Origin of the sequence: Streptomyces sp. NPDC051172 (genome assembly GCF_040682555.1) — a bacterium.
Classification (GTDB): Bacteria; Actinomycetota; Actinomycetes; order Streptomycetales; family Streptomycetaceae; genus Streptomyces.
Window position 1 is genome coordinate 2,685 of the sequence record NZ_JBFBBE010000034.1, and the last position, 86,294, is coordinate 88,978.

The window sequence follows — 86,294 nt, forward strand, 5'->3', positions numbered from 1 at the left end:
GGGTGCCGCGCCCCCGCCGGCCGCGTGGTTCCGCGCCCGGGCGCCCCCCCCCCCCCACGGCCGTTTCCATATCGGTTCGAGGTGGGTGGCGGGCCGCGTGTCGGCGCGCTGAGCAGAGCGGAGCTCGTGCAGGACGAGGGTTCTCACGCCAAATCGTCTGAACCGGAGCTCCGTTGCTGGTTGAGTCTGCCATCCCCGAGGCCGGGTTGTCCGCGATCGAAGACCGGGTACCGGCGCCGGCCGCCGGGGCGGTGGTGGCCGGGACACGGTCGTCGGGCGTCCCGGCGAGCGCCGCGCCGAGGTGGGACAGGATCGGGTCGGCGGTGCAGTTGTTTGGTGGGCGGTTGCGCAGCCCGTGGAGGTCCACCGGGGCGTCGAAGAGCGGCAGTGGCTTCGTCGTCCGCCCGTCAGCCCGCGAGCCGGGCGATGGCGTCGGCGGTCTCCAAGTCCTGCTTCACCGCGGTGAGGAAGCCGACCGCGTCGCGGCCGTTGAGATAGCGGTGGTCGTAGGTGGCCGCGACCGTGGTGACCGGCCTGGCGAACGGCTTGCCGTCCTCGGTCAGCGCGACTTCGCTCCGCTCGGCACACAAGGTCACGACGCAGGTGCGGCCCGGATGGACGATCGGCGCGGCCAGGATGATGTCCGGATCGTTGTGCAGCGAGAGGGTGATGGCCTCGTCGGCGAACGCGTCCTCGCGGAAGTTCTGCCGCAGGGCGCTGACTCGGAAGTCCATGAGGTCGTCGGTCAGGTCACCGATCGGACGGCGGGCGGCGTCCTTGAGCACCGGGATGAACAGCCCGGTCCCGACGTCGACGGTGACCCCTACGTTGGCGGCCGACGCGAGGGTGAGGGTGTGGTCCGCACCGGACGTGGCGAAGAACAGCGGGAAGTCGGCGTGGCGAGCGGCAATGGCCTTGACCAGGAGCTCGACCAGGCCGTATGGGGCGCGGCCGCGGGTGGCGCGGAACGCTGTCAGGTCGACCGTGATCGCGGCGAAGGCGGCCGGGATTGTGCGGTGCGCCTCGCTGACGACGGCGGCCACCGCGCGCTGGCGCGGGCTGAGGCTGACGACGACGGCGTCCGCGGACGCCGCGGACTCCCCAGCCGCCACGGACGCCGTCCCCCGGTCCATGAGCCCCTGGTCGATGAGCCGCTGGACGTCGGAGGCTTTCACCACCCGCTTGCCGAGCGTGCGCAGTTGCTCGGTCCGGACGCCGTGATCCTGGGCGAGGGTGCGCGCGGCGTCGCTGAGGATCGGGTCCGGGCCGCCATCGTGGTCCTCGCCCTCACCCTCGGGTGCGGTGGTCACGACGGCGGCCGCCAGGTAGTCGTCCCTTTCCCGGCGGCTGTCGAACAGGAGCCCCACGGGCCGCCCGAACGCGCAGTGCGCTCCGGCATCGACGAGCCGGTGAAGGATGCCGTCCGCGTCCGCGACGAGTTCCTCCAGGGCCTTGGCAGTCTCTACCTCGGCGACGACCGCGTCCGCGGACACCGCGGAGCCGTCGTCGACCGTCCAGCCGACCAGGACGCAGCCCTCGTCGTTGTTGTTGAACTTCGGCAGCAGCAGTTCACGCATGCAACGCCTCCCGGATGGCACGGTGGATGTCAGAAGCTTGGGGGAGCACGGTCTGTTCCAGGTGTGCGGCGGTCGGGATCACCTCGGCCTCGGCACTGCACAGCACGACCGGGCGCCGCAGCCGGCCCCACAGCCGCTCATAGACGCGCGCGGCGACCTCCGAGCCCCAGGTGCCGCCGGCGGCGCAGTCCTCGACCAGGCACACGACCTCGGCGCCGGCCAGGGCGGGCAGCAGTGGCTCCACGTCGAACGGGTACAATCGGGTCGGAACGATCACCTCGCAGGTGATCTCGTGCTCGGCGAACAGCGTCCCGGCCGCCGCCAGCGCCCGCCGGGACACGCCGCCGGGCACAATGATCACGCAGTCGGCCGCGTCGTCGCCGTCCGACGTCCGCAGCCGTGCCGGGCCGCCGGCTCCGAACGGGAAGTCGGCGACGAACGGCCCGTCGGTCCCCGGCTCGTGCATCGGCTGCGTGTAGAGCACCTTGTCCTCGAACAGGACGGCCGGCTCGCCACCGGCGAGCAGTCCGGCCAGCAGCGCCGTACTGTCGTGGAACGGCGAGATCTCGTGCACCGACAGGTGCGGCACGCCGATGAAGTGCTTCTGCAGGCTCTGGCTGTGGGTCGGGCCGTACCCGCGCCGCCCGCCGGTGGGACAGCGCACGATCACCGGGACCTCGACGCGGCGGCCGTACATCGCGACCGATTTGGCCGCGAAGTTGACGATCTGATCGAAGGCCAAGGTGGCGAAGTCGCCGAACATGATCTCGACGATGGCGCGCCCGCCGGACAGCGCCAGCCCGTTGGCCACGCCCACCAGCGACTGCTCACTGATGGGCGTGCTCATGACCCGGTCGGGGTAGCCCGACGACAGCCCTTTGGTGATCTTGAAGGCGCCGCCGTACGGATCGGCGACGTCCTCCCCCAGCAGGAACAGCTCGGGGTCGGCGGCGAAGGCCGCGTGCAGAGCACGGTTCAGGTTCTCAGCGACACGCTCCACGGCTCAGCCCCTCTCCCACACCGAGGCCGGACGGGCCAGGACCCGGTCCACGGCCTCGGCGATCCGCGTCCGCTGCTCGTCCTCGACCTTGGCGAACAGGTCGGGGTCCAGCCGCCGATAGGCGTCGTGCCAGTCGTGCTCCCGCTCGGCGGCGACCTCGGCGGCGGAGCGCGTGTCGTCGCCCTTGCTGTGCGGGCCGAGGCGGTGGGTCGCGAACTCCACGACGGCCGGCCCGCCGCCGGTGCGCATCCGCTCCACCACCGGTGCCAGGCGCTCGCGGATCGCGGCGACATCGCTTCCGGTCACGGACACATGGGCGATTCCGAACGCCGCGGCCCGCCCGGCGATGTCGCCGGCCATGGCGCTCGCGGTCGGCGTGGTCTGCGCGATGCCGTTGTTCTCCACGACCACCAGCAGCGGCAGCCGCCACAGCGCGGCCAGGTTCAACGCCTCGTAAACGGCGCCCTCGCCCCAGGTGCCGTCGCCGATGTAGGCCACGGCGATCCCGGCCCGGCCGGTGCGCTGGAACCACAAGGCCGTGCCCACGGCCACCGGCAGGCTCTCGCCCTGCACCCCGGTGGACAGGTAGGTGCCCCGGAAGATGTGCTGGCTGCCGCCGACGCCCGAACAGACGGCCCCCTCGCGGCCGGTCATCTCGGCCAGCAGGCCCTCGGGGTCGTCGAAGCGGGCCAGGTAGTGCCCGTGGCCGCGGTGGTTGCTGAACACGAAGTCGTCCGGGGCCAGCAGCGGCCCCAAGGCCACCGGCACGTACTCCTGGCCGAGGCAGGTGTGCGTGGTGCCATTCAGCAGCCCGCGCGCGAACAGGTCCAGGACGGTCTGCTCGAAGTACCTGATCATCAGCAGGCTGGAGAGGTCGTCGACGTCGATCATCGTCGTACGCTGATCATCGTGGTTCACAAGGACGACGGATCGCCCGTTCTCGTCATCGAGCACGTTCATGTTGCCGCCCGTCGGAGTTCGAAAAGATCAAGATGAGCTCGCATGAGTCAGATGGGTTCGCATAGCGGCCGAGGATCACGTGGCAGTCGGTTCCGGAGTGCCGGCAGTGCAGCAGTCCGGGTCCGCAAAGGTGAACTCCCCGGTGACAGATGTGGCGGGATCACCCGGCCTGATGTACAACCGGCCGCTCCCCGGCAATGCGACGGCAGCAGCGACGGTGCGCTCGTACCGGATGTCACCCGTTCCGACAACTCGGATGGGAGGGAGCGAGAGCAAGGCGAAATGCTCCTCCACCCCCGCGGCCGGTGCCATCGCGGCGAGACCGGCGCGGCACGCCTCCAACCTTCGGCGTGAGGAGTTCCGCGCGAAGACGTTGATCTCGTCGAAGGGTTCGAACTCGGGGTGGAGGAAGTGGTTGGTGTGCTCGGCCTGTTGGGCTTCGAGGCACCGGAACCTGCCGTCCAGAGCCTCCACCCAGACCGCTTTGCCCGCGTCGCAGAGCATGAACGACCGTGAGCTGGCGAGCGGGAGACCGCGGAGGCACTCGACCGCCTCGTCGACGGTGGCAGCGGAGTCCAGCACGTGGCGTATGGCCAGGTACGGCGGGACTCCCGGTTTCCAGTCGCCGCCGAGGACCAGGTTGAGGCCCACGGCCAGGCCGTCGCTGTTGACCCCGAGATAGCCGAGCAGGCCCGCGAAACTGAGCACCAGGGCCCGGCGCGGGGACCCTGTGAGCCGGACGTCGAGGACGCTGATCTGATCGTCCAGGTCGCCGTTGAGGTCCACGGTCTGGGCCAGGACCGGATGGGAACCGGCCTTCGCGTAGGTGGTGCAGTCGCCTCGCGCCGGGATCTTCCGGTAGCCCAGGATCTCCCGGCGCAGTTGCAGCAGCAGCGCCTGGTCGCGGTGGATTCCGACCCCGTCGGCGAGTCCGGTGATCTCCTCGGCCAGCCGTGGCAGCTCTGCCGTGATCACCTTGTCGAACGCGGACAGCACCGGTTCGAGACCGGCCGTCGTGACCGGTTCGTCCAGAAGCAGGTTGAGGCGGCAGAGCGAGTCGCCGACGAAGCCGCGCAGCGGACCGGCGAGAGCTGTCCCGTGCTGCCGGCCGACCTCATATGGGTCGCCACAGAGATGCAGGTGGGCGACGCCCGCTCCGCCGGTCACACCGCCATGCCCTGACGGGTCACCTTCGCGTTGGTGGCCAGCTCGTCCTTGAGCCACGACCACTCACCGCGCAACACGCTGTAGTAGACAGCGTCCCGGCGCCTGCCGCCCGGCATCGGGTTGAAGCTGCGAAGGACGCCCTCCTCCAGGGCGCCGATGTTGCGCAGGCCCGCTCGGGCCTGCGCGTTGAGCTGGTCCGTCTTGAACTCCACGCGCTCGGCGCCCAGGTTCTCGAAGGCGTGCTCGAGCAGGAGGTACTTGGCCCAGCGGTTGATGCCGCGGCCCTGGAAGTCGACGCCCAACCAGGACCAGCCGATCTCCAGGCGCGAGTCCGCCTCGGAGAGGTTGCCGAAGCTCATGCTCCCCGCGCAGCGCCCCGTCGTCTTGTCGGTGATGTGGAAGACCACACGCCTGCCTGCCGCGTGGTCAGCGACCATGCCCTGGAAAAAGGCGTCGAAGTCCTCCTCCGTCTCGACCAGGCTCACGAAGTAGCGCCAGATCATGGGGTCCATCGCGATGTCGTGGATCGACTCACGGTCCTCGGGACTGATCGGACGCAGCCTCACGTGGTCGTTCTCCAGCGTGGCCGGGGCCAGCTCTGCCCAACTCACTCTAAGCAGCCTTTCCCGTGTAGCGCGTCAGGGTGTCGACGACGTCGTGGAGGGTGCGCATCTCGGCGACGTCGCGTTCGGTCAGATGCGCGAGGTCGACCGCGAGGTCCTCGCAGAGCCGGGTCAGGAACAGGACCTTCTGCAGCGAGGTCAGTCCGTAGTCGGTCAACGCGACGTCCGGGTCGATCCCGTGCGGATCCGCGGCCGGTTGGAGCGCGGCCGACAGGTTCTCCCGCGCGGTGGTCTCGATGTCACTGGGCATGGATACCGTCCTGGTTGTTCGTGATCTCCGACTGGAAGGCAGCGAAAATGGCCTGTCGTTTCGGCTTGAACTGCGAAGTGAGCATTCCGTTGGCGATACTGGGCCGCGGGCTCGCGACCACGACCTTGCGAATCTGTTCGTCATGGCCGAACGAGGCGTTGGTGCGGGCCAGTTGATCGGCGATCGCCTTGAGGTCGGCCGTGTCGGAGGAAGGCGAGACCACCGCCACCAGTGACGTCTGCGCGGGGCAGAACACCACACACTCCTCGATCGCCGGACTCGTCCGCATGTGCTCCTCGATCGGCCGGACGATCACCTTCTTGCCGTTTCCGAGCACGATGACGTCGTCGGCGCGCCCTTGGACGAACAGGAAGCCGTCCTCGTCCACGTAACCGAGGTCGCCGGTGCGTACCACCCCGTCCGCGACGAACATCCGCTCGGAGTCGCCGGGCTCGGCGAACTCGTAGCGCTGGTTCACCGGATGCTCGCTTCGTACCAGGATCACGCCGTCCTCGTCGAACAGCACCTCCTTCCCCCGCAGCACCCTCCCCACGCTGCCCTCCCTGTGGGCACCGGGATGGTTCTTGCTGACGATGCACGTCTCGTTCAGTCCGTAGCCCTCATAGATGGGAAGGCCCGCGTCGGCGAGGTAGCGCAGCACCTCACCGTCCGCCGGCGCTGATCCCGTCCACAGGTAGCGGATCCGGTCGCCGAACAGCCGCCGCGCGGCCGCGCGGCGAGCCGCCTCCGGCGCGACGCCGTCCGCGCGAGCGGCATCCTGACTGATCTGCTGCCTGGCGGCCTCGAAGAACGCCGGTACGCCCATCACCACGGTCGGCCGGGCCGTTCCCAGTGCGGCGAAGGCCGCCTCGTACGTGGTGACGGTCGCGTCGTGGCCGAAGCAGAGGGCGGAGTAGAGCCAGTACCGCTGCTGCAGCAGCGACAGCGGAAGGAAGACGAAGAGATTGTCGTCGCCCCGGTGCTCGAAGATCTCCTGCACGGCCTGCATCGACGCGTCGATACTGCCGGCCGTGGCCCCGAGTCCCTTCGGCGCACCGGTGCTGCCGGAGGTGAACTTGATCGTCGTCACCTCCTCGGGCTCGTACACGACGGGTCCGGGCTGCTCCGGCCATGACTGCCTCGCGGCCTCGGTGACTTCAGTGAAGGTTCGGACGGTCGCGGACGCGTCCGCCGGTACGTCCCGGTCGGTGAACAGAACCGTGAGCCCGTAGCGTGCCACCAGCTCTCCGGCATCGGTGAACTTGCCCGGCTCGAAACCTGCGACCACAACCTTGAGCCGCAGCGCGGCAAGGTCCAACAGAACCCATTCCAGGCTGTTGGCCGCCAGGATTCCGATGCGGTCCCCGGACTCGACGCCGAGGCTCCGGAGGTAGGCGGCGACATGGCCCGACTGTTCGTACAGTTCGGTCAGGTCCAGCGTCCTGAGACTGCCGAGCCGGATGAAGGAGATCCGGTGGCCGGGAGCCGGCGGCCCCGCCACCAAGCGGTTGATCACGGAGTCCGTCATTCCGCAACTCCCTCGGCGGGCGACCAGTCCGACGGCAGGGCCTCGAAGTAGGACTGTTGTTCAAGGCCGATGCGGGTGCCGGGCGCGACCAGCTCGACCTGGGAAGGCCAGGACGAGAGGTCGGTCTTCCCCAGCGCCTGGGCGAGCCGGGCGGCGAATCGAGGCATGATCGGCGTGGCCGCGCGGGCCAACAGTTGTGCCGCGGCCAGTTCCAGCGCGATGGCCGTTCGGGCCTCGTCCTGCCAACCGGCGATCAGCGCGGTCCGTGCCTCTGCTTCAGCGAACCGCCGAGTGTCGACGACGATCCCGTCCAGTTCAGCGGCTGCACGGTTCAGCGAGAATCCGTCCTGCCCGAAGCTGTCGGCGACAGCGGCGAGCCGTACTCCCAGGCGGTTGAGGAACGCCGTGTGCTCAGGAGTCCAGACACCGGCGTCGGGGGCGATCCCGCCGTACTGCCCGGCGACCCGTGCGCCCAGGTCGTTCAGCCAAGCCTGCCAGCCGTCCACCAGGACCCGCTGCACGGTCTCCGTGTATGCCTCGAGTTCGAAGTTCGTCCGTCGCCGCTCCGGACGCGTGAGAGACAGGTAGTAGCGCACCGCGTCCACGGTCTGCGGTCGCAGGATCTGCTTGCCCCAGATGGCATGGCGCCTGCTGGTGGAGAACTTGCCGTCCTCCAACAGGTAGAACTCATTGACGTGGTAGTCGATATCGGGATTCCACTGCGGGTACGCCAACCGGTAGAGAGCCGGGTAGAGCACGGCGTGGTAGAAGCTGTTGTCGTAGCCGAAGAAGTGTACGAACTTCCAGTCCTGCTCGGGAGTCACGGCTTGCCAGTCGCGGCCGAGACGGCCGCCGAGGGCCTCGATGCCGTGGAGAAAGCCGTAGGACATCTCGGGCCAGACCCAGATCACCTGCCCGTCCACTGTCGTATCCGCGGGCGCGACGCCCCAGTGCGAAGGGTGGGTCACGGGTATGTCGAGCCTGGTACGCGCGAACACCCGGTCCGCCAGTTCGCGGAGTCGGGCGGGGACCCGACCGAGACGGTGGTGATCTGCGACCTCGCTGCCGAACTCGTGGAGGGGCAGGACGAAGCGTGAGACAGGTTGCTGCTTCGGCGGCGCCTGCGACCGGCTGCTGCGCGGGTTGACCAGGTCGACGCAGACGTTCGGTTCGCCGCACTCCTCGCAGATGTTGCCGCTGGTGCCGCCCCCGCATCCGGGACAACCGCCCGAGACGTCCACCTCGTAGAGGTAGGCGTCCGTCTCGGCGTCCACCAGGGCATCCGTCTGCTGGACGGTGACCGCCCCCGAGTCGACCAGCTTCGAGAAGTATCTCCGTAGACCGTCCCGGTAGCCGGGGTCCTCGTTGGTCACCGTGTACTGGTCGACCTCGATGTCCATCAGACGGAGCGTCGCGGCGATCTCGGCACTGTAGTGCTCGGCGGTACGCGCCGGTTCGCGCCCCTCACGGCGGGCGCACTCGACCACGTAGCTCTGGAAGTCGTCGCTCCCGGTGAGGTGCCACACCTCAGTGCCCTGCATGCGTTGGAACCGGACGTAGGCGTCTGCTCCCAGGTAGGGACCGGACAGGTGACCGAGGTGGAGGTCGCCGTTGGGAGTGGGCGGGGTCGAGAAGACGAAGACCGGCCTCTCGTGGAACCGGCGGCGCGTACCGCCTGCCGCGGCGGCCTGGGCGGCGCGCACTGGGTCGCGCCAGTACAGGTCGAAGAAGACCAGGTCGACGTCTCCGTCGTTCTCGACGACGTGTGTCTCGAAGGGCTCGAACTGGCACACCGTTCCCGGCTCCACCCGGATACGCCGACCGTCGAAAGCCACCCATCCGGTTCCGGCGACGACGACGAACATCTCGATCTCGTCGTGCTGGTGTGGATCGGAGATGACACCCGGAGCGACCCGACCCCAGCCGGCTCCGGCACTCATCTTCTCCACGGAGCTCATCTCGATGCCGAATGCCTGGTGCAGTTCCTCAGCGGAGAAGACGCTCACGTTCATTGCTGGCCCCCTTGGTCGGAAACGTTCTCAACGGCTCTACGGAGCAGGTGCGCCGCCTCCGCGGCGATGGCGGGTGCGAGCCTGTAGCCGGAGCCGTTGGCGGCACCCGCGAACACCAGTCGGCTCTCCTCGTCCAGAGCGCGTACCAGCGGCTCACGGTCTGGGCTGTACGCGTCGCAGAACACCCTTCCGCTGCGGGCGGAGTCGGCCAGACGGGGGGCGCGGCTGATCAGCACCTCGCGGGCCTCAGCCAGGTCCGACGGGGAGACGCTTCCGGCGAGCCGGTCGGGGTCGACGTCCCAGACCTGACTGGTGTAGCTGAAGAGCCAGCGCCTCTGCTCGTGCAGCGGGAGCAGGAATGCGTCCTCGTCGTGGAAGACGACGACTCCGTCCTCGGGCGCGGGCGGCTGTTCGATGTGCAGCGCGACGACCTTCTTCACCCTGACACCCAGGGGGGTGAGCCGTTCCCGCCAGGCTGGTGCGGCCAGCCACGGACCGGGCGCGAGCACGACCGAGTCGGCCGTGACGCGTTCTCCTGTGCCGAGCACGAGTTCGTAGCCGCTCCCGGCCCGGTCCAGGGAATCGACGCAGACCCCTTCCCTGAAACTCGTCCGCGGCCGCAGAGACCGGGCCAACGCTCGGGTCAACGCCCCGACATCGGCGTACTGGCAGCCCTCGCCCGTCCAAGCCGCCGTGTCGTCCGAAAGTGGTGGCAGCCAGTCCGGCAACGCGTCCACGCGGGACAGCCCGGCCTCGTCAAGATAGGCCGTCTCCACCTGGTCCACAGTGGCACGGCCGGACACCACCAGCATGGGAACCGGATGAATGGGCAACGCCGGATCAGCGTCGAGCAGGGCCCTGTAGTAGGCCTGGCTGTAGCCGGCCATGCGGCGGACACGCTCCGTCGCGCCACGAGGGAAGTGCAGACCTGCCGACCGGCGACTGGCTCCGGCCCCGACGGCATCTTGTTCGAGCACCAACACGGAAGCGTGCGGAGCCCGAAGCACCAGTTCCCGCGCGATCGTGCACCCGATGATTCCGCCACCGACGACTGCGAAGTCAACATGCGTCATGGCTCATCCCACGCTCTCGTCCGGGCTGAGCTTCGCCGACCATTCGAGGAACGAAGGAACCGTGTCGTCGCTGCGCACACATCGAACGCGGTCGATGATCCGCTGGCTCCGCCAGGCAAGCAGGCTGAGGTTCTTGTCCGCCAGTCCGCGCTGTCGCAGAGCCGCGTTCTGGAGGAAGATGCTTCGGTTCGAAGGGCCGTCCCACATCACGGCGAAATCACTGTCGATGCGGTACTCGTCGCCCTCACGCTCGAGTCGGTTGGCGATCGGCGCGAGGAAGTCGGGCGCAGCGGTGCGGAACCCGGTCGCCCAGACGACTACGTCGGCGTCGACCTGCCCGAGGACCGCCGGATGGTTGCTGTTGGACAGCTTCAACGACCACGCGTTGTCGGAGGCGGAGACCGCGATCACGTTCCGGTTCGGGTACAGCGAGACCAGGTCGGTGTTGCCGTGGATGAACCGCTCGGCGTAGATGCGCTGATAGATCTCGCGGAGTGTGCCCTCGGAGATGCCGTCACTGGTGAGGACGTGCTCCTGGTTGAACGATTCCCGCGTCCCCTGGTCCAGCCTGGCGAAGTAGTCCGAGTAGCCGGGCATGTAGAAGTCGTTGGTGAAGGGCGAGTCGTCGATGGGGTAGAAGTTGCGGCGGCGTGACACCCACGAGACCCGGCGCGGTCGCTCAGTGGACGGACGCGAGATGAGGTCGAGGAACGCCTCGGCGCCCGACTGGCCTCCGCCGACCACGCAGACCCTCTTCCCCGCCAAGCCGCGGCTGAGAGGCACGAATTCACTGACGTGGAACTGAGTGCGGCCGAGGTGGTCACGGGCTTCCGCCGGCACCCAGGCATTGCTGCCGATGCCGATCGACACGTTGTTCGCCGTGACGGTGCGCCGGTTGGTGCGCAGGACGAATACGCCGTCGAAGTCGACGGAGACGACCTCCTCTCCGAATACCACGTTCTGGTTGCGCCGGCTGGCCCATTCCAGGTAGTTGCGGAACTCCTGCCGCGGCACCGCGCTGAACTGAGCATTGATGAAGTGGTAGATCCGCCCTTTGTCCTTCAGGTAGGACAGGAACGAAAAGGGACTGGTGGGGTCCGAAAGACTCACCAGATCCTTGAAGATGGACACCTGGAGGGTGGCATCGGGGATCTGCTGTCCATCATGCCAACTGAACGCCTCACGCCTCTCGAGGAAGAGGTTCGGCAGCCCCGAACTACCGTGCAAAAGAGATGCAAGACTCAGATTCGCAGGGCCGACGCCTACGCCGACACACTCGTAGTGCTGTTCGTCATTCATGGTTCTCCCCGTGTATGCGTCGGCTTGTCTTTCCGCACCCGGCAGCCAGGGTGAGCCAAGAGCACGGGGACGGATCTGCCCGCGTCACTGATGCGACCGGGGAGGACAAGTCAGCGTTCCACTCGACTTGCACTGCTTCCGGATGCTGCTCGGGATCGGCCCACGAGCGGCCGTCGTCCCAGCGCGTCCGCGATGATCAGCTTCTGGACCTCGGACGCTCCCTCGTAGATCCTCAGGGACCTGACCTGCCGGTACAAGCGCTCGGGGACGCTGTCGGCAACCAGGCCGGCAGCCCCGTGGACCTGGACAGCACTGTCGACGATCTCCTGTGCGGCCTCAGTGGCGGCCACCTTGGCGATACTCGAGTGCTTCGCATAGCCGGGATTTCCTTGGTCGAGCTCCCACGCAGCCCGCGCGACCAACAGCGCGGAAGCGTTGAGCTTCACCTCCATGTCGGCGAGCGCACCCTTCACAAGCTGAAGGTCCATCAGCCTGCCGCCGTGGATCCGCCGTTCACGGGCCTGCTGGACTGCCGAGTCGAGAGCGCGCCGCGCAAACCCCACCGCGGCCGCCCCCACCGTCATCCGGAATCGCTCCAGCAGGTCCGTCGCGACCACGAACCCCTGTCCGGGGCGTCCGAGCACGCTCGATTCGGGGACCAGGCAGTCTTCGAAGGCCAGGTGTCCGAACGAGCGCGGAGCAACCAGCCGCACCTCCTCCAGCACCCGGACTCCAGGCGTGCGCGCCGGCACCAGAAATGCCGTGAGCCCCAGCGCACCGGGTCCCCCGCCCGTCCGGGCGATCACGCAGTGCAGATCCGCGATGCCGGCATTGGCGATCCAGGCCTTGCGGCCGTTCAACAGATAGCCGTCGGACACTCGGTCGGCAGTCAGACCGATTGCGGATATGTCGGAGCCGGCCTCCTTCTCCGAGATCGCGAACGATCCCGCCGTCTCACCCGACGCCATTCGCGGCAGATACTCCAGCTGCTGCTGACTGTTTCCGTATTGGACGATCGGGGTCGCCGACAGCGCTTGGATGGAGAAGGCGAAGTCCGCCAGATCGTCGGCGTACGCAAGGATCTCCCTGGCCAGGCAGATCGAGCGGTGGTCACCGGCGGCGGACCCGTTCGCGGGATCGAGGAATCCCAGCCATCCGGCGGAGCCGAGCCCGCTCAGGATCTCTTTGCCGGCCTTCTCCGGGGTCTGCTCCAAAGGACGTGACCACAGGCCGGCGTGGCCGGCGCACCAGTCGGCGAGTTCCACGGCCAACGTGCGGTGCTGCTGCTCGTAGAACGGCAACGCCAGGATGTCCTCATCGAGACCACTGAGCAGCCCGTAAGTCATGTCGCCCTTTCAGATCCGCAGGTCAGCATCGGTCGAGACGGCCGCGAGCCCGGCGGCACCTTGATCAGGCGATGCTCGATGAAAGTTACGCGTCCGAGGCGCAGCCCCGCCAGATTCGCCGCCCTCTCGCGGCATCACGCCGCTGTCGGCGCTTCGTTTGTCGTCTTCGCCATGAGCCCGCTGCGATATGTCGGCCGACGCCTGTCTCGCCAGCGAGACAACGCCGCCCGCCGACCATTCCGATGATGCCGGTTCGAGTGCTTTCGAGTGTTAACGCGTCTGCTTGCGGAGCAGAACCCCGTACCGTACTCCTGGAACCGAGGCGGCCAGCAGGTAGTGCCCGTTGTCGCGAATGCCACCGGCTGCCGCGAGGTCCGTCAGGTTGATGATCGGGTCAGCGGCAAAGCAGTGGCCTACTCTCGCGATGTTGTCCGTGTACAACTGCGCTGCGGTAAATCCCGCCTGAAGCTCTTTCATGACGATGATGGCTTCGAAGATATTGGTGTGCATGAGGATGTCGACCTGGTCGATTCCCATGGCTGCACGTTTCATCAGCTGCGCGTTCACGCGGCGGGAGAGGTCCGGACTGATCTCGTTCGACCATTCCAGATCCTTCATCTCGTGCGCTGCCGCACTTGCGACGATCTCGTACTCCCCGTCGGTGTCCGACACCAGCACACCGGCCGCGCCATCGCTGAACAGGGCGAACTTGGCCAGTCTTTCCGCCTCGGCAGTGACTCTGTCGGTGGTGATGACCAGGACCCGCCGATGGATTCCGGCAGCTACGAAGGCCTGCGCGACTCGCAGGCCCGCCAGCAGGTTCGTGCATCGGTCGAGCGTGATGCCGAGGAAGTCGGTCTCACACGTTCCCAACCCCTCCGAGATGGTCCGCACGAAACTGCCGTGGCTGTCCGGGCCCCCTGGAAAACTGGTGCAGCACAGCACCAGTGCGTCGACGGAGGAGGGGTCGACGCCGGCGGCGCGGAGCGTCGCCCTGCCCGCCTCGACCGCCAGGTCCTCCAGCGACTTGTGGCTCCGGTGCGCATGGCCCCAGCCCCAGACCTCCGGGGCATACGGCACCCCTAGTTCACCGGCACGCGCCTGCAGATCCGGGATCTCGGTATGGTGCGACGCGATCTCCCCCAGCACGTACTGCGGTCCGCTCAGGAAGACAGAGGAGGAACTCATCGAGGCTCCACAACGGGATGTGTATTCGGTCGGTCAAGTTACGGCGGTGGCCGGCTCGGTCTCGGCACCGGCACCGGCACCGGCACCGGCCGCCGGTTCGTCCGGCCGGGCGCGACCTTGAAGGCGACCCTCTGAGCAAGAAGAAGGTGCCGCCCACGAACAGCTGCACGCCCCAGCCCGACGAGCCCGCCACCGGTCGACGGCCCGGCGCATTCTGCGAACGACTCCGTGGTGCCCAGCTTCGCCAGGAGGAAGACCTACGAACCTTCACCGGTAGAGCCTCGATCACCGCACGGGTCGTGCGCCGGCACGAACGATGGACGGTCCCTGTCGGGGAGGCCGGGCTCAGTCCGCGGGCGTTGCCTCGGATCGGGGTCCGAGTCCGGCCGCCAGGCGCTCCATCCCCGCGTCGTCCAGGCCGTCGAGGCTCGCCAGCAGCTGCGCGGCCGCCTCCGGAGAGGCATCGTCGAGGTCTGCCCCGGCGGGTCCGCCGGCCACCGGTCCGGCAGCGAACGCGGCGACAGACCCACCTTCCGCCCGCACCCGCGCCGTCAGACCATCCAGGGTGAGGTCCAGCAGCTCGCCGGCCGGGATGTCCACACCGAGGTCGGTCCGCATCCGGCTCCACAGCTCGATGGCCGCGAGCGAGTCGAACCCGAGTGAGACCAACGGGACGTCGCAGCTGAACGGACTGGTCAGTCGCGCCCGGATCAGCCCGTCGAGATAACCGCGGACGGCCAGGAGGCTGTCGCCGTTGCCGATCGTCACCTGCCCGCCGCCTCTCCGCCGCGACTCATCGGCCAACTCCCTGATCCTCGAACTGGGTTCGCCATGACTCTCCTGTGCAAACAATCCGACACTCGACATCCGAACGGCGGCCGACACCACTTCGCCGCGGCACACGAATACCCTCGCAGGCCTCCCCATCCTGTGCCCGTCTCGCCGGCGAGACAACACCGCGCAGACCATTCCCGACCCGCTCCGCTCCAAGGCCGGCGGGTGGCCGCGAGCCCGAGGGCTGTCGCACCGTCCGGCGCTGCGTCCCACGCCGTACTGGCGTGCCTGCATGGTGATCACGAGGGCCCGGACGAGCTGCGGGTCGTCCTCGACCACCAACACCCTGGTCATCGGTGTACGCCTTTCGTGTCGCACTGGCGTACGTGCGGATGCGGCGGGAGCCGGCCGAGCCGGGATTCCTTCCCGGTCGCCGACTCCCGTCCGTCTCCATGGGTAACGCCATCAGCTCGTCTTCGCCACAAGGCCCTTGAGGGCGATGTTGAGTTCGAGGACGTTCACCCGGGGTTCGCCTATGAAGCCGAGGGTGCGGCCCTCGGTGTGGTCCTTGACCAGCTTGTCGACCTGGGCGATCGACAGGTTGTTCTTCTCGGCGATCCGGTGGACCTGAAGCTGGGCGTAGGCCGGGGAGATGTCCGGGTCCAGGCCGGAGCCGGAGGACGTGACCGCGTCGGCGGGGACCTCGGACGCCCTGACCGTGCAGCCGGGCACCGAGTTGTCCTTGATGACGGCCGCCTTGGCGTCCTTGACCTGCTGGATCAGGGTCTTGTTGTCGGCGGAGAGGTTCGTGGCACCGGACAGGATCAGCTTGTACCGGGTGTTGACGCTGTTGGCGCCGAGGCCGTTGGCCGGGCGACCCTGGAACCACTTCAGGTCCGGGGCCGGGGTCTGCTGGCCCTTCCTCAGCGGCAGGTTGTACGACTGCCCGGTCAGGGACGAGCCGACGACCTTGCCGTCCGACTTGATCTCCGAGCCGTTCGCCTTGTTGTGGAACAGCGCCTGGGCGACGCCGGTGACGACCAGCGGGTAGATGACGCCGGTCCGTTGACGGCTCCCTTACGGCGGTCCGCACACCTTTGACCCGACTCATACGGCACCTGCGCCGACCTGTGGCAAGGAGCCGTCGGCGGGTGTCGGACCACGGTGCATGGCTCTGAGGGCGTCAAGAAGCACAGGTGGCCGTCAGAGACGCGTCAAAGTGTGCCGATCACCTTCTCCGGATCTCTGTCGACCGGGGCTCCGGCCGGCTCGCCATGCGGCGCGCTGCCCTGTGGCCGGCCGCGGCGGGTCTGCTGTTGTCGCCTCGGACGCGGCCCGCTTCCGTCTGCGGGCCATGGCGGGCCGCACCGACGGCGACGTCGAATCGGCGACAGACGTCCTCGTCCCCTGGACGGGCGCGGCCCGGCAGGCCATCGCCTCGACCCGCTGGGCGGCCCCTCACACCCTTGGCCGGGCGGGACCCGTTCGAAGAGGGTTTCGCCCGGTCCGCGCAGGCGCAAGGAGAAGCGTCCGGTGAACGATTTCCCCCATCCGCTGTATGCCTTGACCTGCCCCGACCGCTCCTAACGCAGTCTTGACGCCGATGGATCATTCTCCCGTGGGCCCGCGCTTCACTCTCTGCCTACGCTGGTGCCGCCGTCCGCGTGATGGCCGGAATCCACACGCTGAGCAGCACATCAGGAGCACACCGATGGCCACGACCGGACACCTCTCTGCCAGTCGCCTGCGCGCCTGGATGCTGGAGGGGCTGTCCGACATGGGCAGGAGCGGCGGCCACACAGGTCCCCACGCCCAGCCCGAACCCCCGCACAAGGGGCAGCGCTGGTGGCGGGTGATGTGCCTGACCGGCGTCGACTACTTCTCGACCCTCGGCTACCAGCCGGGCATCGCCGCCCTGGCGGCCGGCCTGCTGTCGCCGATCGCGACCATCGTGCTGGTCATCGTCACCCTGGTCGGCGCCCTGCCGATCTACCGCCGAGTGGCCGAGGAGAGCCCGCACGGCGAAGGCTCCATCGCCATGCTGGAGCGGCTGCTGTCGTTCTGGAAGGGCAAGCTGTTCGTCCTGACCCTGCTCGGCTTCGCCGCCACCGACTTCCTGATCACCATCACCCTGTCGGCCGCGGACGCCTCGACCCACCTCGTCGAGAACCCGCACCTGAACAGCGCGCTGCACGACAAGCAGATGCTGATCACCCTCATCCTGGTCGCCCTGCTCGGCGCGGTGTTCCTCAAGGGCTTCCTGGAGGCGGTCGGCGTCGCGGTCGTCCTGGTCGGCGTCTACCTCGCGTTGAACGTCGTCGTGGTGTGCGTCGGCTTCTGGCACGTTGTCAGCGCCGGGCACGTGGTCACCGACTGGACCAGCGCGCTGACCGCGGAGCACGGCAACGTCTTCGTCATGATCGGCGTCTCCCTGCTGGTCTTCCCCAAGCTCGCGCTCGGCCTCTCCGGCTTCGAGACCGGTGTCGCCGTGATGCCGCACGTCCGGGGCGACGCGACGGACACCGAGGAGCGGCCGACCGGCCGGATCCGGGACACCAAGAAGCTGCTCACCACGGCCGCTCTGATCATGAGCGCCTTCCTGATCACCACCAGCTTCATCACGACGGTGCTGATCCCGGAGAAGGAGTTCAAGTCGGGCGGCCAGGCCAACGGACGCGCCCTCGCCTATCTCGCGCACCAGTATCTGGGCGGCGCCTTCGGCACGGTCTACGACGTCTCGACCATCGCCATCCTGTGGTTCGCCGGCGCCTCCGCGATGGCCGGCCTGCTGCGGTCGCTGGAGTTGCGGCTGAGCGCACGCTGGTTTGCCGAGCGCCATCAGCGTATCGCCGCGGCTCCGCCCACCGCTCGTCATGGGCGCCAGGACGCCGACACGGAGATCGGGGACCTGTGCCGAGGCACTGACGAGGGGGAACTGTTCAAGTTGCCATGGGCCGGAGAATGAAGTCGGCGAACGCGCGTCGAGCGGGTTCAGGCCCGACTTCGTCCAGGGCCGCGCGCACGGCGTGCAGGTGGGCCGGGGTCATCTCCAGCGGGGGTTCGTCCGGCTGGTACGTGGTGCGGACCGGGTAGTCGACGCCGGGCTCGCGGGTCATCTCGATGTGGCAGCCCAGTACGTGGGTGACGGCACGGCGGTCGGCGAATGCGATCAGCCGGTCAATGGTCCGTGAGAAGGCCGGCCAGTCCTCGATGTACAGCCGTCCGCGGTAGACGGTGTCTCCGGTCAGCAGGAATCCGGTCCACGGGTCGTAGAAAGTGATGGCTGCGGCGTCATGGCCTGGGGTCGCGAGAGCTTCCAGCACCCGCCCGCCGAGGTCGAGGGGCCGTACCGCCTCCGGGTCGTCGGCCAACCCGAAGTACGTCCAGGACGCATCCCGATCGGCTCCGACCACGATCGTGTCCGGTCGGTCGAGGAACTGGCTGTCTCCCGCGACATGATCGCCGTGTGAGTGCGTGTGGAGTACGAGAAGGCCATAGGAGTCGCGGGGGTTGTGCGCCAGCCACGTCTCGACAAGGTCATCGACAGTCCGGCGCACCGGAAAGAATTCGGGTGACGCCGTGGCACCCGTGTCGATCAGGACCGCCTGGCGATTGCCGAACAACAGGTACAGGAACGGGGCCTCGTAGTTGATGGCCTTGTTCTGTCTGAGCAACACCGTGTGGTCGTCGTACCAGTGCACTTGAAGATCGGGGTCGGTGTTGTGCTTGGCCGACGGTGACCCGTGAATCCAGTCGACGCCCAGGGGCTTTGCGCTGAACTTCCGGACATCTGGTTCGCCCGTACCGGACACGATGCCTCCCGAAGTGCGTCGTCTTGGCGGGCCGGGTACGTCGCACAGCTCGTCCGGGAAGACACGCGGCTTGCGGCTCCAGCAGGGACGCTAGCACCGGACATTGTGTACGGGGTGTACGAGCGAGCAGCTGCCCGGTGGCGGATCAGGGCGCGGTGAACAGCGTCGGGAAGCGGGGCGCGAGCCAGGGTTTGCGTCCCCAGGCAACGACCTGTCCCCGCCCGATGGCCCGCCACGGGTTGCGGCGGCCCAGCGCGATGAGGAGGAAGGCCACGGGCTCGATCAGGATGGTGCAGTCGGGACGTCTTGGGGGCGCCGGGGTCACGTGCACGGCGCCGTCGTCCAGGCTGACGCCGAACGCCGTGCCGCCCCGGAGGCGGATGGCGTAGCGGACGGTCAGGCCGGCGATGGCCGCCGTGTCGACGACGCGTGGCATGACCGAGAGCATGAACGGCATGCACAGCCCGACACGGTCGCGGTCGATCATGTGCGGGCGGTTCAGGGCGCGAGCGAGGTCGTAGCCGTGGCCCAGCATGTGTGTGAGCAGGTAGGACGCGAGAACGTGCCGGTCCATGGGACCCAGCGGCGTGACGAGTGCGGGTGCGCTCTCGTCGCTCGCGGCTCGATCCGCGGCGTCGAGGAACGCGGCGGCCTGCTCGGCGATCAACGACGCCAGCGGCTGTGCCCGGCGCTCTGCGAACACGGTGAGGGACTGTGCGTTGGCGGCGGCCAGACTCTGCGGCGTGCCGTCGCCGTAGGGGCGTGCGTGTCCGGAGGCGAGGTCGGCCATCAGCTCGTTGGCCAGTGCCAGATGGGCGGCGGCCTCACCGACCGTCCACTGCGAATCCGGCACGGGAACGGTCGTGTCGGAGGCGTCTTTCAACAGTCTGGCGATGTCAGCGGCAGTCTGCCGTATCGCTCCTGCGAGCCCTTGGGGCAGTGGCCCCTGGATGTCCTGCTGCGCCGTAGGCTGCACGCTGCCCGTTCCCTCCCGCCGATCGCGCCCCTCGCGTATCCGGCGCGCCGTACCCAATCAAATTGGGGGACGCGCGACAAGCCGTCGTACCTGATCGGGAGTGCCGGAGCCCTGACAGTCGCTCCCCGGCGTCTGGCCCCCTCGCCCGGCGTATGCGCGGTGGCCCGCGGCTGCGTGGCGTGCGGATGAGGCAGCCGCTACGCCGCAGGACGTCCAGTGGAGACACGTGTCGATGAGATCACCGACGGCATCCGGAATTGTGGGCAGAGCCATTCTCAAGGAGCCCTGTCAGTGTCCTGGCCAGCCTGATCTGCCCGGAATCCCAGCCCCGCCGAGGAGCACGTCAAGGCGAAGGGGACGGAGGCCACGCTCGACTACGCGGGCGCAGTGCAGCGCGACGAACCTCTGCCGGCATGGTGTCGGCGCCAGTGACGTCTTTGACCACGGCGAGGTCGAGTTCGGCGGCACGTTCCCACATGTACGTCTGCTGCTCAGGGGTCAGGCCCAGCGCCTCGTCAGAGGCGATGAGTTGGAGGGCGGCGGCTAGCGGCACCGCGTTGCGATCTGGCTCCGCCGCAAACACGGCGTCCCCAGCAGCCAGTTGAGGAGATTCTGTGACCAGGGATGGAGGTTCGCCGATGGCGGCCCTGTGTGCCTCGGCGCATCCAGCGTCATGATCGAACGCTACCGCTACCACTACCGCTACCGCGGAGCCAGGATTCCAACTCCGAAGACCATCGAAACGGCAGCCGACGAAGGCTGACCACTGGGCAGGACACGTGGAAAGCCGGATGCGTGGCCAACCGCACGTCCGGTTCGGCTCGGCGGTCCAGGGAAACGGAACGGCAGCAATGCCGTCACCGCGCCCTGGGCCGACCGCACCGATGTCGCACCGGGCGAGGTCGGGCGAGGTCGGGCGAGGTGATCATCGAGGGCCTCAACGTGATGAAGGGCTACTGGCAGTGGCCCGAAGCGACCAAGGACGCCTTCGTCGAAGGAAGTTGGTTCCGCTCCGGGGACGCGGCCACCGTCGACGAGGAGGGATGCGCGGTGATCGGCGTACCCGACGAACGATGGGGCGAAGTGGGCAGAGCGCTGGTCGTGCCCCGCGCGGGCTCCGACGTGTCGCCCGACGACATCATGGACTCCCTGTCCGGCCGACTCGCCAAGTACAAGCTCCCCAAGTCGGTCGTCCTCGTCGACGCCCTGCCCCGCAACGCCACCGGCAAGATCCTCAAGGCCCGCCTGCGCAGCCGGTACGACTCAATGCCGGCCCGCGGCGCCGAGGAGGCATGAGGTTCGCAGACGAGCATCTCCAGCGCCTCACCGAGACCAGCGCAGCCCCGAAACTCCCCGCGCCCCCCAAGCCCAGACCCGCAGACCTGGAGCCATTCCTCCACGGCTGGAGCCCGTATGGCCCCCGCCCCTTTATCTTGGCGCATGCTCGGCGCACGTTCTGATGGGCCGTCAGGCGCCTGTTTTTTGCAGGTGACGGACGGTCATCCGGTCCCTGTGGGAACGCCCGTAACGCCCACAGCACATATAACGCACACCCGCTGAAACAGCAGGTCAGGAACCCTTTGTCGCAGGCTCAAGGATCGCGACACACTCAACGTGGTGGGTCATCGGAAACAGATCGAACGCCCGCAGCATCCGCACCCGGTACCCCCCGTCCCGGAAATACCCCAGGTCCCGCGCCAGCGCCGCCGGGTCGCAAGCCACGTAGGCGATCCGGCGGGCGCCCAGCGAGGACAGGTGGGCCACCGTCCGGCGGCCGGCGCCCGCGCGCGGGGGGTCGAGGACGATGAGGTCGACCTCGGTGATTCCGGTGCGCGGCAGTACGGCTTCGACCTTGCCCTGTTCGATCCGCACCCGCTCGAAGTCGGCGAGGTTGTGCCGGGCGTCCTCGACGGCCCGCTTGCCGGACTCGATGCCGAGCACCGCGCCCTTGTCGCCGAGCCGGTCCGCCAGGGCGCCCGCGAACAGGCCCACGCCGCAGTACAGGTCGAGCGCCATCTCGCCCTTGCGCGGCAGCAGGCCCTGCATGACCGCGGTCACCAGGGTGTCGGCGGCCTTCGGGTGGACCTGCCAGAAGCCGCCGCTGCCGACCCGGTGCGTTCGGCCGTCCGCGCGCTCTCGGACGAAGGGACGGCCGTGGACGCGGTGCACCCCACCGTCCTTCTCCTCCACCCGCATCACGGACACCGGCTTGTCCAGCTCGACGATCGGCAGGCGGGCGCCCGGCTTCGGTGTGAGGATCACCTGCCGGTCCTGCGAGCCCGTCGCCGCGATGGCGTCGATCGACGCCATGCCCACCCAGTCGCGCTTCTCGATGCCCAGCTCGCTGACACCCTCGGCCGCGATCATGCAGTGGTCGATCGCCTCGACCTCGTGCGAGCGGTGCCGCCGCAGACCGGCCCGGCCGTCGGCGTCCACCGCGTACTGCACACGCGTCCGCCACGCAGGCACCTCACCCGCGGGCAGCTTGTCGCCCTCGGCCGGCATCACCGTGCCGTCCCAGCCGGCCTCCTCGGGCGTGAGGCCCGCGAGCCGCTGCAGCTGCTCGGCGAGCACCTCGCCCTTCAACCGCCGCTGAGCGCCCGGCTTGGCGTGCTGCCAGTCGCAGCCACCGCAGCGGCCGGGACCGGCGTAGGGGCAGGGCGCCTCGATGCGGTCCTTGGAGGCCGTAAGGACCTGGACCGCGTCCGCGCGCAGGAAACGGGCCCCCTCCTCGCCCTCCGTGACCCGCGCCACGACCCGCTCACCGGGCAGCGTGTGCCGGACGAACAGCACCTGGCCGTCGGCGGTACGGGCGATGCAGTGCCCGCCGTGGGCGACGGGGCCGATCTCGACCTCGTACTCCTCCCCGACCAGCGACTTCTTCGGTTCTGCCTGCATGGCGGGGTGACTCCACAACATCGAAAGGGAAACGGCCGGACAACAGCCCACCAGTCTACGTGGGTGTCGTCCGGCCGTTGACCGACGTGGGTCAGTTCTGGGAGCCCGAGGGCTCCTTCGGCCGGCCCTCCTGGGCCGGACCGCGCCGCACCGAGCCCGGCGCGTTCCACTCCTGCCGCTTGCGGGCCCTGCTCTTCGCCGCCTCCGAGGACTGCAGCTGGTACGGCACGGACGTCACCATGATGCCCGGCGTGAACAGCAGCCGGCCCTTGAGCCTGAGCGCGCTCTGGTTGTGCAGCAGATGCTCGTACCAGTGGCCGACCACGTACTCGGGGATGATCACGGACACCGCGTCCCGCGGCGACTCCTTGCGCAGGCTCCTGACGTACTCGATGATCGGCCGCGTGATCTCGCGGTACGGCGAGTCGAGCACCTTCAGCGGTACGTCGATGCCGCGCCGCTCCCACTCCTCCTTCAGCGCCTTCGTCTCCGCCGCGTCGACGTTGACGGTGAGCGCCTCCAGGCTGTCCGAGCGCATCAGCTTGGCGTAGGCGAGGGCGCGCAGCGTGGGGCGGTGGATCTTCGAGATCAGGACGACCGAGTGGACGCGGGAGGGCCGTACGCTGTCGTCGCTCGGGCCCTCGGGTGCCGCGATCTCCGCGGCCACGCCGTCGTAGTGCTTACGGATCGCGGTCATCGTCGCGTAGAAGATCACCATGCCGAGCAGGGCGACCCAGGCGCCGTGCGTGAACTTGGTGACCAGGACGACGACCAGCACCAGGCCGGTGAAGAAGGCGCCGAAGGCGTTGATCGCGCGGGAGCGCACCATGTGGCGGCGCGTGGCGACGTCCTTCTCGACGGCCAGATGGCGGTTCCAGTGCCGGACCATGCCGGTCTGGCTGAGCGTGAAGGACACGAACACGCCGACGATGTACAGCTGGATCAGCCGCGTCGAGTCGGCGCCGTAGATCACGGTCAGCAGGGTGGCCGCACCCGCGAGGAGCACGATGCCGTTCGAGAACGCCAGGCGGTCGCCGCGGGTGTGCAGCTGGCGGGGCAGATAACGGTCCTGGGCGAGGATCGAGCCGAGCACCGGGAAGCCGTTGTAGGCGGTGTTGGCGGCCAGGAACAGGACGAGGGCGGTGGCCGCGGCGAGCACCACGAACAGGAAGCTGCCCTTGCCGAAGACGGCCTCGGCAACCTGGGTGATCACCGGGTTCTGCACATAGCCGGAGCCGATCGCGACGCCGTGCTTGAGCAGGTCGGTGGCCGGGTTCTCGGCCATACGGACCTTGGTCGTCAGGGCGAGGGCGATGATCCCGCAGAACATGGTGACGGCGAGCAGACCCATCGCGGCGAGCGTGGTCGCCGCGTTCTTCGACTTGGGCTTGCGGAAGGCCGGCACGCCGTTGGAGATCGCCTCGACACCGGTGAGCGCGGCACAGCCGGAGGAGAAGGCACGCAGCATCAGGAAGACCAGCGCGAAACCGGCCAGCCCCTGGTGCTCGGCCTTGATCGTGTACGCCGCCGTCGGCGCCCGCATGGTGTCGCCCAGCACCAGCCCGCGGAACGCACCCCACGCGATCATGATGAACACGCCGCCGACGAACACATAGGTCGGGATCGCGAAGAGCTTGCCGGACTCCTTCACGCCCCGCAGGTTCATCAGCGTCAGCAGCACGATCACGGACACGGCGCACAGCACCTTGTGCTCGACCACGAACGGGACGGCGGAGCCGAGGTTCTCGATGCCGGACGCGATCGACACGGCGACGGTGAGGACGTAGTCGACGAGCAGGGCGCTGGCCACGGTCAGGCCCGCCTTGGCACCCAGGTTGGTGGTCGCGACCTCGTAGTCGCCGCCGCCGCTGGGGTAGGCATGCACGTTCTGCCGGTAGGAAGCGACCACGGTGAACATCAGCACGACCACCGCGAGGGCGATCCAGGGGCTGAAGTGGTACGCCGACACGCCCGCGATGGACAGGACCAGCAGCACCTCTCCCGGGGCGTAGGCCACGGAGGACAACGGGTCGGAGGCGAAGACGGGGAGGGCAATGCGCTTCGGCAGGAGCGTTTCGCCCAGCCGGTCACTGCGCAGTGCGCGCCCGATCAGGATCCGTTTGGGCACGTCGGTCAGTTTGGACACAACAGGTAATCGTAGGCGTTCGAACGGGCACCCAACCACCCTCCCCCACCCATCTGCCCTCCGAGTGAAAACCAAGGGGGCTCCGGCGACGGATTCCGCAGGCCGCCACACCCTCGTGCCTATATGACAATCACCGCCCCAGTTGCCGTCCCTTGGAGGTTCCATGCATGCCACCGCAGAGCTGATCGGCGCCGCGGCGGCCCTCGTCGGCCTCGGAATCCTGACTCTTGCCAGCGTCCGCAGCATCAGCCGTCGCTGAGGTCCCACTCGGCACGGCAACCGTGCACAGGGGTGCCGACGTCCTACCGCGCGTGTGTAGCTTGGGCGTCTGTCTGAGACCCTGATGTGGCTGAGCAGTAACTCTTGACACCGGAAGGACGGTCGTGCACATCGTCATCATGGGCTGCGGAAGAGTGGGTTCCGCGCTTGCCCAGACCCTGGAGCAACAGGGGCACACGGTCGCAGTGATCGACCAGGACCCCACGGCCTTCCGCCGCCTCGGGCCCGGATTCGGCGGCCGTAGGGTCACCGGGATCGGCTTCGACCAGGACACCCTGCGCGAGGCCGGAATCGAGGAGGCCGGCGCCTTCGCCGCCGTCTCCAGCGGGGACAACTCCAACATCATCGCGGCGCGCGTCGCCCGCGAGATGTTCGGTGTGGAGAACGTCGCGGCCCGGATCTACGACCCCCGCCGTGCGGAGGTCTACCAGCGCCTGGGCATCCCGACCGTGGCCACCGTCCGCTGGACGGCCGACCAGATGCTGCGCCGGCTGCTCCCCTCGGGCGCCGAGCCGCTGTGGCGCGACCCCACCGGCGGTGTGCAGCTCGCCGAGGTGCACGCCTCCGCCGCCTGGGTCGGCCACAAGATCAGCACGCTGCAGGAGGAGACGGGCATCCGCGTGGCGTTCCTGACCCGCCTCGGCGAGGCGATCCTGCCCACCTCGCAGACGGTGCTGCAGGAGGGCGACCTCGTGCACGTCATGATGCGCACGGACGAGGTCGACAAGGTCGAGGCGTCCTTCGCCAAGGGTCCCGAAGAGGGGAGCGGTCACTGATGAGGGTCGCCATTGCCGGTGCCGGCGCGGTCGGCCGTTCGATCGCGGGCGAACTGCTGGAGAACGGCCACGAGGTCCTGCTCGTCGACAAGGCGCCGACCGCCATCTCGGTCGAGCGCGTCCCACAGGCGGAGTGGCTGCTGGCCGACGCCTGCGAGATCACTTCGCTGGACGAGGCGGCGCTCCAGCGCTGCAACGTGGTCATCGCCGCGACGGGCGACGACAAGGTGAACCTGGTCGTCTCGCTCCTCGCCAAGACGGAGTACGGCGTCCCGCGTGTCGTGGCCCGCGTCAACAACCCCAAGAACGAATGGCTCTTCAACGAGTCCTGGGGCGTCGACGTGGCGGTCTCGACCCCCCGTCTGATGTCGGCCCTGGTCGAGGAAGCGGTCTCGGTCGGCGACCTGGTCCGCCTCCTCCGCTTCAGCCACGGCGACGCGAACCTGGTGGAGCTGACGCTGCCGGAGGAGTCGGCCCTGGCCGGCACCCAGGTCGGCGACGTCGAATGGCCCGAGGACACGTCCCTGGTCACCATCATCCGCGGCACCAGAGTCCTCACCCCGTCCCGCGACGACTCCCTGGAGCCGGGCGACGAGCTCCTGTTCGTCGCCGCCCAGGCCCGTGAGGAGCAGCTGGAGGATCTGCTCTCGGTGCGGCGCGAGGACACGGCGAGCTGATCGAATGTCCGGTACGGCGAAGGGCGCCCCTGAACCCAGGGGCGCCCTTCGTTTTGTTGTTTTCAGCCCGTCCGGCGTTCGAGTCTTTCAGCCCGTCCGGCGTTCGAGGACGAGGCCGTCAGGCCGAAAGCGGGGGTCTGGGGGCGCAGCCCCCAGGGACTATGCCTCCCGACGGTGCCGCCCGCCACTCGCCTCAGCCCCCGCGGCAGCGGAATCGGCAGCGGCCCGCTCCTTCTCGGCCTGCTCCTGCGCCTCCATCTCCGCGAACACGTCGATCGGCGCGGGTGCCTTCGCCAGGAACACCCAGGTGAGCCAGACGGCCAGCAGGAACGGCGGGATCTTCAGCGCGACCAGAACCCAGCCCAACTGCGCCGTGTTCGCCCACCAGTACAGCGGGAAGAGAATCGCGCACTTGGCGAGCAGAATGAGGCCCCAGGCCCAACTGGCCTTGGCATACGCCTTCTTGCGCCCCGGATTGCGCGTCCGCCAGGAGAGGTTCTCCTTGAACACCGGCCCGAGGATCAGCCCGAGCAGCGGCACCCCGCACAGGGTCGTGACGATGTACGCCAGCGCCAGGCCCAGCGTGTAGAGCATGCCGGGGAGGTAGAAGTCCTTGGCGTTGCCCGTCATCATCGCGAAGACGACACCGAAGGCGACACCGAAGACACCGCTGAACGCGTGCTTGACGGTGTCCCGCATGACCAGGCGGACCACCACGAGCAGCAGGGACACCGCGAGGGCGGCGATGGCCGACCAGTGCAGGTCCTTGTTGATCGTGAAGATGGTGACGAAGAGGAGGCCGGGCAGCACCGTCTCGACCATGCCCCGCACTCCGCCGAACGCTTCGAACAGGGCGGCCTCGGTCACCGCCCGGGCGTCGTCGGCTTGAGTGTCTTCGGTCGGCTTGTCGAGCGACGTCACCGGCTACTCCCGTCCGAGGGGTCTCAGTTCGTACTTCGGATTGAACAGCACCCGGCGGCCCCGGCTGAGCGAGACGCGGCCCGATGCGATCAGCCTGCGCCCCGGTTCTATGCCCACGATGGAGCGCCTGCCGAGCCACACCACGTCCAGGGCGGCGGAGCCGTCGAACAGCTCGGCCTCCAGGGCCGGGACGCCCGCACGCGGCCGCAGGGTGACCGTGCGCAAGGTACCAGTAACCGTGACGATCTGTCGGTCGTGACAGTCACCGATCCGGGTGCATCCGGCGGTCTCGGTGTCCTCCCGCAGCTCCTCGGACTCCAGGTCCTCCTGCGAAGAGGAAAGCCGGTCGAGCATGCGCCGGATCCGGCCCACCGGCTTTTCGGATTGAGGAACAGCACTCATATCTGAAGCGTACCGGGGTGCACTGACAGCTACGTACCCCCGACCCCGGTGCCCGAACCGACGCCCCTCACCTCTCGAACCGGTACCCCATCCCAGGCTCAGTGATGAAGTGCTCAGGGTGCGACGGATCCGCCTCCAGCTTCCTGCGCAGCTGGGCCATGTACACCCTCAGGTAGTTCGTCTCGGTCCCGTATGACGGACCCCACACTTCCTGGAGGAGCTGCTTCTGGCTCACCAGCCGGCCCGTGTTGCGCACCAGCACCTCCAGCAGATGCCACTCGGTGGGCGTGAGCCGTACGTCCTTGCCGCCCCGGTTGACCTTCTTCGCGGCGAGGTCGACGGTGAACCCTTCGGTCTCCACGGTGGTCACGTCGTCCTCGCCGACGCCGACCGGCTCGGCGCGCCGGACGGCGGCCCGCAGCCGGGCGAGCAGTTCGTCCATGCCGAAGGGCTTGGTGACGTAGTCGTCGGCACCGGCGTCGAGGGCCTCGACCTTCTCGTCGGAGGTGTGCCGGGCGGACAGCACCAGGATCGGCACGCGGGTCCAGCCGCGCAGCCCGCGGATCACCTCGACGCCGTCCATGTCGGGCAGGCCCAGGTCGAGAACGACCACGTCGGGGTGGCGGGCCGCGGCGAGCTGCAGGGCGGTCGCGCCGTCGTGGGCCGCGTCGACCTCGTACTTGCGCGCCTTGAGGTTGATCACGAGGGCGCGCACGATCTGCGGCTCGTCATCGATGACCAGCACACGGGTCATGTGGCCTGCCTTTCGGGTTCCGCCGGGTGGAGAAGCTCGGGCGCGCGCGATCCTGCCGCGCGCAGGGTGAGGACCATGCTGAGGCCGCCGCCGGGTGTGTCCTCGGCGTTGAGGGTGCCGCCCATGGCCTCGGCGAAGCCGCGCGCCACGGCGAGGCCGAGGCCCACGCCGGCCCCGCGCGGGGCGTCGCCGTAGCGCTGGAAGGGCTCGAAGATGCGCTCCTTGGCGTCGTCGGGGACGCCGGGTCCGCGGTCGACCACGCGCACCTCGACCCGGTCGGCGATGGCGCTGGCGGCAACCAGTACCGCCTGGTCCGGCGGGCTGTACTTGACGGCGTTCTCGACCAGGTTGGCCACCGACCGCTCCAGCAGGCCCGGGTCCACGTCGACCATGGGCAGGGTCTCCGGCACGTCCAGCTCGACGCTGTCCTCGGGCACCCCGACCAGTGCCATCGGTACGACCTCGTCGAGGTCGACCTCGCGGATCAGCGGGGTGACCGTGCCGGTCTGCAGACGGGACATGTCGAGGAGGTTGCCCACCAGGTGGTCGAGCCGGTCGGCGCCCTCCTCGATGCCCTCCAGCAGTTCCGCCTGGTCCTCCTCGGACCACGCCACGTCGTCCGAGCGCAAGGACGACACGGCCGCCTTGATCCCGGCCAGCGGGGTACGGAGGTCATGGCTGACGGCGGCCAGCAGGGCCGTCCGGATCCGGTTGCCCTCGGCCAGCGTCCGGGCCTGTTCGGCCTCCTCCTGGAGGCGCCTGCGGTCCAGTACGACGGCCGCCTGGGCGGCGAACGCGGCCAGCACCCGGCGGTCCTCGGCGGGCAGCACCCGCCCGGTCAGCGCCAGCGCCATGTGGTCCCCGGCCGGTACGTCGACGTCCGCCTCGTCCGGCCGCTGCACCGCGGGGCCGAGGCCCGCGCGGCCCGCGCAGGTCCACGGGTCGTGGTCGCCGGCCCGCTCCAGCAGGGCCGCCGACTCCATGCCGAAGGTCTCACGGACCCGTTCGAGGAGTTCCTCCAGGCCGGTCTCGCCGCGCAGCACGTTGCCCGCGAGGAACGACAGGATCTCCGACTCGGCACGCAACCGGGCCGCCTGGTGGGTGCGCCGGGTGGCGAGATCGACCACCGAGGCCACCGAGACGCCGACGCCCACGAAGATCACGATGGCGACGATGTTCTTCGGGTCGGCGATGGTCCAACGGTGCAGGGGTGGTGTGTAGAAGTAGTTCAGCAGCAGCGAGCCGACCGCGGCCGAGGCCAGCGCGGGCAGCAGGCCGCCGACCAGCGCCGCCGCGACCGTCACCGCCAGGAACAGCAGCATGTCGTTGGCGAGTCCCAGATGGACGGTGTTCAGGAGCACCGCGAGGACGGCGGGGCCGAGCACGCCGACCAGCCAGCCCGCGATGATCCGCGACCGGCCCAGCCGCGCCCCCCGGGCCACCGGCAGCCCGCGGCCCTTGCCCGCCTCGTCGTGCGTGATCAGGTGGACGTCGAGGTCGGGCCCCGAGTCGCGGGCTACCGTCGCGCCGACGCCCGGCCCGAAGACGTACTGCCAGCTCTTGCGCCGTGAGACACCGAGCACTATCTGGGTCGCGTTGGCCCCGCGTGCGAAGGCGAGCAGCGCCGCCGGTACGTCGTCGCCGACCACGTGGTGGAAGGTGCCACCGAGGTCCTCCACGAGGGTGCGCTGCACGGCCAGTTCCTTCGGCGAGGCGGCCGTCAGCCCGTCGCTGCTGGCTATGTAGACGGCCAGCACCTCGCCGCCCGCGCCCTTCTCGGCGAGTCGCGCGGCCCGCCGGATGAGGGTGCGGCCCTCGGGTCCGCCGGTCAGACCGACCACGATCCGCTCCCGCGAGCCCCATATCTTCGACACCCGGTGGTCGCTGCGGTACTGCTTCAGATACTCGTCGACCCGGTCCGCCACCCACAGCAGGGCCAGCTCCCGCAGGGCGGTCAGGTTGCCGGGCCGGAAGTAGTTCGACAGGGCAGCATCGACCTTGTCGGGCTGGTAGATGTTGCCGTGCGCCATACGGCGGCGGAGCGCCTCCGGCGACATGTCGACGAGCTCTATCTGGTCCGCGCGCCGCACCACCTCGTCCGGCACGGTCTCCCGCTGCCGTACGCCGGTGATCGACTCGACGACGTCGCCGAGCGACTCCAGGTGCTGGATGTTGACGGTCGAGACGACGTCGATGCCGGCCGCAAGCAGTTCCTCGACGTCCTGCCAGCGTTTGGCGTTGCGGGAGCCGGGGACATTGGTGTGGGCGAGTTCGTCCACCAGGGCCACCTCGGGGCTGCGGGCGAGGACGGCGTCGACGTCCATCTCGGTGAACGTCGTGTCCCGGTACGCCAGCTCCTTGCGGGCCACCTGCTCCAGGCCGTGCAGCATCACTTCGGTGCGCGGCCGCCCGTGGTGCTCCACGAAGGCCACCACGCAGTCGGTCCCCCGCTCCACCCGCCGGTGCGCCTCGGAGAGCATCGCGTACGTCTTGCCGACGCCCGGTGCCGCACCGAGGTAGATCCGAAGCTTGCCGCGTCCCATGGCCCCATTGTCTTCCGGTCACTGCTGCCCACGCAGCGTCGACCTTACGGCCAGCAATCGCGACAAAAGGTCCCGTCAGCGGCAGCGGAGCCGTCTTTGACGGAACTCTGACGCCGCGCAGCTCCAGCACCCGGTCGGCGGGATCCAGCAGGGGCGCAGGCGAGGGCGACGCGCTCGTCGCGCTCGCGCACCTCGGCCCGGCGCAGTCACACGCGGTCGCGCCGCGAGGCCAGAAGTCCGTCCTCGCCGACGTCGAGTCCGCCGTCGATGTCGAGGAGGAGACACCGCGCAGGGCGTGCCCGGCGGCCCCTCCGTGGCTCCCTCGAACGTCGGTCAGCTCGGATTGTCCCCGTGGGTGAGGGTCTCCCAGGCGACGAAGAGACCGTTGGTGCCGGCCGGCCGCTGCTGTTCGGTCAGCGTCCGGGTGTCGCTCATCGCGATGCCGAGGCGGTTGTGCAGGGCGTTGTAACCGACCTCGGTGACGGGCCCGAGCCCGAGCTTCAGCGAGCCGCCGCACAGCCGGCTCGGGACGGCGGCGCCCAGCTGGTACTTGGCCTGGAACCCGAGCGCCTGCCGCAGCCGTTCGCCGACATCGGAGCCGTACAGGTCCTGGCCCTGGATCCGGCTGGTCTCGGCGACGTGCGAGATCGCGGAGATGCCGTATCCCGTATGGGTGAGGTCGCGGCAGGTCTCCTGGGTGAGCCCGGTGACGAAGGTGGACTGTCCCTGCCAGTAGCTGACGATCTTCGCCTTGGTGTCGAGGTTCTGGTCGGGCACGGTCTTCGGCAGAGCGCCGTCCGAGGAGAGATAGACGTACGCGGCGGTACGGGTCCGGAACCTCGCCATGGCCTTGTCGTACGACGCCTTGTCCTCGAGGAAGACGGAGATGCCGACTGCCGCCTCCATCATCGACAGCTCCCAGTTGCCGTTGGAGTCGGAGCCGTTGATGATCTCGGGGAGGTAGACGTTGCGGAGCATGCTCGCGAAGCGGCCGGAGTTCGCCCAGCCGCCGGTGTACGTGTACTTGATGATCTCGGCGGCCTTCGGCCAGGAGGAGCCCGCCCAGCCGGTCTGCAGGGGCGCGTTGCTGTTGGTGTGCTCCTTGATCACGGCGGACCAGGCGTCCATCAGCTCGATCGACTTCTTCGCGTACCGGTCGTCGCGGGTGATGTACCAGGCGAGTGCGTCCGTGTACGCGGCGATCGCGTCCTGGCGCTCGTCCGTGCAGCCGTGGTCGGGGTTGGAGTAGGAGCCGCATTCGACGGTGGCACGGGGTTTCGGCGTGCGGTTCAGGTCGGCGTAGTTGCTCGCCATCATCTGGTCGAAGGCGCCCTTCCAGGGCTGGGCGCCCGCGTTCACCTTGGTGCGCGCGAAGTCCAACTGCGCCTTGGAGACGGTGACTCCGGGGTGCACGAAGCCGGTGGGGGCGGCGTCGGCACGGCGGGCCGCGGGCCATGTGATCATGCACACGACAAGCGCGGAGGCGGTTACGAGGAGTGCGGTACGGCACATGGGGGCATCCGTTCTCGTATGTGAACGCTAAGCGCCTTCATGAACAGACGCGTCGAGCGGAGACCGTAGGTACAGACCAATACGCCGTCAAGAGGTCACGCGCACAAAAGAGCCGCACCCAGAAGGGTGCGGCTCTCGAACAGTGCGGCCGCGAAGCCGCACTGAAGAGGTGCGGGGCCTGTGGAGCGCTCAGCGGACCTCGGTGATCTCCGGTCCGCGCTGCAGCTGCCCCATGCCGCCGGAGAAGCGCGAGCCCTCCTCCTGCTGGATACCCTCGGGGACCATCTGGGCGTCGTTCGGCAGCTTCAGGACGATCGGGTCGCGGGGCGCCATCGGGCCGTCGCCGCGGACCACGACCGTGTCCCGGAAGATCTGCTCGAGCAGACCGGCCGCCTGCGGCTGCACCGCGCCCTGGCCGGAGATCACACCGCGCAGGAACCAGCGGGGACCGTCCACACCGACGAACCGCACGACCTGGAAGCCGCCCGTGCCGTCCGGCAGCTGCACCGGCACCTGGGCACGCAGCTCCCAGCCCAGCGGGCCCTCGACCTCGTCGATGATGCCACCCTGCTGGGTGATGCCCGAGCCGATCTCCTCGCGCACCTCGCCCCAGATGCCCTCGCGCTTGGGAGCTGCGAAGGCCTGCAGCTGGATGGCGCTGTCGCGCAGCACGACGGTCGCCGCGACGATCGCGTCGCCCGCGACCTCGACCCGCAGCTCCATGCCGTCGACCCCGGGCACGAACAGCCCGCCCAGGTCCACGCGGCCCTCGGCCGGGTCGCGCACCTCCGAGTCGTCCCACGGCCCGTCCGGCCGCGGCTCGGGCTCGAGCCTCACACGCTCGCGCTCTTCGTCGTCCGCCTCAGTGTCGACACTGTCGACGACCTGCTCGGCCTCGCCGGCCGCGTCCTCGGCGGCACCCTTCTTGTTGCGACGTCCGAACACGTCACTGTCCTTCCCGGTCGGATACGACCGAAGCGTATCGATTCCCACCCGTAGTGCCGCCCATGGCGGCCTGACCGTTTGCGCTGCTCGTCCCGGCCACCGCGGCATGACCTCCGGTGGACCCGAAGCCCCCTTCGGCCCGCGCCGAGCCGGGAAGCTCCGCGACCTCCCGGAAGCGGACCCTCTCGACCTGCTGGACGACCAGTTGGGCAATCCGGTCGAAGCGCTCGAACCGCACGGCCTCGCGCGGGTCGAGATTCACCAGGATCACCTTGATCTCTCCACGGTACCCGGCATCAACCGTCCCCGGGGCATTCACCAGGGCGACACCGCAGCGGGCGGCGAGCCCGGACCGCGGGTGCACGAAGGCCGCGTACCCCTCCGGGAGCGCGATCGACACCCCTGTGGGCAGCACGGCCCGCTCACCCGGCTTCAGTTCACACGCCTCGGTGGTACGCAGATCGGCGCCCGCGTCACCGGGATGTGCGTACGACGGAAGCGGTACGTCGGGATCGACGCGCCGGATCAGTACGTTCACGGGGTCACGGCTCACGGGTTCACCTCGAAGGCACGGGAGCGCCGGATCTGGTCCGGGTCGTTCATGGCGGCCCGGATCTCTTCCGGGCGGCCGTTGTCGATGAAGTGGTCGACCTTCACCTCGATGAACAGCGCGTCGGCGCGCAGGGCCACGGGCCCGCCCGGACCACCGATGCGTCCGGAGGCGGACGAGTAGATCTTGCGGCCCGCCACCGCCGTGACCTCGGCCTCCAGATACAGCACCGTCCCGACCGGAACGGGCCGCACGAAGTCCGTCTCCAGGCGCCCGGTCACGGCGATCGTCCTGAGCAGCCAGTTCAGTGAGCCGAGGGTCTCGTCCAGGGCGGTGGCCAGCACCCCGCCGTGAGCCAGTCCGGGCGCCCCCTGGTGAGCGGGCCGGACGGTGAACTCCGCGGTGATCGTGACGCCTTCGCCGGCCCGTGCCTCCAGGTGCAGTCCATGGGGCTGCCCGCCGCCGCATCCGAAACACTGTTCGTAGTGGGCACCGAGCAGCTCACCGGGCGCGGGAGCATCAGGGTGCCGCACCGGTTTCACCGCGTCGGCGGGAGGCTGAAGAGCTGGGGAAGTACCACTCACAGCCGCAGACCTTACCCGCGCGTCCACCGAATCCGGACACCATGCCAAGCTTGGCTGCATGCAGCTCTCGGCCACCCCTTACGAAGAACGCCTCACCGCCCCCCGCTCGTGGTGGCTGATCTCCTTCCTGGTGGGCGTCTCCTTCGCCCTGATCATGCTGCCCTTCGGCACCCTGCCGCTGCTCGGCGGCCTGGTCGGCGGCACGGCGGCGATGGCGGTCGCGGCGAGTGCGTACGGCTCGGTCCGCATCCGGGTGGTGGGCGGCTCACTGATCGCGGGCGAGGCGAAGATCCCGGTGACGGCGCTCGGCGAGGCGGAGGTCCTGGACCCGGAGGAGGCGCGCGCCTGGCGCACCTACAAGGCCGACACCCGCGCCTTCCTCCTGCTGCGCGCCTACATCCCCACGGCGCTGCGCGTGGAGGTCACCGACCCCGAGGACCCGACGCCGTATCTGTACCTGTCGACGCGGGAGCCGGAGCGCCTGGCCCAGGCGCTGAGGACGGCCAGGGAGGCCGTGGCGTAACCCCGCTCAGCCCGCTGAGCCGTCCCCCAGCTCAAGCGGCCGCTCCGGGGCTTCCAGAGGCGGGAGTTCGGGGAGTGCGTCCCAGGGCACCTGGAGCTTTCTCAGGTCCTTGCGGATCCGCGCCGCGAGCTTCTTGGTGTCCCGGCGGTTCATGACCGCCCCCACGGCGGCTCCCACCATGAAGGGCATGAGGTTCGGCAGGTCGCGGACCATGCGTTTCATGATCTGCTGGCGTAGTTCGCGCTTCATGGGGCCGTTCAGCGCGGAGCTCACGGTCGACGGCTTGGTCACGTCGATCCCGCGCTCTCCCGACCAGGAGTTGAGATACGCGGTGCTGCGCTGCTTGAGGTTGCCGGGCGGGCGTACGCCGTAGACCTCGTGGAGTTCGGCGATCAGTTTCAGCTCGATCGCCGCGACCCCGGTGATCTCGGCGGCCAGTTCCGTCGGCATCGCGGGCGGTACGGGCAGCATCGCCGCCGCTCCGATCCCCGCGCCGACCGTCGAGGTGGCGGCCGCTGCACCCGCCACGAGCTTGTCAGCGAGCTGCTCGGGTCCCAGGCCCGGGAACTGCCTGCGGAGCGCCGCGAGGTCCCGTACGGGGATCCGCGGGGCGATCTCGATGATCCGGTCCGCGACATACGCCAGGCCCGCCCTGGCGGCGCTGCCGCCCTTGCGAATGCCTTCCCTGGCCTTGTCGCGGATCGCCCCGGCCCGTCTGGCGCCGGGCACACGTGCCCGCGGCGAGGCCGGGAGGTCAACCCGGCCGGCCGCCGATTCGAGCGAGGCCGATCCTGTGGGCCCTTTCGTACCCGGTGTCGCACCGGATGGGCCCCGCTCGTCGTCACGCGCGCCGTGAGGGCCGCCGGGCGGCCCTTCGTCCGCTCCCGGCAAAGAAGAGCGGCGCTTCCAAGGAGGGGTCGAGCCGGTCACGGCCGACCCGGCCTCAGTCGCAGTCGCGGCAGATCGGCTGACCGTTCTTCTCGCGGGCCAGCTGGCTGCGGTGGTGCACCAGGAAGCAGCTCATGCAGGTGAACTCGTCCTGCTGCTTCGGCAGCACCCGGACGGCCAGCTCCTCGTTCGAGAGGTCCGCGCCGGGCAGCTCGAGGCCTTCGGCGGCCTCGAACTCGTCGACGTCCACAGCGGAGGTCGACTTGTCATTACGCCTGGCCTTGAGCTCTTCAAGGCTGTCCGAGTCGACGTCGTCGTCGGTCTTGCGTGGGGTGTCGTAATCCGTTGCCATGTCGCTCTCCCCCTCTGGGTGTCTGCGGTGTCTCCAGCGCACGTAACGCGTGAGAGGCCGGACTTGTGCCCGACCCGAGGCGGAGATTTTGCCTCACATCAAGGTCTGTTACTCAATCGACACCCAACCGGACTCCTCAAGAGTGATCGGCTTGGATGGCGAACGGGACCGTACACGGTCCCCCTACCGCACTTCAAAGGCGCCTCACCCTGTACTTCCCGTGATCAGGACACCCGAAAACCCGGATTTTCCCGGCTTTACGGCAGTCCTCATGATCACGGAGAGTAGATGGCTGGAAAATCGCCCTTGTGATCGATCACACATGGGGTGCTCCATTCGGCGGCCAGAAAATTCCGCGCAAAGCGAACATCCCCCGTGTGTCGGCGACATGATCTCAGATAGGCAGCGCGACGCGCATCACAAGGCCACCCCCCTCGCGGGGCTGAGCTGAAATATGCCCGCCGTGGGCCCGGGCCACCGACCGGACGATGGAAAGACCGAGGCCGACGCCCTTGTCACTGCCCGTGCGCTCCGTGCGCAGCCGCCGGAAGGGCTCGAAGAGATTGTCGATCTCGTACGCCGGTACCACTGGTCCGGTGTTCGACACCACCAGGACCGCCTGGCCGTGCTGGACCTCGGTGGTGACCTCGACCCAGCCGTCCTCCGGGACGTTGTACCGCACGGCGTTCTGTACCAGGTTCAGCGCGATCCGCTCCAGAAGCACGCCGTTGCCCTGCACGACCGCGGGCTTCTGCTCGCCACGGATCACCACGCCCTTGGCGTCCGCCTCCGAGCGCACCTGGTCGACGGCCTGCTCGGCGACCTCGGCGAGATCCACCGGCTTGCGCTCGACGATCTGGTTGTCGCTGCGGGCGAGCAGCAGCAGGCCCTCGACGAGCTGCTCGCTGCGCTCGTTGGTGGCCAGCAGCGTCTTGCCGAGCTGGTGCAGCTCCGCCGGCGCGTTCGGGTCGGACAGGTGCACCTCGAGGAGCGTGCGGTTGATCGCGAGCGGGGTGCGCAGCTCGTGCGAGGCGTTGCCGACGAAGCGCTGCTGGGCGGTGAAGGCGCGCTGCAGGCGCTCCAGCATGTCGTCGAAGGTGTCGGCCAGTTCCTTGATCTCGTCGTCCGGGCCGTCCAGCTCGATCCGGCGGGACAGGTCCGAGCCGGCCACCGCGCGCGCGGTGCGCAGAATCCGGCCGAGCGGGGAGAGCACCCGGCCGGCCATGGCGTAGCCGAAGGCGAAGGCGATCACGGCGAGACCGAGCAAGGCCAGCAGCGAGCGGCTGAGCAGGTCGTCGAGGGCGTGCTGGCGCTGGATGGCGTCGCAGTTCTCGAGGATCGAGGCAACCTCGCTCTTCGGTGCCGCATTCACCGCGGGGCAGGTGGTGCTGGTGATGTCGAAGTTGCCGGACACCGAGAACGCCTGGCCCAGGCCCTGATGGAGGGCCTGGGCAGCCAGCAGATAGATGATCGACAGCAGCAGAATGCCGGCGATCAGGAACATGCCGCCGTACAGCAGCGTGAGCCGTATACGGATGGTCGGGCGCAGCCAGGGGAACGGCGGTTCGGGTTTTCTGGGGTCCCAGGTGGGCTTGGGGGGTGCCGTGGGGAGAGCGGGTGTTGCAGCCATCGCGCATCAGATCCGGTAGCCGGAGCCGGGCACGGTGACGATCACGGGCGGCTCGCCCAGCTTGCGGCGCAAGGTCATGACGGTCACGCGCACGACGTTCGTGAACGGGTCGGTGTTCTCGTCCCAGGCCTTCTCCAGGAGCTGCTCGGCGGAGACGACGGCGCCCTCGGAGCGCATCAGCACCTCCAGGACGGCGAACTCCTTCGGCGCGAGCTGGACCTCCTTGCCGTCGCGGAAGACCTCGCGGCGGTTGGGGTCGAGCTTGATGCCCGCCCGCTCCAGGACCGGCGGCAGCGGCACGCTGGTGCGCCGCCCGAGGGCACGCACGCGTGCGATGAGCTCGCTGAACGCGAAGGGCTTGGGGAGATAGTCGTCGGCGCCGATCTCCAGGCCCTCGACGCGGTCGCTCACGTCGCCGGAGGCCGTGAGCATCAGCACGCGCGTGGGCATGCCGAGCTCCACGATCTTGCGGCAGACGTCGTCGCCGTGGACGAGCGGGAGGTCGCGGTCGAGGACGACCACGTCGTAGTCGTTGACGCCGATGCGCTCCAGGGCGGCCGCACCGTCGTACACGACGTCGACGGCCATGGCCTCCCGGCGCAGTCCGGTGGCCACCGCATCGGCGAGCAGCTGCTCGTCCTCGACGACGAGTACGCGCACGTCGCTTGTCCTTCCTGTGTCCACCCGCGTAGCGCCTGCAAGGGCATACGCGGGCAGGGGTCTTCATGAGTGTGTGCCTCCATCCTGCCCTTTTCGGTCATAAGTCGGCGGTAAGGCGGTGGGCGGAGGATGAGCACCGGATGAAGGACAGGTGCGAGACCCGGGAATGCGAGATTTTCTCGCCGGGTTGAGGTTTCCGTGGAAGGAAGCGGGGGGAGGACGGTTCATACCCCGCGATCACGCTCTGCTAGTGCCGCAGCACCATGCGGCACGGCGCAATCCGCTTTCCGCAGAGTCGGCGTGGGTGTCCGGCACCGTCGCCACCCCCGGCGCCCGTGTGCCGGGCACCTGATGGAGACGTGATCGCCCCTTCCGAACGGCACACCCCCGTGCCATCGACCCACGACCCAGGACGAGGGGGCGCAGCATGGACGCATTCACCGCAGGACTTCTGCAGCGCATAAGGACGACCGAGTCCGACCTGACGCGGGCTCGCGACGAGGGCGACGACTTCCTCGTCGAGGTGGAGCAGGGCGAGCTCGACGACCTGCGCCGCCTCGCCGCCGAGCACGGTGTGGAGGTCGGCGCCTAGCGTCTGCGTCTGATCAGCGCGTACGTACGACAGCAGGCCCCCGGCGAATCCAGCGCCGGGGGCCTGCTTGTCCGGGTCGTTCGCCCGCGGGGGCGCCTGTGCCGTCAGTCGTGCCAGGCGCCGAAGTCCTCCAGGAGGCGCTGGAGGGGCTCGAAGACGCCCGGGGTACCGGCGACCGTCAGGGCGTGTGCAGGGCGCTCTCCGGGGCGTCCACCGGTCAGCACGCCCGCTTCCCGGGCGATGAGGTCGCCGGCCGCGAGGTCCCACGGGTGCAGCCCGCGCTCGTAGTAGCCGTCGAGGCGGCCGGCCGCGAGGTCGCACAGGTCGACGGCGGCCGAACCGCTGCGCCGGATGTCGCGCAGCAGAGGGATCAGCTTCTGCGCGACCTCGGCCTGGCGGGTGCGGACCTCGGTGACGTAGTTGAAGCCCGTGGAGACCAGGGCCTGGTCGAGGGGCGGCGCGGGGCGGCAGGCCAGCTCGCGCTCGCCCTCCCAGGCGCCCGTGGCGTGCGCTCCGCCGCCGCGGACCGCGCGGAACGTCTCCCCGCGCATCGGGATCGCGACGACCCCGACGACGGCCTCGCCGTCCTGCTCGGCCGCGATGGACACGGCCCAGGTGGGCAGCCCGTACAGGTAGTTGACCGTGCCGTCGAGCGGGTCGATCACCCAGCGGATCCCGCTGGTGCCCACGGTGGAGGCGCCCTCCTCGCCGAGGAAGCCGTCGTCCGGGCGGTGCTCGGAGATCAGGTCCGTGATCAGCTTCTCCGCCGCGATGTCCATCTCGGTGACCACGTCGATCGGGCTCGACTTGGTCGCGGCGACCGCGAGATCGGCCGGCCGGCCGTCCCGCAGCAGCGCCCCGGCGCGGCGGGCGGCCTCCTGGGCCAGTGCAAGCAGTTCCTGATGCAGGGGGTCGGTCACGGGGCTCCTCACGCGTAGGGGCTGTCGACGCCCGCGGCGGCCGGGCGGGGGGCACGGGCCGGGCAGCAGCCGACCGGGCAGACGTTGTGGCTCGCGCCGAGCGTGCCCAGGGCGCAGGGCGTGACCTCCTCGCCGCGCTCCACGGACGCCCGCTCCAGGACGAGGTCGCGGAGCGCGGCGGCGAAGCGCGGGTCGGCGCCGACGGTGGCGGAGCGGCGCATCGGCAGGCCCAGCTCCTCGGCCTTCGCCTTGGCCTCCGTGTCGAGGTCGTAGAGGACCTCCATGTGGTCGGAGACGAAACCGATGGGGGCGATGACGACCGCCGGGACGCCGGCCGCGTGCCGCTCCTCCAGGTGGTCGCAGATGTCGGGCTCCAGCCACGGGATGTGCGGGGCGCCGGAGCGCGACTGGTAGACGAGCTGCCAGGGGTGGTCGATGCCGGTGCGCTCGCGGACCGCGTCGGCGATCAGCTGAGCGACCTCCAGGTGCTGCTCGACGTACGCGCCGCCCTCGCCGTGGTCCTCGACCGGGCCGGAGGTGTCCGCGGACGCGGTGGGGATCGAATGCGTCGAGAACGCGAGGTGCGCCCCGTCCCGGACGTCCTCGGGGAGGTCGGCCAGGGACTGCAGGACGCCTTCGATCATGGGCTCCAGGAAGCCCTCGTGGTTGAAGTAGTGCCGGATCTTGTCGATCTTCGGCAGCTCCAGGCCCTCGGCCTCCAGCTCGGCGAGCGAGTCGGCGAGGTTCTCGCGGTACTGGCGGCAGCCCGAGTACGAGGCGTAGGCGCTGGTGGCGAGGACCAGGATGCGGCGGTGGCCGTCGGCGACCATCTCACGCAGGGTGTCCGTCAGGTAGGGCGCCCAGTTGCGGTTGCCCCAGTGGATCGGCAGGTCCAGGCCGTGGTCCGCGAAGTCCTTGCGGAGAGCGTCCAGCAGGGCGCGGTTCTGGTCGTTGATGGGGCTGACCCCGCCGAACAGGAAGTAGTGCTGTCCGACTTCCTTCAGGCGTTCCTTGGGGATGCCCCGCCCGCGCGTCACGTTCTCCAGGAACGGGACCACCTCGTCCGGGCCCTCCGGGCCGCCGAACGAGAGCAGGAGCAGGGCGTCGTAGGGGGTGGCATCGAGCGCGTCTGACATGGGTCGATCCTGCCACCCGGCACTGACAGCCGGGAAACGGCGGGGTGACGAGCGGGGGCGGGCCGCATTCCGGACGCGTTCACCCGCCGAATTGCCGGGTGCATTAGGGTGACCCCACTCGTAAGCTGTATCAGCCGTATTCGCACCTTACCGAGCTCCAGGCGGCACTTTTCCGTCTTTCCGTCGTCAGCACCTTTCTGAGCCGTAGCCATCGGAGACCCCGTGCCCAGCCCCTACCGCGTCCTGTTCGCCGCACCCGGCACCAAGGGCTTTTCCGCCGCGGGCCTCCTCGGCCGGATGCCGCTGTCGATGATGGGCATCGGCGTGGTCACGATGATCTCCGAGCTCACCGGGCGCTACGGGCTCGCGGGCGGCCTGTCGGCGACCATCGCGCTCGCGGCCGCGGCGATCGGGCCGCAGATCTCGCGGCTGGTTGACCAGTACGGGCAGTGCAGGGTGCTGCGGCCCGCGACGCTCGTCGCGCTCGCCTCGGCGGCCGGGCTGCTGCTCGCCGCGCACTTCCGGTGGCCGGACTGGGTGCTGTTCGTGTGCGCCGCCGGCATCGGCTCCGTGCCGAGCCTCGGCGCGATGATCCGCGCCCGCTGGGCCGCCCTGTACCGGGGCACTCCGCAGCTGCACACCGCGTACTCCTTCGAGTCGGTGGTGGACGAGGTGTGCTTCATCTTCGGGCCGATCATCTCCATCGGCCTGTCCACGGCCTGGTTCCCGGAGGCGGGGCCGCTGCTCGCCGCCTGCTTCCTGGCGACCGGCGTCTTCTGGCTGACCGCCCAGCGTGCCACCGAGCCCGAGCCGCATCCCCGGGAGAAGCAGGGCGGCGGTTCGGCACTACGCTCGCGTGGCCTTCAAGTACTGGTGGCCACCTTCGTGGCGACCGGGACGATCTTCGGTTCCGTCGACGTGGTCACCGTGGCCTTCGCCGACGAGCGGGGACACAAGGCCGCCGCGAGCATCGTGCTCGCGCTGTACGCGGCGGGTTCCTGCGTGGCGGGCGTCGTGTTCGGGCTGCTGCACTTCAAGGGGGCGCCCGCACGCCGCTGGCTGCTGGGCATATGCGCGATGGCCGTGAGTATGATCCCCCTCCTACTGGTCGGAAACTTGCCGTTTCTGGCCGTGGCGCTGTTCGTTGCGGGTCTGTCCATCGCTCCCACGATGATCACGACCATGTCCCTCATCGAAGAGCACGTACCACGTGCACAGTTGACCGAGGGCATGACCTGGGTGAGCACCGGCCTCGCGGTCGGCGTCGCACTCGGCTCCTCGGCCGCCGGCTGGGTCATCGACGCGGCCGGCGCACGTGCCGGGTACGGGGTTCCGGCGGTGTCCGGGGCCGTCGCGGTCACGGTCGGTTTCCTGGGGTACCGCCGGCTCAGCAGGCCGGCTCCGCGTCGGGGAGGCACCGTTGAGCAACACAGCGAGCGGGAAGAGCGACACGTGGCGTAACTGGGGCGGCAACGTCACGGCCCGTCCCGCGCGGGAGGTCGAGCCGGCCTCGGTGGAGGAACTGTCGGCGGCGATACGGCAGGCCGCTCAGGACGGGCTGACGGTGAAGGCCGTAGGCACCGGGCACTCCTTCACTTCCATCGCCGCCACCGACGGTGTGTTGATCCGCCCTCAACTGTTGACCGGCATCCGCAAGATTGATCGCGATGCCATGACGGTCACGGTGGAGGCCGGCACCCCGCTCAAGAGACTCAACATGGCTCTGGCCCGCGAGGGTCTGTCGCTGACCAACATGGGCGACATCATGGAGCAGACGGTCTCCGGCGCCACCAGCACGGGCACACACGGCACCGGCCGCGAGTCGGCCTCGATCGCCGCCCAGATCAAGGGACTTGAGCTGGTCACGGCCGACGGTTCGGTGCTCACCTGCTCCGAGAAGGAGAACTCGGACGTCTTCGCGGCCGCCCGGATCGGGCTCGGCGCCCTCGGCATCGTCACCGCGATCACCTTCGCCGTGGAGCCGATCTTCCTGCTCACCGCGCGCGAGGAACCGATGCCCTTCGACAGGGTGCTCGCCGAGTTCGACGAACTGTGGGCCGAGAACGAGCACTTCGAGTTCTACTGGTTCCCGCACACCGGCTCCACCAACACCAAGCGCAACAACCGCAGCGCGGGCCCCGAGAAGCCGGTGAGCCGGCTTGCGGGCTGGTTCGAGGACGAGTTCCTCTCCAACGGCGTCTTCCAGGTCGCCCAGTGGGTCGGCCGGGCGGCGCCCGCGACCGTCCCGACGATCGCCCAGATCTCCAGCAAAGCCCTGTCTGCACGCACTTACACCGACATTCCGTACAAGGTCTTCACTTCACCGCGCCGGGTGCGCTTCGTGGAGATGGAGTACGCCGTCCCGCGCGAGGCCCTCGCCGAGACGCTGCGCGAACTGAAGACGATGATGGACCGATCCGGTCTGCGGGTCAGCTTCCCCGTCGAGGTGCGCACGGCGCCCGCCGACGACATCACGCTTTCCACGGCATCGGGCCGCGACAGTGCGTACGTCGCCGTCCATATGTTCCGGGGGACGCCCTATCAGGCGTACTTCACCGCCGCCGAGCGCATCTTCACCGCGCACGAGGGCCGGCCGCACTGGGGCAAGGTGCACACGCGGGACGCCGAGTACTTCTCCGGGGTCTATCCGCGCTTCGGCGAGTTCACCGCGCTGCGGGACCGGCTCGATCCGGACCGGCGCTTCCAGAACGACTACCTGCGGCGGGTGTTGGGGCCGTAGCCATTGGTTCCGTTTCTGCCCATTCCGTGAAGTACGCCACGTTCAAGATCCCAAGAACCCCGCAACGGGCGGCAGGGTCCGATCCGTTGCCAGAAGTTGGGCGGCGCGCCAATCCACGCACGTGGCCCGAATGGAGTACTGTTGCGAGCCCTGGGTCCGGTCTCCCGCCAGGGCGTCCGCGACCTTCAAGGACCGCCGGGAGGGGGCTAGTTGCACAGGGTGACGGAGTTGGTCACTTAGCGTTGCGAAAAGGTAACCGTGCCATAACGGCGATCCAGGGCCCTGGCCCGACACGCCGGGCAACTCGGCAAGGTTGTGGCAGGCTGCACCCGGGCAGGCCACACTCGACTAGCGGAAGCAGCGACGCACGTGACGTCGGCAGGCACCACCCGGGAGGTCCCCATGCCCGAACTGCGTGTCGTGGCCGTCTCGAATGACGGCACACGGCTGGTGCTGAAGGCTGCCGACGCAACGGAGTACACGCTTCCGATCGACGAACGGCTGCGCGCCGCCGTCCGCGGCGACCGGCCCCGCCTCGGCCAGATCGAGATCGAGGTGGAGAGCCATCTCCGCCCCCGTGACATCCAGGCGCGTATACGCGCCGGTGCCTCCGCGGAAGAAGTCGCCCAGCTCGCCGGTATCCCCGTCGACCGCGTACGGCGCTTCGAGGGCCCTGTGCTCGCGGAGCGCGCGTTCATGGCCGAGCGGGCCCGCAAGACGCCCGTCCGCCGGCCCGGTGAGAACGCCGGACCCCAGCTCGGCGAGGCCGTACAGGAGCGGCTGCTGCTGCGCGGTGCCGAGAAGGACACCGTGCAGTGGGACTCGTGGCGCCGCGACGACGGCACCTGGGAGGTCCTGCTGGTCTACCGGGTCGCGGGCGAACCGCACTCGGCGAGCTGGACGTACGACCCGCCCCGGCGGCTCGTCCAGGCCGTCGACGAGGAGGCGCGCTCGCTGATCGGCGAGTCCGAGGACCTCGCCGCGCCGGAGCCCAGCTTTCCGTTCGTGCCGCGCATCGCACGGCTGCCGCGCGACCGTCCGCTGGACCGTGCCCTCGACCGGCCGAGCCTGCCGGCGCAGGCCTCCGAGCCCGCCGAGGAGAGCACGGGTGAACGGGACTCACTGACCAGCCTGTTGGAAGCGGTACCGAGCTTCCGCGGCGATCTGGTGGTCCCGGAGCGTCCCGCGGAGGCCTCGCCCCCGCCGCCACCGCCGGAGGAGCCCGCCGCCGCCGAACCCGAGGAGGAGGAGCCCCCGGCTCCCGCGGCCTCGGCCGGTTCCGCCTACGCGGACGTCCTCATGCCCCGCTCCGTCACCAGCCACCGCGACCGCCTCGTGGGCGCCACGGACCGCCAGGCCGAGGCCGACGGCGTCCGCCCGGGCCGCCGCGCGGCCGTCCCCAGCTGGGACGAGATCGTGTTCGGCACACGCCGCAAGAAGCAGGAGTAGCCGACCGAGCAGAGGGCCGCACGAGAACGAGGGCCGCGCCGACCAGGCGCGGCCCTCACTCATGCACCGGACCGACCACCTGCGCAGCCTCGGGGCAGCCGTGCCGCACCGGGCGGCACCCGACCCGAGGAGAGGCTGCACCCGGCCAGTGCCGGCGAGCGGCACCACCCCCGTGGGAACCCAGGGCTACTGAGGATCGGCCCCCACCGCAACAGGGCGAGTCGGGTCCGACGACCACTCCGACCACGAGCCCACGTACAGCGCCGCATCGATCCCCGCGACCGCCAGCGCCAGCACCTCGTGCGCCCCGGAGACGCCCGAGCCGCAGTACACGCCGACCGGCGCACCGTCGGCCGCACCAAGTGCCTTGAACCGCCCGGCGAGTTCCTCCGCGGGCAGGAACCGGCCGTCCGCCCCCACGTTCTCGTTCGTGGGCGCCGACACCGCCCCGGGAATGTGGCCGCCGACCCGGTCGATCGGCTCCACCTCCCCGCGATACCGCTCCCCCGCCCGCGCGTCGAACAGCACCCCGGCCCGCGCCAGCGCCGCCGCACCATCGGCGTCCAGCAGCCCCGCCCCACCCGCAACCGGCTCGAAGTCGCCCTCCGCCGGCGCGGGTTCCGACGTCTCCAGCGGCCCCTCCCACGACGGCAACCCGCCGTCGAGGACCCGCACGTCCGGGTGACCCGTCCAGCGCAGCAGCCACCAGGCACGGGCCGCGGCCCAGCCCTGTCCGCCGTCGTACACGACCACCGGCGTCCCGGCCGACACGCCCGCCCGTCGCATCGCGGCGCCGAAGACCCCGAGGTCGGGCAGCGGGTGCCGCCCGCGTTCCCCGGGCGCGGAGGCGAGCTCCGAGTCCAGGTCGACATAGACGGCACCGGGGAGGTGCCCGGCCGCGTACTCGGCCCGGCCGTCGAAGGGCGGCTCGCCGGCCGCCCTGGCCACACTGAGCTGCCAGCGGACATCGAGCAGTACGGGCGGGCGCTGCCCCGCGAGCTCGCTCGCGAGTTCGGAAGCGGAGATGATGGCGTTCATGGCTCCCATCCTTGCGCACGGGGTGGCCGCATCGTCCATGCCCGGCTACTCTGCTCGGCCGGGCAGGCCCGATCACGAGGTGTACGGGTTCGGGCACATGCTGTACAGCTGATCGCCATCCGTCGGCAATCGCACAGAAACGGACGACAAACCGCACACCGGGCATCCTCCTGGCATGCGGCGCGCCCGGAGCGCGCGGTCGCATCTGTGGTGCGAGCATCTGCACGGAGATCCGGAGTGCGGAAGCGACACGGCGACCGCGAGGGGTCGAGGAGAGTGACGATGACGGAGGCACGGGGGTCGGCCGGCCCGAACGGCGAGACGCGCGCCCGGCACGCGCCCGGCACGCCCTGCTGGGTGAGTCTGATGGTGCACGGTCTGGCCGCGACCCAGGACTTCTACGGTGCGCTGTTCGGCTGGGAGTTCCAGCCCGGCCCCCAGCAGCTCGGCCCGTACGCACGGGCCCTGCTCGACGGCTACGAGGTGGCCGGCATCGGTCAGCTGCCGCCGGACCGCCATCTGCCGATCGCCTGGACGCCGTACCTCGCCTCGGACGACGTGGACCTGACCGCGGAGACGGTACGGCTGTGCGGCGGCACCATCGGGGTGGGACCCCTGGACGCCGGCGAGGCCGGCCGTCTCGCGATCGGTTCGGACCCCGTCGGCGCCGTCTTCGGCATCTGGCAGGCGGCCGAGCACCTGGGCACGGCTCTCACGGGCGTACCCGGCACCCCGGCCTGGAACGAGCTGCTGACCTTCGAGTCGGCGAGCGTGGCCAAGTTCTACGAGACGGTCTTCGGCTACGAGGAGGAGCCGGTCGTGTCCGCCGACTTCGACTACGTGAGCCTGCACCTCGAGGGCCGCCCGGTCGCCGGTATCCACGGCGTGGGCACCGCCCTGCCGCGCGACCGGGGCCCGCATTGGATCACGTACTTCGAAGTCGCCGACACGGACGAGGCCGTCGTCCGCCTCGTGGACCTGGGCGGCCACGTCCTCAAGTCCCCGAGGGACAGCGCCCACGGGCGCGTGGCCACGGTCGCCGACCCCGAGGGAGCCCGCTTCTCACTGATCGAGAGCCCGCGCTGAGCGCAGGGTGAGCCTTCCAGGCCTGCAACACCGGCAGCACGTCCGGGGACAGGACCTCGTAGCCGACGGCCTCCGGCTGGTTGACATCGCCGACGACGACCTGTGCGCCCTCGACGACCTGTCCGTCTGAACAGCACAGCTGTGGCGAACTGCCCCGGAACAGGGCGGGTTCCGGCTCAGCAGCACGAGCCTGAGCACGGCCTGCCACAGAGGCGACACACTGGACGGAGCCCGCGTCACCACCGATGACAGCAGCTGTTCCACCCTGCCCGTCGAGGGCCGCGGTGGTGACGTTCAACCCCCCGGGGCGCCCGTCACTTGCTCATCTTGCCGTTGCAGGTGGACAGTTGAGTGGCCACAGTGATTCACCTGCCGACGGGGGCCATGATGCGGGCACGCGACACCTTGCGCACCACCGTGGGGACCGCCGCGGTCGCAGGACTGTCCGGGGTGCTGCTGTGGGCATCTGACAAGGCACCGTCATGGCTGGCGCCCGCGCTCACCGCCGTGATCACGGGCGTTCTGGTGGAGAAGGCCGTCGAGATCCTCCGGCGCCGTCCCCCGGAACGCAATCCCGATCCGCCCGACTCGAACCCTCGGCTCACCGAAGCGGTGCCCCCCTTCGCATGCCATGTGAAGCTGGCTCAAGCCGACTTCTTCCAGGTGGCCGCGCAAGGCAACGAACCCGAACGCATGGTGCCTGCCAGCGGGTTCATCCTGCGGCTGACTGTCACCGCCCTCGCGGGCAGGACCGTCGTGCTCTCCGCGCTGCGCCCCGTCGTCCTCGAACGCCGCACTCCCCGCGGCGTGTTCAATCCGCACGCCGGGATTGTCCCGCCCCGCCGCTACACCGTCCTGCTCGACGAGGACCCGCCTCGACTGGAGTCACGCGAGGCCGACGGGCGCCCCTTCTCCTACAAGGTGAGCCCGGACGACCCGGAGGTCTTCGAGCTGCTGGTGCAGACCGAACGGTGGTACGTGGTCTGGACGTTGGAGCTGGACTGGATCAGCGAGGACCGCCAGGGCACCGCCGTGATCGACTTGGCGGGCCACCCCTTCCGCACGATGGCCCGCCCGCCGCGGAGCCTGCATCGGAGGACTGCCTGATGCCCGAGGACATCGTCCGGTTCGCCGCGCGCGTGCAGGGCCTGACCCACATCAGCGTCCGGCGGATGCCCGGTACCGACGTCGGCCCCGAACCCGTGGACACCCCCTGCTCCGGTTACAACGTGTACGTCGACCTCAACGCCGTCGGCACGGTCGATGTCGTGCTGCGCTCGCTGCGCGCCGAGGTGATTTCCCGCGAGGACTTCAAGCCCGACGGAGTCGTGCTCTCCGCGCTGCCGGGACCCGCGGTCGCCTTCGCCGAGGATCTGGCCGACGCCCGGCGCCGAAGCCAGGAGAACTACCGGCCGATGCGCACGCCGGACCAGGAGGTGCTGCTCGACGTCACGCCCCCGGTCGTGCGCACCGCCCTCGACGCGACGGGGCGCCAGGTCAACCCGGGGTTCGCTCTGCCGCTGACCGTGCCCGCCGGGGAGATCCGGCGGGTGGTGCTCTCGCCGTACACCGAGGACCGACGGTTGCTGACGTGGCGCCTCACGGCCGAGGTGTCGTACGGCGGCAGCCACGCCGAGCCCGCCTGGACCCTGCAGACGACGGCCGAGACCACCTACCGCACCTTCCATCCAGACGGCAGGGAGCCGGAGTTCACGCCCGCACATCTGGCCGCGGACCACTGGGCTCCAGCGGACAAGCGCTGACCCGGCTGCCACCGCAGGATTCCTCATACACCGCCGACGACCGCACAGGCGGGCGGGCGGTCAGGTGACCGGCAGGACATCCGGAGAGATGACGGACGCGTGCGCGGAAACGCTTGTCATACGGCGACGGTGGTGGCGCCGGCACAGCACCTCATAGCCGACCGCCTCGGCCGGCCGGTTCACATCACCGACCACGACCTGCTCGCCCTCCACCACCATCTCGCCGCCCACCGTTCGGGCGTTGTGCGTAGCACGCGCCCCGCACCAGCACATCGCCTGGACCTGGAGGGTCTCGATCCGGTCCGCCAGCTCGATCAGCCGCTGCGAGCCCGGGAAGAGCTTCGTACGGAAGTCGGTCGTGATGCCGAAGGCGAAGACGTCCAGGCCCAAGTCGTCCACGATCCGTGCCAGCTGGTCGATCTGTTCCGGAGCGAGGAACTGCGCCTCGTCCACGATCACATAGTCGACCTTGCCGCCCCTCGACATCTGGTCCACCAGATAGCCGTGCAAATCCATGCCCGGCGCCGCCTCGACCGCCTCCGTCACCAGACCGAGCCGCGAGGAGAGCTTCCCCTCTCCCGCACGGTCGTCCCGCGTGAAGATCACACCCTGCAGGCCCCGCGCCGACCGGTTGTGCCCCATCTGCAGCGCCAAAGTCGACTTCCCGCAGTCCATGGTTCCGGAGAAGAACACCAGCTCGGGCATGGGGAGTTGAGCACCTTTCGGTGGAGGGGATCGGAGGGTGGGCCTCAGGAGCGTACTTCGAGGAGGGGGACCAGTTGTTCGGCAGGGGTCATCGAGCCGTGGTTGCCGACCATCGCCGACTCCTTGGGCTCCCGCTCGGAGGCGATGATCAGGACGTCGTCGCGGGCGGCCGCGACCACGTCGCCGATGCGGGCGTACACGCGCTCGTCGATGTGCGGTCCGAACCAGCCCGCCGCGATCGCCTCGTCCCGCGAGGCCACCCAGAACTGCTCGCCGAGCACCTCGCGCCAGCAGGTCAGGACGTCGTTCTCGGCGCCCGGCACCGCGTACACGTGCCGGGCGCGGCCCTCGCCGCCCAGCAGGGCGACACCGGCGCGCAGTTCCCAGTCCTCGTCGAAGTCGATGCGGTGCTCTTCGTCGAAAAGGATGTCGACCATGCCGTGGTCGGCGGTGACGTACAGCGCGGTGCGCGGCGGCAGTTGCTCGGCGAGGCGCTGGACGAGGCGGTCGACATGCATGAGCTGGCCGCGCCAGGTGTCCGACTCGACGCCGTAGCGGTGGCCGGCGCCGTCCAGTTCGGCGTAGTACGTATAGACCAAGGAGCGGTCACCGGCGGCCAGTTGGGCTGCCGCGAGGTCCATGCGGTCCTCGCCGGACAGCCGGCCGTGGAACGTCCCGCCGCTGAGGGCGACCTTGGTCAGCGGGGTGTTCTCGAAGGTCGGCGACGTCACCTGCGCCGCGTGCACCCCGGCCTGTTCGGCCAGCTGGAAGACGGTGGGATACGGCTGCCAGGCGCGCGGCGGGGTCCACGGCCGCCAGCGCAGCTGGTTCATCAGCTCGCCGGTCTCCGGGTTGCGCACGGTGTAGCCGGGCAGGCCGTGCGCGCCGGGCGGCAGACCGGTGCCGACGGAGGCGAGGGAGGTCGCGGTGGTCGCCGGGTAGCCGGCGGTCAGGGGGCGGCCGGTGCCGCCGCGCGAGGTGCCGAGGAGCGAGGTCATGAAGGGCGCCTCGTCCGGGTGCGCCTTCAGCTGCTCCCAGCCGAGCCCGTCGATCAGGAACACGCAGTTCCGGTCGGCGGGGGTCAGCTCCGTGATCGCGGCGGCCATGTCCGGTACGGCCATCCCGGCGGCCAGTGTGGGCAGCAGGTCGGCGAGGGAGCCGCTGCCGTACTCGGGCGGCGGCGCGGAGTCGACGGCGAGGGGTTCCGGGTGGGTGTCCCAGGGAGCGGACTGCGACATCAGTGGGTGGTGTCCGCGGTGGCCTCGGAGAGGGACTGGGCGAAGGCGAGCGCCTGACGGACGGTCTCCGGTCCGTCACCGGCCTCGCTGACGCGCAGGCTGAGGTCGTCCGCCGTCGAGTTGCCCGTGTACCCGTGGTCTGCCTCGCAGTTGGGGTCGCCGCAGGCCGCCGGCTCGAGGTCGATGCGCGAGACGGCGCCCCAGCCGATGGTGAGGACGACCTCGCGGGGCAGGGTGCCCGGCTGGTACTGCTCCGGGTTGGCGACCACTCGGCTGACCACGACCGAGGAGATCCGGCCGAGCTTCACGGACTCCGTCGAGGTCGTGGCGTACGGGGTCGGGGAGGTGGTGTCCGCGGCCTGCTCGTCGGTGTGGCTGACGATGAAACGGTTGCCGGTGAGGACGAGCACCGTGACGTGCCGCCGCACCTCGTTCGCGTCGAACGTGGTCTCCTGGTGGACCAGGAACGACTGGATGGGCTCGCCGCCCACGGCGGCCTCCACCGCCTCGGCCACGAGGGCCGGGTAGTAGCCGCTGCGCTCGATCGCCGCGCGCAGCCCCTGGGTCGTCGTACTGGTCTTGGCCATGACGTCCATCCTACGGGGGTGCACTGACTGCGAGGCACCGGTCAGCACTGTCTCGGCGCACGTCTCAGTAGACGGGAAGGGTGCGCGGGCCCAGGTCGTCGCGGGCCGGTGGCGGTGCGAGGCGGACGGAGGCGCCCAGGACGGTCAGACCACGGGGTGCGACGACGACCGGCTCCAGGGTCACCGCGACGACCTCCGGGTGGTCGTCGACCAGCCTGGACACCCTCAGCAGCAGCTCTTCCAGTGCAGGGGTGTCGACCGGGGTCGAGCCGCGCCAGCCGAACAGGAGAGGCGCCGTCCGGATCGACCGGACCAGCGAGGTCGCCTCCCGGTCGGTGACCGGGACCAGCCGGTGCGCCATGTCGCCGAGCAGCTGGGAGGCCGCTCCGGCGAGCCCGAAGGACAGGACGGCCCCGGCTGCCGGGTCGATGACGGCCCGTATCACCGTGTCCACGCCGCGTGGTGCCATCCCCTGCACCACCGGCCTGAGCTCCTCCGGCTTCCCGAACAGCTCGGTCAACTCGGCGTACGCCCGCCGCAGTTGCTCCTCGTCAGCGAGATCCAGGCGTACGCCGCCCAGGTCGGCGCGGTGGCGAAGGTGCGGGGCGGTGGCCTTGAGGGCGACGGGGTAGCCGAGGGTGTCGGCGGCCCGGGCGGCGTCGTCCGGGGTGAACGCGGGCACTGCCCTGCGCACGGGGATGCCGTACTGCCCGAGCAGCTCGCAGGTGTCCTCGGTGCCGAGTGTGAGCCCCTGCCCGCGCGCGAGCATCCGGCCGATGAGCCGGGCGGCTCCCTTCTCGTCGATGTCCTCGTACTCGGGCACCTTGCCCGGGTCGGCGCTGTCGCGGCGCCATTGCGCGTACTTCACGGCTTCGCCGAGGGCACGGACGGCGCGCTCGGCAGCAGGGTAGGCGGGGATGAGGCGGGAGCAGGTGGCGGGGGCCGCGGGCTCCTGTGCGCGGGCCGGAGGGGGCAGTTGCTGTGAGGGGCGCAGCCGGCGGGTGCCGGTCGCCCTGGTGTCCGGCTGCGGTGCGGTGCTGGTCGCGGCCGACAGGGCCTCGGCGAGGCCGCCGAGCTCCACGTGCACCACGAGTACGGGCTTGCCCGGAACGGACTCGGCGGCCGATCGCAGCGCCTCCGCCAGCTCGGCATCCCCCGGCGACCCCTCGCCGATCGCCGGGATCGCGGTCACCACCACCGCATCGCACGAGTCGTCCCCTAGAGCCCGCAGCAGCGCCTGGTGGAAGTCCTCCGCCGAGGCCCCGGTGGTCAGGTCCAGCGGTCTGAGGGGCCTGAGCCCCTCGGAGAGGCAGGCGTCGTACGTGAGCAGCCCCAGGGACTCGGAGTTCCCGAGGATCGCCACCCGTGGGCCCGCCGGCAGGGGCTGCCGTGCGAGCAGCAGGCCCGCGTCGACCAGCTCGGTGATCGTGTCCACGCGGATCAGGCCGGCCTGTCTGAGCAGCGCGGACACCGTCGCATGCGGCAGCCGTGTGGCCCGTACGGCATGTCCCTGCGGGGCGGATCCGGCGCCCTGGACCACGACCAGGGGCTTCGCGGCGGCCGTGCGACGGGCGAGGCGGGTGAACTTGCGCGGGTTGCCGATGGACTCCAGGTACATGAGGACGACATCGGTGTCGGGATCGTCGTACCAGTACTGGATCACGTCGTTGCCGGACACGTCCGCGCGGTTGCCGGACGACACGAAGGTGGACACGCCCGTGACTCCGGTGACACCGCCGCCGCGTCGCTGCAGCCGGGACAGCAGCGCGATGCCGATGGCGCCGGACTGGGCGAACAGGCCGATCCGGCCGGGGCGGGGCATCTCCGGGGCGAGTGAGGCGTTCAGCCGTACCTCGGAGGACGTGTTGATGATCCCGAAGGCGTTCGGCCCGATGATCCGCATGCCGTACGTGCGCGCGTGCCGTACGAGTTCGCGCTGGCGCTCGCGCCCCTCGGGCCCGCTCTCGGCGTACCCGGCGGAGACGACGACGAGTCCCTGCACGCCGTGCTCTCCGCACTCGGTGACCGCCTCGGGGACGTGCTCGGCAGGCACGGCGACGACCGCGAGGTCGACGGGACCGTCGATGTCCCGGACGGAGCGGTGGGCGGGGACGCCGTCGAGCTCCTTGACGTCTTCGGGGAGCGCCTTGTTCACGGCGTACAGCGCCCCGGTGAAGCCGGCGTCGCGGATGTTGTCGAGGATGCTGCGGCCCACGCCTCCGGCTGTGCGGCCGGCGCCGACGACGGCGACGGAGCCGGGCACGAGCAGCCGTCGTACGGACCGCGCCTCGGCGCGCTGCTCACGCGCGCGCTGGACGGCGAGGGAACGGTCGGTGGGTTCGAGGTCGAACTCCAGGCGTACGACGCCGTCCTCGAAGCTGCGCTTCTGGGTGTACCCGGCGTCCGTGAACACCTTGATCATCTTGTTGTTGGCGGGCAGCACCTCGGCGGCGAAGCGGCGGATGCCACGCTCCCGGGCGACCGCGCCGATGTGTTCGAGGAGGGCGGAGGCGACGCCGCGCCCCTGGTGGGCGTCCTGCACGAGGAAGGCGACCTCGGCCTCGTCGGCCGGGGCTGACGCGGGCAGGCCGTCGGTGCCGATGCGGTCATAGCGTACGGTGGCGATGAACTCGCCGCCGACCGTGGCCGCGAGTCCCACCCGGTCCACAAAGTCGTGGTGCGTGAAGCGGTGGACGTCCTTGGCGGACAGACGAGGGTAGGGCGCGAAGAAGCGGTAGTACTTCGACTCGTCCGAAACCTGCTCGTAGAAGCTGACCAGGCGCTCGGCGTCATCAACGGTGATGGGGCGGATGCGCGCGGTGCCGCCGTCGCGCAGCACCACGTCGGCCTCCCAGTGGGCGGGGTACTCGTGCCGGTCCGACGAGGTCTGCATGGGCCCCAGAGTACGGCTCGCGTCCGACAACGGCGCGAGGCAGTCTGTGGAGAACACGGCAGTCCGTTGAGAAGAGAACAAGGACGGAAGTCGGGCCGAGGCCGCGGTCCGACTGCCCACCCCGGACGGGACACAGGACTGCTCCGGAGACGTTTCACGTGTGGGAAACTGGTCTAGACAACCCTGAGACACTGAAGGGCAGCATCACATGGCTGAGCGCCGCGTCAACGTCGGCTGGGCCGAGGGCCTCCACGCCCGCCCCGCTTCCATCTTCGTCCGGGCCACCACGGCCGCAGGTATCCCGGTGACGATCGCCAAGGCCGACGGCAACCCCGTCAACGCGGCCTCCATGCTGGCCGTTCTCGGCCTGGGCGCCCAGGGCGGCGAGGAGATCGTCCTCGCCTCCGAGGCCGAGGGTGCGGACGTCGCCCTCGACCGACTGGCGAAGCTGGTGTCCGAGGGACTCGAGGAGCTTCCCGAGACCGTCTGATCACGGCACCACAGAAGGGCTCGTCCGAATTGCCGGGCGGGCCCTTTGCTTTTCCCGCACAGGGGCGGCGGAATTACCGGTCGCGGGCAGCAGAAATAATGCCCCGCGAATTGTTGCTTCTTTGTATACGGCGCCCGTGTTAATGCCGCAGGCCCGACATGTTTACGGCATGTTGCGAGTTCCTCACACCGTTCGCGCGGCCCTCTCCGCCGAAGCGCAGCCGGTGCGCCGCGGTCGAGCGCTCGGTGTGCAGCGTCGTGACCGCCCGCGCGCGCTCGCTGTCGCCGCGGGCCACGGCGTCGACGATCGCCCCGTGCTCCGCCCAGGACTGCCCGGGGTCGACCGGTGCCTCCACGGCGTACATCCAGGCGATCTTGTGGCGCAGCTGGGTCAGCATCGAGGTCAGCGCGGGGCTGCCGGAGGCCTGGGCCAGCGTCTCGTGGAACCAGCCTCCCAGGGAGCGCAGATCCTCGCTGTTGCCCCTCCTGGCCCGCTCCTGACCCAGCCTGACCAGGCCGCGCAGTACCTTGAGATGGGCGTCGGTGCGCCGCTGGGCGGCCCGGGAGGCGCCGAGCGGTTCCAGGAGCATGCGCATCTCCAGCAGGTCGGCGGCCTCCTGCTCGGTCGGTTCCGCGACGCACGCGCCCGCGTGCCGCCGGGTCACCACGAAGCCCTCGGCCTCCAGCGTGCGCAGCGCCTCGCGCACGGGGACGCGCGAGACGCCGTAGCGGCGCGCGAGGAGTTCCTCGGTGAGCCGGCTGCCACGCTCGTAGACACCGGCGACGATGTCGTCCCGGATCGCCGTGCACACCGAGTGCGCCGGAATACGCATGACCGACCTCCGACTTAATCCCCGTGAAACGTCGATGATTGACGTGTATCGGTGACTCTATTGCACGGAGCCGGAATTTCCGACGGCGGGCCGGAATCCATGGATATTTTTTGGACAGCGGGGCGGCAGAAACACCGAAAGCCCCGGCTCGGGAGCCGGGGCCGGAAGGAGATCTTGCGATGCGCCGTCAGACGTTCACGCCGTGCGAGCGCAGGTAGGCGACGGGGTCGATGTCCGAGCCGTACTCGGGGGTCGTACGGGCCTCGAAGTGCAGGTGCGGTCCGGTGGTGTTGCCGGTCGCGCCGGAGAGGCCTATCTGCTGGCCCGGGGTGACCGTCTGGCCCACGGAGATGCCGATGGACGACAGATGGCCGTACTGGGTGTACGTGCCGTCGTTCATCTTGATCACGATCTGGTTGCCGTAGGCGCCGCCCCAGCCGGTCTGGACGACGGTGCCGGCGCCGACCGCGTGCACGGGCGTGCCGCTCGCGGCGTGGAAGTCGATGCCGGTGTGGCTGCCGGAGGACCACAGCGAGCTGCTGGCCCGGTAGCCGGTGGAGACGTACGAGTTCGAGATCGGCGCCACGAACGTGTTGAGGCGCTTGCGCTCGGCCTCGCGGGCGGCGCGCTCCTTGGCCTCGCGCTCCTGCTTGGCCTGGGCAGCGGCCTTCTCGCGTGCCGCCTCCTGGGCCGCCTTCTTGAGCGCGGCCTCCTCGGCGGCCTGCTTCTGGGCGTCGGCCTGGGCCTCGATCCTGTTGGCGATCGTGTCGCCGATGGTGATGACGGGGGTGAGGCCGGTCTGCTCGACGGAGGTGTCGGCGGCGAGCGCGGGGGCCGCGAGGGTACCGATGACGCCGGTGGCGGCGAGGGCCGCGACCCCGGCGGCGCGGGTGGTGGTGCGGTGCGTCCGTGCGGGGCGACGACGCTTCCCGGTGGCGCGCGTGAACGCCATGTGGTGGCTGGTCCTTTCCTTCCCTCTCGCCTACCGGGTTAGCTGACGGGTTCGGAGCAGGAAGGTCTCCTACGGACCCCCTCGCTGCACGCGCGGGCGTCCGATTCACCCCAGGGGACTGCGATGGGTCCCCGGCTCCCCTGGCTCGCGCCGTACGGGGACTCGGCGATGGCTGTCCGGTGCCGCGGATGCGGCGCGGTGCCTGACGGACAGCCCGGAAGACGCTAAGCGGGGCCGCTTTCAATCCCCAAACGGATCACGCTGTTTGTAGCGCATCACACAGGGCAGACAGGCAACTCTCCTTCGATTCTCCGCCAATTCGGACATAAGAGGGCCCTGGTAACGCATCCGTCACCAGGGCCACCCCACGCGCGCGTGCCGCTACTCGGCCGACACCACCGTGACTTCACCGATACCGAGCGCCTCGACGGGCTCCTTGATCTGGGCCGCGTCACCGACGAGAACCGTCACCAGACGGTCCACCGGGAAGGCGCTCACGGCCGCCGCGGTGGCCTCCACGGTGCCGGTCGCGGCGAGCTGCTGGTACAGCGTCGCCTGGTAGTCGTCGGGCAGGTGCTGCTCGACCTGGTCGGCCAGCGTGCTCGCGACGGCCGCCGCGGTCTCGTACTTCAGCGGCGCCACACCGACGAGGTTCTGGACGGCGACATCGCGCTCGGCGTCGGTGAGGCCGCCCTCGGCGAGCGTGCGCAGCACCGTCCACAGATCCTGCAGCGCCGGGCCGGTGTTCGGGGTGTCGACGGAGCCGCTGATGGCGAGCATCGCGGCACCGGAGCCGTCCGGGGCGGACCTGAGGACCTGGCCGAACGCGCGCACACCGTAGGTGTAGCCCTTCTCCTCGCGCAGGACGCGGTCCAGGCGCGAGGTGAGGGTGCCGCCGAGGCAGTACGTGCCGAGCACCTGGGCGGGCCACACGCGGTCGTGCCGGTCGGCGCCGACGCGGCCGATGAGCAGCTGCGTCTGGACGGCGCCCGGACGGTCGACGATGATCACGCGCCCGGTGTCGTCGGCGGTCACCGGCGGCACGGGGCGGGGTTCGGCCCTGGAGCCGGTCCAGGCGCCCAGGGTGTCGCCGAGCAGCGCGTCCAGGTCGATGCCGGTGAGGTCGCCGACGACGACGGCGGTGGCCGTGGCGGGCCGGACATGGCGGTCGTAGAAGGCGCGTACGGCCGCCGCGTCGATCTTCTCGACCGTCTCCTCGGTGCCCTGGCGCGGGCGCGACATGCGCGAGGTCGCCGGGAACAGCTCCTTGGAGAGCTCCTTGGCGGCACGGCGCGAGGGGTTGGCCAGCTCGTGCGGGATCTCGTCCAGGCGGTTGCGGACCAGCCGCTCGACCTCGCTGTCTGCGAACGCGGGCGCCCTGAGGGCGTCGGCGAGCAGCCCGAGCGCCTTGGCGAGACGGGAGGCCGGGACCTCGAGGCTCAGACGTACGCCCGGGTGGTCGGCGTGCGCGTCCAGGGTCGCGCCGGCGCGCTCCAGTTCGGCGGCGAACTCCTCGGCGGAGTGCTTGTCGGTGCCCTCCGAGAAGGCTCGGGCCATGATCGTGGCGACGCCTTCGAAACCGGCCGGCTCGGCCTCCAGGGGTGCGTCCAGGAGCACCTCGACGGCGACGACCTGCTGGCCGGGGCGGTGGCAGCGCAGGACGGTCAGGCCGTTGTCGAGCGCGCCGCGCTCGGGGGACGGGAACGCCCACGGCTTGGCCTCGCCCGCCCGGGGCTGCGGGTGGAACTGCATCGTGGCGAGCTCGGTCACTTGGCCGCCTCCTCGTTCTGGTCGGTGGCTTCCACCGTGGCTTCGGACTCGGGGTCTTCGGGGAAGTCCTCGTCCTGGGCGTGCTCCGCGGACTCGGGCGAGAGCGGCTCGTAGACGAGCACCGCGCGGTTGTCGGGGCGCAGGCGGGCCTTGGCGACCTCCTGGACCTCCTTGGCCGTCACCTCCAGGACGCGCTGCACGGCGGTCAGCGCGAGCTGAGGGTCGCCGAACAGGACGGCGAACCGGCACAGTTCGTCGGCGCGGCCCGCGACCGTGCCGAGCCGGTCCAGCCACTCGCGCTCCAACTGGGCCTGGGCACGCTCCATTTCCTCGGCCATGGGGCCATCGGCGGCGAACCGGGCGAGCTCCTCGTCGATGGCGGCCTCGATGACCGGCACCTCGACGTCACCGGAGGTCTTCACGTCCAGCCAGCCCAGGGAGGGTGCTCCGGCCAGCCGCAGCAGGCCGAATCCGGCCGCGACGGCCGTACGGTCGCGGCGCACCAGCCGGTTGTAGAGGCGGGAGGACTCGCCGCCGCCGAGGACGGTGAGCGCCAGGTCGGCGGCGTCCGCCTCGCGCGTGCCGTCCTGCGGCAGCCGGTAGGCCGCCATCAGAGCGCGCGCCGGGACCTCCTCCTCGATGACCTCGCGCAGCTGCTCACCGATGATCTCCGGCAGCGAGCCGTCGCGGGGCTCCGGCTTCCCGTCGTGCGAGGCGATGGACCCGAAGTACTTCTCGATCCAGGCGAGCGTCTGCTCCGGGTCGATGTCACCGACGACCGAGAGGACGGCGTTGTTGGGCGCGTAGTACGTGCGGAAGAACGCGCGCGCGTCCTCCAGGGTCGCCGCGTCCAGGTCGGCCATCGAGCCGATCGGCGTGTGGTGGTAGGGGTGGCCCTCCGGGTAGGCGAGGGCGGTCAGCCTCTCGAAGGCCGTGCCGTACGGCACATTGTCGTAGCGCTGCCTGCGCTCGTTCTTGACGACGTCCCGCTGGTTCTCCATGGACTCGTCGTCGAGGGCGGCGAGCAGGGAGCCCATCCGGTCGGCCTCCAGCCAGAGGGCGAGCTCCAACTGGTGGGCGGGCATGGTCTCGAAGTAGTTGGTGCGCTCGAAGCTGGTGGTGCCGTTCAGCGAGCCGCCGGCGCCCTGCACCAGCTCGAAGTGCCCGTTGCCCTTGACCTGCCCGGAGCCCTGGAACATCAGGTGCTCGAAAAGGTGAGCCAGGCCGGTACGTCCCTTGACTTCGTGGCGCGAGCCGACGTCGTACCAGAGGCACACCGCCGCGACCGGGGTCAGGTGATCCTCTGAGAGCACCACGCGCAGGCCGTTGGCCAGACGGTGCTCGGTCGCTGTCAGGCCCCCGGTGCCTGCCTGGTCTGTGGCCGTGTGACCCATGGGCATGTACGTCCCTTCGCCTCGCGGATGCGGTGGTTCGAACCGCGGTTTTCCTGCCGGTCCTGCCACTGTATGCAAGCGTGCAGATCGTCGGCGAAGTTCCCGCACGACATACGCCCACAGCGGATCGCGTAGCCTTCCGCCACGCCGGGAACCTACTTCGACGCCAGGTCCTCGTCCGCGTTGTCAGTGCCGCGGTCCACAATGGTCGCGTCAGAACCCGTTCACGCTTCAGCGCGAGCAGCCAGAAAAGAGGAGCCGGCAGCGATGGCCCGCCGCAGCACGAAGACCCCGCCGCCCGACGACTCGTTCGAGGAGCGCATCCTCGACATCGACGTCGTCGACGAGATGCAGGGCTCCTTCCTCGAGTACGCGTACTCGGTCATCTACTCCCGAGCCCTGCCCGACGCCCGCGACGGTCTCAAGCCGGTCCACCGCCGCATCGTCTACCAGATGAACGAGATGGGACTGCGCCCCGACCGCGGCTATGTGAAGTGCGCGCGCGTGGTCGGCGAGGTCATGGGCAAGCTGCACCCGCACGGTGACGCGTCGATCTACGACGCCCTGGTGCGCATGGCCCAGCCCTTCTCCATGCGCGTGCCGCTCGTCGACGGCCACGGCAACTTCGGGTCCCTGGGCAACGACGACCCGCCGGCCGCCATGCGGTACACCGAGTGCCGCCAGGCCCAGGCGACGAGCCTGATGACGGAGTCGATCGACGAGGACACGGTCGACTTCGCGCCCAACTACGACGGCCAGGAGCAGGAGCCGGTCGCCCTGCCCGCGGCCTTCCCGAACCTGCTGGTGAACGGCTCGTCGGGCATCGCGGTCGGCATGGCGACGAACATGCCGCCGCACAACCTCGCCGAGGTCGTCGCGGCCGCCCGGCACCTGATCCGCTACCCCGCCGCGGACCTCGACACCCTGATGAAGCACGTTCCCGGCCCGGACCTGCCCACCGGCGGCCGCATCGTGGGCCTCGCCGGCATCCGGGACGCGTACGAGACGGGCCGCGGCACCTTCAAGATCCGTGCCACGGTCGAGATCGAGACCGTCACCGCCCGCCGCAAGGGCCTGGTCATCACCGAACTGCCCTTCACGGTCGGTCCCGAGAAGGTCATCGCCAAGATCAAGGACCTGGTCGGCTCCAAGAAGATCCAGGGCATCGCCGACGTCAAGGACCTCACCGACCGCGCGCACGGCCTGCGCCTGGTCATCGAGATCAAGAACGGCTTCGTGCCGGAGGCCGTCCTGGAGCAGCTGTACAAGCTGACGCCGATGGAGGAGTCCTTCGGCATCAACAACGTCGCACTGGTGGACGGCCAGCCGCTCACCCTGGGCCTCAAGGAGCTCCTGGAGGTCTACCTCGACCACCGCTTCGAGGTCGTGCGCCGCCGCAGCGAGTTCCGCCGCACCAAGCGCCGCGACCGGCTGCACCTGGTGGAGGGCCTGCTGACGGCTCTCGTCGACATCGACGAGGTCATCAGGCTGATCCGCTCCAGCGAGAACAGCGCGCAGGCGAAGGAGCGCCTGATGGAGCGCTTCTCGCTCTCGGAGATCCAGACCCAGTACATCCTCGACACGCCGCTGCGCCGTCTCACCAAGTACGACCGCATCGAGCTGGAGTCGGAGAAGGAGAAGCTGAACGCGGAGATCGCGGAGCTGACCCGGATCCTGGAGTCGGACGCGGAGCTGCGCAAGCTGGTCTCCTCCGAACTGGCCGCGGTGGCCAAGAAGTTCGGCACCGAGCGGCGTACGGTCCTGCTGGAGGCCTCGGGCGCCCCGGCGGCCGCCGTACCGCTGCAGGTCGCGGACGACCCGTGCCGGGTGCTGCTGTCCTCCACTGGCCTGCTGGCCCGCACGTCGAACGGCGAGCCCTTCCCGGAGGACGCCGACGCCCGGCGCACCAAGCACGACGTGATCGTGTCGGCGGTCCCGGCGACGGCACGCGGCGAGATCGGCGCGGTGACCTCCTCCGGCCGCCTCCTGCGGATCAACGTCGTCGACCTTCCCCAGCTGCCGGACACGGCGTCGGCGCCGAACCTCTCCGGCGGGGCGCCTCTGTCGGAGTTCCTCTCCCTGGAGGACGGCGAGACGGTGGTCTGCCTGACCACGCTGGACGAGTCCTCCCCCGGTCTCGCCCTCGGCACCGAACAGGGCGTCGTCAAGCGTGTGGTCCCCGACTACCCGTCCAACAAGGAGGAGTTGGAGGTCATCACACTCAAGGACGGCGACCGGATCGTCGGCGCGGTCGAGCTGCGCACCGGCGAGGAGGACCTGGTCTTCATCACGGACGACGCGCAGCTGCTGCGCTACCAGGCCTCACAGGTCCGCCCCCAGGGCCGTCCGGCGGGCGGTATGGCGGGCATCAAGCTCACCGAGGGCGCGAAGGTCATCTCCTTCACGGCGGTGGACCCGGCGGCGGATGCGGTCGTTTTCACGGTCGCGGGCTCGCGCGGCACGCTCGACGACTCGGTCCAGACGACGGCCAAGCTGACCCCGTTCGACCAGTACCCGCGCAAGGGCCGCGCCACCGGCGGTGTGCGCTGCCAGCGGTTCCTGAAGGGCGAGGACTGCCTGTCCCTGGCCTGGGCGGGCCCCGTCCCGGCCAAGGCGGCGCAGAAGAACGGCACGCCGGCCGACCTCCCGGAGCTCGACCCGCGCCGCGACGGCTCGGGCGTGTCCCTGGCGAAGACGGTGGCGGTGGTGGCGGGCCCCGTCTAGGCCGGCGGCTCCACGAGGTCCTCTTCCGGATCCTGTACGTAGCGCAGGACGCCCCACATACCGTGCTCGTCGGCGGTGTGCGGGGCGTCGCTGTTGCACGCCTCGAGTTCCTTGCCGAGGGCGGACGCGTCGATGCCCGAGCCGATGAGGACCAGCTGGGTGAGGCGGGCATCGCCCGGCGTCCAGGGCTCCGGGTAGAACCGGAGGAAACGCCCCACCGCGTGCACGGCGTAACGGTTGTGGGCGTCGTACGCCCCGAAGTCGACGTACCCCTTGATCCGGTACAGCCCCTCGGGCCTGCTGTCGAGGAACTCCATCAACCGGCGTGGGTCCAGGGGCACTTCGGAGCTGAAGGACAGACTGTCGTAGGCCGTGTGCAGGTGATCGGCGTGGCCGTGCTCGCCGGATTCCCCGTGCTTGCCGTGTTCGTGCAGGTCGTCGAAGGACAGCTGCCCGATGCGCTCCTCGCCGGGCCTGCAGTCGAAGAGGAACTCGGGATCGATGCGGCCATAGGTGGCCGGGACGACGGCTGCGCGGTCGGCGAGGGAGCGGACGAGCCCGAGGACGCACGCTGCGTCGGGTGCCCGGTCGAGCTTGTTGACGACGACGAGGTCGGCGAGGGCCAGGTGCCGGTCGATCTCGGGGTGCTTCACGCGCGTGTCGTCGAACTCGGCGGCGTCGACGACCTCGACGAGCCCGCCGTACACGATCCCCGGTTGCTCACTGGCGAGCACCATGCGCACGAGTTCCTGGGGTTCGGCGAGTCCGCTGGCCTCGATCACGATGACGTCGATGCTCGCGGAGGGCCGCGCGAGCCGCTCCAGATAGAGGTCGAGCTCGCTGACGTCCACGGCACAGCACAGACAGCCGTTTCCGAGCGAGACGGTGGAATCGCCGAGCGCTCCGGCCACGGCCATGGCGTCGATCTCGATGGCACCGAAGTCATTGACGACGGCACCGATACGGCTGCCACCGCTGCGGTGGAGGAGGTGATTGAGGAGGGTGGTCTTGCCGGAGCCCAGGAATCCGGCGAGTACGACGACCGGGATCTGCCGCAGGCTGTGGCTCGGCTGACTCAACGTGCGACCTCTCTTACACCGACGCGTGCACCGGATCGCGATCCCGGCGCACACACGAGGATTGAATGCCGGACCAGGATACGAGCCGGAATAATCACTGCGAAGTGAACGATTGTTAGCAGCACTTGCGGGGCAGACGTTGGGCAAGGCGCCGGGGCGTGCGACCCTCGCTTCCCTCCGTGCGCCTCCTCTCCGCCTCCCTGCCGACCAGAGCCGCTCGGCACCCTGGGAGACGGCAAGCGCCGCCCACCGCTCGCCGGTCCCCATCAGTCGACCCGCACCCCGACGACCGGCGGAACGGCCGCCTGACTCGGGGGTTGACATGGCCACACGGAAATTTGGGCTTCGGGGGCTGAGGGCCGTCGCGTCCGCAGGCGTAGGCCTGGCGGCAGGCGCCGCCTTCACCCTGGCCACACAGCGACCCGCTCTCCATGCCTTGCGCACACGGATCGAGCACCTGGAACAAGCCGCTCACACACAGCGCCAGACCAACTTCGCCCACCAGCAGCGCCTGCACTGGGAGCTGCTGAGCAAGGCCATGGACGATCCGGACCTGGCCGAGGTACTGGACGCCTACAACGGGACCGTTCCACCCAGGAAGCAGCGGCAGTTCCTCTTCGCCAACGCCCTGTACACCAATGCGCTCTGCTACTACCGCATGGGCAACATGACGCGCGAAGAGTTCTTCGGCTTCGCGCGGAGCATGCTCCAAAATCCCATATTCCGCGAGTATTGGTACGCAACCCGTCCTCATCGGGCGACACTGGTCGGCACTTCCGAAGAAGCCAAACTCGGCCGCATGGTTGACGAGCTTCTCGTCCAGTTGGAGGAAACGGACATCGACGAGTGGTGGGTGGTCGGAGAGCCGCCGACCGAGTAGGTGCAGCCGTTTCCCGCGCTCGCGGCGTGAAACGACGTCCCTGCGAGCCACCCTCCTGAGCGCATCACACGGTTGGGCGGTAACAAACCAGTAAACCGCCGCGTTTCCTCAGATGCCAACAAGGTTGACTACTGCGCATCCTGCGAAACGGGTCGATCCCCGCCCAACCTCCATCCACGCCGCCCGGTTGTCGAGACCGCGGCCCCACCGGGCCGAATCGCGCCGCGCTGCACCAGTGCGCACCCAGCTCGAGACCAAAAAGGAACACCAGAACAGTGAGCCAGATCATCCGTCGGATTGGTACACCGCCGAGCGCCCGAGGAAGCGCGACAGGTGCCAATTGCCCCGATATCTTCGAGCTCTCCGACGGAAGGTTCGCTGTCATCGGCACGGACATCACCGACGAACTCGACGCCCAGCTCCCCGCCGACGCCTCCAGAGCCGACTACGAACGCATTGTCGTGGTCACCCGCGAGACTCTCATTCACGCCAAGGCTGACATCCCCGACGCATAGCCCACGGGGTCATTCTCTCCGCACACCGGATCGTTCAGTCAGCCTGTACTCGTTTGCACTTCGACCTCCCCGGTGCCCTGCCACCCTGCACGGCAGGGCATCCGTGGGCGGCAACACCATGGCCTCGAGGTCATCGCCTCAAGGTCCCTGTCTGAAAGGCCTGGACAATGGTGGCAATCGTACGGCGGATCGGCGACTCTCCCCTTGCGCGCGGCAGCGCATCGGGACAGACCTGCCCCGACATCTTCGAACTCAGCGACGGCAACTACGCCGTCATCGGAACGGAAGCCACGGCAGAACTGGAAGCCGAGCTCCCTGCCGACGCCTCCAGGGCCGACCACGAACGCATTGTGGTCATCAGCCGGGAGACGCTGATCCGAGCCCGCAAGGACATTCCTCTCAACTGACGCCGGCAAGGGCCGTCCGGCGCAGTCGCATGTGCGGCCGACGTCACATCATCGGGTTCGGCTTCAGCTCGTGCTGCCGAACCCTCCCTGCGGGGTCACCCCGGCACCGCCACCGGCGCCTCCGCCCCCACATACCGCGCCACCGGCCGGATGATCTTCGAGTCCTCCGCCTGTTCCAGGATGTTCGCGCTCCAGCCGACCACCCGCGCCGCCGCGAACGTCGGGGTGAACATCTCGCGGGGCAGACCGCACAGTTCCATGACCACGCCCGCGTAGAACTCGACGTTCGTGTGGAGTTCGCGGCCCGGCTTCAGTTCCGCCAGGATGCTCTCGACGTGACGCTCGACCTCCACGGCGAACTCCACGCGCGGGCCACCGAAGGTCTGAGCCACCTCGCGGAGCATCCGGGAACGAGGGTCCTCGGTACGGTACACAGGGTGGCCGAAGCCCATGATGCGGTCGCCGGCGAGGACGCGTTCACGGATCCAGGGGTCGATGCGGTCCGGAGTACCGATCGCGTCCAGAGTGTCCAGCGCACGGCTGGGCGCACCACCGTGCAGCGGACCGGAGAGCGCCCCCACGGCTCCGACGAGGCTCGCGGCAACGTCCGCTCCCGTCGAGGCGATGACCCGCGCCGTGAAGGTTGATGCATTGAAGCCGTGATCAATGGTTGAGATCAAGTACTGCTCGACTGCCCGGGCCCGCTTCGCTTCCGGCACCGAACCCGTCAGCATGTAGAGGTAGTTGGCCGCATAGGAGAGCTCGTCCCGGGGCTCCACGGGTTCGAGACCGCTGCCCAGCCGGTGCAGCGCCGTGAGCAGGGTCGGCACGGCCGCAGCCGCCACGAGGGCGTCCTGACGGCGGGCGGCCGCGTCGGTGTCGTACACCGGCCGGAAGCCCTTCGCCGCACCGAGCAGCGACAGCGCGGTACGCATACCGGCCAGCGGGCCCGACCGCCCGCTCGCCGCCGCAATGGCGGGCAGGGCCGCCCGCACCTCGTCGGGCAGCCGCCGCAGGGCGGCCGTTTCGGAGATGAACGCCGCGCGTTGCGCCTCGTCCGGCAGTTCGCCGTGGACCAGGAGATGCCAGACGTCCTCGAAGCCGCGGGTCTGCGCGAGTTCGACGGCCGAGTACTGGCGGTAGTGGTAGAAGCCCTCGAGCCCCCGGACGTCCCCGATCTCGGTGTCGGTGACGACGACACCGGCGAGCCCGCGGGGCACATCGACGGTGGCGACTGCTGACCTGTTGACGGACATGATTCCTCCCTGGACTTGATTCAACTCTCAATGCTTGACTAATACCCTGTCAATATTGATTGGATCAATGCTTTGGATCCATATGTCGTGATGCAGATACGGTGGCCCCATGCGCGATCAAGACCCCTCCACCGGTCACGCCGCACGCCGGCTGACCACCAAGGAAGCCGCCGAACTGCTGGGCGTGAAGCCCGAGACCGTGTACGCGTACGTGAGCCGCGGCCAGCTCAGCAGCCGACGCGTGCCCGGCGGCCGGGGCAGCACCTTCGAGGTCAAGGAGGTGGAGGCACTCGCCCGGCGCAACAGACGGGAGAGCAGCGGGAGTTCACCATCGGGCGGCGAACTCTCCGTGCGCACGCGCATCACCCTCATCGAGGCGGACCGGTACTTCTTCCGCGGCGTCGACGCCACCGAACTGGCCACGCACCACTCCTACGAAGAGGTCGCCGAGTGGCTGTGGACCGGCCGGCTGCACCCCGGCATGGTGTTCACCGCACCCGAGGCCCCCGTCGCCCTGGCCCGCCGCGCCGTCGACACGCTGCCCGAACACACCGGACCGACCGACCGGCTGCGGGTTGCGGCGATCGCCGCCGCGGTGGCGGACCCGCTGCGCTTCGACCTCTCCGAGGACGCCGTCCTCGGCACCGCGCGCACGCTCATCCCCACCCTGGTCGCGGCCCTGCCGCCGGCGCGGCGCGGCCACCGTGACGAGGGCCCGCTGGCGCACCGCCTGTGGGCACGGCTGACCGGAGTCGACCCCGACGAGGCCTCGCTGCGCGTGCTGGACACGGCGCTCGCCCTCCTCGTCGACCACGACCTCGCCGCCTCGACGCTCGCAGTGCGCGTCGCCGCCTCGGCCCGCGCCCACGCCTACGCCGCCGTCTCCGCCGGGCTCGGAGTGCTGGAAGGCCCCCTGCACGGAGCGGCCAGCGGCCTCGCCCACCGGCTGCTGCACGACGTACTCGACGAGGGCAATGCGGCCCCCGTCATCGCGGAGGAGCTGCGGGCGGGCCGCCGCATCCCGGGGCTCGGCCACCGGCTCTATCCCGGCGAGGACCCACGCGCGCGTGTCCTGTTCGGCCTCCTGGAGGAGATCCCCCGCGCCGCCCCCGCCCTGGCCGCGGCCCGCGACATCGTCGCCACCACCGCCCGCCACACTCCGCTGCACGCCAATGTCGACCTGGCCCTGGCCGTGCTCACCACGTCCTCGGGCATGCCCTCCACCGCGGGCGAGACCATCTTCGCCGTGGCGCGCACGGCGGGCTGGATCGCCCATGCGCTCGAGGAGTACGGGGAACGCCCGCTGCGCATGCGGCCCAGCGGACACTACGTCGGCCCGAAGCCACCCCAGCCGCTGCCGTAGCAGGATCGCTCCCTTCGGCGCAGGACACGGACGCGGCCGGAAGTCGCGGTGAGCCAAGTCAGGTTAGGCTCACCTCTGTGAGTACGTGCTCAACCGTCGCCCGGGAGCTCGACGAGCCCCTTTCGGGAACCGCGGCCACCGCGAGGACCTGGCTGCTGCTGGAGCAGCCGGGCCCCTGGGGCGCCAAGGCGCTCACTTCGAGCCACCTCGATCCGGCACTCGGCCGCGCCCTGGAGGCGGCCGCGAAGGGCACGGGCGTACGTGTCGCCCTGATCCGCCGCCCGGGACGGCACGCCGACTGCGGTACTCCCACCACGCGGCAGGTGTACGCGGCCCATACCGCGCCCGGCAACGCATGGCTGCAGTCCGCCACGGTCCGCGATCCGCGGGCTCTGCTCGACCTCGACTTCGCCGCGCTCGGCAGGGGCGCGCACCACACCTTCGACTCGGCGCTCGATGCCCGACCGCACGCCGGTGGCCCGCTCGCCCTCGTCTGCACGAACGGCAAGCGCGACCGCTGCTGTGCGTTGCTCGGCCGCCCGCTCGCGGCCGAGCTCGCCTCCGAGGTGGAGGGCGTCTGGGAGGTCACTCATCTGGGTGGCCATCGCTTCTCGCCCACGCTGCTCGTCCTTCCGCACGGGTACGCGTACGGCCGCGCCGAGGCCCACGCGGTCAAGGAGGTCCTGCACGGCGTCCAGGAAGGACGGATCCCCGTGGAGGGCTGCCGCGGGCGCTCCGCCTGGGAGCGGCCCGGTCAGGCGGCCGAGCTGGCCGTGCGCACCGCCGCGCGCGAGTACTCCGCGGATGCCCTGAGCGTCGTACGAACGGACGGAGCCGCGCCGCGCTGGCAGGTGACCGTCGCTCACGCGGACGGACGCAGGTGGCGTGTCGAGGTGGCCCAGGGATCGGCCCTGCCGCCCCGCCCGGAGAGCTGTGGGACGTCGATTCTCGGTTCGCCTGCGTGGATGGAGGTCTTGACGGTGCACGAGCTGAGCATGACAGCGCTCGCCAGTTGACCGGGCCGATCAATGCTTCGGCCACTTGGCTCAGCATTGATCAAGAGATGCATGCCACACCTCCTACGGCAGCCCCGCGACGTCCACGTACCGTCGTGGCTATGAGCCCCACTCCCCCCGCCCGCCGCCTGCGCCTCGGTCTGCCGAAGCGGGTGTTCTCGCAAGTGCTGCTGATGCAGGTGGCGATCGCGGCGGGGGTCGCGGTGCTCGCGACCGGACTTTTCCTGGCTCCGCTGAGCAAGCAGCTCGACGAGGAGGCGATGCGTCAGGCGCTCGCCATAGCCGAGACCGCTGCGCAGAACCCGCAGATCGCCGAGGGGGTCCTGCACACCCCGCCGACCAGGGACGGCCCGGTACAGAAGGAGGCCGAGCGGATCCGGCGAGCCACACATGCCGAGTACATCGTGGTGCTGGACCGGAACAAGGTGCGCTGGTCGCACCCCACGGCATCGGAGATAGGCAACATTGTCTCCACCGACCCCCGCGACGCCCTGGCCGGCAAAGAGGTCATGGAGATCGACAGCGGCACCCTGGGCCGCTCGGCCCGCGGCAAAGTGCCCCTGCGGGACGCCCACGGCAAGATCATCGGGGCGGTCTCGGTCGGTATCAAGTACGACAGCGTGCGGGCCGACCTCATCGGCGCGATCCCCGAACTGCTCGCCTACGCCGGCGGCGCACTGGCCGTCGGTGCGCTGGCCGCCTGGCTGATCTCGCGGCGGGTCCAGCGGCAGACCCGTGACCTGGCCTTCTCCGACATCTCGGCGCTGCTCGCGGAGCGCGAGGCGATGCTGCACGGCATCCGGGAGGGCGTCGTCGCCCTGGACCGGGCCGGTCGGATACGCCTCCTGAACGACGAGGCGCACCGGCTGCTGAGCATCGATGCGGAGGCCGTCGGCCGGTCCCCGGACGAGGCGCTCGGCGAGGGACGTACGGCCGACATCCTGGCCGGCCGGGTGACGGGCACCGACCTGCTCACCGTGCGCGGCCAGCGCGTCCTGGTCGCCAACCGCATGCCCACCGACGACGACGGCGCCGTGGCCACCCTGCGCGACCGGACCGAGCTGGAGCAGCTCGGCCGGGAACTGGACTCGACGCGCGGCCTGATCGACGCCCTGCGCGCCCAGGACCACGAGCACGCCAACCGTATGCACACGCTCCTGGGGCTGCTCGAACTGGAGATGTACGACGATGCCGTGGAGTTCGTCGGAGAAGTGGTCGGAGACCACCGGGTCACGGCCGAACAGGTCACCGAGAAGATTCAGGACCCGCTGATCGCCGCTCTGCTGGTCGGCAAGGCGACCGTTGCGGCCGAGCGCGGTGTCGCCCTGTGGGTCTCGGACCGGACACGGCTCCCGGACCGGCTGATCGACCCCAGGGGGCTCGTCACGATCGTCGGGAACCTGGTGGACAACGCGCTCGACGCGGTCGCCGGCACCCTCCACGCACGCGTGGAGGTCGAGTTGCGCACCGAAGGGCGTACCGCCGTCCTCAGAGTGCGCGACACCGGGCCCGGAATCCCGGCGGAACAGCACGAGCTGATCTTCACTGACGGGTGGTCCACGAAGGAGCCGCCCGCACACCGCAAGCGCGGCATCGGCCTGTCCATGGTGCGCAGGCTCGCGGAGCGGCAGGGCGGCAGCGCGACGGTGGGCGAAGCGGACGGTGGCGGGGCGGAGTTCACTGTCGTCCTGCCGGAAGCACTGACCGAGCCGGCGCCGGATCCGGCCCTCACGGCAACCGCGGACACGACCGTCAAGGAGGAGTCGCGATGATCGAGGTCCTGGTCGTGGACGACGACACCAGGGTCGCCCAGGTCAACGCCGCCTACGTCGAGAAGGTGCCGGGCTTCCACGTGGCCGGCGAGGCGCACAGCGCCGCCGAGGCGCTCCGTCAGCTGGAGACGCTGCCCCGCCTCGACCTGGTCCTCATGGACCACTACCTGCCCGACGACACGGGTATCGCGGTCGTCCAGGAGATGCGCCGACGCGGCCACCAGACCGACGTGATCATGGTGACGGCGGCCCGTGACGTGTCGACCGTGCAGGCCGCGATGCGGCACGGCGCGCTGCAGTACCTGGTCAAGCCGTTCGCCTTCGCGGGCCTGCGCGCCAAGCTGGAGGCGTACGCGGAGCTGCGCCGCACGCTCGACGGCGGCGGCGAGGCGGAGCAGGCCGAGGTGGACCGCATCTTCGGCGCCCTGTCGGCCTCTTCGGAGCCGGGGCTGCCCAAGGGCCACTCCCCCACCACCGCGGAACTCGTACGTCAGTCCCTGATGAGCGCCGAAGGGCCGCTGTCGGCCCAGGAGATCGCCGACCGGACGGGAGTGAGCCGCCAGACCGCCCAACGCTATCTGAAGCTCCTGGAGCGCACGGGACGGGCCCGGCTCACCCTGAAATACGGCGACGCGGGCCGCCCTGAACACCGTTACGTGTGGGCGACCCGCGCCTGAGGGCACGGCCGGTGGGGACGGGGGAAGGAGCCGTGCCCTTTCCTACATACGGATTCAGCCCGCGGCCTGCTCCACGAACTCGGTGGTGAACGTCTTGCTCAGATCGACCTTGGCGTTCTTGACGTTGGGGTTGAACGCCTTGAGGACCTTCTCGACGGTCTCGGGGCCGTCCTTGGGCATGGCGCCGTCCTTGGTGAACATCGGCAGCGTGCTCTCGATGGCTGCCGCGTAAAGGATCTTGTTGCCCTGCGAGTAGTCGGCCGGCATCTTGTCGGCGATCTGCATCGCGCTGTGGGTGGACATCCACTTGAGCGTCTTGACGAATGCATTGGCCAACTTCTGGACGGTGTCCTTGTGACTGTTGACCCAGTCCGTCTGCATGTACAGGCTTGACGACGGGTACGGGCCGCCGAGCGCCTCCTGGGAACCCTCCGGCGTCCGCATGTCGAGGAGGACCTTGCCCGCCTTCTTGTCGAGGATGGTGGCGACGGTCGGGTCGGTCGTCATGCCGCCGTCGATGGCGCCCTTCTGGAGCGCCGAGATGAAGGTCGGACCCGCGCCGACGGCGACCGGCGTGAAGTCGCTGACGTTCACCCCGTTCTTGACGGCGAGGTACTTGGTGAGGAAGTCGGTCGACGAGCCGAGACCGGTGATGCCGAGCTTCTTGCCCTTGAAGTCCTTGGGCGACTTGATGTCTCCCGCCGCCTTGCTGGAGACGATCTCCACCTCTCCGGGCGCGTGCGAGAACTGCACCACGGACTCCACCGACTTGCCCTTGGTCTGCAGGTCGAGGGTGTGGTCGTAGAAGCCGACGGCCCCCTGGACCTGACCGGAGACGAGCGCTGTCTCGGCCTGGACACCGGCGGGCTCGCTCAGCATCTCCACGTCGAGGCCCTCCGCGTCGAAGTAGCCGAGCCGCTGCGTGAGCATCGCGGGCAGGTAGATGACCTTGTCGAGGCCACCGACCATGATCTTGACCTTCGTGCCCTTGCCGTCGCCCTTGCTGGTGGAGGCGGTGCCGGCCGCGTCGTTGGCACAAGCGGTGAGCGAGGAGAGGATGAGCAGGCCGACGGCGGCCAGGGTGGTGTATCCGGCGGACTTGCGCATGAGGGTTCACGTCCTTCTGAGAGGGCGGTGCGGGAAAGACGGGGGGTGGCTTGTGAGGGTGTTCAGCTGTCGGAACCCGACGGCTTCCACCGGAAGATGCGGCGCTCGGCGAAGGTCAGCAGCCCCTCGGCAGCGAGTGCGACGACGGCGAGGATGACCATCGCCGCGTACACGCCGGCCGTATTGAAAGTCCCCTGCGACTGCGAGATGAGCAGGCCGACGCCCTTGGTCGCGCCGATGTACTCGCCGACGATGGCGCCGATGAGGGCGAAGCCGAAGCTGACGTGGAGGCTGGTGAAGATCCACGAGGTGGCGGACGGGACGACCACCTGAAGCGTCACTCTGCGGTCGCTCGCACCGAGGATCCGGGCGTTCGAGACAAGGTTGCGGTCGACCTCGCGAGCACCCTGGAAAGCGTTGAAGAAGACGGGGAAGAAGACCAGGACGACCGCCGACGCGACCTTGGAGGCGGGACCGAGCCCGAACCAGATCATGAAGATCGGAGCAAGGACGATCCTGGGTATCGAGTTGAGCACCTTGATGTATGGACCAAGGACATCGGCGAGGAAGGTGATCCGCCCGAGGGTGATGCCGAACAGGACACCGGCGATCACACCGAGGACCCAGCCGAGCAGCGCCTCGTACAGCGTGTACCAGATCTGCTCGCCCAGGGACCCGATGGCGGTCCCGTGCGTCACCCAGGTGTAGATCTGGTCCCACACCTTCGAGGGCATCGAGAAGTTGAACGGGTCGATGGCCTCGGTCCGGGCGAGCAGCTCCCACAGGCCGAGCACGGCGACCAGGAGAAGTACGCGGGTGACCGTGACGACGATCTTGCGTCTACGGGCGGCACGCGCGCGTGACTGCGCACGGTCCGTCCTGTTGCCGGGCTCGGTCATGGTCAGCGCGACCTGTGCCTCGGGCATGACGTCAGGCGACATGGGCGGCACCCCTCTCACGGGTGATGCGGACCTCTTCGCCGAGGGACTCCCAGATCTCGCGGTAGATCTCGATGAACCGCGGCTCCAGGCGCACCGACTCGACCTTGCGCGGCCGCGGCAGGTCGATGTCGAAGACCTGCTTCACGGTGGCCGGTCCTGCCGTCATGACGACGACCTTGTCGGCCAGTGCGATCGACTCCTCCAGGTCGTGTGTGACGAAGACCACGGAGGCTCCCGTGCCCTCCCACAGTTCGAGCAGCTCGTCCGACATCAGCGCCCTGGTCTGCACGTCGAGCGCCGAGAACGGCTCGTCCATCAGCAGAATTTCGGGATCGTTGACGAAGGTCGCGGCAAGGGCGACACGCTTGCGCTGGCCGCCGGAGAGCTGGTGCGGGTAGCGGTCCTCGAAGGCGGCGAGCCCGACCCGGGCCAGCCACTCACGCGCCTTCTCCTTCGCCTCCGACTTGGGCACACCACGAAAACGCGGACCCGCCATGACATTCGACAGCACGGTGCGCCAGGGGAAGGTGGCGTCCTGCTGGAAGACGAAACCGACCTTGTCGCCGACGCCGCGAACCGGCTCCCCGGCAACCAGAACCTCGCCCTCGGTGGGCTCCTCCAACCCGCTGACCAGGGTCAACGTGGTCGACTTGCCGCACCCCGTGGGGCCGACGACCGCCACGAACTCGCCACGCCCGACCGTGAGGTCCAGCTCCCTGACGGCCGTGTGCAGACCCCCCGACGGGGTCCTGAAGATCTTGCTCGCGCCCCGTAGCTGGATGGCGGGGCTGGTGTCTGCGCTCATGGCCGGGGACGGTAGATGTGGCCCGAGCCACAGCAGCAGCCTTGTGAGCGCATGCCGTTCTTTTGCTTGCAACAGCCTGTTGTGCTCGTTTTGCGCGCGCTACAACAGCGGAGCCGAAACACGGGCTTAACGCTCGTCAGGCCTGGACAGAAAGAGGCCCGATGATTGACGTCCTGGTCGTGGACGACGACTTCCGCGTTGCCGAGATCAACGCCAAGTACGTGGGAAAGGTTCCCGGCTTCCGGGTCGCCGCCCGCGCACACAGCGCTGCCCAGGCGCTGGCCGGCGTGCAGCGCGGGACCATCGACCTGGTCCTGCTCGACCACTACCTGCCCGACCAGACGGGCCTCGAACTCGTGCACCGCATGCGGGAACAGGGCCTCGGCGCGGACGTCATCATGATCACCGCGGCGGGCGACGTGGCGACCGTGCAGGCCGCGATGCGCCTCGGCGCGCTGCACTATCTGGTCAAGCCGTTCACCTTCGCCGCCCTGCGCACCCGCCTCGACTCGTACGCCGCGCTGCGCCGCACCGTCGACCGCGTCGGCGGCCGCGGCATCGCGGGCCAGGAGCAGGTGGACCGGATCTTCGGCGCCCTGCGCACCACGCCGGTGCCGTCGTCACCGGGCCTGCCCAGCGGTCACTCGGAACCGACGACCGACCTGATCTGCCGGGTCCTGCACCACGCCGAACACCCGCTCTCGGCCCACGAGGTGGCCGCCGAGACCGGTCTGAGCCGTTCCACCGCCCAGCGCTACCTCCGCCACCTCGAACAGGCCGGCCGCCTCCGCCTCTCCCTCAAGTACGGCGACACGGGGCGCCCGGAACACCGGTACGCGTGGGTGACGCCGTAGCCCGAAGTCCGCGCTGTGCGCCGTACGACGGTTCGGCAGATGTACAGGCATGTGTCCTACGACGGTGCGGGCGGCGCTTCCTACGCGGCCCCCGCCCCCGTCAGTGCCCGCACCTCGGTCTCCGCATGCTTGGCCTCGTCGGGGACCTCGTCGGAGGTGACCGTACCGAGCCAGCCCGCGAGGAAGCCCATCGGGATCGACACCAGACCGGGGTTCTGGAGCGGGAAGTACTGGAAGTCGACGGCCGGGAACAGCGACTCCGGACTGCCCGAGACCACGGGCGACAGCACGACCAGGGCGAGTGCGGGGACCAGCCCGCCGTACACGGCCCACACGGCACCGCGGGTGGTGAAGCCCCGCCAGAACAGCGAGTAGAGCAGCACCGGAAGGTTCGCGGACGCGGCGACTGCGAAGGCGAGGCCCACCAGGAAGGCGACATTGAGGTCACGGGCCAGCAGGCCGAGGGCGATCGCGACCACGCCGATGCCGACCGAGGCGACGCGCGCGACGGCCACTTCGCTGCGCGGCTCGACACGGCTGCGCCGCAGTGACGCGTACAGGTCGTGGGCCACGGACGCCGAGGAGGCGAGCGTGATCCCGGCGACCACCGCAAGGATCGTGGCGAAGGCGACGGCGGCGACGACCGCGAAAAGAACCGTTCCTGCGGTGGAGTTCGCGCCGCCGCCCAGGGCGAGCGCCAGGAGCGGGACGGCTGTGTTCCCGGCCGCGTTCGACTGTCTTACCGCATCCGGTCCCACGATCGCGGCAGCCCCGAAACCGAGGACGATCGTCATCAGGTAGAAGCCGCCGATGAGCCCGATCGACCAGAGCGCCGAGCACCGCGCGGCCCGGGCGGTGGGCACCGTGTAGAAGCGGGACAGAATGTGCGGCAGCCCTGCCGTGCCCAGCACCAGGGCGAGCCCCAGGCTGATGAAGTCCAAGCGGGCGGTCCAGTCCCCGCCGTACTTCAGCCCCGGGGCGAGGAACGCATCGCCGTGACCACTGCGCGCGGCCGCCGTCAGCAGCAGCCGGTCGACGTCACCATGGAACCGCAGCAGGACAAGCACGGTCAACGCGACCGTACCGGCGAGCAGCAGCACCGCCTTGACGATCTGGATCCAGGTGGTGGCCCGCATCCCTCCCAGCGACACATAGATCACCATGAGCGCGCCGACACCGATGACGGTCCAGGCGCGCGCCGCCGTACTCGTGTCCCCGAGCAGCAGCGCGACCAGGCTGCCCGCCCCCACCATCTGCGCCACCAGATACAGGACGGACACGGTGACCGAGGAAGCTCCCGCCGCGATCCGCACGGGTCGCTCGCTCATGCGTGCGGCGACCACGTCGGCGAGCGTGAACCGCCCGCAGTTGCGCACGAGTTCGGCGACGAGGAAGAGCACCACCAGCCAGGCGACGAGGAAGCCGACCACGTACAGCAGTCCGTCGTATCCGAACAGCGCGATGAGACCTGTGACGCCCAGGAAGGAAGCGGCCGACATGTAGTCGCCCGCGATGGCAAAACCATTCTCCATGGGTGAGAAAAGACGCCCTCCCGCGTAGAACTCCTCCGCCGAGCCCTGCCGGTTGCGGCTCACCCAGGTCGTGATCGCCAGCGTGATGGCGACGAACACGCTGAACAGAAACAGCGCAAGCGTCTGATGGCCGCCCGTCACAACGCACCACCCCGGGCTCCGCGCGTCAACTCCTGCGTGTTCCAGCGCAGTTCGAGTGCGGCCCGGTCCCGGCGCAGCCGCGCATGCCGGGCGTAGGCCCACGCGAACAGGAAAGTGCTGAGGAACTGCCCGAGCCCGGCGAGCATCGCCACGTTCATGGCGCCGGCCACGGGATGCGCCATCAGCTCGGGCACGGTGGTGGCGGTCACGAGGTATGCCACATACCAGACGAGGAAGACAGCGACTCCCGGCACGACGAACCTGAGGTATCTGCTGCGCACTTCCTGGAACGCCGCGCTGCGCTGCACCTCGAGATACACGTCGGCCGCAGCGGCCCTCTCGTCCTCGCTCGGCCGGCTTGCAGGCTCGGCCTCGGGTACGGCACCTCCGACGCCGTCCGACTCGCCCCATCCAGAGGCAAGCGCGTCGTACCACGGGTCGTCGTACCTCGCACCTTCGGAAGCCTCTGCAGAAGACGAGTTGTGATCGCGGTGCCCGGCCGAACCATCGGCGCCACCTCCGCCTCCGCAGGGACGGCCATTGCTTGACTGCATGCCCAAGGATGGACAGAACGGATAGATCCCCGACTCTGCTTCTCCGCGCTCTTCACCCCATCAGGTGACTCATCCCGCCGGTGGCCGCGCGAGCCCCTTTGCATACGCGTAACGCACCGCCTGGGCACGGTCCTTGAGTCCCGTCTTGGCGAAGAGGTTGTTGATGTGAGTCTTCACGGTCGCGGTGGAGACATGCAGCTTGCGGGCGATCTCCTGGTTGCTGAGGCCGTCGGCGATCAGCAGCAGCACCTCGGTCTCCCGCGCGGTCAGCCCGTCCGGCGCTTCCGCCACAGCCGGCGGCTGCGGCTCCGGGCCGGAAAGCCGCTCCAGCAGCCGCCGTTGGATGCTCGGCGACAGCCCGGCGTCCCCGGACAGCACGCTGTGCACGGCCCGTACGATCTCGTCCCCGCCCGCGTCCTTGGTGAGATAGCCCCGTGCCCCGGCCCGCAACGCGGGGAACAGGGACTCGTCATCCGCGTACGTCGTGAGCACCACGACCTGCGTCCCGGGGTACTCCGCGCGAATACGCCGGGTCGCTTCCACTCCGTCGCAGCGCGGCATGCGCAGGTCCATCAGCACCACGTCCGGGGCGAGTTCCGCCACGAGTTGCACCGCCTCGTCCCCGTCCCCCGCGGCCCCCACGACCTCGACTCCGGGCAACAGGCCCAGCAGCATCACGATGCCCTCACGCACTACGGTCTGGTCGTCCGCGACCACCACGCGCGCGGGCCGCTGCCCCGCCCCTTCCGTCATACGGGCACCTTCAGTGTCACCGCGAACCCCTTCTCGTCCGGCCCGGCCTCCAGCGAGCCGCCCAACAGCTCGGCGCGCTCTCGCATGCCCAGCAGACCGTACCCGGCGCCCGCCCCGGCGAGTTCGCCCGGCGTACCACCGGAGTCCCGTACATCCAGCGTCACTTGATGGTCGCTGTAGTCCAGCCGCAGCCACACCTTGGCGCCCGGCGCGTGCTTGCGCACGTTCGTCAGGGCTTCCTGCGCGACCCTGCGCACGGCCTGCGACGCCTCTGCGGGCAGTTGCCTGCGCTCACCCGTAATGGTGACCTCGGCACCGGCCGACGTACCGACGAGCTGCGAGAGGAAGTCCTCCAGCGGAGTCAGCTCCCCGCGCAGCGCCGAGAGCGCCTGCCGCGTCTCGTCGAGTCCGTCACGGGCCATCCCCCTTGCCGCCACCACCCGCTCCAGGATCTGGTCCCGGCCGGCACCCCGCTCGATGAGCAGCCGGGCCGCCTCGAGGTGCACGAGTTGGGCCGAGAGGCTGTGCGCCAGCACGTCATGGATCTCCCGTGCGATCCGGGCCCGCTCCGCGAGCGCCGCCGACTCCGCCTCCGCGGCCCGGGCGGCACGCTCCTGGGCCAGCAGGCGCTGGGCGCTGCCCCGAGCTTCGGCGTCGAGGCGCAGGACGTAGCCGGCCAGGGCCAGGCCCGCCGTCGTGGCCGCCGTGGTCAGCAACACGTCGTTGTTGACCGCGGCGTAGGACGCGAGGGCCACGGACGCCGTCGGCAGAGCGGCCGCCAGCGGCAGCCGTTCCAGCGCGGTGACGGCGCAGCCGCACCACAGGACGAGGGCCGGCCCCCGGAAGCCCAGGGCCTGGGCCCCGACGGCCAGCCCCAGGAGCACAAGCAGGATGGCGAGGGAGGGCCAGAGCCTGTGCTGGAACGTGGTCCGGTACAGGGCCCAGGCGAGTACTCCGGCCACGACCACACCGAGGCCACCCACGACCGTCACCCAGCCGTGGACCCGGCTGCTGTTGAAGGCGCCCCACAGCAGGATGGCGAGGGCGAACAATCTCACGGCCCAGGCGAGCATGCGCCGAGGTCGCGAGATGCCCGCCCGCCCGAGCGCCTCCCGCGAGGGCCAGCGCATCCAGGCGTTCTGCGTCACACGCGCTCCTTCCGCGCCGGGCGGACCATGGGGTCACCGTACGCCGTGCCCCCACCGTGCGTCGGAGCCACGGACTGCGCCCGCCAGACCAGGATCCCGGAGCGGACCAGGAGAGTGGCCGCGAGGGCTACGAGCAGGGCGGAGCTGTTCTGATGGATTCCGAAGAGCGCGCCGAGCGCGAAGAGGCCGACACGCAGGGCGATACCGATGATCCAAACCATCACGCTCGCCTTGGTGCTCTTGCTCCACACGGTGCCGTCCGGCTCCGCCCATATTCGGGTCGTCCAGGCCCATCCGGCCCCGGTGGCGAGGCCGACGAGCAACTCGGCGCCCAGCAGGACGACCGACTCCGTGCGGTGGTGGGCGCCGAGGACACCGGGTTCACGCAGGGCCACGAAGGCGAGGACCACCGGCAGCAGCCACCAGCGCCTGCCCGAGCCGATCTGCTGCGCGCGAAACTGCCGCACGACTACGAGAACGACGACAGCCGCGATCGCCAGCGCGTTGACGAGCCCGGGCATCTGAGCCTCCGTGAGCGAAGAGGGGAGTCGGCAGCGAGTGCTGTCGACGCCTTCGACGCTACGGAAGTTCGCAGGTCAGCAGATCGGAGCAGGGGTGGATCGTGGGTGGATCCGCACACCGCTGCCGACTCCACCCACGGGTGGAGCCGACCCACGACCGCTCCGACAGCCACCGCCGAGCCCGACCCCGACACTGGCCGGGCGCAGCGGCTACGCGTCGATGCGCGACCGGTCCAGCGTCGCCGCCGAGCTGGAGATGAACTCCTTGCGCGGTGCCACGTCGTTGCCCATCAGCAGATCGAAGACCGTCTCTGCGGAGTCCAGGTCGGAGAGGTTGATCCGCCGCAGGGTGCGGTGACGCGGGTCCATGGTGGTCTCGGCCAGTTGGTCGGCGTCCATCTCGCCGAGGCCCTTGTACCGCTGGATGGAGTCCTTGTAGCGGATCCCCTTGCTCTGGAAATCCAGCAGCTTGTCGCGCAGTTCACGGTCCGAGTACGTGTAGACGTACTTGTCCTGGCCCTTCTTCGGCTGGACGATCTCGATGCGGTGCAGCGGCGGCACCGCGGCGAAGACCCGGCCGGCCTCGACCATGGGCCGCATGTACCGGTGGAAGAGCGTCAGCAGCAGGGTGCGGATGTGCGAACCGTCCACATCGGCGTCGGTCATCATGATGATCTTGCCGTAGCGGGCCGCGTCGATGTCGAACGTCCGGCCCGAGCCGGCTCCTATGACCTGGATGATCGCGCCGCACTCGGCGTTCTTGAGCATGTCGGTCACGGACGACTTCTGGACATTGAGGATCTTGCCGCGGATCGGCAGCAGCGCCTGGAACTCGGAGTTGCGCGCGAGCTTGGCGGTGCCGAGCGCGGAGTCCCCCTCGACGATGAACAGCTCGCTGCGGTCCACGTCGTCACTGCGGCAGTCGGCGAGCTTCGCGGGCAGCGACGAGGACTCCAGAGCCGTCTTCCGGCGCTGCGCGTCCTTGTGCTGGCGGGCCGCGATGCGCGTTCGGGCGGCGGCGACGGCCTTCTCCATGACCACGCGGGCCTGCGCGGCGGCATCCCGCTTCGTGGAGGTCAGGAACGCCTTGAGTTCCTTGGAGATCACGGTGTTCACGATGCGGCGGGCCGCCGAGGTGCCGAGGACCTCCTTGGTCTGGCCCTCGAACTGCGGCTCGGCGAGGCGGACGGTGACCACCGCGGTGAGGCCTTCGAGGGCGTCGTCCTTGACGATGTCGTCCTCGGCGACGCGCAGCAGCTTCTTCGCGCGCAGCACCTCGTTCATCGTCTTGGTGACCGCCTGCTCGAAGCCGGCGACGTGGGTGCCTCCCTTGGGGGTGGCGATGATGTTGACGAACGACTTCAGGGTGGTGTCGTAGCCGGTGCCCCAGCGCATGGCGACGTCCACGCCGAGTTCGCGGGTGACCTCGGTGGGCGTCATCTGGCCGTGGTCGTCCAGGACCGGGACCGTTTCCTTGAAGGTGCCCTGGCCGGAGAAGCGGAGGACGTCGTTGACCGGCTTGTCGCTCGCCAGGTACTCGCAGAACTCGCTGATGCCGCCGTCGAAGCGGAAGGACTCCTCACCCTTGCTGCCGCCCTCGCCGAGCCCGAACTCGTCACGGACGACGATGGTCAGGCCGGGTACCAGGAACGCCGTCTGACGGGCGCGCTGGTGCAGGTTGTCCAGGGAGAGCTTGGCGTCCTTGAGGAAGATCTGGCGGTCGGCCCAGTAACGCACGCGCGTGCCGCTGCGGGTCTTGGGGATCCGCTTGGCCTTGCGCAGCCCGCTGGTGGCCTCGAACTTGGCGTCGGGGCCGTTCGCGGCGAAGGCACCCGGCACGCCGCGGCGGAAGCTGATCGCGTGGGTGTGGCCGCCGCGGTCCACCTCGACGTCCAGGCGGGCCGACAGGGCGTTCACCACGGAGGCGCCCACACCGTGCAGACCGCCGGAGGCCGCGTAGGAGCCGCCGCCGAACTTGCCGCCGGCGTGCAGCTTGGTCATGACGACCTCGACGCCGGAGAGACCGGTCTTGGGCTCGACGTCGACCGGGATGCCCCGGCCGTTGTCCCGGACCTCCACCGAGCCGTCGTCGTGGAGGATCACCTCGATGTGGTCGCAGTAGCCCCCGAGGGCCTCGTCGACGGAGTTGTCGATGATCTCCCACAGGCAGTGCATCAGACCGCGGCTGTCGGTGGACCCGATGTACATGCCCGGGCGCTTGCGCACGGCCTCGAGCCCCTCGAGGACGAGCAGGTGCCGCGCGGTGTAGTTGGAACCGTCCCGGTCTGCTCCTGCCAGCAGCGCTGTGGACGGCACGGACGTCTCGGCGGTCACGCGGTTCGCTCCTCGCTGAATTTCAGGTGGGGCCCTGGTGGGTAAGGACCCGGCTTCGGTCGCCGTCAAGAGGGTACCGAGGCCTGGTAGAGCCGTTGTAACGCCACCCTCGTCTGGAGTTAAGACTAGTCCAGAGTCGCATACACGTTCGATCCCTCGATGGAGTGAAGTACATATCACGTTCCCTTCGAGGCATGAACCATTTAGGCTCCGGGCACGTCCTCATGAACAACCGGCAAGCCAGCCGGGAGGACCAGACATTGACAGACCGCGCGAACCCGTACGACACACAGACACGCAATACGGCACATTCGCCGCCAACCGGCAGCAGACAGCCGGCCTCGAAAGATTTTTTCGAGGAAAAGCCCGGGGCGGGAACGTTTTAGGGCTGGTTGGATGTTGACCCTGGTACGACAGCTCGTCGAGCTAGAGAAGAGGCGACGTGACTACTGTTCTGACCCCCGCGAGCCCACTGACGGCCGCCGATCGCTGCGACCGCTGTGGCGCGCAGGCCTACGTGCGCGTTGTCCTGCTCAGCGGCGGAGAACTGCTCTTCTGCGCCCACCACGGCCGCAAGTTCGAGCCGGAACTCAAGAAGATCGCCGCTGAGATACAGGACGAGACGGAGCGGCTGACGTCCGCTCCGGCATCCGCCTCCGAAGAAGAGCGCTGATACCTCGCACATACGACGAGCCAGCTCCGGCACAGACCGGTACGGGCGGCGCGGCCCCTGCTTCAGGGACCGCGCCGCCCGCGCTCGTCCCCCGAATGCCGCCCGGACACCGTCAGTGGGTCCTGCCACCGCTCCGCCGGCCCATCCCACGTAGGGCCTCGGAGACGCGCGTATAGACGCCGGGACTGCCCGCACGACCGCAGCCACTGCCCCAGGACACGAGCCCGATGAGCTTCCCCTGGGCGACAAGGGGCCCACCGCTGTCCCCCTGGCAGGCGTCGTGGCCGCCTCCGGCCTCCCCGGCGCACAACATGCTCTTGGCCTGGTACGTGCCGTCGGTGCTGCCCGGATACGCCTCCTCGCACCGGGCGTCGGGCAGCACGTGCACGCGTGTCGCCCGCAGACTGTGTGCGTAGTCGCCACCACCGGTGAGATCGCCCCACCCGGAGACGGTCGCACTGGTGCCCGGCTTGTACGCAGGATCGCCGGCGGCCGCCATTGCGATGACGGACCTGCGCGGCAGCGGTGTGGTGAGGGTGAGCACGGCGAAGTCCTCGGCGTTGTTGTCGCTGTCGAACGTCGGACTCACCTGGACGTCACGTACCGAGATCTCCCGGCCGCGGTCCGAAAGCAGGTCAGTACGGTTCGCGATGACCTTGAGGTCGTGGACGCGCTCCGGCGGCGCCCCCAGGACGTCCTCGCCCATGCAGTGGGCCGCGGTGAGCACGGTCGTACGGCTGATGGCCACACCGCCGCAGAACTGCCCCGCACGCGTACCCCCGAACCGGTCACGGCTGGAGAGCGCCACCGTCCAAGGGCTCTCGGACACATCGATCGGGAAACTCCCTATGACAACGCTGTCGGCGGCCACGGGGGCAGTGGAAAGCAGCGGTATTGCGGTCGCCGCGGCCACCAGGGCCAGCGGCCGGGTCAGCGCCCGGACAAAGGGACGGCGCATACGAGCTCCTCACTCTGGGATCGTCGTGGGAGACCCAGAGTGATCCAGCCGGTCACACCGCGCACCTGCGGGACAGCACGAAAGGCCCGGTTCCCCACGCGGGAGAACCGGGCCTTCGATGTCGCCTAGTCGAGGTAGTCGCGCAGCACCTGCGAACGCGACGGGTGGCGCAGCTTCGACATGGTCTTGGACTCGATCTGGCGGATGCGCTCGCGCGTGACGCCGTACACCTTGCCGATCTCGTCGAGGGTCTTCGGCTGACCGTCGGTGAGACCGAAGCGCATCGAGACGACGCCCGCCTCGCGCTCGGACAGGGTGTCGAGGACGGAGTGCAGCTGCTCCTGCAGAAGCGTGAAGCTGACCGCGTCGGCCGGAACGACCGCCTCGGAGTCCTCGATGAGGTCACCGAACTCGCTGTCGCCGTCCTCGCCCAGAGGGGTGTGCAGGGAGATGGGCTCGCGGCCGTACTTCTGGACCTCGATGACCTTCTCGGGGGTCATGTCGAGTTCCTTGGCCAGCTCCTCCGGGGTGGGCTCGCGGCCCAGGTCCTGGAGCATCTGGCGCTGCACGCGCGCGAGCTTGTTGATGACCTCGACCATGTGCACCGGGATACGGATGGTGCGGGCCTGGTCGGCCATGGCGCGGGTGATCGCCTGACGGATCCACCAGGTGGCGTACGTGGAGAACTTGTAGCCCTTGGTGTAGTCGAACTTCTCGACCGCGCGGATCAGACCGAGGTTGCCCTCCTGGATGAGGTCCAGGAAGAGCATGCCGCGGCCGGTGTAGCGCTTGGCCAGGGAGACCACCAGACGGAGGTTGGCCTCCAGGAGGTGGTTCTTGGCGCGGCGGCCGTCCTCGGCGATGATCTCCAGCTCGCGCTTGAGCTTGGGGGCGAGCTTGTCGGCGTTGGCCAGCTTGTCCTCGGCGAACAGGCCAGCCTCGATGCGCTTGGCGAGCTCGACCTCCTGCTCGGCGTTGAGCAGGGGGACCTTGCCGATCTGCTTGAGGTAGTCCTTGACCGGGTCGGCGGTGGCGCCGGCCGCGGCGACCTGCTGCGCCGGCGCGTCGTCCTCGTCCTCGTCGGAGAGCACGAAGCCCGCGCTCTCGGCGCCCTCGGGCTCGTCGGCGCCCTTGGGGGTGTCCTCGAGCACCTCCTCCTCAAGGACCTCGGCGTCGTCCTTCTTGGCGCTGGTCTTCTTGGCCGCCGCCTTCTTGGCGACGGTCTTCTTGGCGGGCGCCGCCTTCTTGGCGACCGCCCTCTTCGCAGCGATCTGCTTGGCGTCGTCCTCGACGGGCGTGTCGGCGGCGGGCGCCTCGGGGGTGGCGGTGGCGGTGGCCTTCTTGGCGGTCACCGTCTTCGCCGCGACCGTCTTGGTGGCGGTGCGCTTGGCCGGACTCTTCGCTGCGACGCTCTTTCGGGTGCGCTTGGGCTCCGCGGCACTGACCATCAGCGTCACACCCTCTTCCTCGAGGATCTGGTTGAGGCTGCGCAGTACGTTCTTCCACTGAGTGGCCGGAATCTGGTCAGCTTCGAAGGCCCGACGCACATCGTCGCCGGCGATCTGCCCCTCAGCCTTTCCCCGCTCAATCAGAGCCATGACAGAGACGGACTCGGCGATCTCCGGCGGGAGCGTACGGGATGTGCTGGCCGACACGAACAACCTCTCGGAACGTTGGAAAACGGCTTCCGGCCCCGTCCAGGACGGACAGGAGCCGACCGCCGGCTTGGGGATTGGGCCGACGGCGCGGGCGGGACCGGGAAGATGCACAGCGCCGCAAACGGCGTCCGTATTCCCTCCTCGGCTGTCACCTCTTAGGTCATCGCGCTGTTTCCCCGAGTGTTACGCCCAATCTGCGTGGTCCGAATCACACCCCGTAAGCACCCAAACGCTGTCAGACAGGGACATACAGGGTCACTGCTGGGCGAGATCGGGGCTTTGCCAAGGCCTCCGCAGCCCGTGGCGCCGTGGGGCCCCCCCCGGTACCCCCGTTACGGGGGGGGGGGGCCCGGGGGGGGGGGGGGCGGCGCCCGGGCCCCCGGGGGGGGGGGCGTGGCCCCCCCCCGCCCCCCCCC

75 protein-coding genes, 4 pseudogenes and 2 riboswitches are annotated in these 86,294 nt (G+C 69.6%); of the genes and pseudogenes, 24 read left to right on the forward strand and 55 right to left on the reverse strand.

Going from position 1 to position 86,294, the window contains the following annotated elements; translation table 11 throughout:
* Positions 1-407: 407 nt before the first annotated feature.
* The 15 genes and pseudogenes from AB0N07_RS21515 to AB0N07_RS21585 form a co-directional block, all read right to left on the reverse strand.
* A complete protein-coding gene (locus tag AB0N07_RS21515) occupies positions 408-1,577 on the reverse strand; it encodes a 2-oxo acid dehydrogenase subunit E2 (protein ID WP_365837319.1) in 1,170 nt (389 codons plus the stop codon).
* Positions 1,570-2,577, reverse strand: coding sequence for a transketolase C-terminal domain-containing protein (locus AB0N07_RS21520; RefSeq protein WP_365837321.1), 1,008 nt, complete (start codon positions 2,575-2,577; stop codon positions 1,570-1,572). The genes AB0N07_RS21515 and AB0N07_RS21520 overlap by 8 nt, the downstream gene beginning before the upstream one ends.
* A 3-nt stretch (positions 2,578-2,580) precedes the next feature.
* Positions 2,581-3,468: a thiamine pyrophosphate-dependent dehydrogenase E1 component subunit alpha gene (locus AB0N07_RS21525; RefSeq protein ID WP_365837449.1), complete on the reverse strand. Its 888-nt coding sequence runs from the start codon at positions 3,466-3,468 to the stop codon at positions 2,581-2,583.
* A gap of 144 nt (positions 3,469-3,612) precedes the next feature.
* A complete protein-coding gene (locus tag AB0N07_RS21530) occupies positions 3,613-4,704 on the reverse strand; it encodes a C45 family peptidase (protein WP_365837323.1) in 1,092 nt (363 codons plus the stop codon).
* Positions 4,701-5,315 (reverse strand): GNAT family N-acetyltransferase, encoded by a 615-nt coding sequence (locus AB0N07_RS21535; protein WP_365837325.1) that lies wholly within the window; start codon positions 5,313-5,315, stop codon positions 4,701-4,703. The genes AB0N07_RS21530 and AB0N07_RS21535 overlap by 4 nt, the downstream gene beginning before the upstream one ends.
* Before the next feature lies 1 nt (position 5,316).
* Positions 5,317-5,577 carry an acyl carrier protein gene (locus AB0N07_RS21540; protein ID WP_365837327.1) on the reverse strand — a complete coding sequence of 87 codons (261 nt, stop codon included), beginning with the start codon at positions 5,575-5,577 and terminating at the stop codon, positions 5,317-5,319.
* Entirely contained in the window at positions 5,567-7,105 is a 1,539-nt protein-coding gene (locus tag AB0N07_RS21545; RefSeq protein ID WP_365837329.1) for an AMP-binding protein, read from the reverse strand. The genes AB0N07_RS21540 and AB0N07_RS21545 overlap by 11 nt, the downstream gene beginning before the upstream one ends.
* Positions 7,102-9,117 carry a class I tRNA ligase family protein gene (locus tag AB0N07_RS21550; protein WP_365837331.1) on the reverse strand — a complete coding sequence of 672 codons (2,016 nt, stop codon included), beginning with the start codon at positions 9,115-9,117 and terminating at the stop codon, positions 7,102-7,104. Before AB0N07_RS21550 ends, AB0N07_RS21545 begins: the two co-directional genes overlap by 4 nt.
* Entirely contained in the window at positions 9,114-10,190 is a 1,077-nt protein-coding gene (locus AB0N07_RS21555) for an FAD-binding oxidoreductase (RefSeq protein ID WP_365837333.1), read from the reverse strand. The genes AB0N07_RS21550 and AB0N07_RS21555 overlap by 4 nt, the downstream gene beginning before the upstream one ends.
* A 3-nt stretch (positions 10,191-10,193) precedes the next feature.
* The gene (locus AB0N07_RS21560) at positions 10,194-11,489 is read right to left on the reverse strand and encodes a SidA/IucD/PvdA family monooxygenase (protein WP_365837335.1); all 1,296 of its coding nucleotides are present in this window, start codon (positions 11,487-11,489) and stop codon (positions 10,194-10,196) included.
* A 110-nt stretch (positions 11,490-11,599) separates the two neighbouring features.
* Positions 11,600-12,835: an acyl-CoA dehydrogenase family protein gene (locus tag AB0N07_RS21565; RefSeq protein ID WP_365837337.1), complete on the reverse strand. Its 1,236-nt coding sequence runs from the start codon at positions 12,833-12,835 to the stop codon at positions 11,600-11,602.
* 270 nt (positions 12,836-13,105) lie between these two features.
* Complete coding sequence (locus AB0N07_RS21570; RefSeq protein ID WP_365837339.1) at positions 13,106-14,023, reverse strand: 3-oxoacyl-ACP synthase; 918 nt, start codon at positions 14,021-14,023, stop codon at positions 13,106-13,108.
* A 345-nt stretch (positions 14,024-14,368) separates the two neighbouring features.
* Positions 14,369-14,791 (reverse strand): acyl carrier protein, encoded by a 423-nt coding sequence (locus AB0N07_RS21575; RefSeq protein WP_365837341.1) that lies wholly within the window; start codon positions 14,789-14,791, stop codon positions 14,369-14,371.
* Between the two features lie 221 nt (positions 14,792-15,012).
* Positions 15,013-15,151 (reverse strand): annotated as a pseudogene (locus AB0N07_RS21580) (DNA-binding response regulator); the annotation flags it as partial.
* A 111-nt stretch (positions 15,152-15,262) separates the two neighbouring features.
* Positions 15,263-15,859 (reverse strand): annotated as a pseudogene (locus AB0N07_RS21585) (potassium-transporting ATPase subunit C); the annotation flags it as partial.
* 649 nt (positions 15,860-16,508) lie between these two features.
* Here AB0N07_RS21585 and AB0N07_RS21590 point away from each other — a divergent pair.
* Positions 16,509-17,588, forward strand: a pseudogene (locus AB0N07_RS21590) (amino acid transporter); the annotation flags it as partial.
* 148 nt (positions 17,589-17,736) lie between these two features.
* Here the strand turns inward: AB0N07_RS21590 and AB0N07_RS21595 are convergent.
* Both AB0N07_RS21595 and AB0N07_RS21600 read right to left on the reverse strand, forming a co-directional pair.
* A complete protein-coding gene (locus AB0N07_RS21595) occupies positions 17,737-18,609 on the reverse strand; it encodes an MBL fold metallo-hydrolase (protein ID WP_365837343.1) in 873 nt (290 codons plus the stop codon).
* Positions 18,610-18,621: 12 nt separating this feature from the next.
* A riboswitch (guanidine-III (ykkC-III) riboswitch) is annotated at positions 18,622-18,691 on the reverse strand.
* 63 nt (positions 18,692-18,754) lie between these two features.
* Positions 18,755-19,585 (reverse strand): maleylpyruvate isomerase family mycothiol-dependent enzyme, encoded by an 831-nt coding sequence (locus tag AB0N07_RS21600; protein ID WP_365837345.1) that lies wholly within the window; start codon positions 19,583-19,585, stop codon positions 18,755-18,757.
* Positions 19,586-20,462: 877 nt separating this feature from the next.
* Here AB0N07_RS21600 and AB0N07_RS21605 point away from each other — a divergent pair.
* A pseudogene (locus AB0N07_RS21605) lies at positions 20,463-20,881 on the forward strand (p-hydroxycinnamoyl-CoA synthetase); the annotation flags it as partial.
* 273 nt (positions 20,882-21,154) lie between these two features.
* Here the strand turns inward: AB0N07_RS21605 and AB0N07_RS21610 are convergent.
* Both AB0N07_RS21610 and AB0N07_RS21615 read right to left on the reverse strand, forming a co-directional pair.
* Complete coding sequence (locus AB0N07_RS21610; protein ID WP_365837347.1) at positions 21,155-22,483, reverse strand: TRAM domain-containing protein; 1,329 nt, start codon at positions 22,481-22,483, stop codon at positions 21,155-21,157.
* Positions 22,484-22,574: 91 nt separating this feature from the next.
* Positions 22,575-24,629 (reverse strand): APC family permease, encoded by a 2,055-nt coding sequence (locus AB0N07_RS21615; RefSeq protein ID WP_365837349.1) that lies wholly within the window; start codon positions 24,627-24,629, stop codon positions 22,575-22,577.
* Between the two features lie 383 nt (positions 24,630-25,012).
* On the opposite strand from AB0N07_RS21615, the gene AB0N07_RS21620 reads away from it, so the two are divergent.
* Together AB0N07_RS21620 and AB0N07_RS21625 are read left to right on the forward strand one after the other, a co-directional pair.
* On the forward strand, positions 25,013-25,684 hold the full coding sequence (locus AB0N07_RS21620) for a TrkA family potassium uptake protein (RefSeq protein ID WP_365837351.1): 672 nt from the start codon (positions 25,013-25,015) through the stop codon (positions 25,682-25,684).
* Positions 25,684-26,361: a TrkA family potassium uptake protein gene (locus tag AB0N07_RS21625; RefSeq protein WP_099931848.1), complete on the forward strand. Its 678-nt coding sequence runs from the start codon at positions 25,684-25,686 to the stop codon at positions 26,359-26,361. The genes AB0N07_RS21620 and AB0N07_RS21625 overlap by 1 nt, the downstream gene beginning before the upstream one ends.
* Positions 26,362-26,520: 159 nt before the next feature.
* Here AB0N07_RS21625 and AB0N07_RS21630 read toward each other — a convergent pair whose 3' ends face one another.
* The 8 genes from AB0N07_RS21630 to AB0N07_RS21665 all read right to left on the reverse strand — a co-directional run bounded on the left by AB0N07_RS21630 (position 26,521) and on the right by AB0N07_RS21665 (position 34,572).
* Positions 26,521-27,282: a DUF3159 domain-containing protein gene (locus AB0N07_RS21630; RefSeq protein ID WP_365837353.1), complete on the reverse strand. Its 762-nt coding sequence runs from the start codon at positions 27,280-27,282 to the stop codon at positions 26,521-26,523.
* A gap of 3 nt (positions 27,283-27,285) precedes the next feature.
* Complete coding sequence (locus tag AB0N07_RS21635) at positions 27,286-27,684, reverse strand: OB-fold nucleic acid binding domain-containing protein (RefSeq protein ID WP_115909545.1); 399 nt, start codon at positions 27,682-27,684, stop codon at positions 27,286-27,288.
* Between the two features lie 67 nt (positions 27,685-27,751).
* On the reverse strand, positions 27,752-28,438 hold the full coding sequence (locus AB0N07_RS21640; RefSeq protein WP_365837355.1) for a response regulator: 687 nt from the start codon (positions 28,436-28,438) through the stop codon (positions 27,752-27,754).
* The gene (locus AB0N07_RS21645) at positions 28,435-30,981 is read right to left on the reverse strand and encodes a sensor histidine kinase KdpD (RefSeq protein ID WP_365837357.1); all 2,547 of its coding nucleotides are present in this window, start codon (positions 30,979-30,981) and stop codon (positions 28,435-28,437) included. Before AB0N07_RS21645 ends, AB0N07_RS21640 begins: the two co-directional genes overlap by 4 nt.
* 333 nt (positions 30,982-31,314) lie before the next feature.
* Positions 31,315-32,493 carry an alginate lyase family protein gene (locus AB0N07_RS21650; protein ID WP_365837359.1) on the reverse strand — a complete coding sequence of 393 codons (1,179 nt, stop codon included), beginning with the start codon at positions 32,491-32,493 and terminating at the stop codon, positions 31,315-31,317.
* A gap of 189 nt (positions 32,494-32,682) precedes the next feature.
* Entirely contained in the window at positions 32,683-33,438 is a 756-nt protein-coding gene (locus AB0N07_RS21655) for a DUF3710 domain-containing protein (protein ID WP_365837361.1), read from the reverse strand.
* Between the two features lies 1 nt (position 33,439).
* Positions 33,440-33,991, reverse strand: a complete 552-nt coding sequence (gene dut, locus AB0N07_RS21660) for a dUTP diphosphatase (protein ID WP_365837363.1) — start codon at positions 33,989-33,991, stop codon at positions 33,440-33,442.
* Entirely contained in the window at positions 33,988-34,572 is a 585-nt protein-coding gene (locus AB0N07_RS21665; protein ID WP_365837365.1) for a PaaI family thioesterase, read from the reverse strand. The genes dut and AB0N07_RS21665 overlap by 4 nt, the downstream gene beginning before the upstream one ends.
* A 58-nt stretch (positions 34,573-34,630) precedes the next feature.
* Here AB0N07_RS21665 and AB0N07_RS21670 point away from each other — a divergent pair, with 58 nt between their 5' ends.
* Positions 34,631-35,095: a DUF3093 domain-containing protein gene (locus tag AB0N07_RS21670; protein ID WP_365837367.1), complete on the forward strand. Its 465-nt coding sequence runs from the start codon at positions 34,631-34,633 to the stop codon at positions 35,093-35,095.
* A gap of 6 nt (positions 35,096-35,101) precedes the next feature.
* On the opposite strand, the gene AB0N07_RS21675 is transcribed toward AB0N07_RS21670, so the two are convergent.
* The 4 genes from AB0N07_RS21675 to AB0N07_RS21690 form a co-directional block, all read right to left on the reverse strand.
* On the reverse strand, positions 35,102-36,025 hold the full coding sequence (locus tag AB0N07_RS21675) for a hypothetical protein (RefSeq protein WP_365837369.1): 924 nt from the start codon (positions 36,023-36,025) through the stop codon (positions 35,102-35,104).
* A 13-nt stretch (positions 36,026-36,038) separates the two neighbouring features.
* Complete coding sequence (locus AB0N07_RS21680) at positions 36,039-36,335, reverse strand: DUF4193 domain-containing protein (protein ID WP_005481602.1); 297 nt, start codon at positions 36,333-36,335, stop codon at positions 36,039-36,041.
* Positions 36,336-36,729: 394 nt separating this feature from the next.
* A complete protein-coding gene (locus AB0N07_RS21685; RefSeq protein ID WP_365837371.1) occupies positions 36,730-37,965 on the reverse strand; it encodes a HAMP domain-containing sensor histidine kinase in 1,236 nt (411 codons plus the stop codon).
* 6 nt (positions 37,966-37,971) lie between these two features.
* Positions 37,972-38,625, reverse strand: coding sequence for a response regulator transcription factor (locus AB0N07_RS21690; RefSeq protein ID WP_003993508.1), 654 nt, complete (start codon positions 38,623-38,625; stop codon positions 37,972-37,974).
* Between the two features lie 427 nt (positions 38,626-39,052).
* Between AB0N07_RS21690 and AB0N07_RS21695 the strand changes: the two genes are divergently transcribed.
* On the forward strand, positions 39,053-39,217 hold the full coding sequence (locus AB0N07_RS21695; protein WP_016432180.1) for a hypothetical protein: 165 nt from the start codon (positions 39,053-39,055) through the stop codon (positions 39,215-39,217).
* 104 nt (positions 39,218-39,321) lie between these two features.
* On the opposite strand, the gene AB0N07_RS21700 is transcribed toward AB0N07_RS21695, so the two are convergent.
* Together AB0N07_RS21700 and AB0N07_RS21705 are read right to left on the reverse strand one after the other, a co-directional pair.
* Positions 39,322-40,137 (reverse strand): inositol monophosphatase family protein, encoded by an 816-nt coding sequence (locus AB0N07_RS21700; RefSeq protein WP_365837373.1) that lies wholly within the window; start codon positions 40,135-40,137, stop codon positions 39,322-39,324.
* Positions 40,138-40,145: 8 nt separating this feature from the next.
* A complete protein-coding gene (locus AB0N07_RS21705) occupies positions 40,146-41,273 on the reverse strand; it encodes a ferrochelatase (RefSeq protein ID WP_365837374.1) in 1,128 nt (375 codons plus the stop codon).
* Positions 41,274-41,495: 222 nt separating this feature from the next.
* On the opposite strand from AB0N07_RS21705, the gene AB0N07_RS21710 reads away from it, so the two are divergent.
* The 3 genes from AB0N07_RS21710 to sepH all read left to right on the forward strand — a co-directional run bounded on the left by AB0N07_RS21710 (position 41,496) and on the right by sepH (position 45,462).
* On the forward strand, positions 41,496-42,734 hold the full coding sequence (locus AB0N07_RS21710) for an MFS transporter (RefSeq protein ID WP_365837375.1): 1,239 nt from the start codon (positions 41,496-41,498) through the stop codon (positions 42,732-42,734).
* On the forward strand, positions 42,694-44,013 hold the full coding sequence (locus AB0N07_RS21715; protein ID WP_365837376.1) for a D-arabinono-1,4-lactone oxidase: 1,320 nt from the start codon (positions 42,694-42,696) through the stop codon (positions 44,011-44,013). The genes AB0N07_RS21710 and AB0N07_RS21715 overlap by 41 nt, the downstream gene beginning before the upstream one ends.
* 402 nt (positions 44,014-44,415) lie before the next feature.
* Positions 44,416-45,462: a septation protein SepH gene (gene sepH / locus AB0N07_RS21720; RefSeq protein ID WP_365837377.1), complete on the forward strand. Its 1,047-nt coding sequence runs from the start codon at positions 44,416-44,418 to the stop codon at positions 45,460-45,462.
* 186 nt (positions 45,463-45,648) lie between these two features.
* On the opposite strand, the gene AB0N07_RS21725 is transcribed toward sepH, so the two are convergent.
* Entirely contained in the window at positions 45,649-46,500 is an 852-nt protein-coding gene (locus tag AB0N07_RS21725) for a sulfurtransferase (protein WP_365837378.1), read from the reverse strand.
* 282 nt (positions 46,501-46,782) lie between these two features.
* Here AB0N07_RS21725 and AB0N07_RS21730 point away from each other — a divergent pair, with 282 nt between their 5' ends.
* The 4 genes from AB0N07_RS21730 to AB0N07_RS21745 all read left to right on the forward strand — a co-directional run bounded on the left by AB0N07_RS21730 (position 46,783) and on the right by AB0N07_RS21745 (position 49,349).
* Complete coding sequence (locus tag AB0N07_RS21730; RefSeq protein WP_365837380.1) at positions 46,783-47,586, forward strand: VOC family protein; 804 nt, start codon at positions 46,783-46,785, stop codon at positions 47,584-47,586.
* A gap of 7 nt (positions 47,587-47,593) precedes the next feature.
* Positions 47,594-47,716 carry a hypothetical protein gene (locus AB0N07_RS21735; protein ID WP_365837382.1) on the forward strand — a complete coding sequence of 41 codons (123 nt, stop codon included), beginning with the start codon at positions 47,594-47,596 and terminating at the stop codon, positions 47,714-47,716.
* 221 nt (positions 47,717-47,937) lie between these two features.
* On the forward strand, positions 47,938-48,693 hold the full coding sequence (locus AB0N07_RS21740) for a hypothetical protein (protein ID WP_365837384.1): 756 nt from the start codon (positions 47,938-47,940) through the stop codon (positions 48,691-48,693).
* Positions 48,693-49,349: a hypothetical protein gene (locus tag AB0N07_RS21745; protein WP_365837386.1), complete on the forward strand. Its 657-nt coding sequence runs from the start codon at positions 48,693-48,695 to the stop codon at positions 49,347-49,349. Before AB0N07_RS21740 ends, AB0N07_RS21745 begins: the two co-directional genes overlap by 1 nt.
* A gap of 60 nt (positions 49,350-49,409) precedes the next feature.
* Here the strand turns inward: AB0N07_RS21745 and AB0N07_RS21750 are convergent, their stop codons facing one another.
* From AB0N07_RS21750 to AB0N07_RS21765, 4 genes are read right to left on the reverse strand one after another with little or no spacing between them, the layout of a single operon-like run.
* Positions 49,410-50,054, reverse strand: a complete 645-nt coding sequence (locus tag AB0N07_RS21750) for a thymidine kinase (protein WP_365837388.1) — start codon at positions 50,052-50,054, stop codon at positions 49,410-49,412.
* 44 nt (positions 50,055-50,098) lie between these two features.
* Positions 50,099-51,292 carry a nucleotide pyrophosphatase/phosphodiesterase family protein gene (locus AB0N07_RS21755; protein ID WP_365837390.1) on the reverse strand — a complete coding sequence of 398 codons (1,194 nt, stop codon included), beginning with the start codon at positions 51,290-51,292 and terminating at the stop codon, positions 50,099-50,101.
* Entirely contained in the window at positions 51,292-51,888 is a 597-nt protein-coding gene (locus AB0N07_RS21760) for a DUF5998 family protein (protein ID WP_365837392.1), read from the reverse strand. The genes AB0N07_RS21755 and AB0N07_RS21760 overlap by 1 nt, the downstream gene beginning before the upstream one ends.
* 55 nt (positions 51,889-51,943) lie before the next feature.
* Positions 51,944-54,772: a GNAT family N-acetyltransferase gene (locus tag AB0N07_RS21765; protein WP_365837393.1), complete on the reverse strand. Its 2,829-nt coding sequence runs from the start codon at positions 54,770-54,772 to the stop codon at positions 51,944-51,946.
* A gap of 208 nt (positions 54,773-54,980) precedes the next feature.
* Between AB0N07_RS21765 and AB0N07_RS21770 the strand changes: the two genes are divergently transcribed.
* Complete coding sequence (locus AB0N07_RS21770; RefSeq protein ID WP_365837395.1) at positions 54,981-55,262, forward strand: HPr family phosphocarrier protein; 282 nt, start codon at positions 54,981-54,983, stop codon at positions 55,260-55,262.
* A 139-nt stretch (positions 55,263-55,401) separates the two neighbouring features.
* Here AB0N07_RS21770 and AB0N07_RS21775 read toward each other — a convergent pair whose 3' ends face one another.
* The 4 genes from AB0N07_RS21775 to AB0N07_RS21790 form a co-directional block, all read right to left on the reverse strand.
* On the reverse strand, positions 55,402-56,094 hold the full coding sequence (locus AB0N07_RS21775) for a GntR family transcriptional regulator (RefSeq protein ID WP_365837398.1): 693 nt from the start codon (positions 56,092-56,094) through the stop codon (positions 55,402-55,404).
* A 187-nt stretch (positions 56,095-56,281) separates the two neighbouring features.
* The gene (locus AB0N07_RS21780) at positions 56,282-57,046 is read right to left on the reverse strand and encodes a M23 family metallopeptidase (RefSeq protein ID WP_365837400.1); all 765 of its coding nucleotides are present in this window, start codon (positions 57,044-57,046) and stop codon (positions 56,282-56,284) included.
* Positions 57,047-57,058: 12 nt separating this feature from the next.
* Positions 57,059-57,224: riboswitch (cyclic di-AMP (ydaO/yuaA leader) on the reverse strand.
* 203 nt (positions 57,225-57,427) lie between these two features.
* A complete protein-coding gene (locus AB0N07_RS21785) occupies positions 57,428-58,816 on the reverse strand; it encodes a pitrilysin family protein (RefSeq protein WP_365837402.1) in 1,389 nt (462 codons plus the stop codon).
* The gene (locus AB0N07_RS21790; RefSeq protein ID WP_365837404.1) at positions 58,813-60,216 is read right to left on the reverse strand and encodes a pitrilysin family protein; all 1,404 of its coding nucleotides are present in this window, start codon (positions 60,214-60,216) and stop codon (positions 58,813-58,815) included. Before AB0N07_RS21790 ends, AB0N07_RS21785 begins: the two co-directional genes overlap by 4 nt.
* A gap of 261 nt (positions 60,217-60,477) precedes the next feature.
* Here AB0N07_RS21790 and AB0N07_RS21795 point away from each other — a divergent pair, with 261 nt between their 5' ends.
* A complete protein-coding gene (locus AB0N07_RS21795) occupies positions 60,478-62,934 on the forward strand; it encodes a DNA topoisomerase IV subunit A (protein ID WP_365837406.1) in 2,457 nt (818 codons plus the stop codon).
* On the opposite strand, the gene AB0N07_RS21800 is transcribed toward AB0N07_RS21795, so the two are convergent.
* Entirely contained in the window at positions 62,931-64,013 is a 1,083-nt protein-coding gene (locus tag AB0N07_RS21800; RefSeq protein ID WP_365837408.1) for a GTP-binding protein, read from the reverse strand. The genes AB0N07_RS21795 and AB0N07_RS21800 overlap by 4 nt on opposite strands.
* Positions 64,014-64,335: 322 nt before the next feature.
* On the opposite strand from AB0N07_RS21800, the gene AB0N07_RS21805 reads away from it, so the two are divergent.
* The 3 genes from AB0N07_RS21805 to AB0N07_RS21815 all read left to right on the forward strand — a co-directional run bounded on the left by AB0N07_RS21805 (position 64,336) and on the right by AB0N07_RS21815 (position 65,815).
* The gene (locus AB0N07_RS21805; RefSeq protein ID WP_365837410.1) at positions 64,336-64,893 is read left to right on the forward strand and encodes a DUF6082 family protein; all 558 of its coding nucleotides are present in this window, start codon (positions 64,336-64,338) and stop codon (positions 64,891-64,893) included.
* 275 nt (positions 64,894-65,168) lie between these two features.
* The gene (locus AB0N07_RS21810; RefSeq protein ID WP_365837412.1) at positions 65,169-65,408 is read left to right on the forward strand and encodes a hypothetical protein; all 240 of its coding nucleotides are present in this window, start codon (positions 65,169-65,171) and stop codon (positions 65,406-65,408) included.
* Positions 65,409-65,578: 170 nt separating this feature from the next.
* Complete coding sequence (locus AB0N07_RS21815) at positions 65,579-65,815, forward strand: hypothetical protein (RefSeq protein WP_365837451.1); 237 nt, start codon at positions 65,579-65,581, stop codon at positions 65,813-65,815.
* Between the two features lie 95 nt (positions 65,816-65,910).
* On the opposite strand, the gene AB0N07_RS21820 is transcribed toward AB0N07_RS21815, so the two are convergent.
* Entirely contained in the window at positions 65,911-67,071 is a 1,161-nt protein-coding gene (locus AB0N07_RS21820; RefSeq protein WP_365837414.1) for a citrate synthase/methylcitrate synthase, read from the reverse strand.
* Between the two features lie 109 nt (positions 67,072-67,180).
* Here AB0N07_RS21820 and AB0N07_RS21825 point away from each other — a divergent pair, with 109 nt between their 5' ends.
* From AB0N07_RS21825 to AB0N07_RS21840, 4 genes are all read left to right on the forward strand, one after another.
* Positions 67,181-68,434 (forward strand): citrate synthase, encoded by a 1,254-nt coding sequence (locus AB0N07_RS21825; protein WP_365837416.1) that lies wholly within the window; start codon positions 67,181-67,183, stop codon positions 68,432-68,434.
* Positions 68,435-68,511: 77 nt separating this feature from the next.
* On the forward strand, positions 68,512-69,450 hold the full coding sequence (locus AB0N07_RS21830) for a sucrase ferredoxin (protein ID WP_365837418.1): 939 nt from the start codon (positions 68,512-68,514) through the stop codon (positions 69,448-69,450).
* Positions 69,451-69,551: 101 nt separating this feature from the next.
* Positions 69,552-71,222 carry a sensor histidine kinase gene (locus AB0N07_RS21835; protein WP_365837420.1) on the forward strand — a complete coding sequence of 557 codons (1,671 nt, stop codon included), beginning with the start codon at positions 69,552-69,554 and terminating at the stop codon, positions 71,220-71,222.
* Positions 71,219-71,899 carry a response regulator gene (locus AB0N07_RS21840; protein WP_365837422.1) on the forward strand — a complete coding sequence of 227 codons (681 nt, stop codon included), beginning with the start codon at positions 71,219-71,221 and terminating at the stop codon, positions 71,897-71,899. Before AB0N07_RS21835 ends, AB0N07_RS21840 begins: the two co-directional genes overlap by 4 nt.
* A gap of 54 nt (positions 71,900-71,953) precedes the next feature.
* On the opposite strand, the gene AB0N07_RS21845 is transcribed toward AB0N07_RS21840, so the two are convergent.
* The 3 genes from AB0N07_RS21845 to AB0N07_RS21855 all read right to left on the reverse strand — a co-directional run bounded on the left by AB0N07_RS21845 (position 71,954) and on the right by AB0N07_RS21855 (position 74,752).
* The gene (locus AB0N07_RS21845; protein ID WP_365837424.1) at positions 71,954-73,006 is read right to left on the reverse strand and encodes an ABC transporter substrate-binding protein; all 1,053 of its coding nucleotides are present in this window, start codon (positions 73,004-73,006) and stop codon (positions 71,954-71,956) included.
* Positions 73,007-73,068: 62 nt separating this feature from the next.
* Complete coding sequence (locus AB0N07_RS21850; protein WP_365837426.1) at positions 73,069-73,947, reverse strand: ABC transporter permease; 879 nt, start codon at positions 73,945-73,947, stop codon at positions 73,069-73,071.
* A complete protein-coding gene (locus AB0N07_RS21855) occupies positions 73,937-74,752 on the reverse strand; it encodes an ABC transporter ATP-binding protein (RefSeq protein WP_365837428.1) in 816 nt (271 codons plus the stop codon). The genes AB0N07_RS21850 and AB0N07_RS21855 overlap by 11 nt, the downstream gene beginning before the upstream one ends.
* A 161-nt stretch (positions 74,753-74,913) precedes the next feature.
* Between AB0N07_RS21855 and AB0N07_RS21860 the strand changes: the two genes are divergently transcribed.
* Positions 74,914-75,606, forward strand: a complete 693-nt coding sequence (locus AB0N07_RS21860) for a response regulator (RefSeq protein WP_365837430.1) — start codon at positions 74,914-74,916, stop codon at positions 75,604-75,606.
* 80 nt (positions 75,607-75,686) lie between these two features.
* Here AB0N07_RS21860 and AB0N07_RS21865 read toward each other — a convergent pair whose 3' ends face one another.
* The 6 genes from AB0N07_RS21865 to AB0N07_RS21890 all read right to left on the reverse strand — a co-directional run bounded on the left by AB0N07_RS21865 (position 75,687) and on the right by AB0N07_RS21890 (position 82,589).
* A complete protein-coding gene (locus AB0N07_RS21865) occupies positions 75,687-77,279 on the reverse strand; it encodes a cation acetate symporter (RefSeq protein ID WP_365837432.1) in 1,593 nt (530 codons plus the stop codon).
* Positions 77,276-77,833 carry a DUF485 domain-containing protein gene (locus AB0N07_RS21870; protein ID WP_365837434.1) on the reverse strand — a complete coding sequence of 186 codons (558 nt, stop codon included), beginning with the start codon at positions 77,831-77,833 and terminating at the stop codon, positions 77,276-77,278. The genes AB0N07_RS21865 and AB0N07_RS21870 overlap by 4 nt, the downstream gene beginning before the upstream one ends.
* Before the next feature lie 69 nt (positions 77,834-77,902).
* Positions 77,903-78,586: a response regulator transcription factor gene (locus tag AB0N07_RS21875; protein ID WP_365837436.1), complete on the reverse strand. Its 684-nt coding sequence runs from the start codon at positions 78,584-78,586 to the stop codon at positions 77,903-77,905.
* A complete protein-coding gene (locus AB0N07_RS21880) occupies positions 78,583-79,734 on the reverse strand; it encodes a histidine kinase (protein WP_365837438.1) in 1,152 nt (383 codons plus the stop codon). The genes AB0N07_RS21875 and AB0N07_RS21880 overlap by 4 nt, the downstream gene beginning before the upstream one ends.
* Positions 79,731-80,255 (reverse strand): DUF1453 domain-containing protein, encoded by a 525-nt coding sequence (locus AB0N07_RS21885; RefSeq protein WP_365837440.1) that lies wholly within the window; start codon positions 80,253-80,255, stop codon positions 79,731-79,733. The genes AB0N07_RS21880 and AB0N07_RS21885 overlap by 4 nt, the downstream gene beginning before the upstream one ends.
* 210 nt (positions 80,256-80,465) lie before the next feature.
* Positions 80,466-82,589, reverse strand: coding sequence for a DNA topoisomerase IV subunit B (locus AB0N07_RS21890; protein ID WP_365837442.1), 2,124 nt, complete (start codon positions 82,587-82,589; stop codon positions 80,466-80,468).
* Positions 82,590-83,031: 442 nt separating this feature from the next.
* On the opposite strand from AB0N07_RS21890, the gene AB0N07_RS21895 reads away from it, so the two are divergent.
* Positions 83,032-83,262, forward strand: coding sequence for a hypothetical protein (locus tag AB0N07_RS21895; protein WP_266961483.1), 231 nt, complete (start codon positions 83,032-83,034; stop codon positions 83,260-83,262).
* Between the two features lie 112 nt (positions 83,263-83,374).
* Here the strand turns inward: AB0N07_RS21895 and AB0N07_RS21900 are convergent, their stop codons facing one another.
* Both AB0N07_RS21900 and AB0N07_RS21905 read right to left on the reverse strand, forming a co-directional pair.
* Positions 83,375-84,220 carry a serine protease gene (locus AB0N07_RS21900; protein ID WP_365837445.1) on the reverse strand — a complete coding sequence of 282 codons (846 nt, stop codon included), beginning with the start codon at positions 84,218-84,220 and terminating at the stop codon, positions 83,375-83,377.
* 125 nt (positions 84,221-84,345) lie between these two features.
* A complete protein-coding gene (locus tag AB0N07_RS21905; protein ID WP_365837447.1) occupies positions 84,346-85,875 on the reverse strand; it encodes an RNA polymerase sigma factor in 1,530 nt (509 codons plus the stop codon).
* Positions 85,876-86,294 lie beyond the last annotated feature (419 nt).

Excerpts from the sequence above, each read along its gene's own strand:
- AB0N07_RS21845 (WP_365837424.1), bottom strand. The coding sequence starts at position 73,006 with ATGCGCAAGTCCGCCGGATACACCACCCTGGCCGCCGTCGGCCTGCTC.
- AB0N07_RS21755 (WP_365837390.1), bottom strand. The coding sequence starts at position 51,292 with ATGTCGCAGTCCGCTCCCTGGGACACCCACCCGGAACCCCTCGCCGTC.
- AB0N07_RS21610 (WP_365837347.1), bottom strand. The coding sequence starts at position 22,483 with ATGCAGGCAGAACCGAAGAAGTCGCTGGTCGGGGAGGAGTACGAGGTC.
- AB0N07_RS21770 (WP_365837395.1), top strand. The coding sequence starts at position 54,981 with ATGGCTGAGCGCCGCGTCAACGTCGGCTGGGCCGAGGGCCTCCACGCC.
- AB0N07_RS21835 (WP_365837420.1), top strand. The coding sequence starts at position 69,552 with ATGAGCCCCACTCCCCCCGCCCGCCGCCTGCGCCTCGGTCTGCCGAAG.
- AB0N07_RS21825 (WP_365837416.1), top strand. The coding sequence starts at position 67,181 with ATGCGCGATCAAGACCCCTCCACCGGTCACGCCGCACGCCGGCTGACC.
- AB0N07_RS21730 (WP_365837380.1), top strand. The coding sequence starts at position 46,783 with ATGACGGAGGCACGGGGGTCGGCCGGCCCGAACGGCGAGACGCGCGCC.
- AB0N07_RS21545 (WP_365837329.1), bottom strand. The coding sequence starts at position 7,105 with ATGACGGACTCCGTGATCAACCGCTTGGTGGCGGGGCCGCCGGCTCCC.
- AB0N07_RS21525 (WP_365837449.1), bottom strand. The coding sequence starts at position 3,468 with ATGATCGACGTCGACGACCTCTCCAGCCTGCTGATGATCAGGTACTTC.
- AB0N07_RS21725 (WP_365837378.1), bottom strand. The coding sequence starts at position 46,500 with ATGAACGCCATCATCTCCGCTTCCGAACTCGCGAGCGAGCTCGCGGGG.
- AB0N07_RS21550 (WP_365837331.1), bottom strand. The coding sequence starts at position 9,117 with ATGAACGTGAGCGTCTTCTCCGCTGAGGAACTGCACCAGGCATTCGGC.
- AB0N07_RS21695 (WP_016432180.1), top strand. The coding sequence starts at position 39,053 with ATGGACGCATTCACCGCAGGACTTCTGCAGCGCATAAGGACGACCGAG.
- AB0N07_RS21645 (WP_365837357.1), bottom strand. The coding sequence starts at position 30,981 with ATGGGACGCGGCAAGCTTCGGATCTACCTCGGTGCGGCACCGGGCGTC.
- AB0N07_RS21625 (WP_099931848.1), top strand. The coding sequence starts at position 25,684 with ATGAGGGTCGCCATTGCCGGTGCCGGCGCGGTCGGCCGTTCGATCGCG.
- AB0N07_RS21790 (WP_365837404.1), bottom strand. The coding sequence starts at position 60,216 with ATGCCCATGGGTCACACGGCCACAGACCAGGCAGGCACCGGGGGCCTG.
- AB0N07_RS21760 (WP_365837392.1), bottom strand. The coding sequence starts at position 51,888 with ATGGACGTCATGGCCAAGACCAGTACGACGACCCAGGGGCTGCGCGCG.
- AB0N07_RS21840 (WP_365837422.1), top strand. The coding sequence starts at position 71,219 with ATGATCGAGGTCCTGGTCGTGGACGACGACACCAGGGTCGCCCAGGTC.
- AB0N07_RS21820 (WP_365837414.1), bottom strand. The coding sequence starts at position 67,071 with ATGTCCGTCAACAGGTCAGCAGTCGCCACCGTCGATGTGCCCCGCGGG.
- AB0N07_RS21555 (WP_365837333.1), bottom strand. The coding sequence starts at position 10,190 with ATGACGCATGTTGACTTCGCAGTCGTCGGTGGCGGAATCATCGGGTGC.
- AB0N07_RS21860 (WP_365837430.1), top strand. The coding sequence starts at position 74,914 with ATGATTGACGTCCTGGTCGTGGACGACGACTTCCGCGTTGCCGAGATC.
- AB0N07_RS21900 (WP_365837445.1), bottom strand. The coding sequence starts at position 84,220 with ATGCGCCGTCCCTTTGTCCGGGCGCTGACCCGGCCGCTGGCCCTGGTG.
- sepH (WP_365837377.1), top strand. The coding sequence starts at position 44,416 with ATGCCCGAACTGCGTGTCGTGGCCGTCTCGAATGACGGCACACGGCTG.
- AB0N07_RS21855 (WP_365837428.1), bottom strand. The coding sequence starts at position 74,752 with ATGAGCGCAGACACCAGCCCCGCCATCCAGCTACGGGGCGCGAGCAAG.
- AB0N07_RS21805 (WP_365837410.1), top strand. The coding sequence starts at position 64,336 with ATGGCCACACGGAAATTTGGGCTTCGGGGGCTGAGGGCCGTCGCGTCC.
- AB0N07_RS21885 (WP_365837440.1), bottom strand. The coding sequence starts at position 80,255 with ATGCCCGGGCTCGTCAACGCGCTGGCGATCGCGGCTGTCGTCGTTCTC.
- AB0N07_RS21640 (WP_365837355.1), bottom strand. The coding sequence starts at position 28,438 with ATGACCCGTGTGCTGGTCATCGATGACGAGCCGCAGATCGTGCGCGCC.
- AB0N07_RS21775 (WP_365837398.1), bottom strand. The coding sequence starts at position 56,094 with ATGCGTATTCCGGCGCACTCGGTGTGCACGGCGATCCGGGACGACATC.
- AB0N07_RS21870 (WP_365837434.1), bottom strand. The coding sequence starts at position 77,833 with ATGCAGTCAAGCAATGGCCGTCCCTGCGGAGGCGGAGGTGGCGCCGAT.
- AB0N07_RS21685 (WP_365837371.1), bottom strand. The coding sequence starts at position 37,965 with ATGGCTGCAACACCCGCTCTCCCCACGGCACCCCCCAAGCCCACCTGG.
- AB0N07_RS21850 (WP_365837426.1), bottom strand. The coding sequence starts at position 73,947 with ATGTCGCCTGACGTCATGCCCGAGGCACAGGTCGCGCTGACCATGACC.
- AB0N07_RS21570 (WP_365837339.1), bottom strand. The coding sequence starts at position 14,023 with ATGAGTTCCTCCTCTGTCTTCCTGAGCGGACCGCAGTACGTGCTGGGG.
- AB0N07_RS21875 (WP_365837436.1), bottom strand. The coding sequence starts at position 78,586 with ATGACGGAAGGGGCGGGGCAGCGGCCCGCGCGCGTGGTGGTCGCGGAC.
- AB0N07_RS21745 (WP_365837386.1), top strand. The coding sequence starts at position 48,693 with ATGCCCGAGGACATCGTCCGGTTCGCCGCGCGCGTGCAGGGCCTGACC.
- AB0N07_RS21650 (WP_365837359.1), bottom strand. The coding sequence starts at position 32,493 with ATGTGCCGTACCGCACTCCTCGTAACCGCCTCCGCGCTTGTCGTGTGC.
- AB0N07_RS21750 (WP_365837388.1), bottom strand. The coding sequence starts at position 50,054 with ATGCCCGAGCTGGTGTTCTTCTCCGGAACCATGGACTGCGGGAAGTCG.
- AB0N07_RS21670 (WP_365837367.1), top strand. The coding sequence starts at position 34,631 with ATGCAGCTCTCGGCCACCCCTTACGAAGAACGCCTCACCGCCCCCCGC.
- AB0N07_RS21795 (WP_365837406.1), top strand. The coding sequence starts at position 60,478 with ATGGCCCGCCGCAGCACGAAGACCCCGCCGCCCGACGACTCGTTCGAG.
- AB0N07_RS21515 (WP_365837319.1), bottom strand. The coding sequence starts at position 1,577 with ATGCGTGAACTGCTGCTGCCGAAGTTCAACAACAACGACGAGGGCTGC.
- AB0N07_RS21765 (WP_365837393.1), bottom strand. The coding sequence starts at position 54,772 with ATGCAGACCTCGTCGGACCGGCACGAGTACCCCGCCCACTGGGAGGCC.
- AB0N07_RS21780 (WP_365837400.1), bottom strand. The coding sequence starts at position 57,046 with ATGGCGTTCACGCGCGCCACCGGGAAGCGTCGTCGCCCCGCACGGACG.
- AB0N07_RS21680 (WP_005481602.1), bottom strand. The coding sequence starts at position 36,335 with ATGGCAACGGATTACGACACCCCACGCAAGACCGACGACGACGTCGAC.
- AB0N07_RS21705 (WP_365837374.1), bottom strand. The coding sequence starts at position 41,273 with ATGTCAGACGCGCTCGATGCCACCCCCTACGACGCCCTGCTCCTGCTC.
- AB0N07_RS21635 (WP_115909545.1), bottom strand. The coding sequence starts at position 27,684 with ATGAGTGCTGTTCCTCAATCCGAAAAGCCGGTGGGCCGGATCCGGCGC.
- AB0N07_RS21565 (WP_365837337.1), bottom strand. The coding sequence starts at position 12,835 with ATGACTTACGGGCTGCTCAGTGGTCTCGATGAGGACATCCTGGCGTTG.
- AB0N07_RS21560 (WP_365837335.1), bottom strand. The coding sequence starts at position 11,489 with ATGAATGACGAACAGCACTACGAGTGTGTCGGCGTAGGCGTCGGCCCT.
- AB0N07_RS21540 (WP_365837327.1), bottom strand. The coding sequence starts at position 5,577 with ATGCCCAGTGACATCGAGACCACCGCGCGGGAGAACCTGTCGGCCGCG.